The sequence below is a fragment of the Zunongwangia sp. L-65 genome, from assembly GCF_056859415.1.
In genome coordinates, this window is the sequence record NZ_JBSXOK010000080.1 from 1 (window position 1) to 115,343 (window position 115,343).

Genomic DNA, 115,343 nt, shown 5'->3' on the forward strand with positions numbered 1-115,343 from the left:
AAAAAAGACATTTGGCTTCTTACAAATAGAATCGATTTTTTAGTGGTTCACTTTACTCCGGCTAAAGTGGTTCACTTTGATCCGGCCAGGGTGGCTCACTTTAACCCGGCCAGGGTGGTATACTATGACCGTTTTTTGCACGGTAGCAAGTGCCTTTTGTATTGCTAAACCTTGCTCGTAATTATTACCTTTTATTCGAGACGCTTCTATTCTGATTTTATTCCAATATTCGTGATAAATGATTGAGGAAATTGGTTCAACATCGATTGTACAACCATCGAAGGTCTCAACCATTTCATTTTTCCTTAGTTCAGTTAATAGCAACTCAGGAACGTTTCCTTTGTTAGACTGAATGAGCTCAATCGAAGCGTAAGTCCTAATTGTGGAATTTTCGTGTTTTGATAATTCGATTAGTTCTTTGTAGGATATTTTTTTCTTTAGTTTTTGAAACCTTTTGTATTGGGAACTTGGCAAACAAGCATTTCCAATACAGTTAGATTCCACTCTGTTTACGTTAATAATTGAATCAATCAGTTGTTGTTTTGTTTGTGAAAAACAAAGGCTGATGGTCAAACTAAATATTATCGTGAACAGTTTTCTCATATATGGGGGAGTAGTTGCGGTTGTCGTAAGCTGGCGGATGTAGACTCCTCCTGAAAATAGGAAAGTTTAAATTATTTTCTTTCTTCTTTTTTTCTGGTTAGCACAAAATAGATGACATAAAACCAACTAAAAAAACCATGAATGGTAGCAAGTAATACAGATTTATTTCTTTCCCAGGATGTGACTCCGGCAATTACACTTCCAAGCCCGATTCCATTATTAATTACGGTTCTTTTTGTTTCTGAGTCAACATACTCTTGACTGTAGCCTTCATATATTAAAAATGTTACTAAAATAAAAGTGAGATAGATTTTCTTCATATTTTAATTTTTGAGGTATTTATGCTTATGTAGCTATAAAACAATAAATTGTATTATATCCATTTTAGTCAAAGTACTAATCTAACTGATTTTTAGTTTTTTAAAAAGGATTAGTAGCTATATATCTATAAATTTCAGTTCCTTTTTATGGATTGGTTTACTCATAAAAGTTGGCAATTGAATGACGTTTTCCACAAAGAGCTGAGCTTATCCCAGCAAATTTAATATTTAAATAGATCAGTTTTAATAAAATATTAGGGTCGTTAACAGGACTTCATGTTTGCTGTACCACTTATACGAACGCTTCATTATTAGCTGAATTAGCTGAAGTATTTTTGTTTACTGTTGTCGATTTAGTTAAAAGACTGTCTAAATTCCAATGGTGAACGGTTCGTTTTTTTCTTGAAAAGCTTACTAAATGATTGTGAATGTTCAAATCCCAATTCATAGGAAATTTCGCTTACGGTTAAGTTTGTAGTCGATAATTTTTCCTTTGCTTTTTCAATCAGTTTACTGTGGATATATTGTTTTGCACTATGCCCAATTAAAGAACGTAAAAGATCGCTTAAATAACTTGGTGAAATATTGAGTTGTTCGGCAAGAAAGTGTACGGTAGGAATTCCTTGCTTTAATGATTTTTCGTTGTTAAAATAATCGTCCACAATTTCTTCCAAGTTTTGTAACAAGTCGTTATTTATAGCTTTACGTGTAATGAATTGTCGCTTATAAAAGCGGTTGCTATAATTTAATAATAATTCTAATTGAGAGATGATAACATCCTGGCTAAAATCATCAATTCTACTTTGTAATTCTTCGTCGATAATTTTAAAAATTGAAAATATAGTTTCCTTTTCCTTCTCTGAAATATGCAATGCCTCATTGGCCGCATATCCAAAAAATCCAAACTGTTTTATCTTTTTAGCCAATGAATAGCCTAACAAAAAATCGGGGTGAATTAGCAATAAATAACCTGTACTAGGTTGGTGATTCAATTCAAAAACTTGATTAGGCGCGGTGTATACCAATCCACCTTCTCCAAAATCATAATAATGCTGTCCGTATTTAGCCTGTCTGCAAAGATCTGATTTATATGAAATTTTGTAGAAGTTAAGAATATAAGCATTACCAAATTCTTCCGGTAAGATTTTGATGTTCTTAATGTCTGTAAAACTTATCATCGGGTGAAATGGCTTTGGTAAGCCAAGCACCCGGTGCAAGTCCGATAAAGATTGGAATATTTGAAATTTTTCTTCTTCTTTTTTCATATTATAAATTTACAAAACATTTAGTTGCATTTTACCAGGGACATTCGCCTGTTTCTGGATTGTATTCCTCGCTAAAGAATTTTCCTGTAGGCCCATCATCGTCAATGGTGGCATATTTTACAATACGAGTTCCTGCTTCCTGAGCCGTTCCGGTGCCACGGTGCCCATTAAAATCGGTGGCTACAAAGCCCGGACAAACAGCATTCACTTTAAAATTATCATTCTTCAATTCATAAGCTAATGCAATGGTGTACATATTCATCGCTGCTTTGGAAGGCGCATAAACTGCAGATTTATGGTCGTAATATTTCCAGTTTGGGTCGCTATGCAAAGTTAAGGAACAACCGCTTGAGGATACATTTACAATTCTGGGATTTTCAGATTTACGCAATAAATCTATAAATGCCTGGGTAACCCGTACTACTCCATATAAATTGGTGTTCAATACATTTTGCAGCTGCTCTATAGTTGCATTTAATGCATTCTGAGGCATACCGCCGTTAATTCCAGCATTATTGATAAGTATATCTAATACTTCTGTCTTTTTACCCAGTTCAATTCTTGCTGTATCTACTGAAGCAGAGTTGTTTACATCTAATTGAATAAGCTCTACATTGATTAGCCCTTCGTCTTTTAGTTTTTCTACGGCAAGATTTCCTCTTTCGATGCTACGACTACCTAAATACACATAATATCCTTGTTGCAATAATTGTCGAGCTGTCTCAAAGCCGATACTTTTATTGGCACCGGTAATTAATACTTTCTTCATAGTTTCTAAATTTTATTGGTTATAAACTGATGCGAATTCTTTGGTAAATTCTGTCATTTTTACCTTGCCTAATTCTGGTTTGTTTTTATAAAAATCTTCGTATAAAATGCCAGTTCCCTGTGCGGCTTGCATTTCTATAAAACCTTTAGCGACCCACTCATTCATCCCAGACATCTGCATACCATTCAGTAATTGTTCCGCAGAAACTGTCTGCCATTTCAACTTGCGGTTTCCAATGGCTTCTCCTAAAATTGTAGCCACCTCATTGGGTGAAACTTCATCACTGGCTATGTAGCGAAAGCTTCTGCCCTCAAAAGGTTTTTCCAGTTCTTCGACAATCACATTGGATATATCTAAGGGGGATACCCAGGGCTCTTTAGTGTTGCCTCCATAGCTTTGTATAATAGCTTCCTCGGTCCTGATACTTTGCATAAATCTGAAAAGGTTAGGATAAAAGGCAACAGGGCGCATAAATTTGATGGATACATCAGCAGGCAGTTGATTCATCGTATCCTCAATGCCTTTATAGACAGAAAGACTACCAATACCTTGGTTGGTATGTGCCCCGATACTGCTTAAAAGCACTACTTTTTTCACGCCTGATTGTTTCACTGATTGTTTGTACTTTTCTGCAATATTGATAAATTCAGTAGGGAAATTTATGTTTTTGTCGAAGATATTACCGATAGCATCCCAGGCTATCATCAGGTAAACAGCATCGGCACCTTTGAATGTGTTAATCAAAAAATCAACATCCTGCATACTGCCGATTGCTGCTTTTGCGCCAAGCATTTCAATTTCTTCTTGTCTTTCTGGTTTACTGCTAATAACGATTACCGAATGACCGTTGTTTACTAAATTTTGTGTTAGGGGTTTTCCAATACGACCCAATGATCCTGTCAATACAATTTTCATAGTTCTCTTTGTAAAATTTTGAAATACAAAGATCGTCTGGCTGCTTTTTCTGAATGTGTGCTAATTGAGGATTTGTGTAGTCAAAATGAGAATGAGTGAAAAAACCACCTTCTAGTTACGTACATTAAATACCATCTTAACCAATCCCTGCATTATCGATGAGCATATGTATTTCTAAACCCCGTTGTTGTGTTCCTATAAAAACCTGTTCTGCACTCCGGTTTACTCAATATCGGGTTTTTGTTAGGTCGTACCGGTAAAAAACACAAAATCTCGTACAATGGAAACAACTATCCATAAGCCCTTTTTTCAGGTCTTTAGCTTAATAGCATTATTAAAAAAGACACTGATCAATTATAAAAGCCTATTTTTATGAAATCAAGTTTTTATTTCACTAAAAACATTTCTGAAAAATCTGAATCTAAATACTGCTGAGCAATTATGAAAATGAAAATTAGTTTATTAATACTACTACTTTTAAACTCTTTTTTTCTATTAGGTCAAGATCTGAAATTTGATCAATTTTGGGATATTTCTTCTTCAAAAAGCATTGTTTGGAATATACATAAACCTGATTCATACCCGCATGGGGATAATATTGAAATGTCTGGAAAAAAAGTATCCGCAATAATTTATTACGATGTTAATAAAGATAAGGAACTTAGTATAAAGCGTGAGATAATATACCCTCAATTAAGGACTTTTGAAGAGGATTGGAAGAAATACCGGGCCTATCATAAGCAAACTTATGCCCAAGAAATTGAGCCCACAATCAGCATGGATGGTACTAATGTGGTATTTAAAAAAATTGATTCGGTGAAAATTGATGGTAAAATGACTTTTTATCATGCTCCAGTTCAGGGAATTATTCTTAAAAGAACTTTATTTCCATCTATGAATCAAAGAGTATTTGTTGAAAACTGGGAATTAATAAATAATAGTGATCAGGCAAAAGAATTAAAATTCGACAAAACAGATACTCTTCATCAATTGAGGGGATATAAGGGGATTTATACAAGTCATGTATATAGCGATTCTGAAAAAGAAATTAGCCTCCTTCCCCAGTCGGCCTATAATTTTACGCTTTATTTTTCTGCCGCTATAGATGATGAACCGGTAAATGGATTTAACTACAAAGAAATTGAAGCGGAAAGAAATAATTTTCTTGACAAGATTAAAGAAAATCTTGTTTTAGAAACCTCCAATCCGCTCATAGATCAGCTTTTTTATTTTTCGAAAATACGAGCTTCTGAAAGTATTTTTGAATCAGAAATGGGCTTAGTGCATTCTCCTGGAGGAGGAAACTATTACATTGGTATCTGGGCAAATGACCAGGCAGAGTACAGTGGCCCTTTCTTTCCCTTTTTAGGATATGATACTGGTATTGAAGCGGCAAAAAATACCTATCTCATGTTTTTAAAAAATATTCCCCAAGACTCCTCTCCAATATGCTACTCATTTGAAATTGATGGTGAGCTCCCCTCATGCGGTAAAGATAGGGGAGATGCTGCTATGATCGCCTATGGTGCATCTCAATTCTTATTACGAAATACCGATAAAAATTTTGCAAAAAAAATATGGCCGTTGATTGAGTGGAGTCTAAACTACTGCAATAATCACAGGAATGAAGAAGGTGTTGTTTTGTCAGACACAGACGAGATGGAAGGAAGAATATCTACTGGCGAAGCAAACCTTTCTACTAATTCTTTATACTATGGAGGACTAATTAGTGCATCTTACCTTGCAAAAGAACTTGGCTTACATAAGTTATCTAAACAGTATCTAAAACGTAGTGTTGAAATGGCCAATGTTATAGAAAAGTATTTTGGTTATAACATAGCAGGACTAAATACCTATCGTTACTTTAAAGGAAATACACATCTTAGACATTGGATTTGCTTACCACTGGTAATGGGTATAGATAAAAGAGCGGAAGCAACTGCCAATGCACTTCTCGAAAAACTTTGGACATCAAACGGAGTTTTAGTAGAACTAAATCCCGCATCCACAGAGCCGAATATTTTTTGGGATAGAGGAACCTTATATGCCTTAAGGGGAACCTTTAAAGCCGGTTTCTTTGACAAGTCTCTTAACAAATTAATAGATTATTCAGGGAAAAGATTATTGGGCGAGCATGTACCCTATCCGATTGAAGCATTTCCTGAAAATAATATGAAGCATCTTTCAGCAGAAAGCGCTTTATATTGCAGGCTAATTATCGAAGGAATGTTGTCATTTGAGCAAACTGAGTTCAATTCTTTTAGTATTGCACCACAACTTTCTGATGAAATGTCCAAAATCAATCTTAAAAATCTATATATAGGTGATAAAGCGATCTCTATTCACCTGCAATTACTAGACGATATGATTGAAACTAAAATTTATTTAAATGGAGCTGAACTAATTAATAAGCAGATAAAAGCGGGAGAGAAAGTAAATGTGAAAATTTAAAAATCTTTGCATAGCGATTAGTATTCAAAAACAATTAAACATAAAGATATGACTGACTATTATTTAGTCATTAAAATTTTCTTGGGGCTAAAAACAAAGCCTATAGAATAGAATTACTCAAGATACATGCAATAAAAAATGTGTTTCTAGATGAAGTGACTGTGTTTTTTTATTTGTAGCTCGTTATAATTAGCTTACTTAAAGCACCCTGACCAATACTACTATTACGAGTCTGTAATAGTATAAAATACACTGCCTCAAAATATTTAATTATGATCTACACAACAAAATATAATAAATATAAGATTATTTTATTCTTTTTTTGTTGTCATGTATATTATATTTGTAGCAACAATAATATTTATATAAAATGAGACAATTAACTTTCGCATCCTTGCAAGTGAAAAATTTGGAAGCTTCAAAAGACTTTTATACAGAAAAATTAGGATTTGAAATTGACAATTCAAATCCGCAAGCTTTTGTTTTTAAATACAATCAAGGAGAAGCAAGTTTCGCCATTCGCACACCGCTGGAACCGATTGAAGACAAAGAATTGGGAGTTGGTGTGTCACTTTGGTTTGCTGTATCGGAAAATTTGGACGAACTGAATGAGAAATTCATTGCCAATGGAATAACTACTGTGGATCCAATATTTGAAACTCCATTTGGCAGAGCTTTTCACGTAAAAGATCTTGATGGTTATAAACCTACTTTTTTAGATCCAAAATGAAGGAAAGGGGAGTTAAATATTGGATAATCGTAGCTTCAAAAGACCACGTTGAAAATGGAGTTGGACAAGGAATAGCACAGGCTTGTCACGGAAAAGTTACGCCATTAAAAAGAATGAAAAAAGGAGATCTTGTAATTTATTACTCAAGTAAACAAACTTTTGGTAAGCCCGAAAAATGCCAGGAATTTACAGCATTGGGAAAAGTCTCAGATGATGAAATATATCAACAGCAAGTTTCGGAGGATTTTTGTCCTTCAAGAAGAAACATTGAATTTTTGCAATGTAAAGACACTTCTATCCTTCCCTTAATTGACGATTTACAATTTATCCAAAACAAAAAGAGATGGGGATATCCGTTCCGTTTGGGAATTCTTGAAATCAATAAACACGATTTTGATTTAATCTCATCTCAAATGCTTCAATAAGATGTCTAAAGAAATTGATTTTCAGTTTAAAAGTCCAAATGATAGTCCAGGTTATTTGCTTGGTCAAGTAACTATGTTATGGCAACGTAAGCTAAAAAAGGTTTTAGACCCTTTAAACTTAACACAAACACAGTTTGTGTTGTTAGCTGCATTGGGTTGGCTTTCAAAAAAGAATAATGTTGTCACACAAGTTGAGATTGCCAACCAAAGTAATACCGATAGAATGATGGTGTCCAAAGTTTTGAGAACGTTGGAAAAAAAGAAATTTATTAGTAGACAAGAGCATCCTACCGACACCAGAGCCAAAGTAATTAAATTAACGACTGATGGTGCAAAAGTGCTACAAATAGCATTGACCGCAGTAGAAAATGCAGACACGGCATTCTTTTCTGTTTTGAGTACTAATTTGCCCAAATTCAATAAGAATATGGGGAATTTGATTGCGCGAAATAAAGATGAATAAAAATAAGTGTCACTAAAAATAGGGGTTGATGCATTTGCCTTATTATGGATACTGTGTCCCAGAATATTCGGAGTTAAAAGTAGCATTTAGGCTACCACCAATTGTTCGCATATAAAAATTCAAAAAAAATTGGAGAATGATTTTATAATACAAAAGCCGTTTAATGATGGCCTTCAACAATGGATTGATTATTATTTTTTTATTGAAATTCCTGTCGACAAACTCAAATTTAATGAAGAGTTTGTCTTCCCTTTTCCTAGAATTACGTTTGGATATTTTTTTGAACATCCGTTTTTGGTCACCAATCATTCCCTTAATGAAAATTATAGTGCTGAAATGATTATTTCAAGAATTTCCACTAACCAAATTTCAGTAAAACCACTTACCGATAAAGTGAAAATTATCGGGGCACACCTAAAACCCTATGGATTGGGACTGCTAACAAATGATGATATTTCCAAGAAGCCCTGGATCATAAAAACAGAAGATTTATTTAAAACGGAAGCAGAGCGATTTAAGAAAAAAATTGATCGCTGTTCTAACCCGAAAGAAATGTTTGCAGTGATAGAACATATTTTTTTAAGCTCAGTATTAACAAAGGATTTGAGTATTGTTATTAAAGCACTTGATTTGATAGAAGAAGAGGAAGGAAATATTTCTATTTCGAAATTATCTGAAAATACAGGTACCTCAACTAGAACTTTAAGAAACCATTTTTATAAATCTGTGGGATGTTCCCCTAAAGAATACATGATGTTACTGAAGCTAAGGCAGTCCATCTATCAAATGAAACATTCGTCCAACTCGCTGACTTCGGTTTCCTATTCACAAAATTTTGCTGACCAGGCACATTTTAGCAATACGGTTAAGAACATCACCGGAACTCATCCAAGAGCAATTAAAGAAAACTTGCCCAATTTCCGATTCTTACAATTTTAGGCTTTTTGATTAAGCGAGCTTTGTCTTCATAAACTTTAATACAACTAAGACAATGAAACGCAAAACTATTCTAACAGCTCATATCATCGCCACTTCCATTGCCGTATTAACCATTGGTTGTTTTTTCAGCTTTTCTATTATTGCCGAAATTGTGGGAAATGAAGAATTTATCAAGCACGTAAAAAAAGGAATATTGTATTGTTTACCTGTTCTAGTATTCGCAATGCCAATGTTGGCAATAACAGGCAAAAAACTTGCTGGAAAGTCAAAAAGTCCAATTATTACAACAAAATTGAAACGAATGAAATTTGTTACCTTTAACGGTATTATACTCATTTCATTAGCAGTTTACCTATATTTTAGAGCCATTAATAATAACATCGATGGTACATTTTTGTGCGTACAAATCATCGAAATACTTTTTGGAGCTATTAATCTGACCTTGCTAGGATTAAATATAAAAGCCGGTATGAAGCTTTCGGGTAGCATACAAAGAAATACTTTCTAAAATAGTAATTATTTATGAGGCGAATTAGTTTTTAGTGTACATCCTGGCCGGGTTCAGCATTGGTTATTTCGACATTAGTAAGCCTAAAACTTATCAACTTTAAGGTTAAAAATAGTGAGTATTGGGTAGAACCTTATTTAAATATTGAATCACTTTTAGGTTATTTAATTCTTTGTTTATCATTTTTGAAATACGTTCAACTAGTCTGATTAGTAACATATAAAGTTTTTTCATACGGTATCAGGAAGCTAATTATATGCTAGCTTTATTTCAGGTTAAAGATTATGTAGGTTGCCAAACCTGATTCCAAAGAAAAAAGTTCGGGGTTGTGCGGGCCCATAGATATAATCTGAATCTCTCGTTGCACCGGTATCAAAATCATCTTGATAGGCATTAAAAATATTCTGTATCCCAGCATATAGATTCATTTGGAAATTATCTGTAATATCAATATGCTGACTTAATTTTAGATTGATGTCATAAAAGGGATCACTTTCATTTAGTTGTAAAAATCCAGAATCACTAATCACCAAAGGAACGGTCATTGATCCGGTGTATGTTCCGGTGATATCCATACTTGTTTCTTCGAAAATTGATATATTACTGTTTAAGTAACCATAAAGATTGGGGTTTCTAACAAATTCAGAAATAATAATATCAGTTTCCCCGGGAATGCTCCCATCGGCTTCAAATAAAATCTGATCTTCTTTATATTTTGAATTTTGGATAGTTCCTCCCAGTTGAAAACTTAATTTCGAAGATGGCGAAACACCTATTTCGATATTAGCACCGCTAACGTAAACTCCGCTACCATTTCTTACTTCTTCCAGAATAGAACCATTGGATAAACTGGCGCCTGTACTCACTGTAGTAAAAGGGTTTTGTAAATCGGTGTAAAAACCTTCCAGTAAGAAATTTGTTTGCAGTTTATTGAAATTTTTCGAATAGTTTACAGACGCTGTATAGGCATTAGAATATTCTGTTTCCAAATCATTGGATAGAATTACAAATTGGGGTTCACCACCAACTGAGGATACGTGCAAATCTTCATTAAATGCCTGCGGAGCTCTAAATCCACGGGCATATCCTCCTCTAAACTGCCATGCTTCAGCTGGTTGATATCTTAGCGTTAAACGAGGACTGATCACCGTTTGATCAATTGCAACCCTTCGATTAATGTCCTGGACGGTATAGCTACCATCGATGTTTACATGATCTATACGTCCACCAATTAATGCGGTAAACGTTTCAGAAGGTTTCCATTCGTACTGGGCAAAAGCACCAATTGCATTTACTTGTTGATCAATATATCTATTATAACCCGGGATATCATCTTCAGTATTACTTAGATTATATTCGGTTCCCACCGTTAAAATATCATGATTACTTTTAAAATTACGGGTAAATTGTCCACCTACTAATAAAGCGACATCATTTGTATTTCCATAAGCGTTTGCGGCGCTAATAGAATCCTGGCGAGTACGACCTCCTCCAAGACCTCCATAAAAGCTTTTACGATCGGTATGCTGCCCAGAGGAATAAACCGAAAATTGATTGCTTTGGTCTTCATTGCGTATATCGTAGGTGATTCCACCAATTACAGTATTGTGATCCAGTTCTTCTGTAATATCAGTAAGATGTGGAGCTAATTTTAGCCGGTCGCCACCACGACGATATTCCTCTAAAGCTGTTAAATCTAAAGTTATTTTACTTTTTTCATTAGGTTTTAAAAATGCTTTGGCACCCAGGCTGGTATTGGTGAGTTCTGTAAGTTCTGTAAATCCATCACCATTAGCGTCGTAACTGTCACGATCTCTTTTCATCCCAAAAACCGTTATCCCGCTATTTAAATCTTCACTCACTACAGATGCATTTAGATTTAAACTACGGTCTGGTGTTTTTCCATCAATAAAACCAAGATTAGAACCAATCTGCCATGAATTTAGAACGGGATCTTTGGTAATAATATTTATTGTTCCGGCAATGGCATTAGAGCCATATAAAGCAGAACCACCACTTCGAACCACTTCGATACGATCTAAAATTGAAGTAGGGATTTGTTCGAGTCCATAAACACTATTAAGGGCTGAAAAAACGGCCCTGCTATTGATAAGAACCTGAGTATAACTACCGTCCAGACCATTAAGACGAACCTGCGTGAATCCACAATTTTGGCAATTGGTTTCTACACGCACTCCGGGTTGGAAATTTAAACTCTCCGCAACAGATATAGATTGAGTGGCGTTGAAAAGTTTAGGGCTAAGTACATTTACAACAACGGGAGCCTTTTTCAGATTTACACGATTTCGTGTAGCACTAATAACTACCTGGTCTAAACCTAATTGATCCTCTGCAAGGCTAATTTGCAGCGAGCGATCTTCTTGATTACGGGAGTCAATTTGTAAAGTTTTTGTCTTATAACCTATGGCTTGAATTTTTAAGGTATGCGCTCCTGTTGATAATGAAATCTGAAATAAACCATCACGATCTGCAGACGCCCCTGTTTGTTCCCCAATGACAGAAATATTTGCAAAGGGGACGGCATGCCCTTCCTCACTCAAAATCTTACCATTTATTTCGACTTTGGATTGGGAGGAAAGCACAAGGGGGAAGATAAGGAGTAAGAGTTGAAGTAGTTTCATTATATATAATTTTTAGTGTTTGTGAATTTAAATTTTAGACAAATCTAAAAAATAATTTAACTTATATAAAATAAGATGATATTATATTTCAAATGTAGTTAAATATTTTATTAATGCAACTTTGTTGCTTTAATAAAATATGCTAGTTTTGTCAGAAAAAAATCAGAGTGATGAAAAAGTCTATGTTCGATTATTTTGGGGTCTCGGCAGCTACTTTATGTTCCATACATTGTTTAGCGTTGCCAATTCTTACCATAATTCCTATCCAATGGCAGCATAATCACTGGATAGATCTTGCCTTTGCGATTATCGGTTTTGTAATCGTCTTAAAGATTTCCAAAAACCTAGATTCAAAAAGCTTAGAGTTTGTGTTATGGTTATCTATATCGATCATTCTGGTAAGTGCCTTGCTGTCATTTTTTCGAAACTATCATAGCCAGCTTATACATTTGGGTTCTTTAGGTTTGATAATTGGTCATTTAATCAATGCATTTCATCATAAAATGAATGCTTTTAAAATTGTCAAAAGATAGATCATGTTGATAACCAAAAATGTATCGTTCAAATATCCAAAGCAAGAGGAACAGTATTTCCCGGATATCAATCTTAAGTCGGGAGGATCTTTATTAATAACTGGTGCGTCGGGTAAAGGAAAATCTACATTGTTATACTTATTAAGTGGTTTACTGAAACCATCACATGGGGAAATGACTTTTAACAATATCTCTATTCCGTCATTATCGGAAAATGAACGTGATCATTTGCGGGGAACGCAAATGGGGATTGTTTTTCAAAATACGTCATTTATTCAGAGTTTAAGTGTTTTTGAAAATGTTCAATTGTCCGGTTGGTTAGCGAATAAGAAGAAAATACGAAAAGATGAAATTATGTATTTTTTATCCTATTTGGGAATAGACGATATCGCACATAGATCTCCCGAAAAACTTAGTACCGGTCAACGCCAGCGTGTTAGTATCGCAAGGGCTTTAGTGCATCAACCGGCACTTCTACTAGCCGATGAACCCACGGCCAGTTTAGATGATATAAATACAGATAAGGTTGCAAAGCTATTGTTGGATTATACACTAAGCTTTAATACTTCTCTGGTGGTGGTTACCCACGACCAGCGCTTGAAACAATTTTTTAGTAGCCAAATTAAATTATAATATGATCAGTAAACTAGCCTGGAAAAATATTTGGCATAACCCACTAAGCACAGCATTAAGTATGATGTTGCTTTCATTTTCTGTAGCGATGATATCATTACTTATTATCGTTCAGGAAAAATTTGAAAATAGCTATACTGCGAATTTAAATAATATCGATTTAGTGCTTGGTGCTAAAGGAAGTCCTTTACAACTTATTTTATCTGCAGTTTATCAAATTGATGCACCTACCGGGAATATTGCTTATAAAGAAGCTCAGCAATGGATGGAGCATCCTTTTGTACAACATGCTGTTCCCTTAGCTTACGGCGATAACTATCAGGGAAACAGAATTGTAGGTACTACCAAAGACTATATGAAGCATTATGGAAATGATTTAGAAAGCGGACGCTTTTTTAATGCCAATTTTGAAGTCGTAATAGGGAAGAACCTGGCAGAGCAATTGAACCTGAGGATTGGAGATCAATTTTATGGTGCTCACGGACAAAATGCCGAAGGTCATGTTCACGATGAACATCCTTATACCATTGTGGGGATAGCTAATCCTACCGGAAAGGTGTTGGATTACCTGATTTTATGTAATATCGATAGTGTTTGGGAGATGCACCATCACGATGCTGATCGTAAGGGGCACGATCATAAGCAGATTGAAGAGGATACAATAGAAGGACAGCATAGTGAACATAAGGCTCACGAAGAAGAGGAAGATAAACAGATCACAGCGGTACTTCTAAAATTAAAAAATAAAATGGGATTGGTTACCTGGCCAAGATTGGTCGCTAATGCTACTAATATGCAGGTGGCTTCCCCCGCTATAGAAATAAACCGACTATTTTCATTAATGGGTCTTGGAATAGCCATGCTTAGTTATCTGGCGTATGGGATCATGATTCTTGCCGCTTTAAGCATTTTTATCTCATTATATACTCGTTTAAATAACCGTAAAAAAGAGTTTGCGTTGATGCGGGTGAGTGGCGGTAATAAATTTCAGTTGTTTTGGTTGGTGGTGCAGGAAAGTCTGTTTTTATGTCTGTCAGGTTATATAGTAGGAAGCTTGTTAGCACGATTCGTAATCCTGTTTTTTGGTCATTATACCGATAATGAGTTTCATTTAAGTATAGACCCGATGTCAGTTGTTTTAGCTAAAGAGGTTTACTTGTTGAGTGCTTGCCTTATTTTGGGGGTATTAGCAGCTTTAATTCCAGCAGTAAAAGCATATAAACTTAATATTCCTAAAATTTTGTCCTATGAGTAAAACGAAATGGGCACTGTTAGTATTGATCGTAAGTGTTTTATTTATAGTAGAATATATATTTTTTACTCCAAATAAGGGGAATACAGTTGGATATAAAGCCATAGTGGATACTTCAAGAGCAATTGATGATATTTCTGAAACAGAAAAAAGATCACCTAAGATATCCAAAGATACTGTAAAGCTGGGCTGGCAATTATTGGCTAATATCGATTATGTGGAAGAGAAAACAGAAGACTATCCCGGTGGTGTTTTAAACCCTATCATCAATTTTCAATTAAAAAATTTAAAAAATCATTATATAGAAATTTCAGGATATGTCGTTCCCATGGATGAAAATTCATACGCTTTAAGCAGTAATGTGATGTCGGCCTGCTTTTTCTGCGGAATGGCGGGACCGGAATCTGTTATGGGAATTCAGTTTAAAAATGATACCCCTAGTTTAAAAACAGATCAATATATAAGCCTGGTGGGGATATTTTCATATAATGATACGAATCCCGAAGATTGGATCTATCATATTAAAGATGCCAAAATATTGAAAAAATAAATAAGTTCTATGAAACAGGTATGGATTACAAAAAAGAATCAGGAGTCTGTTTTGGCAGTTGTTTTTTTAAGATATTAATTTTGATCAAATTTCTTACATTTCCCAAAAAAGCATGTAGGATTTTATATATTTGCAGCGTGAAATTTTTGTTTCCCATATTCGCCTTTTTGATTGTTTTTCAGCCCGCATTTCCGGTGGTGGAATATGTCCTGAATTACGATTACATCAGCAAAGAACTTTGTGAAAATAAAGATCGCCCTGAATTGGCCTGTAATGGGAAGTGTTATTTGATGCAGGCGTTAGCCGAGGCTTCAGAACAAGAGTCACAACAAAAAAAGGAAACTTTAGCAAAAAAAGTAGAAATTCCTTTATTTTATGCCGAAAAACAGCTGGTACTAAATACCAGTATGGATACCGAAGTGATCGCGCATAACTTCAGTGCGAAACCTCAATTTTATCAGTTCTATTCGCTTCAGGATTTTTTCCATCCTCCAATCATTTAAATGCTACTCGATTTTCGAGATTTTAAGGATCAATTTTAGTCTGCTCAAAAATTAAAAAGAGTGGTGACTAATCATATATTTTAAAACTTAAAAGATTTAGATGAACATTTCAATAAAACTAATCTATAGATTAGCCTTAGTATTCAGTTTAGCTTTAATGGCTATTTCCTGCGCCGAAGATACTTCAGCAAAAAAAGAAAAATATGAGGACTTATTTCATCAAGTGCTGGATATTCATGATAAAGTAATGCCTAAAATGGGTGATATTTCAAAATTATCAAAGGAATTAAAAATAATGGCAGATACTAGTAGCACGGCGGAGAAATACCTAAAAGCCGAGCAAAAACTACAGGAAGCCGATAAGCTAATGATGGATTGGATGCATAGCTTTAGCGACGAATTTGTGAAAAATAAAGCCAGGGTTCAAAAAATGAACAACGAAGAGCTTCAAGAACAAATCGATGCTTTAGAAGAAGAACTTAGCGATGTAAAAGCAATGCAGCAAGCCGTAAATTCCAGTATAGAAAACGCGCGCGCACTTACTAAATAAATCTTATTAGGTATATGCGATATTTAGGCTTTTTCGTAGCCTTTTTTATCCTGCTTAAACCTATAATGCCCATTTTCGACTATGTTTTCAATTATGATTATATAGTGACCGAATTGTGTATTAATAAAGACCGTCCAGATCTTGCCTGTAATGGTAAATGTTATCTAATGCGGTCTCTGGCTAAGCAGGCTGATAAAGAACACGAAGAAAAACGTGGAATATTAGCCAATAGATACGAGCTGCCTTTGTTATATTTCGAACTTGATCAGCTAAACTTTGATGGACAAGCTTTGATTCTCGAAAATAGCGATAAACACGAGTTTTCTTATTTGGCGAATTATACTTTTCTCTTTTATACGAGAATGGTAAAACCTCCTATTGCTTAAAATTTATTTAAAGACAGGCTAAGATCGGCTTTTAGACTGATAGCCATAGCTATGTCCAAATTTTAACGGAGATCAATTCTTCGGGAATAAAAACATAGCAGCGTAGTATTTAAAAAATGTAATAAAAAGCAATCCAAATTTTAAACAAAATGAATTTTAATTATATAAAAATCTTCGTATTAGTTGTTGCCGTTTCTCTAACGGCATGCTCTTCAGATGATGATGCGGTGAGTAACCTGGGTGGGGAAAATGATGTGCGTATTGAGTTTGACGCTGGCGTAAACGGGGATGCCTTACTTCTGGGAGCTACCAGTTATACCAATGCTAACGGAGAGACTTTAAAGATTAACCGCTTTAATTATATCGTAAGTAATTTTGTACTGATCGATGCTGAGGGAAATGAATTTACGTATCCTAAGGATGATAGTTATTTTGTGGTGAGTGAAGAAAATGAACTTACCGAGGTGGTTTTAAAAGATATCCCGGCAGGAGAATATGTGGCCCTTAAGTTTGGCGTAGGGGTAGACCAGGAAAAATATCAGCAGGGCGCTGAAGGACAGGGAGATTTTCTTCAGGTAGCTGAAGAAAATGAAATGATGTGGTCATGGCAGGCCGGGTATAAATTCCTAAATTTTGAAGGAACTTTTACATCTGAAACCGTAACTGAGCCTACCATTTTCCAAATCCATATGGGAAGTCACGGCAGTAGCCTGGATAATTACCGGGAAGTAACTCTGCAAATGCCAAGCGATGCTCTGGTAAGCGAAAATTTGAGTCCGGTTGTGCATATGGCCGTCGATGCCAACAAGGTACTGGATGGGCAGCATAAAATCAAACTTTCTGAAGCAGCAGTAGTAATGATCGATGAGGTAAAAAGTCCGCAAATTTCAGAAAACATAAACGGAATGTTTCGCGTAGATCATGTACATAATGGTGAAAATATTCAGCATTAATTAAGGATTAATATTGGTAGATGGAGCATCTTTTTTTTCAAGGTGCTTCAGTTTACCGTAAAAATTTTCAGAAATGATAAATGATCATAAGAAAATCCTTATGCTGATTCTGTTGATTTTAGGCCTCTATTCCTGTAGTGATGATGAAGCCGAATATATCTCGATCAATAGGGAACTGGATGTCAATATACCTTCAAATTTCCCACAGATTCAGTATGATCTTAGTGCCAATCCACCAACCGAAAAAGGATTTGAGTTGGGTAAAAAACTGTTCTATGATGGCCGTCTATCTTCAAACGGATTTATCTCTTGCGGATTTTGTCACGAGCAGCGCTTTGCGTTTACGCATCACGGGCATCAGTTTAGTCATGGAATCGATGATTTAGAAGGTACACGTAATGCACCGGCAGTTCAAAATATGGCATTCCAAAAAGAGTTTGCCTGGGATGGAGCAACTTCGCACCTGGATTTATTTCCTATTATCCCCATAACCAATGAAGTAGAAATGGGAGAAACCGTATCCAACGTGGTTTCCAAACTGCGCGAAGATGACGAATATCAAAAATTATTTGCAGAAGCTTTTGATGAGGGTGAGGTAAACAACGAATATTTCTTTAAAGCTTTATCACAGTTTATGGTGATGATGGTCTCTTCAAACTCAACCTATGATAAATATGTAAGGGGAGAAGAAGGTGGTGAATTTACTGAAACTGAAGAATATGGTTATGAATTATTTCAGCAAAAATGTGCTTCCTGTCATACCAGTGATTTATTTACCGATGATGCTTTTAGAAATAACGGATTGCCGCCTTATCCCGGTATTAATGATATTGGTCGGGCCGAAGTAACCGGCAGCACAGCCGATAATTATAAGTTTAAAGTACCTAGTTTAAGAAATGTGGCGATTACCGCCCCTTATATGCATGATGGGCGTTTTGGTAGTTTAGCATCGGTACTTAATTTTTACGATACTGGTGTACAGGATTCAGAAACCTTAGATCCTATTTTAAGACAAAATAACAGGTTAGGTATCGATTTAAGCGAGGAAGAAAAGCAGGCTTTAATTGCCTTTTTAAGCACCCTAACCGATGAAACTTTTTTAAATGATGAACGATTTGCAGAATATTAGATATATAATGGTATTGATATTTGGTGTTTTTGGCAGTATTTTTTTACACGCCGAAAGCTTAACAGATTCTACCACTGTTTTTTCGAATTTTAATTTTAAACCCACTACTGGTTCCAATGTAAATGAAAACCATACAGCGAATATCGGACTGTCCGAATTTGAAGAATTTGAGGATTGTGATGTTTGTGGGTGTGGAAGTAGCGGCGGTAGTATGGGCTATGGTACTATTGGTAATGGTGATTTTATAGGACTGCGTTATATCACACAGCAATATCAATCACGTGATGGGATTTATAATAACTCTCCCTGGATTGATGAGAATTTTAATACGATGCAGGCCTGGGCAAGAATTCCGATAAGTCAAAAAATTAAACTGAATGTTATTGTGCCGTACCATTTTCATAATCGGCAATTTATAGATGGTAGTTCCCAACGCATTAACGGTTTAGGCGATATTAGTATTCTTGGATTTTACCAGCTAATTTCACCAAAACTCGATGGATTTTTACCAGAGCAGCAAAGCAATTTTAAACATAACCTGGAAGTGGGAGTAGGTTTGAAGCTTCCTACAGGAGAATACGATCGTGCCAATAATGAGGGCAGTGTAAACCCAAGTTTTCAGGTAGGAACGGGAAGCTGGGATGTGTTATTAGCTTCAAATTATTCGGTAAGTCATCAAAACTGGGGAGTAGGTCTTTTGGCCAATTACACCATTAAAACCGAGAATGAACAAGAATATCATTTTGGAAATCAATTTAATTATGGATTAAATTTATTTAGAACATTTAATACCATGAATGCAAAAACTTTTACCCCAGTTTCTATTAGTCCGGTTTTAGGGCTTTCAGGAGAAATTTTTGGAGAGAACGAAAGTTATGGTTTGGCTGTTAAGGATACGAAAGGAAGTGTTTTGTTTAGCCGAATAGGAGTAGAATCTACTTACGGAAAGATTTCTGGAGGTGTAAACCTGATGCTCCCAGTATCACAAGATTTAAATGGAGGTGCTGTGGAAGCTAAGATGAGGTTAGGTATTCATTTGAATTTTGTGTTGTAATAGAAAATATGGGCTTATCCTCTTTAGGATTATGATTAATGTAAACAGAATTCCAATAAAAAACTGCCCTTTTAAAGGCAGTTTTTTATTGGAATCTTCTTATTGATTATATAAGCTCAGGTTTTGGCGAATTAGTTGATGTGACCTATGTTGAATAAGCCAGTCCCTTTTTCTACCGGAGGATTGAATATTTTATAAAGAATAACTCCGTCTACAGGAGAAAAAACATCACTAATATAATTTCCAAATAAATCGGTGATATAGCCCAGTTTAAGGCCTTTTTTTACATAATCCCCGCTTGTGAAATCACTGTAAAAGAAACCGGTATGTTCACTTTCTACAGTGGTTCTTTGTGCTACTATATAAGGATCATTCAACGTCTGTTGGGGAGTGCCTTTTAGAAAATCTAAATGAAAAAGAACATTCTTTAGCGCTATTTTTATTCGCTGAACAAATTTTTCTTCGACAATACCCATTCTGCCGCATTCAATATCAATAGCCGGTATTCCCTGCATAAAAGCTTCCCGTGAAGTATAGACAGATTTATCTTTTACTGATTGTTCATTACCAAACTGTATAACGAATGGAAAACCCATCGCAATCGCTATTTCTTTGGCTTTTTCTGAAATATCTGGTTGGTCAAAATAATTGTAATATCCGGCGTAAGGGCGCAAATCATTATTGGCATCGCCGGCATGTACATCTATATAATAATCACATTTGGGAATAATTTTACTTGTAAATGTCCACGCAATCCTTTCAGTAATAGTGCCACTTTCACTTCCAGGGAAAACACGGTTTAAGTTTTTATCATCCATGGGGTTTACTCGTAGTGAGCGTTTTAAGAAAGCGGGAACGTTGGCCATATGTACAAGAATAATAGTTCCTTCCAGTTGGTTTGGATCTATTTCTTTAGAAAATTCCTGAGCTGCCAGAATTGGTGCATATTCCAGACCATGAACGCCGGCTACGATACCTAAAACCGAGCCGTTTTTCTTTCCATGGAAAATAGTGATTGGAATAATCGTAGTATCCGTTTTAGTATGAACAGGAATTGATATTTGAGTTTTGGTACCAGGTTTAAATACTTGATCGTTGAATACAAAATCATTTTTTTGAGCGGTGAGTATATGAGATATACAGAATAAGACGGTAATGGCAATGCTGCGCATCGCTAAATAATTGTTCATGTTTTAGGTGCTAAATGTTAAGTAATGCTGAAATAAAAAGATCCTTGATCCTTTTTTATAGATAATACCATTTACAATATGACAAATGGTGTTTGCCAATATCATAGTAGTAAATATGTTAAAGTGAGTCGTTTATGAAAAAACGGGAGGAGCTCTTAAAGAAAATAGGGGGCTGGGGTAAAGGTTAACACTATCTTCAAAGGAAATAATATAGTGTATTGCTATTTGCGGTAAATCAATTTCATAATCAAAATAAGATGGCGTATCTGCGTTTTGAAAATGAAAATTACAGACCTGGCAATCCATATTATCAACCTGAATGTGCGTAGATCCTTTTTTGTTTACTAGCCTGTTATCATGTTCAATACTGGTAGTTACTATGGACGCCAGAGAATGACCAAGCTGGTGTACCGCAGGGAAAATTATTGCAAATACCACAAAAAATGTAAATGCATACGATATGTGAAGTTTATTCGCCATTCGCGGCAAAAATAGAAATAAAAATGAATTTATAATATAAATGTTTCTTTTGTAAGCATTGTTGATTTGAGTTTTTATATGCTATAGCGATAAAATTTTACAGGCATCCCTAATTAGAATAAAATAAGAGATTTTTCATTATTCTTAATAAAATGATGACCTCTAGCTGTTTGATTTAGTATAATTAGTTACAAGCTCCCAAATATTTGCTAGAGGACTCAATACTATACCATTGTATAGCTCTGCCTAAATAAATATTGATTAAAAAAACAATTTCAGAAGTTTGTGTTCATAAATAGAAAGATTAATCAATATCCATACTCCTGCAAAAAAAAACAAAGTTTTTTACAGAATTATTCATTATAAAGACAAAAATAGATTAGCCTTTAAACACCTCATCAAGTTAACGAGGTGTTATACTTCAATGACTTTTAATCTTCCTTTAATTCTTCTAATGAAGGGGCTTCTAATTTATTGTTACTAAATAGATAAGTTGTTTCGCTATTTTGATATTTGGCAAAGGCATTAATCAGTTCGGTTTTTGCTTCTTGCTGTAAGCGCTGTGCATCAAGTAGGTCTGAAAGATTGTTTAAACCACTATTGTAATTATCGCGATGCACTTCTAAATTTTCTTCTGCATAAGCAAGGTTTTCCTTGGCATATTCTATTTGATGGTAAGCATCAAGCAAGTCATACCAACTTTTCATGATACCAATGGTGATTTGATCCTGAGCTTTTTTTAACTGATTTACGGCAATTTCTTCCTTAATTTCCTGTTGTTTTACTTTTTGTTTTTCGGCTCCCCACCATGCTGAAATTGGAATTCGTACAAGTCCAAATGCCATGGGTTGGATATTTGAGTCTAAACCTGTGTCGAATGTGCCATACTTTACTGCATTTATACCTACAGAAAACTGCGGTAATAGTTCGGCTTTTGCCATTTTCGTTTGTAGTTTTGAAGCCTGGATTTTTTCGTCCAACAAGCGATAGTTTGAGTTTTCAGTAACATTGGTCGTATGCTGGTATTTTAATTTCGGCGGGATAACCTCATGCAAGGTGTCAATCGCCACGGCGCTGGTGTCATAATTCAGGCCAGTGTATAATGCCAGATCTAGTAAAGCCAATTTCCGCAAATTAGAAAGTTTACTTTCATTTAATAGCACCTTACTACGGTTTACTCTAACCTGAAGTAATTGATTTTTTGCGATTAATCCGGCATCCAGTAAATCCTGCTGTTGTTTTAAAAGTTCATCTAAATAAAGTTTTGCCGCATTTATTACTTTTTTTTGTTCCTGTAATTGCACCAGTTGCCAGTACTTATTTGCAGTAGTTAAAATAACAGAGTCTATAGATTGCTGGGCTCTAATTTTATGGACTTGTACCTGAATTTCAGCAAGTTTATTGGAATTTCTTACTTTGCCACCGGCAAAAACAACTTCAGATGCCGTGGCCGATGCCAGGTATAAATTATCGATTTCAGGAATTCCTAGCATGGCAATGGGGTCGATAATATTGTCGAAGGCATGAATAGCTCCGCCCAAAGCTTCAATTGTAGGGAAATAATAAGCAATAGCTTCCTGTCGTTGCGCATGGGCCTGTTCAATGCGTAGACTGCCATTTTTAATATCGTGACTATATTTTAAGGCTGCGTCTTTAGCTTCGTTAAGGGATATCTTCATTTCCTGAGCATTGCCAGCGTAGGTAACAGCGAGGATTATAAAAGATAAAAGCTGTTTATAGGTTGAAAAATTAGTTTTCATTTCTCGCAATTTTAGGTTTAAGCATCTTCAGTTTTCTTTTCTTCAGTATTCCTAAAGAACATCCAGTATAAAGCCGGTAATACATAAAGCGTAAGTACCATAGAAATCATGAGTCCGAATGCGATTACGGTCCCTAATGGTCCCCATAAACTCGATCTGCTTATAATCATTGGGATCACACCCACCGCTGCTGCCGATGAGGTTAAAAAAATAGGTCGCATTCTTCGCTGCGCTGCAACGATTGCCGCATCGCGAACGCTATAATTTTCATTAAGTCTAAGTTCATCAGCAAAATCAATTAAAATTATGCCGTTTCTTACTACAATTCCGCATAATGCTAAAATTCCCAGGAAAGAAGTAAATCCAAAAGGATATTGCATTAATAATAAGCCTATGGCAGCACCTAAAATACTTAATGGCATGGTGATAAAGCTTAAGGTAGCATGTTTTACAGATTTAAAATGCCAGATGAGAATTAAGAATATGATCAAGACACTTATTGATAACGAAATTCCCATAGGGACTAAATTCTCTTGTTGCATTTCAAACTCTCCTCCGTATTCTATTCTTATCGAATCAGGAATGTTAAGATCATCTATTTTTGGTCTTAATTTCTCTAGAATTACATTGGCCACGGTACCTGTGGCAATATCTACTCTTACGGTTAAACAACGCATCCCATTACGATGAGTAATTTGTTGTTCTTCCCAACCAGGTTCTACATTAGCCACTTGTCTAAGCGGAACCATAGTCTTGGTTTTTGCGGAAAGTATGGAAAGTTCGTTGAGGTCTGCAACTGTTTGCTTTTTATTGTTTTTAGCTTTAATTTTTACCTGAATGCCATAATCTTCATCATAAATTTTAGTTGCATTTAAGCCTTCCATATACATGGCAACGGTATTTGCAATATCTTCTTTGCTTAATCCCAATTGCGCTGCTTCGTCTTTCTTAATATCAATATTTATGGTTTTTTCCATTTCACCAAAATTGGTTCGGGACCATATTGTTTTTGGGGTTTGCCTCGCCAAATTAATGATGCTGTCACCATAAGTCCTTAGCTGACTGATGTCATTTCCATATAAACGAACTTCAATGGGGGCCGGTTTGTTCACCATATTGAGTTGTTTCATCCTAAAATGAGCATTAGGAAACATTTCAGCATAATTTGTATCATAATCTTTTAAGACTTCTACCGTAGCATCATCAGAAGCTGTGTTAACCAGTATTTGTGCATAGTTTTTAGCTGGTAAGTTGGGAGCATATACCATGTGAAAACGAGGAGAACTTTCACCTATAAAGCTGGTGTAATTAAGAACACGTTCATCCTCTTTCAGAACTTTCTCTTCAAATTCGCTTACTAATTTTGAGGTTTCATCCAGATTACTACCCTCGGCGAGATAGACCTCGATTGCGAATTGATTTCTATCTATAATGGGGAATAGTTCCTGCGTTAAAGTTGAAAATAAAATGATCCCTAAAATTATCGAAGCGAGACCTACTGCAATATTGAGCCGGTAATGCTTCATAGCTTTTTTTAGCGATGCATTGAAGAAAGACTGTAATCGATCTAACATCGATTTTTTATTTTCTTCTTCTTTTTTGTCGTTATGAAGTCCTTTTTTTATAAAAATAGTATTGAAAAAAGGAACGATTAAAACTGAAATCGCAAGGGATAAAAATAAGGCGATCATAATCGTAAAAGGAAAGGTACTTAAAAAGTCTTTAGCCGTTCCACTCAAAAAGAATACTAGTGGTAAAAATGTAGCTGAAATCGCCAAAGTAGCCGTAAATACCGAAGGGAAAAGTTCTAAAGCACTATGGTAGGCTGCTTTCCAGATCGATTCGCCTTCATCTAATTTTTCTACGTGATTGTCTATAATTACGATAGGATCGTCTACTACGATCCCCAGCACAATAATAAGCGCCGCCAGGGTAACCGTATTTAATTCCATTCCTAACATATACATAACGGCAAGGGTAGAGGCAATAGTTATTGGAATCGTTGCCGCTGCTACCGAGGCAACTCTAAAAGGTAAAAGGAATAAAGCCACGAGAATCACTCCAATTAAGGCATAGCCAAATTCTTTCATAAAATGACCAATAGCACTGTGTACGACGTCAGGCTGATCGGCTATTTTTACGATTTTTATATCTTCAGGCAGATTATTTTTTATCGTATTAAGACGTTCCTCGATCTCTTTCCCAAAATGAACAATATTATTGCCCTTAGCCATTTCCAAAGTAATAATCATCGCTTTGGTGCCATTAGTAGTGGTAAAAGCATCTGGATCTTCGTATTCCCGTTTTACTTCCGCAATATCTTTTATTCGAATAATACTTCCGTCATTAGTAGTTCTAACAATCTGGTTGGCTACATCGGTCTCATCTTTTAGAAATGTATCGATATGTATGGGCCGGTCAAATTCATTTTCCTCTAAGGTCCCCCCGGGATTAATATTGCCCTGTTGTTGTAAACTTTGCATTAGCATTCCCGGACTAATACCATAAGTGGCTAGCTTATTTTGATCTGTATACACCGCTATTTGCTCGGTCAAACCACCATCATGACTAATTTTTGCAACATTTTCTAATTGGCGAAGGTTATCTTCAATATCTTCTACATGATTTTGTAAATCCTTGTAGGGACGGGAAGAAGATTGTACCGCCAGAATCATGGCTGCGGTATTTCCAAATTCACTATTAACGATTACACCGCGTACGCCGGGAGGCAGTTGTTGTTGCTGGAAAACTAATAATCCGTTTTTTAGTTTGTTCCAAAACTGCTGGGTGGCATCTTCATCTATACGATTGGCAACTTCAACATAGATATACATTTTTCCATCTTGTGAATAAGAATAGGTTTTGGTTTTATCAACCTCATTAAAACTGAAAAGGTATTCTTCTACTTTGGTGGTTAGTTCCTGTTCTACTTCTTCTGAGTTCGCTCCCGGGTAATACCCAATAATCAATCCCTGCCGAATCGTAAAATCAGGAAACTCGTTTCTTGGCATATTGAATAAACCGAAAAGTCCGATACTTACCATTAGTAAGGCTAAAGCAAGCGGAAATGATTTATTCTGCATTGCCCATTCTATAATAGAATTGTTTTGCTTTTTCATAATCTAAACTTATGTTTTGATTTATTGGGCAATTTTGATAGGTGTATTATCGGTTAGTTTATGATAACCTGAAGTAATGACTTGGTCTGAAGCACTCAAACCAGAAGTTATAGCAATACCATTGCTGTAGAGTTTTCCGGTGGTAACCAGTTTCCGTTTTGCTTTTCCATTTTCAGCAACAAAAACAAAATATTGATTTTTTTCAGTCACAGAAACTACGTTAACAGGGAGGATAATATCGGAGGTTTCAGAAGTATCACTTTCCTTAAAATCAATAAAAGCCGAACATGACATTCCGGGTTTGATCGACCTTTCTGGATTCTCCAAAAGAATTTGGGCGATATAAACGGGATTTTGCTGATTGGACTGAATAGAAATTTCAGCAACTTTTCCGAAGAAAAAATGATCTCCCAAAGCATCGATTTTTACCTTCGCACTATCTCCTTTTTTTAACTGGTTAATCTCGCCATCCGGGATTGGGATGGCCGCTTTTACATTATTTATATCCAGTAATTGAAAAACCGGTCTGCCGGGGCTGGCTAAATCTCCGGGTTCCATTATTTTCGCGCCAATATATCCGCTAAACGGCGCATATAATTTACTGTGTTTTACATTTTGGAATGTTGCATTTGCCGCTGCATTTGCCTGATTGTAATTAGATCGTGCTTCGATCATTTTAATCTCGGCAATACTTCCCTTTTGATATACTTCCTTGATACGCTCGTAATTTTCTTTGGCAAGATCGGCCTGGGCTTTTCGAGCTTCGTATTCTTCTTTATAAGCGGTAGCATCAACCTGTGCTAACAAGGCTCCTTTTTGGACAAAATCCCCCATTTCAGCGTTTAAAACTTCTATAGTTCCGCCGATCTGAAAACTAAGGTTTACCGTTTTATTGGCTATAATTTTGCCGGTAAAACCAACATTTTGGTTATTTTGATATTCCATTTGGTTACCAATTTCAATGGTTTTTACGACGATTGGCTTGATGGGTACAGATTTCTTTTCTTCGCCACAGCTAATGGCCAAAACAGAAAGAATTACTAACAATGCGGGACGAATGTTAAGCATAATGAAATATTAATAAATTAATGTTGAAGTGCTTTTATCATAAGTTGGTTAATCCATTCTAATTGATCAAACATATCTTTAGGGAAGCGCTGGTAAAGAAAAATTTCTTTTTCAAGACTATCGGTAACAGTCACCAGGGAGAAAGCCAAAAAATTAATGTCCTTTTTGGAAATCGACTTAATTTCCTGTTTTTCTACGGCCCATTGAATACACTTCTCGATGATACTAACCTCTTCAGCTCTAATGCCGTCTAAAAGTTGATATAAAAAAATAGCGTTCTCTTTTAGATCGGTTAATATGTAGGTATAGGTATTGGAAAGTGTTATTAAATGATCCAATTTTATATTTCTATAATTAGAAAGGTTTTTTTCGATACTAAATTCTTTTGATATATTATTAAAGGTTTTCTCAATTCTTCTATTGTATTCAGCTTTAACAAAAGCTTCAAAAACCTCATTTTTATTTTGAAAGTAATAATATAAAGTACTGCGTCCTTTATCTGATGCTTTAGCAATATGATTCATAGTCGCTTTCTTAAAACCGTATTTTTTAAATACGGTTTTAGAAGCTTCTATAATCTGCATTCGTACAAAATCTTCTTTTGATTCCATTTTTTTTCGACAAAAATAACGTTAGTGTCTAATTTTGGATAAAAATACTACTTTTGTCTAAACTGAATCTTTCTAAGTTGTTAATTTTTAGATATTAATTAAATACTTACTTTTACTCAATAATCGAGAATAGATTTACTGATCTGGTTTCTATAGCGATCAGGACGCCTCGAAATAAAAAGCAATTTTTAATAGATGCTCTGGGCCTGTTTTAAAATTGTTTAATATGTTGATTTTAAAATTATGATGATGAAAAAAATCCTTTTGGTGCTTGCGTTAATTTTTGGAACTACTCTAATAGCCCAAAACAATAAAACGATATATCAATTTAAAGTTGAAGATATTAATGGAGAAACATTCGATTTCAGTTCTCTAAAAGGTAAAAAGATAATGATCGTTAACACGGCAAGTAAATGTGGTTTTACACCGCAGTATGCCGAATTACAGCATATTTACGAACAATATAAGTATAAGGATTTTGTAATCGTAGGTTTCCCTTCCAACGATTTTGGAAATCAAGAGCCAGGCTCCAATGAGGATATCTCTGAATTCTGCCAGCAGAATTATGGAGTGGAATTTCCTATGATGGCAAAGATTAAAGTTAAGGGAGATGAAAAGCATCCATTGTATCAGTTTTTAACCGAGAAAGCTAAAAACGGATTTAAAGATTCTGAAGTGAAATGGAATTTCCAGAAATATTTAATCGATCAAAATGGTAGAGTAGTAGCCGTAAAGAATTCTAATGTACTTCCAAACGACTCTGAAATTGTAAATTGGATTCAGGAATAGTTTTTAACCAATACTATTTTACAAAATTAGGATATCCTAAGCTGACTATTTTATATGGATAAGCCAATATTGCAACATTCGGTTTATGCATTCGTATTTAAGGTATAAGTTTCACCTCGATCAAAATAGTTTGATATCATGAAAAAAATACTACTCGCCTTATTCTTTTTATGTTCTATTGCCGTCGAGGCAGAAACCAAAGAAATAATAGCTGAGGTTGTTTTTGAGAATGCAACTGATGTGACATTCTCTTCCGGAACATTTTTTATTACTGAATTGGATGAGGAAATTGAAATTACCTCTTTGGAAAACTTTAAAATTACACTTCCTAAAAAAGGCAAATATCAGTTTGGTTTTTATGCTGAAGAGTTTGTTAGCTATATTCTTTATCCTTCAAAAATAACTTCAAGAAAAAATATCATAAGGATACGATTAGAAAGTAAAATAAAATCTAATGCTGTATCCGGTGTTACTATCTATACAAATAATCCTGATATAGGAATGAATTTTGTTTATAACGGGATAAACAATAAGCCTATAGATTTTACGCGATTTACCGAGGAATACGGTGTAGGAATGATAAGTAAAAATTGTGTAGTAGATCCTTTAATGATGAAATATGTTACTGCGCATAATCAGATCTTAGTGCGAAGTTTGGAGTGACATGGAAAGATGATTTACCTGCAACCCCGTTTGGACTCCAAAAACAATGATACTAAGCAAGCAAAACTAAGATAAGACCTGTGATAATAGAACTTCAGATTTATCCGATAATAAGAATCCTGGGGTAATTAAATACAATCCTATAAGAACTACCTCATAAGCATGCGAGGAGGTAACTTAGCCTAATTCTCTACTTGCATTTATTTTGTAGTTATTTAGTTGAGGCTTCAATCCAGAAATAGACTTTATACGAATATGAAATTAGTTTATAGGTTCAAATTTTAATCTACAACCTTGATGGCAGGCGGGATAAGCAGGAATGAAAATAACATTAATGCCTTCATAATCAACCTCTTCTATAATAGTAGATGAGGTGCTGGCTATTCCTATCGTTCTATTGTTATTGTTGCAATCAAAATCCAAGTAAATCTCATCATTTTGGATCGAGTAGTTGCCTGTGTTGCACTGAGAAAAGCGCGTAGAGCTAAAAGTACCATCTTCATTAAAGGTATAACTGTAGGCATTTTCAGCGGGGCTCCATTGGCCGCGACCATCTCCATTGTCATTATAAACTTCAACTAATTTCCAGGATCCCACAATTCTATCAACTTCATACATTCCGTACTCTTCGTTATCACAACCGGATAAAACGAATAACCAACAAGAGCAAAATAATAACAAAAGATTTAGCTTAATCTTATTCATTAGTTCTATCAATTAGTTTTTTAATAATTTATAGGGGCTCATAATTTCTCAGATAAATTAGGTCCAAACCTTTTATCCGAAATATTAAGTAGGTAAGATATAAATCGTAAATTAAAAATTTATGATTTATATAACATAAGTAGGGCAAAACAAATATAATTAATTATCTCTATTATAGTAAGTTAAGTTTTTTATTTTTTAAAAAATTAACATTTATGTAATTTTAATTTTTGGCGTATAAAAAATAGAATATTTATAACATTATTCAATAATATCTGAAAAAAGTCATAGAAAATGAGTCAGCAAAACCTTTAAGTGAATTAGAATTCATACCGGCGAATATTTAATCATTCTATTTTGTGATTCGTTTTTGATGAAGAGTGTTCTAAATTTAAGATATGTATTCCTTTTTGCAGAGTTGTATAATTATCTTATCGTAATAAAAGAAAGAGGATTGATAGCCCTTTATTTTGCTTGTATGTTAGAAAAATCAAACTGATTTTACCGAACCTTGGCAAACATCACCTTCCTGAATTCCATTTAGCCACACTTTTAGTTTTTTGGTACGCTCCTCTGTAAGTTCTTTTAGATAAAGGGCTTTACACATAGGATAAGAAGAGCCATAATAAGATTTATCTTTTTTAGGAAATTTCATTTCTAATTCGGCATTCCTAAACTCAATCCAAATTCGTTGAGTACTTTTTAATTTGGATATAAACTGGGAATCTGACTTATATGTTCTTAGGATATTTTGATAAACATTGTTTAATTCTTTATCTGCTTCCGCAAATTCTGCGTAGGCCTCTTGATTTAATTCAGTTTGTGTTTGGGCAACAGCATTTAAGCTAAAACAGAATAATGCGATAAATACTAGTTTCATTTTATAAATGATTTAAAAATTAGTGTCATAATAATCAGGATTTATAGGCTTTTTTTAATGATTTTTAGCGGAATGCGTTGTAAAAAATGATCGATACGTCTTTTGTTTTCCTGCTGTAATAAAGAGGGATATAAGTTCATTAAAACATTCATAAACACAATCCATGCAGAGAAGATAAATTCTGCACGAAGCACTTTTAGTGTAGCAAAGAACATGACAAAGAAAAAACCAATAAAATGACTTATTTCAGCAAAGGTCATTTCTTGTCTTAAATCAATTAATTCTTTAGCTGTTGCTTTATTTTTTAGCTGTAGCTTAGGATTAAAAAATTTAAAGAACGTATTTTTTACAATCCATTTAAAAATACTTAAACCAATAAACTTGTTCACCTTTGTACTCCTTATACAGTTAATATTTGATAATTTTCCGTAAAATTCTGTTTTACTTAGAGCAAAATTTATAATCATGCCAACGATCCAGGAAATAAAACAAATTGAAATACTGAAAGTAAGATATTTTAAAGTCATTTAATTTTCTTCGCTAAATTTGGTCATGTATGCTGCTTAATTTTAATTATAGTTTATTCTACAGCCTTATTAAGAAAGTGATTAAAAGGCAGCAAACATTTATAGATTTCTATCAATTGTCTTTCTAGATCTTTTTGCTCCCAAAATTCGTTCTTAACGGGATGAATCATTGCGTAACTTTTATGTTTTAGCAATTCTATTTCCTCAAAATCTTTAGGGAAATCTTTTGGGGCACGCTTCAGTTTTTCGCCATAAATTTCAGGGAAATAAGACTGGAATTTGTCATTTTTAATGATGTCTTTAAAATCCTTGGTATGATCAAAAATATACTGTCGAATGGCTTTTAAATTTGGGGCATCTGGTTTGTAAATTCCTCCACCAACAAAGCAACGATCTGGTTCTATATGCATATAATATCCGGCATTCCCACTTTTACGACCATCTTTAGCAATATAGGCGCCAAAATTAGTTTTATAAGGGGCTTTGTTTTTAGAAAACCGCACATCCCTATAAATCCTAAACATGCACTTGTTGGGATCTTCTACGTTAATTTGAGGATCAATAGCCTTTAATTTAGACAAAAAATCATCCAGGAACATGACAAACTCATCCTTAGCTTCTTCATACCTCAATTTATTGTCATTAAACCAGTTTCTGTTATTGTTAATTTGCAGGTCGATTAAAAAATGAAAAATTTTTCCAAAATCCATTTTAGGTAAGGTTTTTTATGAGCTAAAGTTAGCACAATTTTTAGGTAAATCTTACATCAGCTATATTTCTTCCTCTTGCTATGTGGAAACATTTAAAGTGAAATTTAAAAACTTTTATGGTAGGAGTAATTTTATTTTAGAGATTGATAATTAACCTCTTAGATATTTTTTACTACTTGTTTTTCATTTACTCTTAGTTAGTCAAAAAGTAAACAGTTATTAATGGTGATTATACAAGTTGACTTTAATCAAGATGGATAGTTTAGCAGATTCGGATGTTAGTCACTTTTGATAATATATAATGTCATTATTATTTAAAATCTTCAATTTCTGATAAAAATGATTTAGCTTCATTAATTTGGCTACCATTAGCCTTTAATAACCAGTTCATGTAGTTTTTGTCTTTATTTTTAGCACTAAGTTTAGCTGAAAAAAACAAAGATATTAGTTGTAGTATCGCAGTAATCCCGGCAAATATCAAGACCTGCCGTAAAGAGATTATTTCTGTAACATCGAAATTTAAGATTGCCTTGATAGTAAATATTCCTATAAATGGACTAAAGGGTAATACAGCAGCAGCGATTTTTAAATTATAGATAACCGAAAGTTTTAATTTTGAAAGTTCTCGTTGCAATATGGTGATTGGTTGCTGGTAATCTAGACTCAGAATAATACGCAATTGATGAACTGAAGAAAATACAAAGGCAATGGCAAAAAACAGAATCACTATGCCTGAAAATACGAAATACCATGTTCCAAAATTTGAGATTATAAAAATTGTGGCATAGCAAATAATAAAACAACAAAATAATAAGGTGCTAACTGGTAGATAAAGAAGCTGTTTTATTTTCGATTTAGTGTGCTCCAATTTTAGTTCTTTTAAAATCTTTACATTTAAAGCTCTGGTAGCCTCTAATTTTTCTTCTTGTTGTTGCCACGCATTTCGTAATTGATCGATATCCATAACTTATTTTTTAAATTTCGTTTTTAGCTCTTTTTTAATTCGGTTTATTTTAGTTCCCACATTACTTTCTGAAATTCCTAGAACCATAGCAATTTCTTTATGGTTTTTTTGGTCTAAATACATAATCATTAAAGCTTTATGTAATGGCTTTAATTGTGCAATAAAATGATTTAGTTTTTTTAAATTTTCATCGTCCTCAACCTTATTTTCATCCTGAATATGAACAAATTTCTCTTTTAAAGGAACAAAGTATTTCTCTCTGGTCTTTATTTTTCGGTTGTAAGAAATCACCACGTTAAATGCTATCTTATATATCCAGGTGGTTATTTGTACACCGTAGTCAAACCTTTTATAGCTTTTTAAAAGATGAATAATAATTTCCTGGATCAGATCTTCTTGTTCTTCTGGATAATAACAATAAGCATTCACCACCTTAAAAATCAGGTTTTTGTTTTTCTCAATTATTACTGTAATGTCTTCTCTCGATGGTTTCATTACCTATGTTATCAGGTCTTTATATCATTAATCGTTTGTACTATTTAAAAATCACTCTTTTTTCAGAAAAAAATCAAATAAAATAAAATAAGCTTTGTGCTTTGTTAGCATTATAAAATACTTTCTTTACAAAGGATTTCAGATAAAAGCATATTTTACCTAAATTAGTTTAAGGTTTTAGCAAAATTCATCATCATGAAAAAAATAATCTTTGAACTGGCCTAGTTACTGGTTTATCAAGCCGCCAAAATAAATAGGAACTATCATCACAATTTTATTCCGCTCAGGATACTACTTATTTCTCAATATCCGGAATGGAAGATAAAAGAGATTCGTCACGGGTAATGATTAGTCCGATTAAATGGTTCCTTTTTAGGAGTAAATATGAGTCAATAAAAAAATAATCAGTAAGTAAAATTTTTCAAAAAAATGAAATTAAGATTAAGTGTTTTCTTTTTATTGTTGTCTTTACAACTACTAGCACAGCAATATCAGGAGGTTAAGGATATTCAATATTACGAGAGTCCAACTTCAGAATATATGAAACAACAATCCAAACTGGATATTCATTTCCCAAAAGATGAAGGAAAAAAATATCCTGTAATCGTTTGGTTTCATGGAGGGGGATTGACTGGAGGCGGAAAAGAAATTCAGCAGGAGTTAAAAAATAAAGAAATTGTAGTGGTAGGTGTAGGCTATCGCCTGGCGCCAAAAATTAAGGCTGAAGAAACTATAGATGATGCAAGCGCTGCCATTGCCTGGGTATTTAATAACATCGAAAAGTATCATGGAGATACTTCAAATATTTATATTTCAGGACATTCTGCTGGTGGATATCTGGCTTTAATGGCGGTAATGAATAAAGATAATTTGGCAAAATACGATATAGATGCCAATGATGTTGCCGGATTAATACCTTTTAGCGGTCATACCATTACTCATTTTACCATTAGAGATCAAAAAGGTATTCCCGGTACGCAGCCTATAGTAGACAAATGGGCACCCTTATTTTACGTAAGAAAGGATGCGCCACCAACTTTACTAATCACAGGAGATCGCGAATTAGAAATGTTGGGTCGCTATGAAGAGAACGCCTATTTTTACAGAATGATGAAAGTTGCCGGCCAAAAAGAAATAGAACTTTACGAAATGGATGGTTACGGGCATAACATGGTTTATCCTGCTTTACCATTATTGTTGAAATTTGTAAAAGAAAAATCCGACCAATAGCAAAAATCCAAATCCCCCTATTGAATTATGAAATTTAGAAGCCGAAAAGATGTTTTTTTTCTAGCAGTTATTTTTGGTTTTACAGCAATTGTATGTAGTGTTTTTGTATATCAGTTTTTATCTGAAAATACACGCAACCAGAATTTTATTGTTGGAGACATTTTACTTATACTAATAGCCGGACTTTTATTGTGGTTCAACTTTGGAACTGAATACGAACTTACCCCACATTATTTTAAATATAGAGGAGGGCCTTTAAAGGGAGAAATTCCATTAGAGAAAATTACCGAAATTGTAGAAGGTAAAACTGTATGGATAGGATTACGACCAGCTACGGCGAGAAAAGGATTAATCCTCAAATATGATATTTATAATGAAATTTATATAAGTCCGCTTACCAACGAGAGCTTTATCAAGAAAATTTTAGAATTCGATAGCCAGATTAAAGTAACTTCTATTAAAAAAGGAATGCCTTAAATTTTTAAATAACTACAAATCTAAGCTGGTACTCTAATTTCTTATTTAAGGACTAGTTTTTAGAAATCCATAGTTGATGGGGTTTCTGGCAATTGCAAAAGATTTTTAATTTCTCTCTCTTGGTACCATGATCTTTGATGGTATTGAAAGAACGGGAGGGGGAAGGACAGTTTAGCTTTCCGTATGCAATCATTCAATAAGGTCTTGCTAAAGAACAGGATCAAAACCTGTTATATTTTGACAACATCATTTTAATATAGAACTGCCAATAGCCTCTACGATAAAAGTTCTTGGAATCTTCATAAATGTGATTCGAATAAATTTAAGGAATTACACTTCCCTCATTTCCATATATTGATAAAATATAGAGTTCATAATTTATAAAATTTTAAAATTATAGGTTTTTTTAAGAAAGTTTCACTTTGAAACATTAGTAAATATCTGTAATATTGCTTCATATTGAATCAATGATGTGTCAGCTCGAAATCGTTATCATGAGGATTACAAGATTATGACGCAGTATTATTCCGCTTTATTGCCTGATAACGAAAGGGAGTCAATAGATGTATAACATAAAACCTTAATAATAATGTGAATAATGAAATCTCACATGGGGTTGCCCTTAGGTAGTTGCTCTAATTAATGATTATTTGTAAACATAAGATTGAACAGCAGATGGCTATGGAATCAAAACTGAATCACTTCATAGTCTAAGAGACCTAATCTTTGTTTTTAACATGTTAGACGGTTATTAGTTTAATATTATTGGTACTTACGGAGGAATATGGAAGGTATTCAAAAATAATATTTAGGGAATAGCCATGATTGAGATCAGTAAAAGACAAAATTCAATGATGCAGCATAAGTAAGACTTTTTGCTAACGTATTAAAGCAAGCTATATAACTTTAAAAAACAGGTTTCAAAAATTTATTCTCAATTCAAAAAGATGAAAAAAGCAGCACAGTATTTCCAAGAAGCAATTCTAAAAGAAGAAGCATCAACTTTAAATGCATAAAAACTGAAAAAACTAAAAGTAATTTTTTTCCATCTAAGGTTCATTTGCGATGGAAAAAAATTTAATTAATTCATAAAAGTTTCAAAATGAAGCAATATATCGACAAAAATTTTAAAAGAAGAAGGCTAAGCCTATTATTCGCAGGACTTTCTTTATGTGCCTCATCATCACTTTTTGCACAGGAAGAGGAAAATCAAAATTTAAAAGTACAGGATTCAGTTGCCTTACAACAGGAGTTGAAAGGAGACAACGAAGTTGATGGCAAGAAAAACGGCAGTGATAGGAATGTAATGCTAAACGCATCCAGTAACTCTGGTCCCAGAGATGTAAACATAGGTTTGCCGGGAAGTGTGGGAGGTATTACCATTCTCGAAAACGATTTACCTGTAGTTTATCTTTTTTGGCCAGAATTACCTAACAAAACCTGGAGGCAAAGTGTAAGTCTTCAAAGAACCGGACTTTTAAAAATGGATGAATTAGCCAGTACGATGGGCGATTTAGGTTTTGCCGTAAATTCGTATACACAAACCGGTACTGAAAAATTTCAAGTAAAAGGAAAACTTACAGGCAGCCATTTTGGATGGTTTCAGGGAGACTTGAATGTTTCAGGACCTATTTCTGATAATGGCTGGTCGTATACAGCTGGAGCGTTTGTAAACTTCGATCCCAGTACCTATGATTTAGGTTATAACAATTATGCCGACCAAACCAAAATTTTTAGAGCGGGTATCACCAAACGTTTTAAAGATGGTAAGGGAGAATTTAATATTTCTTATAAATATGCAGATTCTTACACCACTACCAATTATGCAGTTATAGAATACGGGCCTGATGGCGAAGCCAACGAAATAGATGATTTTAGAATTGGTCGCGATTCCTATATTGTAAGAGATGGTAAAGTACGTTTTAAAGATATTGATGGGGGTGATTATTATTGGGCATCAATGGATGGTAATGACAATACCAACACATCTCATAATGTAGACATCTTTGGTAATTACCTTATGGACAATGGCTGGAATTTTAAATATTCTACACGTTTACATTTAGCGAAAGCTTCCTTATTGAATATTATTCCACTAAGTATTCTTAATGCCAATGCGGAGGATGGATATACTATTGCCAGTACCGGAGAAGCCTATACAGGAGCTGTAGGTACTCAATTAGGAATGAATAGCCCGGAAATATCTACAACTGCCATTATGGGAAGATTCTCCATCAATAAAAAAATAGAAGATCACCATGTAACACTTGGTATTTTGGAGCAATATTATGATATAGATAATTATTTGTCTAATCGTTCCCTTTTCTTTCAAACAGTAGAAAATCAGCCACAACGATTAATCGGTCCCAATACAGATGAATATGGGTTTTACGGATATAATGGAGGTGCAGAATTTCACACTGGTATAGAAAACAAATTAGCGGTTTATGCTAGCGACGATTGGCAGGTAAACGACCGATTTAAATTAAATTACGGAATATTCTTTAGACATCATCATATTGACGGAGAATACTCCTTACAACAGAGAGGTATCGATTTTACTATTCAGGATGCAGAAAAAACACCTATTAATAAAAACTGGTTCAATATAGCCGGAAAGGTCAATGCTTCCTATAACTTAACCAATAAATTTGGTGTATTGGCCAACTTTCAATATACCGAGGAAAATGGTAGGTTAGAAAGATATTCTGCTGCTTTGAGTCCAAATACTACTACCAGCAAAAGTCCCTTAGGTGCTGCCGGTATATTTTATAATGGCGATTGGGTTAGCTTGGTATCGCAGGTTACCTACTTAACTAAAAACAATTATCTAAAGCGTTTCAATCTAGTAAACCCTCAGGATGATACCCAGCAACAACAAACCACCACGTATTACGATATTGAAACCTTAGGCTGGACTACAGATGTGGTGTTAACTCCGTTTAAAGGTTTCAGTTTTCACGGATTAGTAACCTTACAGGATCCAAAATATAAAGACTTTACATTTAATGCATTTGGTAACACATATGATTTTAGCGATAAAACCGTATTAGAAATTTCTAAAGTTTTAATCGAATTAGATCCAAGTTATACCTATAAAGACTGGAAAGTTTGGGCAAGCTTTAGATACTTCAGCGAGCAATATGCTAATATAAATAACGCCCTGACGTTCGCACCTAGATGGGAGAATTTTGGAGGTGTAAATTACAAATTCAACGATCATTTAAATTTTGGCCTTACGTTAGTAAACTTCTTAAACCAGGTAGGTGCCAAAGGAACCATTAACGGGGCCGAATTAATTGAAGATCCAGAACCGTATTACGGAAGATTATTAACCTCATCTTATATTCGTCCGTTTACCGCGCAACTTTCTGTAGGCTTTAATTTTTAAAAATCAATACCACCCAAAGCATCCACACCTGGATGCTTTGGGTCATTATAAATCACAGCATTATGAAAACAAAAACTTGTTTATTCCTAAGTTTAGCTTTAGGGATCCAAATAGGATTTTCACAAGAAGCTAAGGATATAAAAACCCTCACCAGTAAATCAGGAACCGTTTTAGGCTACAGTAAAAATTCTGGAGTTAAAATCATTAAAGACAACGGAGAATCTTTTAAAGATTTAAATAAGAATGGAAAATTAGATTCTTATGAAGATTGGCGGCTTCCTGTAGAAAAGCGGGCTAAAGATCTCGCTTCAAAAATGTCTGTTGAACAAATTGCCGGGTTAATGCTATACAGTAAACATCAATCCATTCCTGCCCGCGAAGGTGGTTTTGGTGCAGGAACCTATAACGGAAAGCCTTTTTCTAAAAGCGGAGCGAAAGCTTCAGCAATTTCAGATCAGCAAAAGCAATTTTTAAAAGATGATAATTTACGACACGTTTTACTTACTGCTGTTAAATCTCCGGAAGTTGCCGCTGAATGGAATAATAATGTACAGGCCTATGTAGAAAGTTTAGGTTTGGGAATTCCCGCCAATAATAGTTCAGATCCACGAAATACAGCTACAGTTACTTCAGAATTTAATGCCGGGGCAGGAGGAACGATCTCCCTATGGCCTGATGGCTTAGCTATGGGAGCGACCTTTGATCCAGAGTTGGTAAGACAATTTGGAGAGATAGCCGCTAAAGAATATCGTGCTTTAGGGATTACTACCGCACTTTCACCGCAAATAGATTTAGGAACCGAGCCACGCTGGTACCGTATCGCTTATGTATTTAGCGAATCGCCAGAACTAGTAAAAGCGATGGGGAAAGCCTATGTTGAAGGATTTCAGACTTCAGGTAAAAATACTGAAATCAACAGTGGTTGGGGATATGAAAGTGTAAATGCAATGGTTAAACACTGGCCGGGTGGTGGTCCGGAAGAAGGAGGCCGTGATGCTCACTGGGCGATGGGAAAATTTGCAGTTTATCCGGGAGATAATTTTAAAGACCATTTAAAACCTTTTACAGAAGGTGCTTTTAAATTGGATGGAGGTACTCAAAAAGCAGCTGCCGTTATGCCTTATTATACGATTAGTTTTGATCGGGATGATATTTATAACGAGAATGTAGGGAATGGTTTTAGTAAATATATGATTACTGAACTGCTTCGCGACAAATACGGTTACGACGGTGTGGTATGTACCGATTGGCTAATCACTGCCGATGAAGGAAAAACTCCGGGAACTTTTGCCGGAAAACCTTGGGGAACGGAAGCACTTAGTGTGGCTGAACGTCATTATAAAGTACTAAAATCAGGAGTAGACCAATTTGGTGGAAATAACGAAAAAGGTCCGGTTTTAGAAGCTTACCAAATGGGCGTTAAAGAACTTGGTGAAGACTATATGCGTAAGCGCTTTGAACGTTCTGCGGTACGTTTGCTGAAGAATATCTTTAGAACCGGATTATTTGAAAATCCATATTTAAATATTCAAGAAACCAAAGAAATCGTTGGTAATGCTGAATTTATGCAGGCTGGCTACGAAGCGCAGGTGAAATCTGTCGTAATGCTAAAAAATAAAGATCAGGTATTGCCGATTAAAGAAAAGAAAACCGTTTACATCCCTAAAATTTATACGCCGATTTCAACCGATTGGTGGGGTATTCCTACTCCGGCAACATTTGATTATCCGGTAGATTTAGAATTGATCAAAAAGTATTACAAGGTCACAAATAATCCAAAAGAGGCAGATTTTGCACTGGTTTTTGTGAGAAATCCACAAACTAAAGAAGCCGGTTATAGTGAAGTAGATCGTAAAGAAGGCGGTAATGGTTATGTGCCTATTTCTCTTCAATATGAAACCTATACCGCAACAACCGCCAGAGAAAAAAGTATTGCTGCCGGAGATCCTGTGATAGATCCAGAAATCACCAATCGTTCCTACAAAGGAAAATCGTCAACCTCTTCAAACATAATGGACTTAAGAACCATTGAAGATACCAAAATGTTGATGGGTGATAAACCGGTTATTGTTTCGGTAACAGCAAATAAACCGATGATTTTTAGTGAATTTGAATCTCAGGTAGAAGGAATTGTTCTCAACTTTGGGATTTCAACCCAGGCAGTAATGGATATTGTTTCGGGAAAACAAGAACCTTCAGGATTATTGCCTTTACAAATGCCAGCCAATATGGAAACGGTAGAAGCGCAACAAGAAGATGTGCCTTTCGATATGATTCCGTATCAAGATTCAGAAGGCAATACATATGATTTCGGTTTCGGTCTAGACTGGAATGGCGTCATTAAAGATAAAAGAACTTTAAAATTTAAAAAACAATAAAAATGAAAACTAAAATTATAGCTTTCTTGGGATTATTTATGGCTGTTTTTCAGTTATCTGCCCAAGATGAGGTGATCAAACTTTACGACGGAAAAGCGCTCGGTTCTGAAGATTGGAATTGGGAAGAAGCACAAAAATTTTCCGATTTATTTAAAACTGAAGTGGTGTATAATGTGACCGATCCTTCGTTATTGGTTTTTAAACCGGAAACTCCAAACGGAACAGCAATTATAATCGCTCCTGGCGGAGGTTTTCAAACCTTATCAATCAATCGGGAAGGTATCGATTTAGCTAAAGAATTAGCTTCTAAAGGGGTAACTGCGTTTGTGTTAAAATATCGTTTAGTACATTCTAAAACAGATTCTCCTGCAAAAGAATTAATGGAAAGTTTAAAAGATCGCGCTGATTTTGATGCGAAAAGAGCTAAAATCAAAAAATTGGCTGGGCAAGATATGCAAACTGCTTTAAAATATGTAAGAGATAATGCAGCTCAATTTAATATCGCTAAAAACAAGGTGGGAGTGATTGGATTTTCTGCCGGAGCTACTGTAGCTTTAGAAAGTGTGCTTAGAAGTACAAGTAAAGCAACACTTCCTAATTTCGCAGCTTCACTTTATGGAGGACCTAGCGACGATTTAATGGCTCAGGATATTCCCAAAGAAATTCCATTATTTATTGTCGCCGCCAGCGACGATCAGTTAAAACTAGCTCCAAAAAGTATTGCTCTTTATAATAAATGGCTAGCAGCCGGATATCCGGTAGAATTGCATATGTATGCCAAAGGCGGTCACGGGTTTGGAATGGGAACTCAAAATTTACCGGTAGATACTTGGTATAAGCGATATGAAGACTGGTTAACTCAATATAAATACCTCAATAAATAATAGTATATGAAAATGAACAAACTAAAGCTTTTAGCTTTTGTAGTATTAGGCTCTTTACAGCTGGCAAATGCTCAAAAAGCGCCTCAGTTAGGAAAAGCTTCTGTAGACGAAGTAATCCAGGCAATGACGCCGGAAGAAAAGGTAGAATTATTAGTGGGGCCCGGGATGCCTGGTTATGCAGGTTTGGTCCCTTTAGAGGGAGAGCCTGACGTACGTGTTTTAGGGCAAGCCGGAGGAAATGAAGAAGTGAAGCGTTTAGGGATTCCTAAGACCGTTTTTGCAGATGGTCCTGCCGGACTAAGAATTCAGCCAAAAAGACAAAACAATCCTAATACCTATTATGCCACTGCATTTCCTGTAGGAACTGCATTAGCCTCTTCTTGGAATACCGATTTAATTGAAGAAGTGGGAAAAGCGATGGGAGAAGAAGTAAAAGAGTATGGTGTAGATGTATTATTGGCTCCTGCGTTAAACATTCATAGAAATCCATTAAACGGAAGAAACTTTGAATATTATTCTGAAGATCCTCTAGTTTCCGGTAAAATAGCTTCTGCTTATATCAAAGGAATCCAGTCACACGATGTAGGTACTTCCGTAAAACATTTTGCAGCAAATAATCAAGAAACTAATCGTTTATCGGTTAACGCCCATATTAGCGAGCGTGCGATGCGGGAAATTTACTTACGTGGTTTCGAAATTGCCATAAAAGAAGCCAATCCGTGGACAGTGATGACTGCTTATAATAAAATTGATGGGACGTATGCTTCCGCTAATGAAGATTTGTTAATCAAGGTGTTAAGAGATGAGTGGGGCTATAAAGGAATGGTGATGACCGATTGGTTTGGCGGGTATTCGGGTTTCGCTGCTATTAATGAGAAAGGTAATGTAAGCGATGTTATAGCGCAAATGGAAGCCGGTAACGATTTATTGATGCCAGGAACAAAAGCCCAAAAAGAGGCTTTACTAAAAGCTATTAAAGAAGGTAAGGTAGATGAGGCGGCTATAGATAGAAACCTGCGTCATATTTTAAATTATATTTTAAAAACGCCAACGGTAGAAAACTATAAGTATAGCGATAATCCAGACTTAAAAGCACACGCTGAAGTAACGCGTAATGCCGCTACTGAAGGAATGGTGTTGTTGAAAAATGAAGAAAAAACTTTGCCTTATACCAATAAATCAGGTGCCGTTGCTCTTTTTGGAAATACTTCTTATGATTTTATTGCCGGAGGAACAGGAAGTGGTGATGTAAATGAAGCTTATACCGTTTCGTTACTGGAAGGATTAAAAAATGCCGGGTATAGCATCGATCAGGATTTAGAAAAAACCTACGTTCCTTTTGTAAAAGCAGCTACCGAAAAGGAAATGAAACGTCGTGCAGCAGAAGGGTTATTGGCCGCTGTACAACGTATTCCAGAGATGCCGCTGGCAAAAGAAATGGTAACAGAAAAAGCAGCATCTTCTGAAGTTGCCGTAATTACCATAGGTAGAAATGCCGGTGAGCAACACGATAGAAAAATAAATAATGATTTCTATTTAGGTCAGGATGAAATAAAAATGATCAATACCGTTAGTGATGCCTTTCATGCTGAAGGTAAAAAAGTGATTGTGATTTTAAATATTGGTGGCGTTATTGAAACCGCCAGCTGGAAAGATAAAGTTGATGCCGTTTTATTAGCTTGGCAACCTGGGCAAGAAGGAGGAAATTCTGTTGCCGATGTAATTTCTGGGGTTAAAAATCCTTCCGGAAAATTAACAATGACTTTTCCAATGGATTATAACAACGAGCCTTCTGCAGCTAACTTCCCAGGAGTTCCTGCTAACGATCCTAAAGAGGTATTTTACAAAGAAGGCATTTATGTTGGTTATCGTTATTTTAATACTTTTAATGTAAAACCCTCTTATGAATTTGGTTTTGGTGAGTCGTATACCACGTTTGAGTATTCAGATATAGCATTCAGCAATAACAATTTTAAAGATGAGATCAAAGTTTCAGTAAAAGTTACCAATACGGGAAATGTTGCCGGGAAAGAAGTAGTTCAGGTATATGTTTCTGCGCCTTCAAAAATGCTTGATAAACCTTCAGAAGAATTGCGAGCTTTTGGAAAAACTAAATTGCTCCAACCCGGAAAATCTCAGAAGTTAACATTCACTTTAAAGGCAAAAGATTTAGCTTCTTTTGTAGATGCTAAAAGTGCCTGGATTGCTGAAAAAGGAACCTATACCGTAAAAATTGGTGGCTCTTCTTTAGACATTAAAACTGCTAAAAATTTCAATTTAGCTAACGACATTACCGTAGAGAAAGTAAATAACACTTTTGATCTTGATGTAGATATGGAAACTCTGAAGAATTAAGATAAGTTATTCATTTAAATAAAATTATTTATGAAACTCATAAAAATTGTTTTTTATGTAATTGCAATTTTTCTAGCGGTTGCTTCTTGTAAAGAGAACAAAGAAGAAAGTCAGCAGGAAATTCAACAAAAAGAAACAAAAAAAAGACCAAATATTGTCTTCATTATTAGTGATGATCACGCTTATCAGGCCATTAGTGCATATGGCGGAAGATTGGCAGAAGTAGCACCCACACCTAATATCGATAGAATAGCTGATGATGGGATGTTGTTTAATCACGCCTTGGTCACAAATTCCATTTGCGGACCTTCAAGAGCCACTATAATGACTGGAAAATACGGTCACGAAAATGGGTTTGTGGATAATACGATAGGTAGTAAATTTGACTTTACTCAACAAACTTTTGGAGAGTTGTTGCAGGAGGCTGGCTATAAAACTGGGGTTTTAGGTAAACTACATTTAGGGCAAACCCCAACCAAAGGTTTTGATTATATCGATATTTTACCCGGGCAAGGTTCTTACTATAATCCCTTTTTTGTAAATAAAGAAGGGCAATACCAATTAGAAGGCTATGCTACAGATATTATCACCGAAAAAGCTATTAGCTGGATAGATTCCGTAAAATCGGATGACCAACCTTTTATGCTGTTCTTGGGTCATAAATCTCCGCACAGACCTTGGCAACCTGGTCCAGAAGAATTAGGGATGTACGAAGGTGTAGAAATTCCTGAGCCGGAGACCTTGTTTGATGATTACTCAGGCAATAGAAAAGTAGCATCTTTAAACTATATGTCTATCGCTGATGCGATGAAAATGGATCAGGATATTAAAATAACCGATAAGCCACAAGCTGGTTTTAACGAAGCTCAGCAAAAAATGTGGGATTCAATATATGGTCCTATTAATGAAGAGTTTAAGAAAGCAAACCTTAAAGGAGATGAGCTCACCCGATATAAATATCAGCGTTATATGCGAGATTACTTAGCATCTGTAGCCGGCGTAGATAAAAGTGTTGGTCATGTTTTAGATTACTTAAAAGAAGCTGGTTTAGATGAAAATACGATTGTGATTTACACTTCAGATCAAGGATTCTATCTAGGAGAACATGGCTGGTTTGATAAACGATGGATGTATAAAGAATCATTAAGAACTCCATTATTGGTTAAATGGCCTGGAGTAATAAAAGCAGGAACAGAAAATAACGAGCTGGTTTCGAATCTTGATTTTGCCGAAACTTTTCTGGATTTAGCGGAAACAAATATTCCTGATGATATGCAAGGAAGAAGTTTAGTACCTGTTTTAGAAGGGAATACTCCTGAAGACTGGAGAGATGCACATTATTATCACTATTACGAGCATCCTTCTGAACACGATGTAAGACGTCATTATGGAATTACTACAGATAAGTACAAATTAATTCATTTTTATTATGATATGGATGTTTGGGAACTGTATGATCTGGAGAAAGATCCTAGTGAGATGAATAATGTTTATGGTGATTCTGAATATGCAGAAGTTCAAAAAGAACTTCATAAAAAGCTCGAAGAATTACGCGTAAAGTATGAAGACAACGATATCTTAAACCAAAAGTTTATCGAAGAATATAAAGAAAAGGTGAAAAAAAATCCTCTAATTGAATATTGGAAATTATCCCCTGAAGAAAGACAGAGATTATTTCAGCGATATTCAAAAAATAAGAAATAATATTCCGTAAATTATAAAAAGTAAAACTACAGGTTTTTGCTTATATCTTTTTAATAAAGTTAGACTAAGCTATATGCAGTAATACATTAATTCCTCTGGGGATACCTTCAGGGGAATTATAGTTTATATCACGGATATTGAGATCTGAAATTTTATAAAAAATTTCAGCATACTAAAGATGAAATATTCAAAATGTGTTTGTCAATACTATTGGGCAGATAATTTCACTATGGGATAGGAGAGAAGACAGGAAGCAAAAGGCGTGATTATTTTTTAGTTTTCGAAAAACAAAAACTTATTCTGATGTATTTCTGGATTTAAAAAATTTCCTCCAGATCTTTTTAATTATTTGTGTAAATCCATTCAGGTCTACAACTATCGTTCCTATGATAAATAGAATAAATAATAGAAACGTGAGGATATAAAAGTCAGCAGCTTGCAACTCATGCATGATTAATAACTATTTTTTGTCCATACTAAAGTATAAGTTCTAAATTATAAATTATCGCTTTAAGCTTATTAAAAAGTATTTAAATTATTAAGATATTAGAGTTTATTTTTTTGAAAGGTATTAAAAACTAGAGTAGTCATACAGGTACTGGAATAACCTGTCACAAGTTATGCCATATTGCAGACTATAGTGCTTATTATAATAGTTTAATCTTAAATATGGAGAAAATTATTCTCCATATTTAAGATTAATTTAAAGAGGTGAAAAAGCAATTACTCTTCAATATCTAATTTGCTTATCGCAGTAATGGTTCCTCCTTTAACCTCTATGCCCCTGGTCGCCATAGCAGTGGTAGCATCTATCTGATAAATATAACTTCCTGCTTCCGTAGTAACCCCAATATGAACGATATCATCTTCCACATAGTTATTTTGGCTGGTAATATTTGTAATATCAGATTCAGCTGGCATTCCTTCCACCCAGATAAGATTTTTATCATAGACGTTAACAATGGCCAATCGTTTTCCTGTTGTATATGCTCCTTTAGTGGCAACAGGGCTCATATTCAATACAAACACTCCATTTCCTACATAGGTCTGTTCAGTCATATAATATCCATTAGAAGCTTCTTCCAGATTAAAGAAATAAGATTGGTCAAATACTTCTTCTCCAGCCTTAATTCTTGTAATAGCAGATGGCTTTGTTGAACTTGCTTCTCCGTTAGTGGTGGCTACCGCAGATGAAAAAGCATAGATGTCACCGTTTTCAACAACTCCTAAGCCACTTGTAAAATAACGGCCAATAAAGCTGGTTCTATCATCTTCAATAATGGTTTCTAATTGCATTTCGGGGTAAGAGTATACCGCTATCCAAGCTTGGTCTGGATATTCAGTGCCGAAACTATCATTACAACAGGCTTTTACACTCATAAATGGAGCATATACCTGGTCACCAACCTGGGTCATCCAGGTAAAAAAGGCCAATTCATCATTATCAAGAATTTCTTTTGTATTTATTTGGCCTTCATCGACTATTTGTGTAGACTCCGTATCAAGACGATACCAGTAAGCAAAGGGAGCTGCAGAATTTCTGGAAATTTTAGTCATTAGAATTTCTTCGTCTACATTTGTAAATGATTGCACCGTTTCTGCCTGGAAATCGGAAATCATATCAAGTTTCCCCATAGCGTTTAACTGGTAGGTGGTTACCGCCCCAGGATTTCCTTGCCCGTATAATAAGCTAAAAAACTTATTATTATTTCTAATATAATATCGATAGGTTCCGTCTTGTTCAACTCCATTACCTACTAAGCTGATTTCTCCTGAGTTCAGACTTTCTAAGGCCAACAGATAGTCGGCTACTCCCTCCAGGGCATTTGGAGTTGCAGCTACCACATATCTGGATTCTATCTGTGAAGGATCTTCTGGATTTTCACCAGCACCCTGATCAGGGTTTTCTTCAGAATCCTTATCTGTATTTATAGGGGTATCATCGTCGCTACAACTAAAAATTGCAGTTGAAAATAAGAAGATTAAAAAATAACTTTTTACTTGTCTCATGGTCATATATTGATTTAAAATTGATTAAAAGGTATAGCTGATTTTCCCAGTAAAGCTTCTACCAGGTTTTTGTAAACTAAAATTATCATAGAGGTTTTTGTCTAGAATATTTCGAATTTCCAGTGTGAAACTAAAATGATCCATCATATAAGTTGCGGTAAGGTCATGCGACCATTGCTCAGGGATGCCATACTTCGTGTTGGCTGTTCCATAAGAGGGCCAATAGCGATAGAAAGCATGTACATACAACAAATTATAGCCCAGGCTCAATTGGTTCCCGGTATTCATTATATTGCTGAAATTGTAAGTAAGATTTCCGTTTCCGTAGAAATAGGGCATGTTGGGAATGCGGTCACGATACAATAAGCTTTCTGTACCATTTACATATTTTGTATTATTTCTTAAATTCTCGTAGGTAAGGTTCATTCCTGCAAGAAAGTTTTTATAGGTGTAATTGATTTGTAATTCACCTCCTAAATTGGTGACATCCTGAAGATTTTCCATGGTTTGTAATACCTGATTGGTATTCAACCTTGGACGTATAAAATCTTTAGCATCTCTATAGAATAAGGTGCCATCAAAATGTAAGCGATGATCATTGCTAAGTATAAACGAATAGGCAATCCCGAAGTTATAATTGTGACTGCTTTCCGGTTTTAAATCTGTATTTCCTTCCAGGGTGATGTTCCCATCTCCAAAAAGTTCATTACCTGTAGGCAATCGGTAACTCTTCTCGTAGGATGCCTTTAATTGAAGTCGATCATCAATAAAATAGGTCCCAGCAATCCCCCAGCCAAAATTATTAAGTTGGTTATATCGCTCAATTTCTATAGGATCATTGCTTCCGGATTCTCGATAGGATTGGATGAAGTTATTAACCTGATTATAATTTTTTGCGAATAGGGTGGTACTCCAGTCTTTTTGTTCTATTTGATAGCCAATACCAAGAACATTTTTAAATGATTTTCTTGGCGGGTTATAATTATTCTCTTCAGGGTTAAGCAGGTTTTCCTGTTTCCTGTCGAAACTGGTAAAAACATTACTAAGAGATAACTTTTGATGCTCATCTATTTTATAATTAAATGAAGCATTTACCAGTCCGTTATTATTTTGAAATCTCGAATGCGTATAGGATTGCTCCCCGCCGGGATTTCCATTACCCAGTTCTTTGTGGTGACCATACCAGTCATATCTGCGATTAACTGTATCAATTACCTGTTCTTTTCCCAGATTGTAATTAGCATTGATAGAGGCATCGAAACCGTCAACAAAAAGATCCTTTTTTTGATACTTTAAAGTAGGCATGATAATGTTGCTTCTTGAATGGCGTTGACCAAAAACCCGTACCAGCCGTTGTGCGGTTTGAATTTCGTTGTATACCTGCCCCAGAGTGATGCCAAAAAGAAGGCGATCTGCGTAGGATTTATTGATCACTCCAAAGCTTCCTATAAAAGTCTCATTATGATACTGGTCATGGAATCGTCGTACTTCCTGGTTACGGCTATAAGCTCCGGTATTCACATCTGCCACATCAACATTGACTTTATAATCATTATCGGAATAGTTTTGAAATGCATTGATGTTTACGATAATATCATTTTTAAAGACTTTAGTCATGTCGACATTGGTGCGATGTGTATTAAATGATCCGTAGGAATAAGAAAGATCTAATCGGTCTTTCTCATAAGTATTGGTGATGATATTAATCGCACCTCCCAAAGCATCGGCTCCTAAACCAACAGGCACTACACCTTTATAAATTTCTATACGCTCAGCAAGGTTTATAGGAATATTATTGAGTTGAAAAGCACTTCCGAAATTATCCATAGGAATACCATCAATAAAAATTTTAACCTGATTACCCCGAAAACCATTCATGGATAGGCTCATTCTTGATCCAACACCTCCACTCTCGCGCATTCGAATTCCCGAAGCTCTGTCCAGGGCATGAGCAACATCCAGCGTGCTGTTTTTCAATTTAGTAGCATCAATGACATCTACATTGTAAGCCAATGCTTCTATCTCCTGAATTTTATTTTTGCCAATAATCATCACTTCGCTGAGATTATAGCCCGTTTCCAGGGCTATGTCAAGTTGATAACTACTGGTAGCTTCCAAAATTATGGTTTCGGTATAAGTTTTAAATCCAATAAAACTGACTTTTATTTCTTGCGATCCGGTAAGGTTTGTTTTTAAATGATAGGCTCCAGTAAGATCACTTATTACTCCAGTTTTAGTACCGGCTAGGGAAATAGTGGCTCCGGCAACCGGATTACCATCTTGATCAGTAATGGTTCCATAAACCCCATTCTGATATTGTTGAGCAAGTACAGGAATAAACCATATTGATATAAGGTTAAAAAAGATAATAAGAAAATATTTTTTATTCATTTAATTTTTATTAAGACTAATTATAAATAATTAATTAAAAAAAACTGTGGTTATCAAATAAGGTATTGAATAAATTAGGTTAAAATCGTTGTGGGAGCAATAGAGCGTTTTTTCATTTTTAGAAGAACCGCAAAACTTGTTAAAGCAGTGAGTAACCAAAAAATATCAACAACCATAATTTGATGATAACCTTTGCCTGCCGCGATCCATAACCAGTTTCCGGTAATAATCCCGTTACTCACAGGTACAAGTAGGCTTAGTAATCCTCCTATTAAAAGACAGGCTTTATTCGTAAAGTAATTATTTCTGCGAACTAGAAAGAAGATCACCAGGGCAAGCCAACTATAAAAGAACACAGGATAAAGTACTTCCCGTCCACCCATTTGATGGGTTAATTTCATAACAACAAAACTGAGTGCCGTAACCGGGAATAAGGACAGACAGGAGGCAGTATAGACCTGTACCAGCCAAAAATTAAATTTCCGTTTGTAAGGTGAGATATTCTTTTTGTTCCGTGCAACAAGCCAGATATGCACACCTGATAAAATGACGAAGCAGGTAATAAAGCCCAGAACAAGATAAATAAGTTTGAGTCCGTATCCCCCAAAATCACCATAATGCAGTCTTCTTAATATATTAAATGCACCGGCAGCATAACCGCTGGGTTGGTCGATTGATTTTTCGGCTATAACCGATCCGTCTGCCAAATAGGTTCTATAGGCTTTATTTCCCAGGGAGTGGTGAAAACCGGGGGAGCCCGTAACGCTTACATACATCCCTTTATCCCCATAATTACTAATGTTTAACTCATCTATTATTAGGTCAGGCCATTTTTCAAGCGTATTATTAACCATCTGGTTGATTGATGCCTGGTTTTGAAGACGTTCTCCCTGAAAATCTATATTAACCGGTTCTTTCAAACTCAGTATTTCCTCGATATGTTCGGGTCGATTTTCAAATATATATTCTTGAACCGGAGGGAGCATAACCGTATAGCCTATAATAAGATAGCAGCCGGTGACAGCAAACATAAATTGATAGGGAAGACCGATCATTCCAAGAGCGACATGGGCATCTGTCCATATCGTTTTCCATTTGGCTTTTGGGCGAAAGACATAAAAGCTTGAAACAATTTTTTTCCAGTGGACGATAACTCCTGTGATGACGGCGAAAAGGAAAAAGAAAGCTACTAGTCCAGCCAGTAAATATCCTGATCTTCCAAAGAAATTTAATTGGGCAAAGAAGTGCAGACGGTAAAAGAACTCGCCCAGCGAGTAATTTTCCATGTAATCCTTTTTATCAAAGGAATCCATATCCATATAAAAATAATTCCCGCCTCTTCCCAGCACTTCATCAACAATGCTGGTATCTTTGGATGCTGTGAATGTTGTGGTCACCCGGCGTTCAAAATAGCGGTGAGAAAAGGTGATATCTCTTCCGTATAATTCCTGATCTTCGGCCATGTTGTTCAGAGCCTGGTCAAAATCGATAGTATTAAAATAATTTTCCTCAATAGGTTGATTTCGTTGCCAGGCATTGATCTCATCCCTTAAAAAGGCAATAGAACCGGTAAAGAAAATTACATACAATAGCGCACTGATGATGATTCCACTGATGGTATGAGTGTGGAAGAATATATTATATAAACGTTGTGACATACAAAAACTTTATGGGATGAGAATAAAAACGCTGAGTAGAACAATACTGCTTAACAAATAGATTCCTAAACATTTTAATCCGCTTTTAGGAATAAATGCCAGGATCATCAGGCATGCCCAAAGGATAAAACCGGCAAACTGGAGACTAACTAGAGCAGCCGGTTCATTAATACATTTAACCAGGATCATAAAAAATAACTCGGTTATAACATAACCTCCTGCAAAACCGGTTACGATCTTTAAAATACGATGGAATGGGGATTTTGTAAGATGTTTTTTATTAGCTGGCATGATTAAAAAATAAAAAATTCCACGATGAAAGAGATAAAAAGTAAAGTGACCAATACTGGCCATTTAAAAAACTGAAGTGGAGCTGTTAATACGACCAGGCTTAGTATACTCATTAAGATGACCAGGCCACCAAAAATTCCACTTCCAGTGCCCATATTTATTATGGCAATAATTATGGAAAGTAAAATGAATGATCCTCCGATAATGCGGGCTAGTTTGCGGTTTAAGGAAATCCATTCGACCAAATTATTATTTTCCATAATCATCGCTTTTTGGGAGGAATAGTAACAAACTAATACACCTGCAAGCATCAATAATATGATTAGGGTGTTCATTTTACTTAGGTTTTCGGTTTATTAAGAGCAAATGTATTAATTTAGATTTAATAAAAATAAAAATAAAAATTATTTAATTTTTATTTTTATTATTTAAGATCTTTAAGAATAGGTAGTTGATGGTTTCTATTGTTTTTAATTGCTTCGTTCAATATTAATTTTCACTACTATTTTTTAAAACGTTTTTGTATCGTTGTGCTTTATGAAAAGCTGGCTGAATAATCTAAAAATCAAAATCCTGGAGAAAGGTATTACGAAAATTTCCATCAGTTTCGTAAGACTTCCTGACTTTAGTATAAATAATTAGCTGTGATACGTGTTCGCTGACCAGTGAATATTTTTAAATATTAAAAATGGGAATTCCTTGTTATCCAAGGGTATTAAAAGTTCTAGTCCAGATCTATCCGGATTGATTGGAATCTTTTGTAATAAAAGGCTTCTCTATATGATAAGCTTTTTGGCTTATTCTCTTGTCATTTACGGCAAACCGTAAGGCTGTACTCGTTGTTTGTTGTAACTTTTTATAATAAATAAAATCATTTTATTATGGCGGTAAAACATACACCAACCGGAATTGTACACATTGGTCAAAAAGGAGGGATCACTGGATGTGGGACGGATACCAAAGAACATTCAAATCACTGGTCTAATACCTCAGAGAAGATCACATGTACTAAAAATGGATGTCATTAGCATCACAATCATTTATGAAATCATCTGGCAGTTAATTTATTATCTGCCAGATTTTAAAACTTTGCAATGAAAAATATTTTACAACTTTCAGTGTTATGCGTCCTACTTATAGCAATTACCTCCTTTAGTGCACTGTCATCCTGTGCTGAAGAGACAGAAACTACGGCTTATCTCTGTAAAGGAAAATATAGTAAAAAGTATCACTATAATAAGAATTGCAGGGGACTTAGCAACTGTTCTACGGCCATTTATAAAACTACTTTGGATAGTGCGAAAAAATCAGGCCGAAAAATATGCGGTTTTGAAGATTAGTATTTGAATTTCAAGGTTTTAATGTTCAAAGTTTAAAATTTTCAAATTACAGTAGACATTATACAATATACCGGTATTTATCAGCATACAGCTTTCAGCCAATTCAAAATTAAAAATTAAACAATTCCTGCTTCCTGACATTACAACCAGCACATTAATTCATTTTCAAATTGCCAAATGAACACATTGTCAAATCAGCTAGTTTCTAACAGCAAAGCGGTCTAATTTCTAACTTCTAAATTAAAAAAGATCTCTCCGCAGGGTCGAGATGACGGTAGCGTTCAAAGTTCAAAGTTGAAAGGTTGAAGGTTCAAAAGTTGTTGTATTGAGAAGTATGTTTTCAGTATGCAATATAGAATCTACAGCTCTTCAAAATTTAAAATTTTACCTTGATAGAACTACTAATTCTCCTTACTTATTCATCACGTGGGTTTGGATGATATATGGGGTAATTTGTTTTACTGTTTGTTCTGTTTCCGGATTGATGCCTGGTGCTGTATAATAGGTCAGCACGTTATTTTCTTTATCGTACCATATTTTTGGCTTTCCGTTTGGAGCAAAGAATTCTGTATCAGGATTTACTTCTACTTCTCTAAAGTTTTCAAAACGATATTCATTCCATTCTTCCTCTGAAGGTTCTCCACTACATGTAGAGACCTCAAAGTGGTCTTCCATCCAAACCATACATTTTTCCCGACCGGTTGAAAAGCCCAAATAACCAATCCCAAAAAGAACAGGGAAGATGACTAATAGAGTGGTGAGGACTTTCTTTTTGTTTTTCACTTTTAAGGATATGGGGCTTTCCACTTCCTCAGTCTGATCTTCTTTGTGTTGGGTGATTAAATAATCCTGGTAGGATGTATAACCAAGATAAGTAGCCAGTTGGTTTTTCTTCTCTCCGTTGGGAGTTGTTTCTCCATTATAATAGCGTTCCAAAGTTTTACCTGAGATTTGAAACCTTTTTTCTTCCATCAAATAATCCGAAATATGTTCGGCCCACTTTCTTAAACTTTCTTCTCCAGATTCCTCTTTAGCTTTTTTAAAAATTTCTTGTAAAAATTGTTCCATAAGATACTTTTTTAGTGGTTATTCAAAATTATAATTTTCCTCGTAAAAACCTAAAAATCAGACTCAAATCATTGCTTTTTAACTGAGACATTTTTGTCCCATCGACCTGTCTTTTTACTGTCCCAATTTTGTCCTGTTTTGTCTGGTTTTGTCCTGGATCTGTCTCAATTTTTTGCTGCTTCTCATCACATCTTTGTGCTGTAATCGAAAGAGAACCGGGCTTTGCAATCCTGGTACCGCGCAGCTTTCGATTATAGAAAGTTCAATACGGCTTGTGAAAGTCACTGGGAAGTAACTTCTCGCGGTCGTACTGCTTTCCACTTCCCAAATATAGGCCTCAAAAGCCTATTCCAATTACGGATTGTCGTAAAGCGGGGCTTTAGCCTCCAGGACATTCTATGTCAAATTTTTAACAACAAAGTGATGAAAAAAGCAATTTTATTTTTATGCATATTAGGTGCAAACATGGCATTTATTGCCTGTACCGATGATAGTTTAGCTGATATCAATGAATTTAATGAGACCTATGCCGATGGCACGGATGATGACCCGGGAGATGGAGGAGGATCGACCGGGGAAGATGGGCAAATAATTCCACCCGCAGATCCGCCAGGAAGTAATTAAATTTCCAAAAAAGCGCTGCATTTTATGCGGCGTTTTTTATTTTTAGAAATGAAAAATTTCGATTTTATAATTTTTTCTTTCTTATTTATTGCTTCTACTAGTTGTGATAAAAAGATGAGCCTTAGCAAAAGTCCTAGAACCGACTCTGCTTATTTCTATTTCTCGAAAGGGAAATTAGCTGATAAAGTTTCCGATAAAATTGCCTATTTCAATGAAGCTCTTCAACACCTTCAGGATAAAAACGATACGCTTCAACCGATTTTATGGGATTATAAAATCTATTATCATGATTTGTTAAAGGAGTATGACTCTTCTCTTTTCTATGCAAATAAACTAATCCAAAATGGAAAAAAGGAAGTGGATACACTCGAAGTTGCTAAAGGCCATTATAGAAAAGGAAAAACAAATATTTATCTGAAAAATTATATAGAAGTACTTAGAAATATGTATACTTCACAGTATTTATATTTATTGTACGGTGACAGTCTTAATGCAGGAAAAAGACTAGTTGAATTAGGTATAGCACAATATAACTTGGGAGATTTTAATGGGAGTCAAGTTAGTCAGGTTAAAGCATTAATATTATTGGAAAGTTATAAAGATTCAATTTATCTATCCAGCATATATAGCAATTTAGCGAGCTCGTATAGACAACTTTCAGATATGGATGAAGCAATAAATGAGTATAAGCAAGCTTTGAAGTATACTGCTTCCCGGTTGGATAGTTTAATCATTTTAAATAATATAGGAAATATTTATTCCGATAACGGAGACCTAAAGAAAGCACTTTCAATTTTCGATTCAATACTGCCTAAAAGTTTTGAAAGTCAATTAGACTACAGGATTGCTGATAATTATTACTTTACTTTATGGTTAGAAGATAAAAGTGATGTATCTGATAATTTAGAAGAAATTCTAGATAAACGTAGGATAAAAAGGGACATAGAAGGTCAGATGTCCAGTTATGATCATCTTATTCGCTACTATTGGGATATAAAACCTGAAAAGGCTTTGGGATACTCTTTCAAATATGTTGATTTGGCAAAAAAAATTAAAAATACTTCTGATGAGAAAAGAGCTTTGAAATATTTGATAGAACTCGCTCAACCTGTTCAGGCACGTGAATATTCAATGCGTTATATAAAACTTACTGATAGTATTGCAGATGTAAAAGATCACGCTAAAAATGTATTCGCGAAAATCAAATATGATGAGGAACAAAAGCTAGAGCAGATCGAAAGCCTGGAAAAACAATCTGCGCAGCAACAAATCGCCTTATTAAAATCTTCTAATCAGCGAAATATCGCTATTTTTATAGGATTACTTATTATTGGAGCCAGTGCATTTGTTATCTACTATATACGCCAAAAAGCTAAAAAGAAGCGAATTCGTGAGATTCATAAAACCGAAGCCAGGATTTCTAAGCGTCTACATGATGAATTGGCGAATGATCTCTATAGGTTAATGACCGCCCTTGAAAATCTTAATGCGCCGGAAAAAATAGAGTTATTGGATAAATTAGAGGATATTTATTTTCGCACCCGTGATATTTCTCGTGAAAATTTACCGGTAAAGACCGATCAGGACTATCCTAATGAAATACAGGAAATGCTTTCTCAAATGACCCCAAAATCGGCACGCATCTACTTAATAGGCATTCAGGAGGTGAACTGGGATAAAATAAGTGAAGAAGCTAAAATCACTATTTTTAGGATGCTACAGGAACTGATGGTGAATATGAAAAAGCATAGTAAGGCAAGTATTATCAGTTTTAATTTTAAGATTGAAAATTCTAAGTTACAAATCAATTATAACGATAATGGTGTTGGCTTACAACCTAATGCTTTAAAAAAAGGTAAAGGATTGGACAATGTGGAAAACCGTATGGAAAGTATTGGCGGTTCTTTTAAATTTCAAACGGGAAACCACGGTGGTTTTTCTGTAGAACTTATAATACCCTTTTAAATGTTTCAAAAAATCCTGATAGTAGAAGATTTTGATAGTACATATAAATCTTTAAGCACTTTTTTACAAACCATAGGGCAGCCTAAAATAGATGTTGCTACTTACTGCGACGAAGCATATCTTAAATGTAAAAGGGCGGCATTAGATCGAGAACCTTATGATTTAATAATCTGTGATTTATCTTTTAAAGCCGATCATCGAGATGAAAAAATCACTTCTGGAGAAGAACTTTCCATACTTCTTAACAAAGAACTACCAGATTTAAAAATTATTATTCATTCTATGGAAGATCATCCTTCGCGAATACGAAAGCTTAAGCCCTACATTAATGGCTATGTATGTAAAGGGCGTAAGGGTATGGAATATCTTAAAATTGCTATTGATGAGGTTAACAAAGGAAAATTCTATCTTTCGCCCAATCTCGAAGCAGCGCTTAACCAGTCTAATATCAAAGAACTTACCAACTATGAAACTCAATTATTAAGATGTCTGGCAGAGGGTTATACCCAGGATCAAATTTGCGCCGAATTTATGCAAAAAGGCTTAAGCCCCGGCAGTAAAAGCGCTATTGAAAAACGCATAAAGGAGTTAAAAGACGAATTTGGCGCCAAAACCAATGCGCAATTAATAGGTATTGTACTTTCATTACAATTAATCTGAAGACCAGTTGATTATAAAAAAAGTAGCTTCTTACGGTAATCCGTAAGGTTCTGATAATCAATAGTTATAATTTTATCCTATTAAAACCTTAAATATGATGAAATTATTATTAGCCTTCAGCTTTTTATCGATTTGCTGCCACAGGATGGCAGCAGCATCCCTTAAAGAATCGGTAACCCGTCTTCGAAAGAATACGGGTGGTGCAATCTATATGAGTTCAACTTAAGAAAATTTAGGAGGACGAGAGAAATCTTCAAAGATTTTGTACCGAAGCTTCCATGGGTCTATCATTTCTATACGATTACTGGAAAATTCACTTTATGATACAAAATACCCACAAAAAGCTTATCCGTTTCATACCTCGTGGGTTTGCTTAGGGATTCCTGATTGACCGCAATATTTTGCTATAGCTTGTTTCTCAGGGAGTAATTGTGCCTGTAACAGTTATGTATGAAAGTAGGCTACAATCAACTATCAAATACCACCTAACTAACAGACTTGTGCTATTAAGGTTTTCTGAAGCTTTATCTATTGTGGTAAGGGACTGGTTTCGAATCAATAATTGTTTTTTTATTATCAATACGTATGAGATTATGGGACTAAGAATACATAAACGAATTAATCTTGGAAAGGGTGTAGGTATCAATATTAGCAAATCCGGTATTTCACCCAGTATACGCACCAAACGTGGAACATTAAGTACAAAAAGCTTTTCGGTACGTACAGGAATTCCGGGACTAACCTATAGGAAAACATTTTCAACCGCTAAAGGTAAAGGCTGCTTACTTCAGGTGCTTATTTTCTTTGGCATACTCACTTTTCTAACTTATAAACTATCAAGCCTATGAACACTACTATTTCTACTGAACTTAAAAGTCATTTTTTAAGACTTTACCAAATGGCCCTAACTGATGACAAGTTTGACGTGATGGAATTAAAAACCCTCTATCAATTTGCGGAAGAACGAAACGTTCCTAAAGAAGAACTGGATCGTTTGCTTTTAAATCCCGTAGATCATACGTCTAGTATTCCAAAGGAGGTAACAACACGTATTGAATATCTATATGATCTGGCTTTTATGATCCTTGCTGACGGTGTAATCACAGAAGATGAACGCAATACCCTGAAGAAGTACTGTAAAAAGTTTGAATTCCTGGACGAAAATATTGATGAACTCTGTGAATACTTATTGGATTGTGTACAGCAGCATATTACCAAAGAAGAAATTATAACCAACCTTAATCTTTAATTATGGCCATCAAAAATTTATTTGCAGTTCGTAATACTGCAGAGCAAAAGGAAGAAGCATTACCAAAGGAGGATAAAGAACAAATCCGTATTACCTATTATCAGAGTGGGTTTGCAGCCTCTACCAAAACGTCTGGAAAACCAATTGTTTTACAGGCCTGTCTACAAAATCTGTTTGCGAGTTTTGAAGATCAATGCAGGAGACAGGAATTAGAACAGGAGAAATTAAAACAACCCTATAAAGAAGAGCAGGAACGTTTGCGTACGGAGCTTAGAAAACTGGAAACAGGTTTATCAATTTTTGAAGAAAAAGATCTTCAAAATAATCAGCATATCGAGAAGCTACATAAAGATATGATTGATGTAAAACATGATCCCGAAAAATATGGAGTAGAAGCAGATAAACGGCCGAAAGCTCAATTTTATATAGGATTACTGGTGTTGCTTCCTATCACGTTATACTTATTAGTGTTTTATGTATCGGCATCTTACTCTGCTTTTTTTAAAGAGTTTACTATTGATGCTTTAGTCGCGGCCATTTTTGATAAAGATGCTTTTACCAATGCTTTTAATGATAGCTGGCTGGAAGGAATTTTAGTAACTACCATTCCGTTTGTTTTTATGGGGTTAGGTTATTTGATCCACATGATGCAAAAGGGGAGAGGTATTTTAAATTATCTGAAATTAACAGCTCTATTGCTGGTGACCTTTGCCTTTGATGCATTGTTGGCCTATGCTATAGAGCAGAAAATCTATGATTTCAATAAAACCCTTACCGATCCTCCATATGATCTAAGCATTGCGCTTTTTGAAGCACAGTTTTGGATGATCATTTTTGCAGGTTTTGTGGTCTATATTATCTGGGGGCTTGTATTTGATTTTATCATGAAGGAATATGAAAATCTGGATAAAATCAAAGTATTTATTCAGAATAAGAAAGAAGAAATTAAGAACCTACAACGGGTTAAGGAAGAAATGGGGGAGAAGCTTTCTGAATTTAGAAATCAGATCATAGAGGTGAAAGGAAAAATTGCAGAGATTCAATCCAAGATCAATGGATTCATTTTTCCAATTAAAGAATACCTGCTTTACCATACCCAATATAAAGAAGGATGGTTTCAGGCGATAATGACCGAAATCGCACTTCCTTCAAACAAAAAAGAGGAATTGTTGCAGTCCTGTGAGGACATGGCAGATCTTCACTTAAAAGAAATGAAACTAACCGATAACGATTTTCAACATCTCGTTTATTCAAAAAATTAAATGATGAAATCACTACGATATTTAAGTATAATTTTTGTGGTTCTGGCTTGTAAGTCGGAACCAGAATCAGAAACCTCGTCAGTTCAACCTAAAAAAGAGGAGAATCAAGCTATAACTTCAAATTCCGCAAAAAATTTAAATGTGAGTTTGTTACTGGATCTGTCTGATCGTATTAACCCAGAAAAATATCCCAATCCCAGTATGGAATATTATCAACGGGATGCTGCCTATATCCAAACAATAGCCAATGCCTTTAAAGCGAACGTGCAGCAAAAGAAAATCATTTTAATCAATGATCAAATTCAATTGTACTTTGCCCCCGAGCCATCGAATCCTGAAATTAATACCATTTCTAAAGATTTAAAATACAGCTTTAATAAAGCGAATATTAGTAATGAGAACTTAAGGCTTTTTGAGCAACATTATAAAGAGCTACCCACAAAAATTTATGAACTTGCGATTTTGGATGATCATTATGTAGGATCGGATACCTGGAAGTTTATGAACCAGAAAGTTAAAGATTACTGCATTGCAGAGAACTACCGGAATTTATTGGTGATTCTCACCGACGGATACATTTATCATAAGGATAATCTTAGGAAGGAAGGAAATCAAACAACTTATTTAACACCAGAGTATATTCGCAATAATCGTTTAATAGAGAATAACTGGGAACAGAAATATGAAGAGAACAACTATGGGTTTATTCCGGCAACTAACAATCTTGATAATTTAGAAGTGTTGGTACTGGGAATCAATCCCGATCCTAAAAATGATTTTGAGGATGATATCATCAAGCGTTATTGGTCTGACTGGTTGGAATCCATGGGTGTAGCTCATTATAAAATATATAATGCCGATTTACCTTCTAATATGCAACAGGTAATTACAAAATTCATTCAATCTTAAGAGTTAAAACTATGGAACTACATACACAGTTAAAATCATTAGCAACGAAAGTCGATAAATTAAAAGATCAGATTACCAATGAGGAATCTACCAAACATGCTTTCGTACTTCCATTTATTAATATACTGGGCTATGATGCCTTTAATCCCATGGAAGTTGTACCGGAGTTTACTGCGGATATTGGTATGAAAAAAGGAGAAAAAGTAGATTACGCGATCTATCAAAATGGGGAACCTATTCTTATTGTTGAATGTAAACACTGGACATCATCTTTAGATGTACATAATTCAGCTCAGCTTTTTCGCTATTTTCATGTCACTAAAACGCGATTCGCATTGCTTACCAATGGAATAACGTATAAGTTTTATACCGATCTGGAGGATGCCAATAAGATGGATGAGAAGCCATTTTTTCAGTTTGATATTACAGATTTAAAAGAGTCTACGATTAAAGAAATTGAGAAATTTCATAAATCAAACTTTGATATCAGTAAGATCATTGATAATGCAAGTACCCTTAAATATACCCGGGAACTTAAAGGGGTTATTGAAAATGAAATGACCACACCATCCATAGACTTAGTTAAGCTTTTAGCCTGTAAAGTCTATAGTGGAAGAATGACTGCCAGTGTCGTCGAAGAGTTTACAGAAATTCTAAAGCGTGCATATTCGCAATTGATTAGTGAAAAAGTAAGCAATAGACTATCGACAGCATTAAGTAAAGAAGAAGCGGTACAGAATGAAGAAGTGCACGAGGAGGTAGAGAAACCTTCAAAAATAGAAACAACCGAAGAAGAGATTGAAGGGTATAATATAGTCCTGGCCTTATTGCGTAAAGAAGTAGCTAAAGATCGAATTGTATATCGCGATACCCAAAGCTATTTTGGGATCTTACTGGATAATAATAATCGAAAACCTATTTGTAGATTACACCTTAACGGTGGTATAAAGTATATTAGTACCTTTCATGATGATCGCAAAGAAGAAAAAGTGAAAATGGAAAGTATTGATGACATTTTTAATTTTGAAGAACAATTATTAATGACAGTAAAGAATTATGATTTAAATGAGTAATTGCTTTCTCAGCTAAGACTATAAAACTTTTATTTAAAAGTCAATTTTAGAATCATAAATAGCCATTGGCTTTATACACACAATTTCCCGTTGTCTTTATTTTCATTTTAAAAAATGAGACAATATCCTATCGCAATGATTATTGATAACGTAAATTCTAAAAAGATTTTCGCATTCATACCTCGTGGTCTTCCACGAGGTTTTTGATTTATAATAATTTGGAGGCCAGCAGGCTTATGAACATTTTAGCATCCATGCTTTTTATATGAGGGTCATATGCGTGAGGCGATCCAAAATTTTGTTATATCTGAGAGGATACAAAGAATTATACTTTAATTCATTTTAAGTTAAGATTATCTGATTTGTCATTTATCGTTAATGGCTTAAAAATAATGATCAGCTTTATAGGTTTACCCAGGTATATAATGTTACCGGTTTTTTGCCGTCGCTATAATTAAAAAGCAGTCATTCGTATTTTTTCCAGTTATGTACTACTTAATTTTTGTAATGTTAGATCCTGGGATATCGTCGTAAAATAATCTCTCACAAATTTTATAAATATCTGAGGGTGAAAGTTCTTTCTCTTTTACCCTCAGTCTATAAAAGCACTCTTCTATTTTTTTCCATTAAATTATAGTAAATCACATGCTTATTACTTGCTGTAGAACTTTATTGAGTATGGAGTGAATATTCCAGTTGCATATTGTTTTACAGGATAAGCTATTTAAAGATCCCGGACTGTCCCCCTAATAATTAGTTTATAAACTTTTTATTTAAGGATCTAAAGGTTCTGTAGGGTTTTGTTGTAATGAATTTTTAAGCGGTTGAAATTCAATAGTAGTGTCATTAATTCTACTCATAATTAGAGCTGGTAAATACCCTAGCTCTTCTATACATCGATTCTTGAAGTTGTTGCTACTTACGTATTGACTATGACTGTTATTTGTAACGACCAGATGCGCTTTATCCAAAGGGACATCATATTTTGAGTATAATCTACTGGCATTCCTTAGGTTTGTTGTAGTATGCCTGGCATGGGGTTCTATAATAATTCTGTTTTCAGGAATCTGATATTCTTTCATTAGTTCTTTCTTCATTTCTATAGCTTCACAATATTTTGCCCTAAAAGGATGGGCATGTCCTCCAGAGACTACAATCAGTGGTACCTTGGCCTCAAGATACGCTTTTACACCAAGCTTTATATTCAATTTTCCTAGAGCAGACAAACGATCTGTATAATTTTCAGGACCATTACCTAAAATTAAAATGGAAGCATATTTGAAATGAGCAAAATCAATATTCTTTATATGTTCCACTGTTTTTCTGTTTTCCAATTCTTCAAGAGGTTCATATCTGGCAGCTTCATCGCGATGATTCAGATAAAGTAAGGATAATGCAAAATTTAGGGAAGGATTAAACCAAAGATCTTTTTCTTTTACTTCCAGAGCCATATGATCACTCCACATCGCTATTGCCCCTTTATAAGAATCAGATTTTACATTATAGGAAACCGAATCTATAGCGGCATATTGTGGATGTTCGCCCATTCCGTAGACTTTTAGAATATGGTTAATCCCTTCAGCATTAAGGCTCCATATATTTTCAATCAATTCTTTTGCTTTTAGTTTATCATATAAAATATAGGCGCCTGAATTTCGAATATCATTTTCTATAAAATTTTTAAATTTGGGAGATTCCTTATAGATACGATTTAAATGATCGCTTATTTTTTTAGAATCTTCCTCGCTTATTAAATAAGGATAGATAAGACTGTGCAGATCATTTTCTTTCTTTTCTAGAGTTTGGGCTATCTGCTTTTTTTGTTCCGATAACAATTTTAAAAGCGATCTATCCTTATTCAATACTTCTTTTACCTCTCTATTATTTTCAATAGCGTGTAAAAAGTAAAAGTTTTTTTTAGATAAAGTATGGTAAACCTCAGGATTTTCCTGAGCAAAACTACCCGTATAATTAAGTAATAAAGCTATAATTAAAATGTATTTCGTCATACCAATAAATTTAGGTAAAACATTTACTTTTCGTTAAGCATTTGTCCTACCGTTTCTAATTCTACAATAAGATTCGATGAATATAAAATAAAAACAGGGGCCTGTTAAAAACCCCTGTTCAAATCAAAAATAAATCAAACTAATACCCTTTATTCTGGGTAACTAAACCCTCTTCAATACCATCGATATACGCTTGTGGTATTGGCATATATTCATTTTTATCTGATGTAAAACTGGCATTGGATAAATGTGTTCTTCGGGTTTTTTCTACCTCAAGGTAATCGCTAATTACTTTATCGGCAATGCCCCAGCGAACAAGATTAAAAAATCGATGACCTTCTAAAGCTAGTTCTAATCTGGACTCTGTTCGTACCGCATCTCTGGCTACACTTTTATCGGTCCATGGTGTCTTATAAAGTTCAATTTCGTAATTCGCAGCATCATTAGAACCGTCTAAGGTTTTTACGTAAGCTGAGTTTTTAGCTCTTTCCCGTATTTGATTTATCAATTGGCGTGCTTCTTCGAGCTTTCCTAATTCTACTGCGGCTTCAGCTCGCCAAAGAATAACTTCTCCAAACCTAATGATGTAATAGTTTAGCGCACTAACATAAGGCCAAACTTCTAAGTGATAAGGAGAGTTGGCAGAAACAATTCTTTTTTTAGGCCCAAATGCTCCATAGGTGGCCAGATCTCTGGCCCAATCTGCCTGGTAAAGAATATCAAGATCCTTATAAGGTATATCCGGTCTACCAATTGTAATATCTATCCTCGGATCCACAGGATCGGTATCGGTTAAATTTTCGTTACTGTTTGCGGGTAAACCTTCAGCAGTAACTTTAAAAGCATTAACCAGGTTTTGTGACGGTCTGTGAAATCCGTACTGCGCATAAAACGGTCCTCCCGGAGCTAATAGACGATCACCTATACTTCCGTTATAATTGCTTGGCTGCCCATCATTAATACTCTGTTGAACTGCAAAAATTACTTCTTTATTGTTATCATTTTCAGGTAAGAATAATTCCTGAAAATCGTCCATCAGTCCATAATTACTATTCATAACAGCGGTGGTAGCATCGTAAGCTAATTGCCATTCGCCTTGAAACAAATAGGTTTTTGCTAAATAAGCCTGAGCAGCAATATTGGTAGGCCTTCCTACTTCAGTTTGAGTTTCAGGTAAAACTTTACCTGCAGCTTCAAAGTCGGCTTCAATTTTATTCCATAATTCTTCAGAAGTAAATTCGGTATTTGATTTTGCATAATCTTTTACTTCTGCTGCCGTCTCATCAATATAGGGAATATGATTGTAGATTTTTTTTAGTTCAAAATAATAATGTCCTCGCAAGAATCGTAATTCAGCTTCACGTTGAATTCTTAGGTTTTCATCAAAATCTTCTGAAGCCGCTAAAAGCCGCATGGCCTCGTTCACTCTTTTTACACCTTCATATAATGCCATCCATTTACGTTCGATATCCAGTGTGGTAGGATTGGTATTGAAAATTTCCATCTGATGAATATTGTTTTGGTCACCAGTACCTCCACCACCTTTATAAGCATCGTCCGAAATAACATCACCAAAGCTCCAATTTGAAGCCGGGGAGTTATAAGCATTTGAAGCACCATCAAATTGTCCGTTTAGGACGCTGTAGGCTGAAATTATAGCTCGCTCCACATTGTCGGGATTGGTCATTTCATCAGGGGCAACTTCCCCATAAGTTACTTCATCCAAATAATCGTCAGAGCAGGATAGGGTGCTTATACCAATAAAGACAAGCACGAGTTTTAAAATTCTAGAATTAATTTTCATTTTTTGTGCTTTTTAAAAGTTTAGGTTAAATCCGAATACGAATGTTCTTGAGGGTGGATAGATTCCGCGGTCTACCCCAATATCCAGGTTACGGCTGCTACTCGAGTAATTTTGAAGTCCGATTTCCGGGGTCATTCCACTATAGTCGGTGATTGTAAAAACATTACTTGCCTGTACGTACAATCTTAAATTCGCAGCGCTTAACACATATTCAGGTAAGGTAAAGCCTAATTGTAGATTGTTTAGTTTTAAATAAGAACCATTTTCTACATAATAGGAAGATGGCCGTATATTGTTGTTAGCATCATCTAAGCTTAATCTTGCAATGTCTGAATTTGGATTTTCTGGTGTCCAGGCTCCTAGCAAAGAAGAATCTTTGTTGTAGGCTGACTGGTTAAAGAATTGTGTTTTATACTTGGTAAGATTATAGATATCATTACCAAAGCTACCATTAAAGAACATCCCCAGATCGAAGTTTTTGTAATTTAGTTTTACATTTAAACCTAAAACAAGATCGGGATGAGGTGATCCTATATAGGTACGATCTTCATCGTTAATCACACCATCGTTGTTGATGTCCCTAAATCGAATATCACCCGGTTGAGCATTTGGTTGGAGACCATAAGCCTCTACTTCCTGCTGACTTCTAAATAAACCATCGGCTTTGTAGCCAAAGAAAGAAGCTATAGGTTCACCAACGGTACTTCTGGAGACTTCCTGATCAAAATTTACATTGTGTAGAGATGAGCTTGGAATTCCTAAATAAGCAACACTATGTAATTCGGTTAATTCGTTTTTATATCCAGAAAGGTTTAAACCAAAATTATAGCTAAAATCTCCCTTTCGATCACTATATTCAATATTAAGTTCGTAACCTTTGTTTTCCATTTTGCCATCATTGATCCACTGGCCATCATTGGTCCCTCCATAGGTAAGCGGTACCGCGTTGTAAACAAGAATATCTTCGGTCACTTTGTTATAAACTTCAGCAGTGACATTCAGTTTATTATTAAAGAAGCCAAGATCAACACCCACTGAAGTTTGTGTAGTGGTTTCCCATTGTAAGTTAGGGTTAGGTACCCGTGTTTGTGTTAAACCGGTAGAAACTGAATTTTGTCCGCCTCCAATCGCGTAGTCACTATAATTAGTGTTATTGCTATAACTATCTACTGTAGAGTAGGATGGTACTTGCTGGTTCCCTGTTTGTCCCCAGCTGGCCCTAAGCATCATACTTGTTAAGCCATTACCAAGATCAAAAAAGTCTTCTTTATCTAAGCGCCATCCGGCAGAAAATGCCGGAAACGTTCCCCAATTATTATTGGCTAGCCTTGAAGTCCCATCACGTCTTACTGTAGCGGTTAGTAAATATTTTTCATCGAAATTATACTTAACACGGCCAAAATAAGAGTTTAATTTCCATTCTCTCGCGTCACCATTATTTAGCTGGTTTTCTGTGCCAAAACTTAAGTATCTAAAATTAGGATCTTCATAAAGGAAGTTTTGGCGTGATCCTGCAAAAGCTTCCTGGTAGTATTCGATAGCTTCCTGGCCTACTAAAATATCCAGGTTATGATCATCAAAAGATCTAGCATAATTTACGGTGTTCGTAAAAGTGAACTGGTAATTATAACTATTCTGTGTACTTAAGTTATTAATGGTATTTTGGGCAATGATTTCATTATAAACCGGACTAAAATTCCTGTAGTTGAAATTATTATAATCAAGACCAAAAGAAGATTTAAATTCAAAATCCCCAAAATTAAGACTGGCAAAAGCATTACCAAAAGCCCGAACATTTTTTTGATCATTATCTTTACTTCTGTACAGGCTTCCTAGTGGATTGCTAATATCGTTTATAGGATTTCCGGCAAATTTTCCATTAATATCTTTTACGGGGACGATGGAAGGAAACTGAAAAGCATTATAAACTATACTGCCCAAAGCGCTATTAGTACCCACAGCAACTTCTTTAGTATAGGAACCAGAGAAATTTTCTCCAATAGTTAGCCAGTCGGTAATATTATAACTGGAATTAAATCTGGCTGAATATCTTGCAAAATCGGTATATTCGATAACTCCTTCCTGATCGTAATAGCCAAGGGAAAAGGAGTGTTGCCCTTTTTCAGAGCCTTTTTGGATCGAAATATTATAGTTTTGAATTAATGCCGGACGCATAATCTCGTTTACCCAATCTACATCACTGCTGGGTATGGTTTGTTCGTTGTTTAGCCAGGTTGGTATTTCAGGCTGGTTAGGATTGTTACCATAAATATCATGTGCCGGGGTTTGGCCGTCATTTCGATAAGCCTGCCATAATAAATCACCGTATTGTTGCGCATTTAGCATTCTCGGTAAGTTAAATGCCGACTGGATACCGGCATAACCATCCATACTTACCGAAAAAGAATCTTTATTAAGCCCTTTTTTTGTAGTAATCACAACCACACCGTTTGCTGCACGTGATCCATAAATCGACGAAGAGGCTGCGTCTTTCAAAACCTGTAAGCTTTCGATGTCTTGGGGGTTGATACTACTTAAGCCATTTGCAGTAGGTACGCCATCAATAATTACCAAAGGATCATTGTTGTTTATAGTACTAAAACCCCTAACCCTAAGAGAAGTGCCCCCTCCGGGACGATTATCACTCATCACCTGTACCCCCGGCATTCTGCCCTGTAACATTTCGGTGACATTTGCTTTTGGTAAAGATTGGATGTCTTCAGGAGCTACTGATGAGATCGAAGCGGTAATGTTTTCTCTTTTCTCTGTACCATAACCAACTACCACGATTTCATCTAGCGTATTGGTATCTTCCTGTAGCGTAATATTGAATTCAGACTGATCTGTAATAGGGACATCTGCTCTTTGATAGCCCACAAAAGTAATACTTAAGGTTTGCGCATTTGCAGGAATAGTTAAGCTGAAGTTCCCATCAAAATCGGTTGCGGTTCCAATATTGGTACCTTTTACAAAAACACTGGCACCGGGTATGGGCATGTTATTGTAATCTTTAATAATGCCTTTGATTTCGCGCTCTTGCTGATTATTTGCAGCTGTTTCTTTTACCAGGATGCTATCGTCAGAGATTCTGAATTGCAACGCAGTAAGTCGCTCTAATTCTGCTAAAGTTTCCTCAAGATTCGCGTTATTAATATTTATGCTGATGTTTCTTTTTAAATAGGCTTGATCAGATCGATAAATAAATTTTTTCTGGGCCTGAGATTCGATAATTTTAAAGACTTTTTCTACACTAACCTTTTTAAGGTTAAGGTTTATGCTAGTTAAAACCTTGGAGCTGCTAGCCTTATTTTGTTCATTTTCACCAGCCTTTACAGGAGTAACCAGCGGAAATGTAGCAAGAGCGAGGAGTAAAATTTTGCGTTTCATTTTTTTGATTAAAGCGTTATTTATCTTGATTAGTGATTGGTTCAATGAAATTGTTTTAGCCCTTTGCTAATGTATTTCATTGCAAGAGCAATATGATTTTCTACGGTACGGGGAGATATATCCATTATTTCTGAAATCTCATGATACTTAAAACCGTCAATTCTACTTAATTCAAAAATTTGTCTTGATTTTTTAGGAATTGAGTTTAGAATAGACTGAATAATCTGAGCATTGATTTCTTTTTGTTCCTTATCTATAATCTCGTCTTCAGTACTTGGGGAGAAAAGTATATTGCGTTGTTGTTGAGTATCTATTGAAAAGATTAAATGCGATTTTGCAGGTTTTTTAAGGCTGTTTTTTGCGATTACATAGATGTAAGATTTTGGTTTTTCTATTTGATTTAATTCTTTTCGTTTGTTCCATAAAAGGATAAAAACATCAGAAACTTTTTCTTCGATAATATTGATATCTTTTTGATAGCTTAGACCAAAGCGGCAAAGAGCATTATAATATTTATTAAATAATAACTCTAAAGCAGCATATTGGCCCTGGGATATCTGTTGAAACAAATCCAAATCTTCCTTAAGCGCATTAGGGTTGCTATTGGGAAGGGGTAGTGACTTTTTAATTTTCATTTGAAGCTATTATTAGGTAATGATGAGGTTTCTTTGTGATCACCTTTACATTGGTGATAAACTCCATAGAACTTATAAACTCTTCAATGTTTTGATCTTTAAAAGCTCCTGTTATTCTTTGATTTTCGAGGGTTTTATCTATAATTGAAAATTGCACTCCAAAAAAGTCATTGATCTTTGGTAGGGCATTTTTTAGCGAAAGATTATCCAATAGAAGAATGTTTTCTTTCCAGGCCATTGCCTTTTCAGGATTAAAATTCAGCTTCGTTATTTCGTGTGTTGTGGCACTGTAGGTTAACTGCTCGTTAGGAAGCAGATTTACTTCATCATTAGAAGCTTTTAAAACTACATTTACCTTTCCGGTAGCTAAAGACACGGTTTGCTTTTTGGAAAATGTATTAATACCAAAACTGGTTCCCAGCACTTTTATCTTCATATCGCTGGTGTGAACAATAAAAGGACGTTCAGCATCTTTGGTTACCTCAAAAAAGCCTTCTCCTTCCAACCAAACTTCTCTGGGGTTATCAAAAATTTGAGTGTATTTTAATTTTGAACCCGAGTTTAAAACAACTTTACTGCTGTCTGGTAGTTTAAACCGTAGTCGCTGTCCAGCTTCGGCAATTTTAATATTGGTATAGTTGGATTCGCCTGAAAAAAAGAAAATACTGAATCCAGAAAGAAGTACTATGAGAAGAACAGCTGCATAAGTGTAAAGATTTTTTGAAGATGGTTTTTGTTTTATTTTACCTTCAATTTTTTGCTGTATCATTTCGTGATGCAGTTCCAGATCATTGGCAGGATATGCCTTCCAAATATTTAAATATTCAAGATATAATGCTTTTAGTTCGTTATCAATGCTAAGCTCAATTTCAAACACCGATCGGTCTTCTTTAGACATCTCGTTGGTTAGATATCTAATACATTTTAATTCTCTAGGAGTAATGTCCTGCATTTTCAATTTCCTTGTTTACTCGATAATCGAGATTTAATCTTCAAGGCTTGCCTTGAAGTAAAAAATAATATCCAAATAAATACCTCGTGGTTTTGTCTGAGGTTGTTTATTATTAGGAGTATGAAAATTGAAAAATCCCCTAGTCATGAATGTCAACAAAAGGTAAAATGAAAAATAAATTTCTTAATAGTTCTTTAACTTCTATATTCAACAAACCCAATGAGGATTTAGTTCTTTGATCCTGGTAATTACTGGGCTAAATAGGTAAAGCTTGAAATTAAAAGAACTTTCTGATTCTGGCGAGAAGTTTGCCCCATATCGAGAGATGTCAATTATTTTAAATTCCTTCGAAAGAGAATAAGGTTTTATAATAAAATAAAGCTGTATTTAGCTTTCCTATGAACCTGTAAAATCTAGGTAGAAAATAGCGGATTTTTACGGCTTTTATACCAATAGCGAAACAAGGAAAAAAAGGAAGTAAAAAACTTTGTATTGAATATTTATAAGTTACTAAACTATCGGAAGATACATAGTCACAATTTTTTGTATTTCAGCGTTAAATAATTTATAAATGAAAGAAAAATGGATCTTCCTGATTTCAGTTTTAATTATCTTCAAAATAAAATAAAAACAACCAAAGAAATGGCGATAAGAGGATCATTAATTAAGAGTTTGATTGATTTAAGAGGCACGATAGTTTCTGAACCTGATGCAGTAAAAGCACAACGCGAAGTGCTTAAAAACCTATTGGAGAAAGCTAAGGATACTGCCTTTGGTAAATTTTATAAATTTAATGAAATACTTAAAGCTGAAAATATAGAATCTGCTTTTGCTAAAGATGTTCCTTATTTTGATTATAACAAATTAAATGAACGTTGGTGGAGTCAAATTCAGGAAGGAGCTGAGGATATTACCTGGCCGGGAAAACCACATTATTTTGCATTAAGTTCTGGTACTACCGGTAAATCGAGCAAAAAAATACCTGTTACCAAAGAAATGATAGAAAGTATCCGGAATGCTGGTATAAAACAGGTGGGCGCTTTATCGAATTTTGATTTGGAACCCGAATTTTTTGAAAAAGAAATTATGATGTTGGGAAGTTCTACGGATCTGCATCACGAAGGAGACCATGAAGAAGGTGAAATAAGCGGAATTAGTGCCAGTAATATTCCGTATTGGTTTCGCAGTTATTATAAACCTGGAGAAGAAATTGCTCAGATAGAAGATTGGGATGAGCGAGTAACACGAATAGCTGAAAACGCTAAAAATTGGGATATAGGAGCGTTAAGCGGTATTCCTTCATGGATGGAGCTTATGCTTAAAAAAGTTATCGAATATCATAACGTAAAGCATATTCATGAGGTATGGCCAAATTTACAAGTTTATGCGAGTGGAGGAGTAGCGTTTGAACCTTACGAGAAAAGCTTTAATGCATTACTGGGAAAGCCCGTTACGGTAATAGATACTTACCTGGCTTCAGAAGGATTTTTGGCCATACAGGATCGTCCTGATACCCATAGCATGAAATTGATACTGGATAACGGTATTTATTTTGAATTTGTGCCTTTTGAACCAGAGTATATAAATCAGGATGGTTCCTTAACAGAAGATGCTCCGGTAGTCCCTTTAAGTGATGTTGAGGAAGAAAAAGACTATGTACTCCTTATTAGTACAGTGTCTGGTACCTGGCGTTATATTATTGGGGATACCATAAAATTTACCAATAAAGAAAAGCACGAAATTAGAATCACCGGCAGAACAAAGTTTTTCCTGAATGTTGTAGGATCCCAACTTTCTGTAAATAAAATGAATGATGCCGTACAGGAACTTGAAGAAAAATTTGACATTAAAATCCCTGAATTTACGATTGCTGCCAAGCGTTTTGAAGATGGAGAGTTTTATCATTCCTGGTACTTAGGAACAGACACTGAAACCAGTGAGGATGAATTAGCGGAAGCTTTGGACGAAAGTCTTAAGAATGCAAATAAGAATTACGACGTAGCAAGAAGTAAAGCTTTAAAAGGGGTAAAGGTAACCAAAGTGCCAGCAGCAATTTTTCCTGAATGGAGTGGTGCCAATAAAAAGAAAGGCGGACAGGTAAAAATGGAAAAAGTAATGAACGAAGAAAAATTCGCTGAATTTGAAGCCTTTGTTAAAAAAGAGCTTAAAACAAACAAATATTAGTACGAATCTTTTTCCTTAGATTCTTCTCGTAATTCTTCCAGATCATCTACAAGCTCTACGATTTCTTCCTGAGATAAGTAGAGCTTTTTTATTCTGTTTTTGTAATTCTCAGAAAGATTAGACTGGTTTAATATAAAATCTTTAGTAGCGATGATATAATCTCCAAGACCATGATTTACGGCATAGGTATCAGCCGCCCGTTCAGCCTCTCTAATATAATTATGTGAAGTAAGGTATCTCACCCCAAACCAAAAAAGGTTGATCCCACTTCGATTTCTATAATCCATCACGTGACCTAGCTCATGGCCAATCCAACCAATAATTACTTCAGATGGAGCAGAGGTTACGGTAAAAACTTCATCTTCTATTTTTATTTCTTCGTTTATGAAAATAAAATAAGCCCTCTTTTTGCGATTTTTGAAAATACCCGAAAAACTGGGTTGCGCCTGCATAAAGGACTTCTTGATATTTTTTTTGAATTTAAATGTTATTGGGGTATCCTTCAATTCGGGGTAATGAGATAAAGCGATGTAAGCTTCTCTCCATATCTCATCGGGAACCTGCTTATTGGTTAATTTTAGACTGTCTTTTTGCTTCATGTCCTGGGCTTCACAAATACTATAAAAGATACAGCATAAAAAGAATAGCGAATATGTGACCTTCGTAATTTGTGACTTCACAATTTAATTTTATGTGAATTTACATAAAGCAGCCTTTGGTTGAAAACAGACGCTGTTAAATTGCGTTTAAAATTCAATTTAAACTTTAAAATAGCCCATAAAAAAAGCAGCAAATCCAAATTGCTGCTTTAAATTATATAATTTTAAAGGAAATTATCCCTGACCCTGTTGCATCATTTTTTGCAAACGAGTTTGTAATTCCTGGTCAGATTGTAAGGCCGCCACTAATTTTTGATAACGCTCTACTGTTAATCCCTGATCCTTAATTGTAGTTTCCATTTTTTTCTGAAAATCACCTTGCATACCTTCAATCTCAGCAAGAATAGCTTTATGCTTTTTAAGCTCTTCTTCAGTAGCTTCTACTTCTTTATTAGGATCCTGGCTAGCCTGATGTATTTCATTAAATCGTTGAACTTCTAATCCACCATCTTGTACGGTCTTCATCATCTTTTGATTTACCTGCTGGTTCATCATTCTTAATCCCTGATATGCTTTGGCAAATTTAGAAAGTTCAGCATCACTTACATCTATATCTACTGTTTGCTGCTGTGGCATAGTGGGGTTTTGAGCCATTGCAGCGGACCCCATAATAAGGGTGAAAACAAATAATAGACCTGCAATTTTCTTTGACTTAAACATAAATCTTTTCGTTTTTTCTATAATTAATATCCTGTAAACCTATCATTTAATCATTGGCCTGCAAAACATATTTTGTTAAGACTTGCTAATTTTACATGATCTTAACAGCTAACTGCTATTTGATGTTAAACCGGCCTTTGTAAACAATAAATTTATCTTTTTTAATTTGCGAATTGCAAATTGCAATTCATTATAGCTATTTCAATTTTAATGCCAGGGATTAATTTGGTGCTATAAATTTCTTATTGTCAAGCTTTACTAATTATGGGTATCAACGAATGTGGTTAATAGTGCTATACTGATAGTTGATGAATACCTGGAAAGTTTAAAAAATATTAGATTTTATAGCTCATTGGCGTATCCCGAGGTTTTTGAAGCTGAAGCTTCAGCGTTGCTAATATTTTCTTTTAATCCGCGTTGCAGTTTAAAAACACTAATAACTTCGATTACAAAAAACAGTACAATTATGATTTTTGCATATTCCCAAATCATAGTACTATACGTCATATTTTTAAATGCGGTGATTATGATCGCAGAAATAAATACAATACTGCCCAGAATAGCCAATGGAGTTTCAGGATAAAACCTGAGATTAGCTCTTTTAACCAGCTTTTCAAAATCTTCGTTATATGCTGAGCTGATTTTAAGCTTTTTCAATAGAAATTTTTCATGTTTAATCAACTGGATCTGGCTTAAGATCTTTGAGTAAAATGTAAGCGCTACTATTGCCATCATTACCAATACGCCCGCTTCCTTCCATACAAAAAGAGTAGAATTAGAAACTAAATTCATTACAATGGTGAAAAGGATGAGCGACCAGGCAAGCACGCAATAAAAAATGATAAAGTAGGACCATATTTTTAGTCTTTTTATTTTTTTATCATAATCATCAATTTGTTTTTTATTGAATCTAAAAATGTTGATGATGTCCAGTCGTTCCTGCATGTTTTTTAGGTTAAGGCGCTTATTCCAAAGATAATATTAATAAGACGATCTAAATGGAACGTTGCTTTAAAATTTCGTAATGCGGTATGCAATCTCTTAAAAGTGGTTTTAATTGATTTGGAATTTCTTTTTCTTTAGGTTGATATTTATTAAAACCGTTTGAGTTATGCACATTACTATACCAGTGTTCTGCCCAAACACCATCTTCAGGAATTGGGCCAGCTTGCCAATTCAGCATATTTTTTTCAAAAGGTATTCCTATAAAATCACATAACTTTTTAAGTTTAGCTTCAGGATTTTTTAAAGTTTCGGTAGCATCCAAAACAATGGTTTTAGCTTTTAATTGATCTAATTTTTTTAGAATCTGGGTATGCGCCAGATACCCGACATCCTGCATTGTCGGATTTTTAATTACCTGATGAAAAGACGGAATCATATCTCTGGGATCGCGGGTAAGTAAAACATTAGTTACTTCTTTTAAAAATGAAGTATCCAGATGGAGTAAATGATGGGTCATATTTTTAAAAAACAGTACGGGTTTATCGCTAGTATTTAGCATCATTTCAATAACTTTTTCTCCGTCACATTCCATACTATCCATAATTTCTTTAGCTCCTGGATGATAGGTGGCGGCACTGGTTTCTTTTAGATAATAGCCGTAAAGGGGTTCATCGAAAACCTTGGTGTCGCTACGTTGTGCAAAAGAATACATGGTAGCCGTAGATATATTTCTAGGGCAGGACCAAAGGCATATTCTTTTGATATTCTGCTTAGTCATAATCATTTATTATGTACACTCTTCTTCGATTAATTGCTCGTAAAGGCCACTCAGTTTTTTGGTAAAATCACCATATTTACCTTGACCAATAATTCGGCCATCGATTTTGGTAACCGGTGTTAATCCGCCAAAAGTTCCGGTCACAAAAGCTTCATCGGCGCTATAAACATCAAATAAAGAGAAGTTTTTTTGTTTGCAAACAATTCCATGTTTTTTACATACCTGTATTACATTTTGTCGCGTAATACCATTCATACAGTATTCTCCGGTAGAAGTCCATATTTCATTATCGCGAATTATAAAGAAGTTAGTAGCATTGCAGGTACTAACAAAACCGTTAATATCCAGCATTAAAGCTTCATCTGCTCCGGCTTCTATAGCTTGTATCAAGGCTTGCACTTCATGTAATTTCGAATGGCAATTTAACCGCGGATCTAAATAATCTGGGCTCCCGCGTCTTATCGTACTGGTAAATAATGTAATTCCTTTTTCTTTGCTATGCTGGCTTGCTTTTTTATGTTCAGCAATAATCACAACATTTGGTCCGCTAATGGTTAATCGCGGATCTTGCGAAGGAGTTTTTTTTATCCCACGGGTGATCATTACCCTAACATGAACGTGATCCTCCATGTGGTTAGCTTCTATCACCCTCCAAACTTTCTCCAGTAATTCTTTTTTGCTAAAGGGAAACTTCATTCCAACGCTGGCAGCGGCACTCCATAGGCGGTTTAGATGCATATCTGCAAATGCCAGGCTTCCTTTATGCAATCTAAAAGCTTCCCAAATTCCGTCGCCAACTAAATAGCCACTATCAAAAACAGAGATTTTGGCATCCTTGCGGTCATACAATGTATCATTAATCATAATTTGTATGTTCGCATTTTTGGGGTCTTCTATGGCGTTATGGGTTCCGTGGATCATATTATTCAATCTTTATATTGAAACTTTGTAAGAGTCCGTTTAAATTATCCGAAGCAAAAATAGCTTTTGAGATTTGATTTTCTGTGGGATGAATATTGAAGTTAGTAGCCGACTTAAAATCGCATTTCTGTAATACGGTATTTTGGAAAATTGCTCCCTGTAAATCGCAATTACTAAAGACTGATGCTGTAAAATCACTGTCACTAAAATCCACTTCTTTTAAAGAACAACTTTCAAAAAAAGTATTTTTTAATTTAAGCTTGTAAAAGGAAGAAAAATCTAAAGTAGATTGGAAGAACTGAAATGAAAGCAAAAAATCATTACAAGCATCAAACTGCAAGCCTATAAGTTTACAACTTTCAAATTTTACCTGATTAAATTGAGTATTGGTAAGGATTGCATTGCTAAAGTCACAGTTTAAGAATTCGCATTCTAAAAAGCTAACAGCCGATAAGTTTACAGTATTAAAATTGCAGTTTTTAAAGGTGCAGTATTCATATTCGACTTTATTGAAAACTGTCTCTTGAAAATCAATATTAATAAATTCTTCTTCCTCATGGTAATACCCCGTAATCATGGTATCTTTTATTTGGTTAGTAAGATATCCGCTAACAATCCCATCAGTATGAGTTTTACAACCTAGATGTTTTATCTAGGCTAAGGTTTACTACCTACAGATGTATAGTTAATCTGATGTGAAATTTAATAAATCTAAATTTGTAAAAGGAAAAATTATAAAACCTTTTTAAAAAGTGGGATGAAAAATAAACTAATTCCCAAACCAAGTAGAGCTCCAGACAATAATACAAGATCTCCGCTTTTATCCAATTCGAAGATTATAAAAGAGAATATAAGCGCTACAGTTCCTAATATTCGTTGTTTTTTCATACGTGGCATAGCTTGCCTGTTTGATGGTTAAGTTGTGAGGTAGGACTCACCACTACAAATTATTAGAGAGGGCTATATTCGGAATGCTTGCAATATATATTTATTTTAGGGAAAATATTTATCAAAAATGTTAATATAGGGATGTTATAAATTAGGGGGGGGGATAAAAATTATTCCATTATTCTTTCAATTTTCATATGCTGTAAAAGTATAATAGTTTTGGCATCGATTATTTGTCCGTTAAAGATCATATTGTAGGCTTCATTAAAATCGAATTCTAAAACTTCTATTTCTTCACCTTCCTCTTTTAATCCACCCCCTTTGGTTATCTTCATAGACTCATTGTATGGAGCTATAAAGAAATAAATAATCTCGGTCACCGCACCAGCTACCATATAAGAGTGAAACAATCTTTTAGGCGTTTCAATTTTGTAACCTGTTTCCTCTTCGGTTTCTTTCACTACGCACTCCTCAGGGGTAAGTCCGTCTAAAAGGCCGGCACAGGCTTCGATCATATAACCATCATTATTGCCATTAACATAGGTAGGAATTCTAAATTGTCTTGTTAAAATAATCTTATTGGTTTGTTTGTTGTAAAGGATGATGGCAGCTCCATCCCCTTTATCGTAAACTTCACGATTTTGAATTTGGGTGGTCCCGTCATTGCGTTTAAAACTATAGGTATATTCGTTTAAAACAGCCCATTCTTTAGAAAGGACTTTCTTTTTTAATATTTCTATTTTTTTCAAAATTTAAACTTTTAGGGTAAAGTTAGTTTTTTTTGATTTCAGTAAAAAACTGTTTTAAGAGGATTATAATAAAGTGAATCATTGAAGACTATTTTAAAGTTGAATTCAAATTATAAAAAATCAAAATCTGTTATCTTGCATTACAGAATGGAATAGCACTATCAAGAACTTGAAATTATGGAAACTCAAAATAAATTTGGTTTAAAAAAAGATCACGATGCCTTATTAGTGGCCAATCTGGAAGTTTCGCTGCAGTTTTATCGTGACATATTAGGATTTAAAGAAATTTATAATGCCGGATTGGGAGAAAAATTTAAATGGATAAAAGCGGCTAACGATGTACAGATTCATTTAATTGAAAGTGAAGAGAAACCCGAAAAAAATAAAGGTGTTCATTTGGCCTTTAACACCCCTAAATTAGATGATTTTATAGCGTTTCTGCGTAATAATAATGTGGCCTTTGAAAACAGTAATGGAACTACGGATACTACAAATACAAGACCTGATGGCGTATTGCAGATTTACTTTCAGGATCCGGATGGTTACTGGATTGAAGTAAATAACAGTAAGTTGGAAGATTTTTAAAATAAGTATTGAAATTAATATGCTAAACCTGAAATTATAAAAAACTAACTTCTATTTTTGAAGGTAACCAAATTAAAAGACGAATGAGAATTGAGCAGGATTTAAAACTTGGGTTTAAAGATGTAATGATACGACCTAAAAGGTCTACGCTAAAAAGTAGATCACAGGTTAGCTTGGAACGAGAATATACGTTTTTGCATAGTAATATGAAGTGGACAGGGGTGCCAATAATGGCTGCAAATATGGATACTGTAGGAACTTTTGAAATGGCCAAAAAACTTGCGGAAAAGACATTGTTTACCGCGGTGCACAAGCATTATTCTGTTGCAGAATGGACTACTTTTTTAAATGAAACTTCAGCAGAACTTAAAAACAGTATAGCGGTAAGTACTGGAACCGGAAAGGAAGATTCTAAAAAACTGAAAGAAATTTTTGACCTGTCTGAAGACCTTAAATTTATTTGTATTGATGTTGCCAATGGTTATTCTGAACATTTTGTGAAGTTTGTGAAAAAGACCAGAGAACAATATCCCGATAAAGTAATTATTGCGGGTAATGTGGTAACGGGAGAAATGGTTGAAGAACTGTTAATTGCAGGGGCAGACATCATTAAGGTAGGAATAGGCCCTGGATCGGTTTGTACCACGCGTGTAAAAACAGGTGTGGGATACCCGCAATTATCTGCAATTATCGAATGTGCAGATGCCGCACATGGTTTAGGTGGGCAAATAATCAGTGACGGAGGCTGTTCCATTCCCGGCGATGTTGCAAAAGCATTTGGTGCCGGTGCGGATTTTGTAATGTTAGGAGGAATGCTTGCCGGTCATGATGAGAGTGGAGGTGATGTTATTGAAGTAAAAGGCGAAAAATTTAAACGTTTCTACGGGATGAGCTCTTCTACAGCAATGGACAAGCATGCCGGGGGGGTAGCTGAATATCGAGCCAGCGAAGGAAAAACAGTACAGGTACCCTATCGGGGGCCGGTTGAAAATACCTTACAGGATATTCTGGGAGGTATACGAAGTACCTGTACCTATGTAGGTGCGGGCAGACTAAAAGAGCTTACCAAAAGAACCACTTTTATTAGAGTGGCAGAACAGGAAAATACAGTTTACAGTAAATAAAAAACTCTCGCTGCGAAGCGAGAGTTTTTTATTGGTACCGCCAAAAAGGCTATAATAACACGATCCCGTCAACTATTGGGATGTTTTAAAATTGTAAGAATGTTTTTGAATCAAGGACCAGAACTCCCGCAAGGACTCTTGATTCGAAAACGATATCGTTTGTTTTAAATATTAGATTGAATTTCTGTATTTAAAGCTTGTTCTTTTCCGATTGATAGATAAAGAAATGATCCTACTATAGGAAGAAGGATAACAACTAAAGTCCACATCAACCGCATTTTCTTCTTAAATGAATTAGAATTCCTTATTATACTCATGATACAAAATGCCGGAAAAATTACTGCTAATAATCCTAAAGATTGAAGAATAAAGAACTGTAATTCTTGATCTATAAAATTCATAATACGAAGTTAAAGTGTTTGGTCTTACGAATATAATAAAATTATAGGACAAAATTAAGTTTATGTTAATTTAATTCTACGTAATTATTAAATATGCATATGTAGTGAAACCTTATTAGCTTCGAATGGAAGCAATAATGCGGGATCCAAGAAATTCATAAGAAAATAACGGTGTTAAATAATTTTTAATTTAACATGAAGAACATCTGTAAGCGTTAATAAGGAACAAAAAGTTACCAAATAAAATACCTGAATTTCAATGCTTTTGTTCCTTATTCTTCTTTACTACAATAGTAATGATCTTTATATCCTATGATCAAATCTATTTTTGCTTTTTCTCTGTAAAATCTAATGCGATTTGATGTCTCAACAGATCATCAAATGTTTCTCGTTCTCTAATAAGGTGCGCTTCTCCTTTGTACCATAAAACCTCGGCAGGGCGAAATCTAGAGTTAAAGTTGCTGGACATCGAGTAGCAGTAAGCCCCTGCATTGCTAAATGCAAGAATATCACCTTCTGTAATTTCTGTAATCCTGCGGTTTGAAGCGAAAGTGTCGGTTTCACAAATATAGCCAACAACAGAGTAGAAGCGTTGCTTGCCATTAGAGTTGGAGATGTTATTGATTTCGTGATGAGAACCATAAAACATTGGTCTTATCAGGTGATTGAATCCAGTGTCAATACCAGCAAAAACAGTAGAAGTAGTTTGTTTTATAACGTTTACTTTAGCCAAAAACTTTCCAGATTCACTAACGAGGTACTTCCCGGGTTCGAAAGCCAGGGTAAGTTCTTTGCCATATTCAGTACAAAATGCTTTAAATTTTTCAGATAATTTTGCGCCTAATTCTTCAATATCCGTCTCTATATCCCCTTCTTTGTAAGGCACTTTAAATCCGCTTCCAAAATCAATAAATTCAAGATTTTTGAAATTTTTCGCGGCATCAAACAAAATTTCTGAAGCCTGAATAAATACCTGTATATCCAGAATATCACTCCCGGTATGCATATGAATCCCATTAATAGTCATTCCGGTATTCTCTACGATACGCTTTAATAAAGGCATTTGATGAATGGATATTCCAAACTTAGAATCGATATGCCCTACTGAAATCTTTGAATTTCCTCCGGCCATTACATGCGGATTAATCCTAATACAAACCGGAGTTTTAGGGTGTCGGCTTCCAAATTGCTCTAAAATCGAAAGATTATCAATATTAATCTGAACGCCAAGTTTTGCAACTTTTTCAATTTCTTCAAGAGAGACTCCGTTTGGCGTAAAGATAATTTTAGAAGGATCAACACCTGCTTTAATGCCTAGTTGCACTTCCTGTATACTTACCGTATCCAGACCACTTCCTAGTTTGTCTACAAATTTAAGAATAGAAATGTTAGACAATGCTTTTACAGCATAATGTATTCTTAGTTTTTTAATACTGCTAAAAGCACTGGTAAGACGCTTATATTGCGCTTCAATTTTTTCAGCATCATAAACATAAACCGGGCTGCCATATTCAGCAGCAATAGCAAGAAGATCTTGATTTGTCATTTCTATTCAATAATTTTTTCTAGAGCCAAAAATACAGGCCTATTTGTTTTCTTAACAAAAGAATACTAAAAAAATAACGAATTCAAACAAATTGTTATTTCTGTAAGTTTAGTAGAGAAATGGTATCAATTACTTTGATGCCCTTAGAGCTTTTAAACTAAGACCCCTACAATTAAAAATCATTTCTAATATTTGCTTTTAGGTGTTTTAGGTGTGCGCTGTTGTAATAGCCTTTTTATTTTTCTTCCTGATATAAATTACAATAAAAGTAATGACAATACCGGCACTTGCCATACCCGCACCAACAAGATCTGCTGAAGTATAAGCATAACCTGCAGCAATCGGTAAGCCGGCTAAATAGGCTCCAGAGGCATTTCCCATATTAAATGCGCTTTGGTTTAGCGAAGAACCTAACATTTCAGATCCTTTTGCCGAATTGATTACTGCCATTTGTACTGGTGTAGAAAGACAAAAAGCAATGGTACCTATTAAAAAGGTCATCACTAAAACGCCAACTTTATCGTGAGCTAAATAGGTATTTGAAACTAAGGCGATAACCATTAAAATTAAAGCGATTAAAACCGCATGGATAGGAGAGAAGTTCTCAGCTAATTTTGCACCTATAAAATTACCGGTTACCATTCCCAATCCAGCTAAAATCATGGCATAACTTACTACGGTTTCAGGATGTCCGGCAACATCTGTAATTAGCGGAGCGATATAGCTATACCAGGCAAAGAAGCCTCCCGTGCCAATGGTGGTAAGTAAAATAACCATCCAAAGCTCTAATTTTTTGAGTACTTTAAAATCTTTAACGATTCCATCTGGTGAGCTTTTGGGCAGTTCGGGCATCCAGAATTTAATCCCTAATATGGCACAAATACCAACAATACCTACCAGCATAAAAGCAACATTCCAACTAAAATTATGTCCAAAATAAGTTCCAAGAGGTACCCCTATCACATTGGCCAGGGTAAGTCCCGTGAACATGGTGGCAATTGCTCTTGCTTCTTTTCCCGGTTTTGCCAGCTTACTGGCTACAACCGCACCAATTCCAAAAAACGCACCGTGAGGCAATCCAGACAAAAATCTGGAAATTAATAATAAGTGGTAACTATTAGCAAAGGCTGATAAGGAATTAAAAACCGTAAACCATAACATTAAAAAAAGTAAGGTTTTATGTGCCGGCCATTTTCCGCCAATACCAGTTAAAAGTGGGGCGCCAATAACGACCCCAAGTGCGTATGCTGAAATAAAATGACCTGCCTGCGGAATGCTAATGTCTAATGCGGTAGCTACATCTGGTAAAATACCCATAATTACAAATTCGGTCATGCCTATACCAAAGCCACCTATAGCCAATGCGACCAACCCCTTATTCATAAGCAATTATATTTTTTAGTTTCTTTCAAGGAAGTTGTTAGTGTTTTTATAAACTCGATTTTACCAAATTATTGCTTTAAAAATAAGCATTCAATTTGGTTTGAAATAAAAAGGCAAAAATAGTGGAGAAACCTCAGAAATTAGAAAATACCAGGTATTATTTACGATAACCTTATAGCCTGATTCAAAACATAGTGTGATTTCTTAATTGATCTATGGATTTACCAGGCTTCATTTGAATGTTTAAGGAAAATTTGTTGGTCTAATACTTTTACATTTGTTACTTTTGTGTACCATAATTAAAACAGAAGAAATACCTGATTATGAACATACACGAATATCAAGGAAAAGAGATTCTAGGTAGCTTTGGAGTACGTACTCAAAGAGGGATCGTAGCCCAAACTGCAGAAGAAGCTGTAAAAGCCGCAAAAGAACTAACAGAGCAAACCGGGACCGGATGGCACGTAATCAAAGCACAGGTTCATGCAGGTGGTCGTGGTAAAGGAGGCGGCGTTAAGCTTGCAAAAAACCTTAAAGAAGTAGAGCAGATTGCCGGAGAAATCATAGGGATGAATTTGGTAACTCCTCAAACCTCTGCGGAAGGTAAAAAAGTGCACCAGGTATACGTAGCAGAAGATGTTTATTACCCAGGAGATAGCGAACCAGAAGAATATTATATGTCGGTTTTATTAAACCGTGCAACAGGTCGCAATATGATCATGTATTCTACGGAAGGTGGAATGGATATTGAAACCGTTGCGGAAGAAACACCGCATTTAATTTTTACCGAAGAGATTGATCCTGCCACAGGACTTTTACCTTTCCAGGCCAGGAAAATTGCCTTTAATCTAGGTCTTAGTGGAACAGCTTTTAAAGAAATGACAAAATTTGTCACCTCTCTTTATACTGCATTCGATAAATCTGATTCCTCTTTATTCGAGATTAACCCGGTACTTAAAACAAGTGACGACAAGATTTTAGCAGTAGATGCTAAAGTTACTTTAGATGACAATGCACTTTTCCGTCACAAAGACTACGCAGAGATGCGTGATAAGCGTGAAGAAAACCCTACTGAAGTAGAAGCAAAGGAAGTAGGTCTTAACTATGTGGATCTAGACGGTAACGTAGGTTGTATGGTTAATGGTGCTGGTCTTGCTATGGCAACCATGGATCTTATTAAACAAGCTGGTGGTGAGCCTGCAAACTTCCTTGATGTAGGAGGTACTGCAGATGCTAAACGTGTAGAAGAAGCTTTTAGATTAATTTTAAAAGATGAAAAAGTAGAAGCCATTCTTGTGAATATTTTTGGAGGTATCGTACGTTGTGACCGTGTGGCACAAGGTATTGTAGATGCTTATAAAAATATGGGAGATGCAATTAAGGTTCCTATTATTGTAAGATTACAAGGTACCAATGCCGATGTTGCGAAGAAACTGATCGACGAAAGTGGTCTGGCAGTTTCCAGTGCCGTACAATTTAAAGAAGCAGCAGATAAAGTACAGGCTGTACTTTCTTAAGCTGTTAATCATATTTTTACTAGTAACTTTCTTCTGGGCAATCCCAGGCATTTAAGTTCAAAAAGTATATTTTATAAACGAGATAAGATATTTGAATCTCGATTACAGACTAAAGCCCGCCAATTCGCGGGCTTTTTTGTTTATTATAATCATGACCTTTAATGTATAAACGTTAAAAACATCTTAAAAATCAGTGTGTTGTGTAACAATCGCTGTTTTACTACCGTCTTTTTAGTGTATTAACTTTTTAAACATTTTTTATCATGAAAAGATTCAAATCTTTATTGCTAGCTTTAGCAATCGCGTTTTGCAGTACAGTAGCTGTAAATGCAAACAATCCAGAGAAGGCTATCAAGCCAGATCCAAGAATGATGAGTATAGAAATTTCTTCTTTACTAAAGCACCACAAACTAAATCTTAAAAAAGATATCAGGGCAAATGTTCTTTTAGCGATAAATAAGGATCACGAAATCGTTGTGTTATCTGTAGAGGCAGAAAGCGAAACTGTAAAACGCTTTATTAAGGAAAAACTTAATTACAAGAAAATTCACTGTACAGTTAACCCAGATGTAGAAGAATTTAAATTACCTGTTACCCTTAAGGCAAACGCCTAACCAGCCCTTTTCTAAAGATCAATCAATAAACGTAGAAAACTACAAAGGCTGTGAGCACATCAACTCACAGCCTTATTTTTTGCTTAAAAATTAAAGTAAAACGATAAAATTACATTTCTGGATACCAGTCCAGTAAAATAACTTCAATACTATCGTTCTTTTCCTGAACTAAGGATTTAAATTTTTCAACATCTGCTAGTCCATCTTTGCCGCGATAGTGATAAGGATACACTTTTTTGGGAGCAAAGGCTAAAACACCTTCAGCAGCTTGATCTACCGGCATGGTATATGGAAGGTTCATGCAAACTAATGCCGCATCAATATTTTTAAGATTACGCATTTCAGGAATATCTTCGGTATCTCCAGAAATATATAAACGTTTACCGTTTTTCTCTAACACGTAACCATTACCACGACCTTTTACGTGCATGGCGTCATCCACTTCAGGAAGATTATACATTGGTAAGGCTTCAATAGTAAAGCCTTCTAATTGCATACGGTCTCCATTCTCCATGACCATTAGATTGGCCTGTAAAGTTTCTGGTAATTGTTCTTTAACCGCTTGTGGAACGATAATTTTTGTGTCACCAAGTTCAAGACCTTCCAGGGTTTCGGCATTCATATGATCCCCATGAATATCTGTAATTAAAATAAAATTTGGCTTATCCATTTCTGTAAACAATTCGGCACCGCCAACAGGATCGGTGTAAAACACCGCATCATCCCAATTAATTACAGCCGTCGCATGAGACACGGGTTCAATATTAATATTTGCTTCCTCCTGTTCGTTCATGTCGTCATTTAATGCGGTACTTTCTTCTGCAGGGATCATTTCTCCCGGTTCGGCATCAGACTTATTATTTTTACAGGCTGTTAAAGCCGCTATCGTAGCAAGGCTAAAAATCAGTTTTTTCATTGTTCCAAGATTTTGATTGGAGTATAAAATTACAGAAGACAAATAAAACAAAAGCTTGTTTTACAAAGATTTAAGACAAACGGAGTTTCATTTTAATATCTCCACGTGCATAAGGATTATTTTCTTCTATCGGGATTTCCTGAAAACCGAATTTTTGATAGATATGAATAGCATTTTCTAGCTTCCTGTTACTATAGATAATGAGTGATTCCCAAGGTTGGCTTTTCGCAAAATTGATGGTATGCTCCATAAGCTTTTGACCAATTTGTTTGCCACGGTGATTTGGTGAAATAGCCATTTTGGTTAATTCGAATATATTTTCTTCTATTTTCATCAGTGCTACACAACCAATAATTTCTGTGTTGTCTTTTACCAGGAAAATATGTCCACCGGGTTTAATGATATATTTTTCAGGTTTTCCCAAAACTTCTTCATCATGAGGTTCTACCCAAAAGAAGGCTTCTAACCATTGAATATTCAGATTTTTAAAGTCGCCACGATATTGGGGTTCAAATGCTATAATTTCCATACTTCTCTTTTTTAGCAAATGTACTATTTTACTCGATTTTCCCATAAATATCCCCTCATGTGGGTATGTTACTGCACTATTGTTTTAACTACAATTGTAAGGATCAAACCATAATCTTAAAATGAAGCTTTTTAAATCTTTAGGTATTTTAGGTATTATTCTTTTTCTGGCCTGCAGTGGAATATCAGGAGAAGAAAATATTAAGACACTTCCACAAAATCAATTTAAGAAGCAACAATTAGATTCTGTGCAGTTTTATAACCATCGCTCACACCGAATAAAAAGAGGACAGAAAGCAATAATACGTTATTAACTTTCCTAAAGTTATTGATCTTATCTATATTTATATTCCTTCTAATTGAATCGAAAAACTATGATAAGATTGTATCAAAACTTACTTTATGTTCTTATAGTGGCTTTAACTTTTATAGCTTGTAAAGAAGAGCCAAAACAAGAAATAACCAGGGAAGAGAAAAGAATTGTCATTTTACCTCCTGAAGAATTGTATGCTGATCTTTTTTACGAAATTCAACAAAATGAGAACTTGTTTAGTGATAGCAAAACCTTTGTGGATGCTATTCCCGAAAATTCGTTGGATAGTATAAAACGGGAATATGAAAAAATTAAAAATAAAGGAGATTCAGCGATATTTAAGTTTCTAAGGGATAATTTCCAGTTACCCGGAGAAGAAACCTCGCAGGGCTATCAAACAGATTCTTCTGATATTGCTACACATATAAAAAAGTTATGGTCGGTTTTAAAACGACCTGCTGATGATAAGTTAAGTGGAACTTTAATTCCTTTACCGTATTCATATATAGTTCCTGGTGGACGCTTTCGTGAAATTTATTACTGGGACAGTTATTTTACCATGCTGGGCTTACAGGTTGATGGCGAAGTAGAAACCATACAGCACATGATCGATAATTTTTCCTATTTGATTAATAAATTTGGATTTATCCCCAATGGAAACCGTACTTATTATTTAAGTAGGTCGCAACCGCCGTTTTATTCACTAATGATTGATGTCTTAGCCGAAGAAAAAGGCAACACGTTATATGCCAAATACTTACCAGAATTAGAAAAAGAATATCAATTTTGGATGGAAGGTGTAAAGAATCTTTCTGAAAGAGATTCGGTTTTAAATAGAGTGGTGCGAATGCCAGATGGTAGTATCCTTAACCGGTATTATGATAACAAAAATACACCGCGACCAGAAAGTTATCGGGAAGACATCAAGACTGCTGAAGAAGCAGTGAATCACAATCAAGAACGTAGTGAAGAGGAAGTCTATCGGGATTTAAGAGCAGCAGCCGAATCGGGCTGGGACTTTTCCAGTAGATGGATAAAACCAGATAAAAGCGGAAGCTTTAATTTATCTGCCATTCATACTACAGATATATTACCTGTAGACCTAAATAGTTTGCTCTATCACTTAGAAAAAACCATTGCAAAAGCCTATCTCATCAATGAAAATCCAGATAAAGCAAAAGCATATAAAGAACTTGCTGTAAATCGCAGTGCAGCCATAGAAAAATATTTTTGGGATACTGCTACTGGTTTTTACATGGATTATGATTTTAAAATGGCGCAACACACTCCGGTAATTTCTGTAGCCGGAGTTTATCCTTTATTCTTTGAGATCGCTACAGATGATCAAGCACAAAAAGTAGCCGAAGTTATCGAATCTCGATTATTAAAAGAAGGCGGAGTAGTGAGTACTTCCAATCATACCAGGCAGCAATGGGATGCACCAAATGGCTGGGCACCCTTACAATGGATTACTTATAAAGGACTTAAAAACTATCAAATCTCAGGATTGGCGAATACTATTAAAGAGCGTTGGACAAATCTAAACGAAAAAGTTTACGAGAATACTTATAAAATGACAGAAAAATATAATGTAGAAGATCTTTCTAAAGAAAGTGGAGGAGGTGAATATCCCACCCAGGACGGATTTGGGTGGAGTAATGGTGTTTATAAGAAATTAACGTCTGAATAACATATTTTAGATTACAATTCGGCTAACTTTAAAAGAAAAAAGGAAGTTATGCAGAAACCTAACCAACGATTAAAAGGTCAAACTTGTATAGTAACAGGATCTAGCTCTGGTATTGGCAAAGCTGTGGCTATTGCCATAGGTAAAGAAGGCGCCAACGTAATTATTAATTATCATTCCAGTAAAGAGGAAGCTGAAGAGGTAGCACACGAAATTAGCGAATGTAAACTTAGCGGTGATTCTATAGTGGTAAAAGCAGATGTAAGTAAGGAAGACGAAGTAAAGAAGATCTTTAAAGCTGGTATAAATAAATTCGGAACCATAGATATTTGTGTGCCTAACGCTGGAATGCAGCAGGATGCTGCACTTCACGAAATGACATTAGACCAATGGAATGCAGTTATCAATATTAATCTTACGGGCCAGTTTTTAGCATGTAGAGAAGCTATTAAAGAATTTATGCGCCGTGGGATGCGTCCGGAAGTTTCTAAGTCTTTAGGTAAAATTATTCATATGAGCTCGGTTCATGAAATAATACCATGGGCTGGTCACGCTAATTATGCAGCTTCGAAAGGTGGAATAGAAATGCTTATGAAAACTATTTGCCAGGAGTACGCTCCAAAAAAAGTACGCTGCAATAGTATCGCACCCGGAGCCATAAAAACAGATATTAATAAGGATGTTTGGGAAACTAAGGAAGGTAGAGAACAAATGAAAAAAGTGATCCCTTATAATAAAATAGGGGAACCAGAAGACATTGGTAGCGTTGCAGCATGGTTAGCTTCAGATGAATCTGAATATATTAATGGAGCAACCATTTTTGTTGATGGAGGAATGACCTGTTATCCGGGTTTTACCAATAATGGATAAATTCTAGTGTAAAATTGTATCTTTCTACTGCATTTTCAGTCTACATAGAAAACCTATTGATATGAATGATTGCGAATGTACCCAGTGTGAATGTAACAATTGCGATTGTGAGAATTGCGCAACTACAAGTTGCCCTTGCGAGAATTGTAAATGTGATTGCACTTGTTGCGCTTAGAAAGGATAATTTTATGGATACCAAAGAGATTTGGAACAAGTATCAGGAAGAGTTTTATTTCTTTATTCTGAAACGAACAAAGAATGGAGATTGCGCAAATGACATTTTACAAAGTTCATTTTTAAAAATCCATAAGAATTTGGATAAACTGAAAGATCCGGGAAAATTAAAATCCTGGGCCTTTCAGATTATTCGAAATGAGATCAATGATTATTTTAATCGTTCGATTTTTGACATAACTGATGCTAAATTGCAGTGTTTAGATGAGGATTTGAATCCATTTACTGAAGTTTGCTGTTTTGATAAATTTTTATCGGACTTGCCAAAGGAATACTGCGATGTTATGAAGCTTGTGTATATTGATGGGAAACCACAAAAAGAAGCCGCAGCATGTATGGGCATATCACTCGCAAATACAAAAGCCCGTATTCGGCGTTCAAAAATAATGATGATAGATCGATTTAAAGAATGTTGTAAATACGAAACGAATATCGATGGGAAACTAGTAGGCCATGCTAAATGCACGAACTGTGAATTACCAAATCTTTAGATGCTTTCCAGAACATAACGATCGCCAATTTCACTAGTCAAGATGAGTTGATCATTTTTTAAAATGAATGTCTATCAGCATTAAGAATTAAAGACCAGTTAAATTCAATGATCCAAATATGTTGGTTAGAAAAATGTAACTGTATGAAACCCTTATTTAGGAATTAAATCTCTTTAATTTTTTCTTCAGAAATAAAATCACAAACCAGGTAGCTTAAGGCTTTGCCTACCTGTCCAAGGTTTTCTTTGGAAGGCGCCGCTTCGCATAAGTGCAGATACTGACAATTGCTGAAATTATAGGTTTTAAGAAAGTTTCTTATTTCTTCCAGCTTAATTCCCGAAGGTGTTTGTGCACTGCTCGGGAAATCTTTAATACTGTCACAATCAATCTCTAGTCCGCTTTGAGATTGGAAAACAAAATCTGCAGCTGATTTTAGTGATTTTTGAACGAATTTTGAATCTTTTCCCATTAAATATTCAAACAACTGAAATTGGATGTTTTTATCAGATTTTATTTCTTCAAAAATATATTGAGGCGTGTAATTTTGGTGCAAACCGAAAATAAAATAGCGGTTTAGAAAACCTTCAGATTTAGCAAAACTGAATCCATTACCGCTATGCCGGTGTTCCAGTTTTCGTAAATCGGTATGCGCGTCGATATTCAATACATTTATAGCAGATTTTAGAGCTTTAGAAGCTCCTTTTATATTTCCGTAGGCATTATTATGACCGCCGCCTATGATGATCGGGATTTTTCCGGAGGCAACAATGATTTCGATCACTTCTGAAATCCTATGATCTATTTCTTCAACCAGTTTACCCAAATTTGTGAAATAATCAGGACTATTTTTATCCAAATTTGATGCTTTTTCCATCAAATCTTTTACGGTTAATTCACCTAAAATCGCAATGTTTGAAGGATAGGTATACTCGTTTACCTGAATATTTAAAAATGAATTTAGAAAAGCTTCCCAGGTTTTAGAAGTCCCGGGTTTACCATGGTTGGCGCGAACGCCAATATCTTCAGGAATTCCTAGTAGAATATACGTTTGTTTTAGATTCGATAATTCAAATACATTTTTTACAAAACCTATTTTTTCTCCGAATTTGGTTTCTCCAGGTCTACCCGAAATTTTATGCTGAATGTCATCAAAATTATAAAACTTAACCTGTAGCATTAGTCAATTGCTTTTCCGTTGATGTAAACCGTATCGATATTATTACTTCCAAAGGCATAAGGAAGAAACGTGTAGGACGGAATTTTTTTTGTCATAATCAAATTCGCTTTTTTTCCTTTGGTGATGCTTCCAACAACGTCGCTAAGTTCCATAGCGTAGGCACCGTTTATAGTTGCTGCGTTGATGGCCTCTTCTGGAGTCATTTTCATTTTTATACAAGCCAGGGAAAGTACCAGGTTCATATTTCCGCTAGGGGTGCTGCCGGGATTAAAATCTGTTGCCAAAGCGATGGGTAATTGGGCATCCAAAATTTTTCGTGCAGGGGTGAAAGGAATACTTAGAAAAAGTGAGCAGGAGGGAAGCGCCACCGGCATGGTTTCAGTATTTTTTAGGCTCTCTATATCTTCATTCGTCATCACTTCTAAATGATCTACGCTTAAGGCTTGATGTTCAACTCCCGCTTTAATTCCTCCAATAGCATGAAACTGGTTGACATGTATTTTGGGTTTCATGCCATACTTCTTGGCAGCACTTAAAAGTTTATGGGTGTCCTCGACAGAGAAATAACCTTTTTCACAAAAAATATCGATATACTCTGCTAAATTTTGATTGGCAACTTTGGGCAAAATTTCATTAATCACCAAGTCCATATATTTTTCGGGATCACTTTGGTATTCAGTAGGAATCGCATGTGCACCAAGAAATGTCGATTTTATCGGGATATCATAATGTTGCTGAAGTTTTTTAATGACGCGTAGCATTTTTAATTCGCCCTCTTCGGTTAAGCCATAACCCGATTTGATTTCTACCGCACCCGTACCTAGTTTCATGACTTCTTCTAATCGGGCAGCCGATTGTAGATACACTTCATCTTCTGGAGTTTCCTGTAATGTTTTAGCGCTATTCAATATTCCGCCACCACGATTCGCAATTTCCTCATAAGATAATCCATTTATACGATCTGCAAACTCTAATTCACGGTTACCGGCATATACAATGTGGGTATGAGAGTCGCACCAAGCGGGTAGAATAAGTTTTCCCGAGGCATCAATAATTTTAGCCGTATTGTTTTCAGGAAAACTTTCCATACTCCCAAAATCAACAATTTTATCATCTTCAATAAGTAGCCAGGCATCTTTAATAGATGGTAGTTCTTTCATTTCCAGGCCATCAACTTTTTTAATTTCAGGATCACGAATTTGTATTAATTCCTTGATATTTTTGAAAAGGGTTTTCATTGATGTATCGTTTAAAGCGAAAATAAAAAGATTATGAAGAAATCAAATTATAGTACGAAAGAGGCTAATATCTTCTGAACTTCATAAATATCGACGCTTTTATTAAAACGTTTGCTTATCGATGGTTGCTGCTCTCCAGAAATCCAGATCTTAAGCTCGGCATCAAGATCAAAACTACCCGCGGTTTCCACACTAAATCTAGAAATACTCTTGTAAGTAGCAGAAAAGTATTCTATTTTTCTGCCGGTTAATCCCTGTATATCTACAAGAATTAATCGTTTATTGGTGAAAATAAAAGTATCTCGAATTAGCTGAAAACCTGCTTCAATATTTTCAGATGGAATTAATAATTTATGATATTTCTCCTGTAATTGTTCTTTACTTATTGCTCCTGCATTTCCTAATAATGATGAAAATAGACTCATGATTTTTTGAATTTAATGAATAAAAAAGCTGCCGTTAAGTTACAAATCCGTAGAGTATAACTTAAAAGCAGCCTTAATAAATATTTGTTATAATTTATCGAATATTGATTCGATGTAGAGAAGCTTTCATTAATTTTTAAGCGATTGCATATCGATTACAAAACGGTATTTCACATCGTTACTGGTCACGCGATCGTAAGCTTCATTAATATTTTGCATGTTGATCATCTCTATATCTGAAACAATATTATGTTCGCCACAAAAATCTAACATCTCCTGCGTTTCTCTGATACCACCAATAAGCGATCCGGCCAGGCTTTTTCTTCCCATTATTAATCCACCTCCGTGAAATTCCAGTGGTTCTATTGCTCCAACCATCACCATGGTAGCATCTCTTTTTAATAAACCAATGTATGGGTTTAAGTCGTGTTTTACGGGAACGGTATTTAGAAGAAAGTCAAAACTTCCTGCATTTTCTGCCATTTGTTTTTCATCTTTGGAAATTAAGACCTCATCTGCTCCTAATTTCTTCGCGTCTTCGCTCTTACCGGGAGACGTCGTAATCATGACCACTTTAGCACCTAAAGCATGCGCAAACTTAATTCCCATATGTCCAAGACCACCAAGACCAATGACCCCAACTTTATCACCCTTTTTCACATTCCAATTTCTTAAAGGTGACCATGTAGTAATCCCCGCGCATAAAAGTGGTGCAACTGCTTTGGTATCTAAATTTTCAGGAACATTAAGAACAAATTTTTGATCGACTACAATTTTCTCTGAATATCCACCAAAAGTATGCCCACCAAGATGTTTATCTTTTCCGTTATAAGTACCTACCATACCGTTCTCGCAGTACTGCTCTAAGCCTTCTTTACAAGATTCGCATTGCTGGCAGGAATCTACCATACAACCAACGCCTACAAGCTGCCCTTCTTTAAATTTCGATACGTTTTCACCAACACTTACCACTTTACCTATAATTTCATGTCCAGGGATAACGGGGTATTTAGAACCACCCCAGTCATTTCTTACGGTATGGATATCACTATGGCATACGCCACAATATAAAATATCGATTTCAACATCTTCTGCAAGTGTTTCGCGACGATTGATTTGAAGTTGCTCTAAATCTGATTTTTCAGTTTTAGCGCCAAACGCTTTTACTTCTGTACTTTTCATATATTCACTTTTTTGACAAAATAGCTGAATTGAAACGCAATTAAATCGCGCACGTTATGTTTAACTCGTTTTTAACTGCGTTTCTTAACCTGGATCAATTTTTTAGATCTAAAATATTTCTTTGAGATATTTCATGTCTGATTTTGCGGTATCGATCACTTCAGCTGTTCTTCCGTTCAGCATCATTTTACCCATTGTTTTTGCAAAACCTTTAATTTGTTCAAAGTTAATTTCGGGTGGCATAGCAAGAGCATCGGGATCGGTAAAAATATTTACAACTGCGGGCCCGTCATGGTCAAATGCTTCCTGTAATGCCTGTTTTATGTTTTTAGGATCTTCAACTACCCAACTATGAATATTCATGGCTTTAGCAATCAAGGCAAAATCGGGATTCACCATATCTGTTTGCCATTCTGGATAACCTTCCACCTGCATTTCTAATTTTACCATTCCCAGGGAACTGTTATTGAAAATGATGATTTTTGCCGGAATTTTATATTGGCTAATTGTCATTAGATCGCCTAAAAGCATGGAGATTCCTCCGTCACCACAAAGAGCAATTACCTGTCTCTCTGGATGCCCTAAGCCTGCTCCAATAGCCATGGGCATGGCATTAGCCATAGAACCGTGATTAAATGAACCGGTTAAATATCTATTTTTCTTTCCTTTTAAATATCTGGCGGCCCAAACAGCACTCATTCCGGTGTCTACCGTAAATATAGCATCGTCACTTGCTATCTCATCAATTACCGAAGCAACATATTCTGGATGAATTTTCTTAGCATCACCTTTGTCTTTTACATAACTACAGTACTTTTCTTCTACCTCTTGATGAAGCGCTCTCATCTCATCAAGAAAATCAGTTTCTGTTTTGGTTTCTAAAAGAGGTAGAAGTGCTTCTAAAGTATCTTTTATTTTGCCATGGTAACCAAAATTTACTTTCGCACGACGACCAATACGTTCTGGCTTTTCGTCTATTTGTATAATTGTATTTTTTTCGGGGAGAAAATTAGTGTAAGGAAAATCTGTTCCTAAAAGGACCAGGGCATCAGCTTCATGCATGGCTTTAAAGCCCGACTTGGTTCCTAGTAAACCGTTTAGTCCAACCGCATAGGGATTATTTTCTTTATCGAAATATATTTTTCCGCGAAAACTAAAGCCCATAGGAGCATTTAGTTTCTTAGCTAACTGCATAACTTCATCTTGAGCATCTTTGCAGCCGTGACCACAATAAAGCATCACTTTTTTGTTTTCATTGATCACCCGGGCCAGTGTTTTCATTTCCTGATCACCTGGTTGTAATTTAGAGCTGGTAAAGTAGTTTTGTTCTGAAGTAGAAATATGGGTGGCATCTGCAGAAGCTACATCGCCCGGCAATCCAACAACACCTACACCTTTTTGATGTATGGCATGCTGAATTGCACTTTGGAAACCATGTGCGGCCTGGGCCGGGGTATTAGCCATAAAGCAGTATTTGCTGCAGTCATCAAATAATTTAGTTACATTAGTTTCCTGGAAATTTTCTGTACCTAGTTTATCCGTTTCTACGGTAGAAGCTATTGCAATCACAGGATTTCCTGCACGATTGGCATCATAAAGTCCGTTTACCAGATGAACGTGTCCCGGGCCACTACTACCCATACAACATCCAATTCCGTCTAATTCAGCATCCATTGATGCTGCGTAAGCACCAGCTTCTTCGTGCCGTACATGAATCCACTGTAACCTGCCATCACGTCTTACGGCGTCGTTAACAGGATTTAGACTGTCACCGGTAACTGCATAAACACGTTTTACACCAGCTTCAACAAGCATTGTAACCAAAAGATCTGCAACTTTTCTTCCCATAATTTTATGTTTTTTTTAAGTAGTTTAAAGATAATGCTAAAGCATTGATTTTGCTGTTAAATCAGTAATAAAGCGCTAATTAAATTTCCAAATGATTTTATAAAATTTTAAGGGTTTTAAGTGCTAATTCGATTTCGAATAAAGTTTTCTTTAAGACTTCGCAGCAGAAAGGGTTTTAATCTATAGTATTTAAAAGCTGAAGTTCTTAAATTAGTCGCACTAAATAAAAAGCTTGATGGATAAAAAATATAAAGGCATTAATACCATTTGTACACATGCCGGAGAACTGGAAGATACAAAATTTAAAGGAGCAGTTTCACCGTTATATATGGCTACTTCTTATGCATTCGAAGAGGTAGAAGTTAAACGCTATCCAAGATATTTTAATACCCCAAATCAGGTAGCTTTAGCAAAAAAGATGGCGGCATTGGAACATGGCGAGGCCGCACTTATTTTTGGGAGTGGAATGGCAGCGGTAAGTACTGCGCTGCTTTCTCATGTTCAGTCTGGTGATCATGTAGTCTTTCAAAATACATTATATGGAGGAACAAGTAATTTGATTACAGAGGAATTCGATAAATTTAAAATAGAATATAGCTTTACAAAAGATGCAAGTCCAGCGGCGTTTGAGGCTGAAATTAGAGAAAATACCAAGGTAGTTTATATCGAAACACCGTCAAACCCGTTACTTACCATTACCGATGTGAGCGCTGTTGCCCAATTGGCAAAAAAGAAAGGCCTGGTAAGCATGATCGATAATACCTTTGCCTCCCCGGTAAATCAAAATCCAATAGATTTAGGCATCGACATCGTAATTCATTCGGCCACCAAATATATGGGAGGACATAGTGATATTCTTGCCGGAGTGGTAATTTCTTCTGAAGATAAAATTAATACAGTATTCCAGATGGCCAAAAATCTGGGCGGAAATTTAAGTGATTATACGGTTTGGCTTTTAGAGCGCAGTTTAAAGACGATGGGGCTAAGGGTAAAAGCGCAAAACGAAAATGCACAGGTCCTTGCCGAATATCTATATGCAAATAATAAGGTAGCCAAAGTATATTATCCGGGTTTAACATCGCATCCTGAACATGAACTGGCAAAAGCTCAGATGAAAGGTTTTGGGGGAATGCTGTCTTTTGAACTTATAGAAGGTTTAAACGCCGACGAATTTCAGAAAAAATTACAATTGATAAAATCTTCGATGAGTTTAGCGGGAGTAGAAAGTACTATTCTTTCTCCATCAAAAACTTCTCATGGTTTGTTAACTCCTGAAGAGAGAGCAAAGCAAGGCATCAAAGACGGATTGTTAAGATTTTCTGTGGGAATAGAAGAACCAGAAGATTTGATAGCAGATATAGAGCAGGCTTTAAAAGCTATGAGTGAAAATTAAAAATAATTGGGGGAATACCCCAATTGCAATATTTGAAATAGAAAAATGATGAAGTTAGATATTTTGGCCGTGGGAGCACATCCAGATGATGTAGAATTAAGTTGTTCTGCCACTTTGGCCAAAGAGATAGATCGTGGTAAGAAAGTAGGGATTTTAGATTTAACACGTGGAGAATTAGGCACACGGGGCACTGCAGAAATAAGGGATAAGGAAGCTATCGATGCTGCTAAAATTTTAGGAGTGCATGTTCGCGAAAACCTAAGTTTTGCCGATGGATTTTTTACAAATGATAAAGAACACCAATTAGAAATTATAAAGATTCTACGAAAATATAAACCAGAGATCGTTTTTTGTAACGCGATAGACGATCGGCATATAGATCATGGTCGAGGTTCTAAACTGGTAAGTGATGCCTGTTTTTTAAGTGGATTACGCCGAATTGAAACTTCTAAAGACGGTTTAAAGCAGGAGGCATGGAGACCAAAACAGGTTTTTCACTATATCCAGTGGAAAAATATAGAACCAGATGTGGTGGTAGATGTGACCGGATATATGGATAAAAAGATGGAATCTGTAAAAGCTTATCAAAGTCAGTTTTACGATCCTGATAGCGAAGAGCCCAAAACACCCATCTCCAGCAATAACTTTTTTGACAGTATAATTTATAGAGCACGAGATTTGGGCCGAATTATCAATACCGAATACGCTGAAGGTTATACTGTAGAACGCTATGTAGCAGTGAATTCGATATTTGATTTAATTTAATTGGAATTTTTTCTTTGTGGAATTGTTTAAATAGTTTACATTTGCAACCGCAATTTGAAATGGTGGATGTAGCTCAGTTGGTTAGAGCGCTGGATTGTGGTTCCAGAGGTCGCCGGTTCGAACCCGGTCTTCCACCCTTATTTGTGAAACCCTGCTTTTTTAAGCAGGGTTTTTTGTTGTAGCCAATTTCCTAAAATTTTATTTCCCGGTTTTTAATCAAACTATTATTTTTTTAAATTTAGCTTCTCTAAGCAACCATAGATGATAACTAAAAATAAGATTAGGCGTATAGAAAATTTTCTTGCTGCTCATGAAAAAGTAAAGGCAAAACTTGAGTTTTCTTTTCCGTTGCCAAAATATGAAAGTCTTGTTATTATTTTAAATAGTTATGCCGAGTTAGAATTATTTTCTGGTTATTTTGAAGATTTTGACTTACCTACGGAAGAAGAATATGAAGAGATGTGTAATTCTAATAATTATTCGGTTTCTGCTTACCCTAAATTTAATCTTTATGCAATTTAGATAGGTGAATATGGGGAAAATCACCCTATTTTGTAAAAAATACGGTTTCAGATATAATAATATTTATATTTAGCGGTTATCAATATAACTTTTAATGGTATGCGGAGCTACCGCACTTCATTTAAAAAGTTGTTTATAGCCACAAGAAGGATGATGCGAAGGCATCATCCTTCTTATTTTAATCGATATCTAGATTAAATGCTACAGTTCTATCTCAATAATTATGGGAATCATGATGTCTTGAAATTAAAAATAACTATTTAGAACCCTTATGGTCTTGCCTTAAGGTAGTTTACGATTGTTTTCTATTCTTCATTGAGTTCATAAATTGCTTACGCAACCTTTTTTGGTTTTTAGGATCTAATTAAAAACCTTTATACATGACAAAATATATCCTAGTATTTGCAGTATGCCTGCTTAGCCTTTATGCCTGTGACAATAATGAAGATGAGATAGAAAGTTTGCCTTTAGTAGCGATAAACAGCGATGCATTAGTTGGAGAGTGGAAACTTGTAGAATCTAAAGTGAGCTCGGGCGGACAAGTATCATGGTCGCCGGTATTACAAAGTTATACCATAAAATTTTTAGCTGATGCTACTTTTATAAAAAATGACGGTAATTGTGAAAGAGGGACTTATCGTGTTGTAGCACATCCAGAATATGAGGCTAAGCTAATGATAGAACTTACTTATTCTTGTGATCTGGATCAGGCCATTTATCCCGATAATAAATCCTATTGGGGCGTAGAGGCTTTAAATGATAGTTATTTGGTTTATCATCCTACTTATAAAGGACCAATATGTACAGAAGGCTGTTCTTATAAATTTAAGAAACAATAAATTAAGGAAATCTCTCTAGTCTTCCTAAAGCTAATATCGTATTTTGGTCTTTTAAAAAGATCATATGAATTCCAGAGAAGAGCAGCTAAAAGCTTTTGATAGATTACTAACTATAATGGATGAACTTAGGGAAGAATGTCCCTGGGATCGTAAACAAACCATGGAAAGTTTGCGACCTCTTACCATAGAAGAAACCTATGAACTTGGTGACGCTATTTTAGATAAAGATATAGAAGAGGTTAGAAAAGAGTTAGGGGATTTGTTGTTGCATCTTGTTTTTTATGCGAAAATAGGAAGCGAAAGTAATGATTTTGATATTGCTGATGTTGCGAATGGAATTTGTGAAAAGCTGATTTCAAGACATCCCCATATTTATGGGGACGTAAAAATTGAAAACGAAGAAGACGTAAAAAAGAATTGGGAAAACCTGAAACTAAATGAAGGGAAGAAAAGTGTTTTAGAAGGGGTTCCAGGATCTTTACCGGCCCTGGTAAAGGCCAGTAGAATACAGGATAAAGTGGCAGGTGTGGGATTTGATTGGGAAGAACCGCAACAGGTGTTTGAAAAGTTAGAGGAAGAGTTACGTGAACTTCAGGAGGAAGTAAATATGGCTGATAAGGATAAAATGGAGGCTGAATTTGGAGATGTTATGTTCTCTATGATCAATTATGCCCGTTTTCTTAAAATTAATCCCGAAAATGCCTTAGAACGAACTAATAAAAAATTTATAGCCCGTTTTAAATATCTTGAACAAAAGGCTGCTGAAAAAAATATAGCTTTAAAAGATATGACGCTTGCTGAAATGGATGTCTATTGGAATGAAGCTAAGAAATTATAGGGATAGTTGATAACAATTGTAAATAATCATGAATGATAATGTTTTTTATTGGGATATAGATCCGGTTTTGTTTTGGATTACAGATACTTTTCCATTAAAATATTATGGTCTCTTGTTTGTAACCGGCCTTATGCTAGGTTATCTAATAGTAAGAAGTATTTACAAAAAAGAGCATATTCCTATAGAAGACCTCGATAGTTTATTATCCTATATTATATTGGGAACGGTAATAGGAGCAAGATTAGGCCATTGTTTATTTTATCAGCCAGAATATTTCTTTTCACATCCTTTAGAGATCTTCTTACCTATTCAAAGGATTGAAGGAAGTTATCAATTTGTGGGATACCAGGGATTGGCAAGTCATGGTGGTGCTTTAGGTGTTTTTATAGCCATTATGTTGTACTGTAGAAAATATAAAGTAAAGCTATTATGGGTACTGGACAAAGTAGCTTTAGGAACACCAGTAACAGGTGCTTTTATCCGTTTTGGTAATTTTATGAATTCTGAAATTTATGGAAAACCTACTAATGGCGATTGGGGAGTAGTATTTGTTAGAGATGATATGATTCCCAGGCATCCAACACAGCTTTATGAAGCTATTGCCTATTTATTGATCTTTGGGATTTTATTCTATCTATACCCCAAAATGAAAGGTAAAAATGGTCAAATTTTTGGGCTATTCTTAGTTTTATTATTCTTAAGCCGATTTTTTATTGAATTTTTTAAAGAAAATCAGGTAGCATTTGAGAGTGAAATGACTTTAAATATGGGGCAGTGGTTAAGCATTCCATTTATTGTTGTTGGCTTTTTCATTATCTTTTTTTTAAATAAAAGGAAAGCTAACCTACAAATGTTTTAATCTTTTATTGGAAGTTTAAGTAATCTATAAAGAATCTCATTGGTCCAGGATTATAAAAAGTTTTTTCTAGTAATAACGCCAGGCTTGCTTTAAGCTTCTAAGTTTTTGTACTTAAATAAACTAATCTATCCTATAGGTATTGCATTATTAGAAGATTATTTTTATTTCGATACCTCTCGATTGTAATCTGGACAGTATTGGCACAATTCATTTTGCTTGTCGATTACAATAAAAAAACCGCCAGAAGGAATAGCTGACGGTTTTTTATTGCATTTTAACCAGAACTAGTAAAGTGATTTTACTTTCTTCAGTTTTTCTCGCCAAACTTTTAGTTGGGCTTTGTGATCTTCAATATTTTTGTGTACTTCCTGTACCAGTGGATTATCATCGTTTACATTAGAGAAGAACTGTAAGTTGTTTTCTAACTGCCTAATTTCAGCCTGTGTTTCTTCGATCTTCTTAGAAAGAAAAAAGTGTTCATTCCTAATCTTATGATCATCATCGGCATCATTAAGTGCCTGGATTTTATTTTCATATTTCAGCATTTCTGCTTTTGTACGATTAACATCAAGTTTTTTGAATAGTTGATCCAGAGTCTTATTAAATTTTCCCTCAATAAATCGTTTATTAAAGGGTACCCTACCCAGGGTCTTCCATTCGGCAATAAAAGATTTAATGGTTTTAAGATCTTCTTCTTTATCACCGGAATGTTCGAAAGAGCGGATTTTATCAAGAAGCTCTTTTTTGTTACCAAAAGCTTCCATCTCTTCTTTATTCTCTTCACTTCGATTTTCGTGCAAGCGTTCAAAATAATAGTTACAGGCAGCTTTAAATTGTTTCCACACCTTATCACTATCCTTTCTTGGTACGTGCCCGATATTTTTCCAATCAGACTGGATTTTTTTCATCAAAGGTGTGATGGTTTTAAAATCATCACTATCCTTATTATCTTCAGCAATCTGGATCAGTTCTTTTTTCTTTTCCAGATTATCGTATTGCTGTTTTTTAAGATTCTTGTAAAATGAATTTTTCTTACGGTTAAAACGTCTTACCGTTTCTTTAAAATCAGCCCAGGTTTCTTCGTTTTTACTTTTTGGTACTTTACCGGCTTTAAAGAATTCTTCACGTAGAGCTTCAATTTCTTTAATCTTTTGCTGCCATTTATTATGACTGCTAAAATCCTGATCAGCTATTTCCCGAATCTTTTCGATAATTTGCTGCTTCTTTTCCCAGTTTTTTTCAAATTCTTTATCCAGGTTTTCGAAATATTCCTGGCGGCGATCATGGATAACTTTCGTAGCATTGCTAAAACGTTCCCAAATTTCTTCACGATAATCCTTGGCTACAGGTCCCAACTCTTCTTTCCACATCTTATGTAGCATCTGTAGCTCTCTAAAGGCACGATTAGTGTCCTCTTCCTGTGCTAGTTCTTCAGCACGATCAATAACCTTAAGCTTTTGATCTAAATTATGCTTAAAGTCCATATCCCTAAATTCACGATTTAAGTGAAGAAAATCATAGAAATTCTCTACGTGATGGTGATAAGTATTCCATACATTGTTGTACTTATCGCGAGGGATTGGTCCTGCCGTGCGCCATTTATCCTGAATGTCTTTAAAGTGATTATAAGTGGTATTGATGTTTTCCTCCACATCAAGTAACCCCTTTAATTCTTCAATAATTTCAAGACGTTTATTAAGATTTGCGTTAAGATCCTGCTTTAATTGCTGATAATATTTATTTCGTTTTTCGCGATAATCGAAATACAGCGAATTAAAACGGTTTTTAAGAGGAGTAGAGTAATGGAAGTCGATGATATTACCGCCGTCGGCAAGAAAATCTTCTTTCTTTTCCTCTAACTCCTCATCGAATTTAGCGTTGAATTCTGTTCGAATTTCGATGACATGTTCTTTAATTGCCTGTATTTTCTCATTTTTGAGCAATCGCTCTAACTCATCGGTTAGTTGCTCTTTGCTCATCGAATGATAGTCTTTTTTAGGGATAGTGTGGCGCTCTGTGGCGCTTTCATCTTCGCTATCCTCGGCAAGCGAATCATCTACACCTTTCTTATGCTCGTCGATAATGGCCTCTTCATGATCATCATCATCATCATCTTCGATATTGATGTCCTCAGCCTTGGCTTTTTTATGATCTTCGGTATCCTGAACAAAAGTAGATTCGGCTACCATAGCCTCTTCAAGCTCGTTAGTTGTAGCTTTTGGATGCTCAACCTCTTCCGAAAAAGATTCTTCTACCTTCTTTTCTTCTGTTGTACTTTCTGAAGTGGTCTCCTGTTGCTGACTGTTTTGAGTAGTCTCAGGAGTCTCTGTTTTGGAAAGTTCTTCTTTCTTGTTTTCGTTATCTGATTGAGACATATCTTTCAATGTTAAAGTTCTGAGTGTTATTAAAGCTGAAAGATAACAACTACACGAAAATTGGGCAAGCAAACCAAATCTTTTATGAAAAAATAAGAATGAAAATCCTCAAATTTTTAAGAATTCCATATTGCCCAGGCTGCTTCGGCTTGTAATTCGAGCATTTTATGCCCGTTTACCGCGACAGCCCCATGGTTCTTACTGTTACTCATAAATTTTGTTTCCGCCGGATTATAAATCAAATCGAAAACAAGATGATTCTTAGTCATAAACCTATACGGAATTTCAGGACAGTGATCAACGTTTGGAAATGTTCCCAGGGGGGTGGTATTAATGATCAAAGAATATTTTAGGATAATCTCTTCATTTAACTCTGAATAGGCATATTGCTCCTTACGAGGTGATCTGGAAACGAACTTGTATGAAATCCCCATGGTTTTTAAAGCATAGGCTACGGCTTTAGAAGCACCGCCGGTTCCCAAAATCAGTGCATGGGTGTGTTGCGGTCTAAGATGAGGTTTTAGAGAATCCCGAAAACCTATAAAATCGGTATTATGACCAATTAGTTTTCCGCCGTTTTCAAACTTGATTACATTTACAGCATCAATTTCCTCAGCATCTTCAGAAAGATCGTCTAAAAATTTCATTACTTCCAGTTTATAAGGGATGGTAACATTCATTCCGGCAAGCGCAGGATTTTTAGTGATTATCATTGGGAAATCTGTGATTTCTGGAATATCAAAATTGACATATTCGGCGTTAATTTTTTCATTTTCAAATTTATCGTTGAAATATTTTCTTGAAAATGAGTATGCTATGTTTTTTCCTAAAAGTCCGAATTTCTTCATTTTTTGGTCTCTTTTTGAATATTTATTCCATGAATTTCCCTCAAAAAACTTTTTTAAGTTCTTATTTTGGATCTCTGGCGATCTTCTTTGCGTGTGCTCTTTTCTCGTAAAGGGCAAGCCCCAAAACAATAAAAATGCCCACCAAAATAAAAAATATGGCTAAATAGGTTTCACCACTTGTAAAGTCTGGAAAAAATCTATTATAATTATCTATAACCTTTTCACCGTGACTATCCATTAAAAAATTACCAGCTTCATCAGTCTTATAGGTTTTGATTTTCCAGGGCCAAACTACGCCCAACGAACCTGTAATAAAACCAATGATAGTTGCAAAAGTATCTTTTTTATAATGCTTTAATACAAATCCGAGTAAGTGGGAAAGGGAAACCAGACCTGCCAGTGATCCCAACGCGAAAATGATCATAACCTGTAGCAAATGCATCCTGGATTCGTTGGTAGTAAAACTAAAGTCCAAACTAAGAATATCGGCTAAGGTATCATATAATGCATTCACAGAATCTACCAATAACAACACATAATTTCCCAGTAAAATAAGGATAAAAGAACCACTTAATCCTGGTAATGTCATCCCGGATACACCAATCATACCGCAAAAAAAGACAAACCATAAATTGTCGTTTTCCCGTGCAGGTTCTAACATACTAATAGCAACGCCAAAAGCAATTCCTAAAGTTACAAAGAGAATACTGCGTCGGCTCCATTCATCAAAATCTTTACTGATGTAATAGATCGATCCAATAATCATCCCAAAAAAAGCAGACCAAACATAAAGTTCGTAATGAACTATTAGATAATCCAGAATTTTGGAAACACTGAAGTAACTAATAAGCATCCCCAAAATAAGTAAGCCTAAAAACTTCCCGTTTACATAATGGTACAGACTGCGAAAACGACCGGCAATTAAAAGTTTACCTGCCTTAATATTTATCTTTTGTAAGGAATAAATAAACTCTTCGTAAAAACCGGCAACAAAAGCTACGACACCACCAGAAACCCCGGGAACTTTATTGGCAGCTCCCATGGCTAGTCCTTTTAATATAAGGAATATTTTATCTGTGAATGTTCTAGTTTGTTGCATTAGACTCTTCGGGTTGGTTGCCTGCTAAGCTTTCCAGAAGAAAAATGAGTCCGAATCCCGCTAACATCAGAACCACTGAGAATAATAATTGAGAATCGCCCTCAAAATTCCATGGCAAGACGGAAGTCTCATTAATCACAATTTCTTTATCATCAAATCTAGCCACTTCTAATACCTTTTTCCATGGCCATATTTTATTTAGAGAACCGGCGATAAAACCGGTTAAGACCGCCAAAGTAATACTGGTATAATGTGTAAAAAGCCATTTTAAAATTTTGGAGAAGCTAAGCAATCCAAAAACAGCACCGGCACCAACTATAGCCAAGGTTTTAATATCAAAATTGTGGGCGGCTTCGGTTACCGGGCGGTAAGCACCAAGTAACACTAATATAAACGCCCCGGATATTCCCGGTAAAATCATCGCACAAACAGCAATGGCACCGGCAATAAACATGAAAAATGTACTTTTAGAACTTCCCATGGGCGGTAATGATGTTACATATAATGCTACGGCAGCTCCAAGAATTAGCGCGATAATGATTTTAAAATTCCATTTGGGGATTTGTTTGGCCACATACCAGATACTTGCCAGCACCAGTCCAAAAAAGAATGACCAGATCAAAACGGGATGATTTTGTAGCAAATAATTTGCCAATCGCATTAGCGTGAACACACTAATAAGAATTCCTAGAAAAAGGGAAACGATGAAACCGCCGTTTAATTGAAGCCACATGGCTTTAAAACCTTCATTTTTCCAGGTTTTTAAAAGAGAAAGATCTACACCGCTAATGGTAGAGATCAATTCTTCATAAATTCCTGAAATAAACGCGATCGTACCTCCCGATACTCCGGGCACAACATCGGCTGCTCCCATAGCCATACCCTTTAACGTAACGCTAAGGTATTCTCGTAAGCTTCTTTGCATATCCTAAAAATTAGATTTGCCCAAAGTTAGGAAATTACTATGAAGCCTTTTGATAAGAATCTATTAATTGTTTAACACTTTTTCTTTTAAAGATGTCAGGGAAAAGTTCTTCAATGATAATATAATATTCCGCATCAGCTTTTAAGCCTTTTTCAAGATGCCTGTAAGCAAGATCTGCATTATTTAGCATAAAATATAAGCCGCTTAATCGATATTCAATCTCAGCAATACCGGGATAAAATTCATTAGCCTGCAGTAGATTTTGTACCGCGGTTTCCCATTCCGCAAGATTGATTAAAATATCACATCGTCTAATCCAGGTTTCCAATTCGTAATTTCCCAGATCTAAAGTTTTACGATAGCCCCGTTCAGCTTCTCTGTTTAAATCTAATCGGTTATTGATTTTTGCATAACGTTTCCAGTAGAGCACGTTTTCTTCATCAATATTAATCGCTTTATTAATATAATATAGTGCTTTTTTAAAATTTTTCTTCTTGATATAAAAATCGGTAATAGCGATCCAGCCTTTGTCCAAAAGTGGATCCTCATGTACCGTTTTTTCAAAATTTGAAAGTGCAAGCTTATCGTTACCCAGTTTTTCAAAACATTTGCCAATTCGTAAATAGGCGAAAGAAGTAGGATCGTCTAACTCTAAAGTGACGTTGTAATTTTCTATAGCCTCGATATAACGTTCCAGTTTTTCGAGTACTTTTCCTTTTTCCAGGTAAGCCCCTATAAAATATTCGTCACTTATGATGGCAAAATCGAAAGCGGCTAAAGCTTTTTTATAGTCCTTTAAATCAAAATACTGCTTCCCAACCTGATGCCACGCTACCTCGCAGTACGGATTTTTATCCAAATACATATTCAGGTATTCTATAACTTCTTCTTTTTGACCAAGAAAATCGAAACAATACATTACATTATATAAGGCAGAATAATCTTCTTCATCGGCTTCAAGGCAATTCATAAAATTGATCTTGGCATTCTCAAAATCTTCAAGAAAAAGATATTCCATACCAATCATTGAGTAGATTTCAGCAGCTTCATCTGTAACATCTAAAGCTAGTTCTAAAACTTTGATTGCCTGTTGATGTTCATCACGTTTCGAAAAGATTTGCGCCTTCTGAATATATACCTCTTCGTTGTTAGCTTCCAAATCCTGCACTTCGGCCAATAAACCATCGGCAAGATCTAATTTATCTTCAAAAACAAGAATTTCAACTTTAAGAAGTTTAAGGTTGATAGACGATGGATGCTGAGAAAGCCCTAATTTAACGGCCTTTTTAGCAAGATTTATCTTTCCGATTTCTAAATAATGATGAATAATATTTTCGAATTCGTTAGAATCAAAGAATAAAACATCATTGGTCTTAAGCATTGATTCGAAACGTGAAAGCGAGAAATTGTTATCTTCGTTATGACTTAACTGCATAAGCAAGTTGTTACTGGATTGCTGCTTTACTAAAGTTAAAAAAGGATTTAACCGAGTATCGCAGATGCTTTAATTGTTGTTAACAAAGTAATCAACAACCTAAGCTTTGTTTTTTATTTTATTTAAAACGTCAATTATAATGCCACAACCTTCTTCAATCTCTTCAATAGAAATAGTTAGCGGCGGGGTAATTCTTATAGCTGTTTTTTCGAATAGCAGCCAGAATAATATTAGTCCTTTTTCTTTACAATTTATGATGACCTGATTAGCTATATCCTCTGATTCGACAATAGCTGCGAGCATTAATCCTTTTCCTCTTACTGCTGTAATTAAAGGATGAATGAGCAATTCTCTAAAGCGTTTTTCTTTTTCTAAGGTTTCTGCCATTAATTCAGTTTCCAGAATGGTTTTCAAGGTGGCATGACAGGCCGCTGCCACCAATGGATTACCGCCAAAAGTGGTGATATGTCCCATTTTTGGATGATCAGCAAGTAGATCCATCAATTTTTCTGATGCTACAAAAGCACCTACCGGTAAGCCACCGCCCATTCCTTTTCCTATAGCCATTATATCTGGAACAACATCATAGTTTTCGAAACCAAATAATTTTCCGGTTCGTCCAAAACCAGGCTGAATTTCATCTAAGATCAGCAAGGCGCCTATTGCTTCGCAATGGTTTTTTACTTTTTTTAGATAATCATTCTGGGGTTCAATAAAACCAGCACCACCCTGAATGGTTTCTAAAATAACCGCAGCTGTCTTTTTTGTGATGCGGTTTAAATTATCGTCATTGTTAAATTCAATAAAATCAACATCACCAATTAGCGGTCTAAATGGTTTTTGGCGTTCCTCAAAATTCATTAAACTTAAAGAACCCATGGTATTCCCATGATAGGCATTTTTAGCCGCCAGTATTTCTGTTCTGCCCGTAGCACGTCTGGCTAATTTTAAAGCACCCTCAATTGCTTCTGTGCCAGAGTTTACCAGGTATACTTTATTTAAAGGATCAGGAAGGCTTTTTGCTAAAAGTTTCGAAAAATCTACAGCAGGAGCCTGGGCATATTCCCCATAAACCATCACATGCAAATATTTATCGGCCTGTTTTTTTATCGCAGTGATTACTGCAGGATGGCAATGTCCTAAACTTGTAGCCGAAACACCGGCTACAAAATCCAGATGTTTTTGCCCATCTGAGGTATAAATATAAGACCCCTTGGCATCAATAACCTCTAAGCCTAGAGGGTGTGGCGTTGTTTGTGCCTGATATTTTAAAAAATCTTTATTCAATTTTAGGGGAGGCATTTGGAGATTCAAGGCTATCTTTTTTAGTTTCCGCTTTTATTTGAGATGCTTTGATTCCTTCAAATGGGCTCTCGGAAACAGGATTTACCTGAACTCCCTGCGGAATTTTCGATTGTACAGAGGGAATGCTGTCCTGTGTCTTATCTTTTAGGTCTTGTGGTTGTAACCTGGAGTTTTCATTTAACAGCATATCACCATCTTCACGTTCATCAAAGAAATCATCAATAGGTTCAGGTAATGGGATTCCCTGAATTTTGACCAATTCAGGAGGCACCTTACCTTTAAACAAATCTTGTTTTTTTTCCAGTCTTTCGTCGCCACGCCAGTTAAAACCTTGCAAGGTTCGATTACTTTTTAATACTTGCTCTTCAGGCTTTAAATTTCCATCAACCGCCTGGTAATAATATACATCTTCGATCTGCCGTTCTTTAAAATAAACTTCAATTCTGCTCGATAGCGTTTTATTGATCCCTATAAGATCTTTATTTTCGGTGCGGCTGTAATACAAAGTTTCTGTATTTTTATCAATATTCACCTTATAAAGTTCATTTTCCTCAAATAGTCCGATTAGTAATTGGCCTTTAATTTGATTATAACCTTCAATACTATCCTTATTGATGAGGAAAGCGTTATTAAAAACTCTTAAGCTGTCTAATTGCTCTGTTTCCTTATTGCTTATAAGCTGAATGGTATCTCCAGTCATTTGATTTAGGCCAGACCATAACACCGGATTCCTTTTTACTGAAGTTGCCGAATTTTCTCCCGGATTAATATTAATGAGTCTGGTAATACCCGCTTGTTGATCTACAAAAATGGAATCACTTTTACCGCTCATATCATTTTTGTACATTCTAACATCATAAAAACCGCGAAGGATACGATTTTCAGGTTTACCGGTAACTAGTAGTGTATCACTGTGGATAAAAACCGAATCCTGATCCTGAAGACTGGCTGCTACAGGCCATTTAGTTATAATTACCGAATCTTTTTCTCGAAAAACTTCAGCATAATGTCCCGTGACTTTGCTATTATTTGCCGTATCGATTACCTGAATATTATTGGTAGCCGAAGCAAAACTTGTATTGCGATTAAAATAAAGGCTGTCTCCCAATACCGTGCGGTTATCGTAATCTATTTTTGAGTTTTTTACAAAGTAACCGGTATCACCCCGAGTGTCATAAAAACCGTGTTCGCAGTAAACCGTACTTTCTTCTCCCACTATGGTTGATGGGCCATAAAGGTAGGCATGGCCGCTTTCAGAATAAAAATCAATATGATCTGAATTTACGATATAATCGGGATTTGTAATTTTTACATTTGATAAAAAGGTGTATTTATCTTCTTCAAAATAATACCTTCCAATAGTGCTGGTTAGTACACTGGCAGTATCGGTAACTTTTCCCCCGCTTCTATAATAAGCTTCTTGTTTTATACGGTCAAAAAATAAAGAGTCTGTTTCTAAGGTTGTTTGTGGACGTTTCATTTTTACCGTGCCACTTGCGAAAGCAAATTGGGTATTACCGTTATATTCAGCATAATCACTATTCATACTAACGGTATCGCCCTGTTTCATTCTAACTTCGCCATAAGCTTTAAAAAAATTATCACTTTCGTAAAACACAGCATTATTACACCATACTTCTATTCCCTGATGTATAAAATGAACCTGGTTATTTACTTTACTCATTACTAAAGCACCCGGATATTTTTCTTCGTCTCTATACTGCCGATCGTTCTCATAATCGATTTTTCGGCCGCTATTATTTTCTTGCGCATTTACGTACGGGAGGCTAAGTAATAAGAATACTATATATAAGAAGCTTTTCAATAGTCAAAAATTTATGCAAAAATAGCGAAAATGATTGGATCGCTTGATGCAAGTTTTGTCGGTATTATAACCTTTGAAATTTACATAATCTCAAAATTGAGCGGTAAACATTGCTAAATTACTTCTTAACGGATAAGAATTATTTCTAAAAATTAGGAATAATTAAGATTTCGAAAATCGTTTTAGTAAAATATTAACGAATTAAAAAAATCCAAAGTGCAATTCGCTGCGTATGTTTAACGTAAACTAATAAGATTTAATTATGAAAAAACCAGTTGTTAAGGTGGAATTCGGAGACAAAAAAGGTCAGGGAAATTCCAGAAGAAGATTTATTAAAATGAGCGGTTTGGCATTTGCTGGATCAACTCTACTATATGCATGTAGTGAGGATGATGATTTTAATCCAGGAATGGAACCGGAACCAGAACCTACACCAGACCCAGATCCAGAAGCTTTTGATTTAGGAAGTGGAGATGTTGGTATTCTTAATTATGCTTTAGCTTTAGAACAACTAGAGGCAGCATTTTATCAAATGGTGTTAGATGGTGATTATTTTGCAGGCGCTTCTGATGAAGAAAAAACAATCATGACCGATCTTCGAAACCATGAGGTAATTCATAGAGAAGTTTTAAGAACGGCCTTGAATTCAGTGGTCGATGAGGATATGGTTATTCCTGAGTTGGAATTTGACTTCAGTGAAGCAAATGTTGATTTTAGCGACAGAACCTCAGTATTAAATACTGCATTATTACTAGAAGATACTGGAGTTTCAGCATATAATGGAGCGGGGAAATTAATTTCGAATGCTGATTATTTACTTGTAGCTGGGCAAATCGTATCTGTTGAAGCGAGACATGCTTCTGCTATTGCAGATCTGATTAATCCAGGGTCTACGGATTTTGCCAGAAATGACGTATTGGTTGATTTGGGAGGATCTGGAGTAGCTTATGATAAAGCACAAGCACCTTCTGAAATTATAGAAGCCGTAGTTGGATTGGGTGTAGTTCAAACACCTTTCACTGCAAACAATTTACCAACTGAATAATCAACTTAAAAGAAAAAAATTATGAGTTTTATAAAATTATTAGATAAGTTATCTAACGAGGAGGTTTTAAATGCAAAGACCTCAAGAAAAGATTCGTTTAAAAAAATGAAGAACTTTGGAAAAGGAGCTGCTTTAGCTTCTATTCCATTTGGTTTAGCAGCGACAAGCAATAAAACAAAAGCAGCTACAATGAATATGGCTGCAGCTGCTTTTCAGGCGTCTCCAACAGATGTACTTAATTTTGCTTTAACTTTAGAATATTTAGAAAGAAATTTCTATCAAATGGGGCTGGATACCGATGGATTAATTCCGGAAGAAGATAGAGATGTTTTTGGTTTAATTGCAGAGCATGAAAGTGACCATGTTGATTTTCTTGTTGCAGCTCTTGGAGATGATGCCATCGCAGAGCCAGAATTTGATTTTACAGGAAAAGGACTTAACTTAGATACGTTTAGCAATTATGCAACATTTATGGCTTTAGCTCAAGGATTTGAAGATACTGGAGTAAGAGCTTATAAAGGACAGGCCGGGGCATTAATCGATAATAATGATTTATTGACGTATGCACTTCAAATTCATTCTATAGAAGCTCGTCATGCTTCTCAGGTAAGAAGGATGAGAGGTGAAAAAGGATGGATAACCCAAAACAATAATACTTTACCTGATGCTTTTAATGCAATTTACGCAGGTGAAGAAAATCTAACTATTGGAGGATTTGATCTTTCTAGTGTAGATTTTAGTGCATTAGGAGGCAACGATGCAGTTACTGAAGCTTTTGATGAGCCTTTAACTATGGATGAAGTAAATGCTATTGCCACTAATTTCATCGTAACCAATGATAATTAATTAAATTGGTTTTACTTATAAGTGTACGAAAAAAGGCTGTTGAAAAACAGCCTTTTTTTTATATCAAAATCGATAAAATATTGATCTATTTTCTTGTAATTGTCTGGGTTCTATCAGGACCTACGGAGACTACAGAAATTGGTACATTCAGTTCTTTTTCCAAAAAGGCTACATAATCATTAAACTCTTTTGGAAGTTGCGAAGCTTCTGTCATTCCGGTAAGATCTGCCGACCATCCTTTTAGTTCGGTATAAACCGGAGATACATTTTGCTCTTCAATATTGTAAGGAAGATGTTTTATTTCTTCTCCGCGATATTTATAAGAGGTACAAACCTTTAAAGTATCAAAACCACTTAAAACATCACCTTTCATCATGATAAGCTGGGTAATCCCATTAACCTGTACGGCATATTTAAGTGCTACTAGATCAAGCCAGCCACATCTTCTGGGTCTCCCTGTAGTTGCTCCAAATTCGTTACCAACTCGTCCCATTGTTTCTCCAACTTCGTCAAAAAGTTCGGTAGGGAACGGGCCACTACCAACACGGGTTGTATAAGCTTTAAAAATACCAAAAGCTTCACCAATTTGTCTTGGAGAAACGCCAAGTCCAGTACAGGCTCCGGCAGCTGTAGTATTTGAAGAAGTAACAAACGGATAAGTGCCAAAATCAATGTCTAAAAGAGATCCCTGTGCACCTTCAGCTAGAATAGTTTTACCGCTAGCCTGGGCTTGTTGTAAGTATTCTTCACTATCGATAAACTGAAGTGATTTTAAGGTTTTAACCGCTTCAAAAAATTCTTTCTCTAATTCGCTAAGATCATATTGTACATCTGCATCGTAAAAATCGATCATTTTTACATGCTTATCTGCAAGGTTTTGGTAGCGTTCTTTCCAGTCGTCTAATTCTAAATCACCTACTCTAATTCCGTTTCTTCCGGTTTTGTCCATATAAGTAGGACCAATTCCTTTAAGGGTAGAACCTATTTTGGCTTTACCTTTAGAAGCTTCAGAAGCTGCATCTAATAATCGATGTGTAGGTAATATTAAATGTGCTTTTCTTGAAATTAATAATCGGCTTTTATAATCTACATTATGTTTTGCCAGATTATCTAGTTCTCTTTTAAAAATTACAGGATCGATCACTACTCCGTTACCCACAAGGTTTACGGTGTTTTCGTGAAAAATTCCCGAAGGGATGGTGTGTAATACGTGTTTTTGCCCGTCGAATTCTAAAGTATGTCCTGCATTGGGACCGCCCTGAAAACGAGCAATAATATCATATTTAGTGGTGAATACGTCAACAATTTTTCCTTTGCCTTC

Annotated in this window: 106 protein-coding genes and 1 tRNA gene (1 of these 107 running past the window's edge); 53 read left to right on the forward strand and 54 right to left on the reverse strand. The window is 35.3% G+C overall.

Annotation, left to right across the window (positions count from 1 at the left end; all coding sequences use genetic code 11):
- Positions 1-674: 674 nt before the first annotated feature.
- The 4 genes from AC13DP_RS19460 to AC13DP_RS19475 form a co-directional block, all read right to left on the reverse strand.
- Entirely contained in the window at positions 675-923 is a 249-nt protein-coding gene (locus AC13DP_RS19460) for a hypothetical protein (RefSeq protein WP_013071037.1), read from the reverse strand.
- Between the two features lie 353 nt (positions 924-1,276).
- Positions 1,277-2,188 (reverse strand): helix-turn-helix domain-containing protein, encoded by a 912-nt coding sequence (locus AC13DP_RS19465; protein ID WP_228250046.1) that lies wholly within the window; start codon positions 2,186-2,188, stop codon positions 1,277-1,279.
- 31 nt (positions 2,189-2,219) lie between these two features.
- Positions 2,220-2,957 (reverse strand): SDR family oxidoreductase, encoded by a 738-nt coding sequence (locus AC13DP_RS19470; protein WP_347406771.1) that lies wholly within the window; start codon positions 2,955-2,957, stop codon positions 2,220-2,222.
- 12 nt (positions 2,958-2,969) lie between these two features.
- On the reverse strand, positions 2,970-3,872 hold the full coding sequence (locus AC13DP_RS19475; RefSeq protein ID WP_347406772.1) for an NAD(P)H-binding protein: 903 nt from the start codon (positions 3,870-3,872) through the stop codon (positions 2,970-2,972).
- A 441-nt stretch (positions 3,873-4,313) separates the two neighbouring features.
- Between AC13DP_RS19475 and AC13DP_RS19480 the strand changes: the two genes are divergently transcribed.
- From AC13DP_RS19480 to AC13DP_RS19505, 6 genes are all read left to right on the forward strand, one after another.
- Positions 4,314-6,323 carry a six-hairpin glycosidase-like protein gene (locus tag AC13DP_RS19480; protein WP_347406773.1) on the forward strand — a complete coding sequence of 670 codons (2,010 nt, stop codon included), beginning with the start codon at positions 4,314-4,316 and terminating at the stop codon, positions 6,321-6,323.
- 370 nt (positions 6,324-6,693) lie between these two features.
- Positions 6,694-7,053 (forward strand): VOC family protein, encoded by a 360-nt coding sequence (locus AC13DP_RS19485; protein ID WP_347406774.1) that lies wholly within the window; start codon positions 6,694-6,696, stop codon positions 7,051-7,053.
- The gene (locus AC13DP_RS19490) at positions 7,050-7,478 is read left to right on the forward strand and encodes an EVE domain-containing protein (RefSeq protein WP_347406775.1); all 429 of its coding nucleotides are present in this window, start codon (positions 7,050-7,052) and stop codon (positions 7,476-7,478) included. Before AC13DP_RS19485 ends, AC13DP_RS19490 begins: the two co-directional genes overlap by 4 nt.
- Before the next feature lies 1 nt (position 7,479).
- Complete coding sequence (locus AC13DP_RS19495; RefSeq protein WP_347406776.1) at positions 7,480-7,941, forward strand: MarR family winged helix-turn-helix transcriptional regulator; 462 nt, start codon at positions 7,480-7,482, stop codon at positions 7,939-7,941.
- A 129-nt stretch (positions 7,942-8,070) separates the two neighbouring features.
- The gene (locus AC13DP_RS19500; RefSeq protein WP_347406777.1) at positions 8,071-8,880 is read left to right on the forward strand and encodes a helix-turn-helix domain-containing protein; all 810 of its coding nucleotides are present in this window, start codon (positions 8,071-8,073) and stop codon (positions 8,878-8,880) included.
- A gap of 52 nt (positions 8,881-8,932) precedes the next feature.
- Positions 8,933-9,388 (forward strand): hypothetical protein, encoded by a 456-nt coding sequence (locus tag AC13DP_RS19505; protein WP_347406778.1) that lies wholly within the window; start codon positions 8,933-8,935, stop codon positions 9,386-9,388.
- 275 nt (positions 9,389-9,663) lie between these two features.
- On the opposite strand, the gene AC13DP_RS19510 is transcribed toward AC13DP_RS19505, so the two are convergent.
- Complete coding sequence (locus AC13DP_RS19510) at positions 9,664-12,030, reverse strand: TonB-dependent receptor (protein WP_347406779.1); 2,367 nt, start codon at positions 12,028-12,030, stop codon at positions 9,664-9,666.
- Between the two features lie 170 nt (positions 12,031-12,200).
- On the opposite strand from AC13DP_RS19510, the gene AC13DP_RS19515 reads away from it, so the two are divergent.
- From AC13DP_RS19515 to AC13DP_RS19560, 10 genes are all read left to right on the forward strand, one after another.
- Positions 12,201-12,563 carry a MerC domain-containing protein gene (locus AC13DP_RS19515; RefSeq protein ID WP_347406780.1) on the forward strand — a complete coding sequence of 121 codons (363 nt, stop codon included), beginning with the start codon at positions 12,201-12,203 and terminating at the stop codon, positions 12,561-12,563.
- Positions 12,564-12,566: 3 nt separating this feature from the next.
- A complete protein-coding gene (locus tag AC13DP_RS19520; RefSeq protein WP_347406781.1) occupies positions 12,567-13,196 on the forward strand; it encodes an ATP-binding cassette domain-containing protein in 630 nt (209 codons plus the stop codon).
- A 1-nt stretch (position 13,197) separates the two neighbouring features.
- Positions 13,198-14,451 (forward strand): ABC transporter permease, encoded by a 1,254-nt coding sequence (locus AC13DP_RS19525; RefSeq protein ID WP_347406782.1) that lies wholly within the window; start codon positions 13,198-13,200, stop codon positions 14,449-14,451.
- The gene (locus AC13DP_RS19530; protein WP_347406783.1) at positions 14,444-14,998 is read left to right on the forward strand and encodes a hypothetical protein; all 555 of its coding nucleotides are present in this window, start codon (positions 14,444-14,446) and stop codon (positions 14,996-14,998) included. The genes AC13DP_RS19525 and AC13DP_RS19530 overlap by 8 nt, the downstream gene beginning before the upstream one ends.
- Positions 14,999-15,135: 137 nt before the next feature.
- The gene (locus AC13DP_RS19535; RefSeq protein WP_228250059.1) at positions 15,136-15,501 is read left to right on the forward strand and encodes a hypothetical protein; all 366 of its coding nucleotides are present in this window, start codon (positions 15,136-15,138) and stop codon (positions 15,499-15,501) included.
- Between the two features lie 100 nt (positions 15,502-15,601).
- Positions 15,602-16,051, forward strand: a complete 450-nt coding sequence (locus AC13DP_RS19540) for a hypothetical protein (RefSeq protein WP_483068322.1) — start codon at positions 15,602-15,604, stop codon at positions 16,049-16,051.
- A gap of 14 nt (positions 16,052-16,065) precedes the next feature.
- Positions 16,066-16,437, forward strand: coding sequence for a hypothetical protein (locus tag AC13DP_RS19545; RefSeq protein WP_013071056.1), 372 nt, complete (start codon positions 16,066-16,068; stop codon positions 16,435-16,437).
- Between the two features lie 149 nt (positions 16,438-16,586).
- Entirely contained in the window at positions 16,587-17,390 is an 804-nt protein-coding gene (locus AC13DP_RS19550) for an MbnP family protein (protein WP_347406785.1), read from the forward strand.
- A gap of 73 nt (positions 17,391-17,463) precedes the next feature.
- Positions 17,464-18,519 (forward strand): cytochrome-c peroxidase, encoded by a 1,056-nt coding sequence (locus AC13DP_RS19555; RefSeq protein WP_483068323.1) that lies wholly within the window; start codon positions 17,464-17,466, stop codon positions 18,517-18,519.
- Positions 18,494-19,573: a transporter family protein gene (locus AC13DP_RS19560; RefSeq protein ID WP_483068324.1), complete on the forward strand. Its 1,080-nt coding sequence runs from the start codon at positions 18,494-18,496 to the stop codon at positions 19,571-19,573. The genes AC13DP_RS19555 and AC13DP_RS19560 overlap by 26 nt, the downstream gene beginning before the upstream one ends.
- Before the next feature lie 131 nt (positions 19,574-19,704).
- On the opposite strand, the gene AC13DP_RS19565 is transcribed toward AC13DP_RS19560, so the two are convergent.
- The 6 genes from AC13DP_RS19565 to AC13DP_RS19590 all read right to left on the reverse strand — a co-directional run bounded on the left by AC13DP_RS19565 (position 19,705) and on the right by AC13DP_RS19590 (position 27,801).
- Complete coding sequence (locus AC13DP_RS19565) at positions 19,705-20,763, reverse strand: succinylglutamate desuccinylase/aspartoacylase family protein (RefSeq protein WP_339813582.1); 1,059 nt, start codon at positions 20,761-20,763, stop codon at positions 19,705-19,707.
- A 132-nt stretch (positions 20,764-20,895) separates the two neighbouring features.
- Positions 20,896-21,243, reverse strand: a complete 348-nt coding sequence (locus AC13DP_RS19570) for a hypothetical protein (protein WP_339813584.1) — start codon at positions 21,241-21,243, stop codon at positions 20,896-20,898.
- A 431-nt stretch (positions 21,244-21,674) separates the two neighbouring features.
- Complete coding sequence (locus AC13DP_RS19575; protein ID WP_228250066.1) at positions 21,675-23,003, reverse strand: TolC family protein; 1,329 nt, start codon at positions 23,001-23,003, stop codon at positions 21,675-21,677.
- Between the two features lie 17 nt (positions 23,004-23,020).
- Positions 23,021-26,122 (reverse strand): efflux RND transporter permease subunit, encoded by a 3,102-nt coding sequence (locus AC13DP_RS19580; RefSeq protein ID WP_483068325.1) that lies wholly within the window; start codon positions 26,120-26,122, stop codon positions 23,021-23,023.
- A 21-nt stretch (positions 26,123-26,143) separates the two neighbouring features.
- The gene (locus tag AC13DP_RS19585) at positions 26,144-27,190 is read right to left on the reverse strand and encodes an efflux RND transporter periplasmic adaptor subunit (RefSeq protein ID WP_347406790.1); all 1,047 of its coding nucleotides are present in this window, start codon (positions 27,188-27,190) and stop codon (positions 26,144-26,146) included.
- 17 nt (positions 27,191-27,207) lie between these two features.
- Complete coding sequence (locus tag AC13DP_RS19590; RefSeq protein ID WP_013071067.1) at positions 27,208-27,801, reverse strand: TetR/AcrR family transcriptional regulator; 594 nt, start codon at positions 27,799-27,801, stop codon at positions 27,208-27,210.
- Positions 27,802-28,050: 249 nt separating this feature from the next.
- Between AC13DP_RS19590 and AC13DP_RS19595 the strand changes: the two genes are divergently transcribed.
- Together AC13DP_RS19595 and AC13DP_RS19600 are read left to right on the forward strand one after the other, a co-directional pair.
- A complete protein-coding gene (locus AC13DP_RS19595) occupies positions 28,051-28,590 on the forward strand; it encodes a glutathione peroxidase (protein WP_228250136.1) in 540 nt (179 codons plus the stop codon).
- 138 nt (positions 28,591-28,728) lie between these two features.
- Positions 28,729-29,253, forward strand: a complete 525-nt coding sequence (locus AC13DP_RS19600) for an FEKKY domain-containing protein (RefSeq protein WP_347406791.1) — start codon at positions 28,729-28,731, stop codon at positions 29,251-29,253.
- A gap of 261 nt (positions 29,254-29,514) precedes the next feature.
- On the opposite strand, the gene AC13DP_RS19605 is transcribed toward AC13DP_RS19600, so the two are convergent.
- The 6 genes from AC13DP_RS19605 to AC13DP_RS19630 all read right to left on the reverse strand — a co-directional run bounded on the left by AC13DP_RS19605 (position 29,515) and on the right by AC13DP_RS19630 (position 33,534).
- Complete coding sequence (locus AC13DP_RS19605; protein WP_347406792.1) at positions 29,515-29,958, reverse strand: lipocalin-like domain-containing protein; 444 nt, start codon at positions 29,956-29,958, stop codon at positions 29,515-29,517.
- A 490-nt stretch (positions 29,959-30,448) separates the two neighbouring features.
- Entirely contained in the window at positions 30,449-30,838 is a 390-nt protein-coding gene (locus tag AC13DP_RS19610; RefSeq protein ID WP_483068326.1) for a lysozyme inhibitor LprI family protein, read from the reverse strand.
- Between the two features lie 41 nt (positions 30,839-30,879).
- A complete protein-coding gene (locus tag AC13DP_RS19615; RefSeq protein WP_483068327.1) occupies positions 30,880-31,365 on the reverse strand; it encodes a glycosyl-4,4'-diaponeurosporenoate acyltransferase CrtO family protein in 486 nt (161 codons plus the stop codon).
- Positions 31,366-31,418: 53 nt separating this feature from the next.
- Entirely contained in the window at positions 31,419-32,075 is a 657-nt protein-coding gene (locus AC13DP_RS19620; protein ID WP_483068328.1) for a DUF2461 domain-containing protein, read from the reverse strand.
- Positions 32,076-32,385: 310 nt separating this feature from the next.
- Positions 32,386-33,039 (reverse strand): hypothetical protein, encoded by a 654-nt coding sequence (locus AC13DP_RS19625; protein WP_483068329.1) that lies wholly within the window; start codon positions 33,037-33,039, stop codon positions 32,386-32,388.
- A gap of 3 nt (positions 33,040-33,042) precedes the next feature.
- Positions 33,043-33,534: an RNA polymerase sigma factor gene (locus tag AC13DP_RS19630; protein ID WP_347406794.1), complete on the reverse strand. Its 492-nt coding sequence runs from the start codon at positions 33,532-33,534 to the stop codon at positions 33,043-33,045.
- 429 nt (positions 33,535-33,963) lie between these two features.
- Between AC13DP_RS19630 and AC13DP_RS19635 the strand changes: the two genes are divergently transcribed.
- From AC13DP_RS19635 to AC13DP_RS19665, 7 genes are all read left to right on the forward strand, one after another.
- A complete protein-coding gene (locus AC13DP_RS19635) occupies positions 33,964-34,764 on the forward strand; it encodes an alpha/beta hydrolase (RefSeq protein WP_347406795.1) in 801 nt (266 codons plus the stop codon).
- A 27-nt stretch (positions 34,765-34,791) separates the two neighbouring features.
- On the forward strand, positions 34,792-35,241 hold the full coding sequence (locus AC13DP_RS19640; protein WP_013071077.1) for a PH domain-containing protein: 450 nt from the start codon (positions 34,792-34,794) through the stop codon (positions 35,239-35,241).
- 1,102 nt (positions 35,242-36,343) lie between these two features.
- Positions 36,344-38,632, forward strand: coding sequence for a TonB-dependent receptor (locus AC13DP_RS19645; protein WP_347406796.1), 2,289 nt, complete (start codon positions 36,344-36,346; stop codon positions 38,630-38,632).
- Positions 38,633-38,694: 62 nt separating this feature from the next.
- Positions 38,695-41,010, forward strand: coding sequence for a glycoside hydrolase family 3 protein (locus AC13DP_RS19650; protein WP_347406797.1), 2,316 nt, complete (start codon positions 38,695-38,697; stop codon positions 41,008-41,010).
- Positions 41,011-41,012: 2 nt separating this feature from the next.
- Positions 41,013-41,894, forward strand: a complete 882-nt coding sequence (locus AC13DP_RS19655) for an alpha/beta hydrolase (protein ID WP_483068330.1) — start codon at positions 41,013-41,015, stop codon at positions 41,892-41,894.
- A gap of 6 nt (positions 41,895-41,900) precedes the next feature.
- Complete coding sequence (locus tag AC13DP_RS19660) at positions 41,901-44,249, forward strand: beta-glucosidase family protein (RefSeq protein ID WP_347406799.1); 2,349 nt, start codon at positions 41,901-41,903, stop codon at positions 44,247-44,249.
- Positions 44,250-44,279: 30 nt separating this feature from the next.
- The gene (locus AC13DP_RS19665; RefSeq protein WP_347406800.1) at positions 44,280-45,953 is read left to right on the forward strand and encodes a sulfatase family protein; all 1,674 of its coding nucleotides are present in this window, start codon (positions 44,280-44,282) and stop codon (positions 45,951-45,953) included.
- A gap of 723 nt (positions 45,954-46,676) precedes the next feature.
- Here the strand turns inward: AC13DP_RS19665 and AC13DP_RS19670 are convergent.
- From AC13DP_RS19670 to AC13DP_RS19690, 5 genes are all read right to left on the reverse strand, one after another.
- Positions 46,677-47,963, reverse strand: coding sequence for a DUF4374 domain-containing protein (locus AC13DP_RS19670; RefSeq protein ID WP_347406801.1), 1,287 nt, complete (start codon positions 47,961-47,963; stop codon positions 46,677-46,679).
- Positions 47,964-47,987: 24 nt separating this feature from the next.
- Positions 47,988-50,354 (reverse strand): TonB-dependent receptor, encoded by a 2,367-nt coding sequence (locus AC13DP_RS19675; protein WP_483068331.1) that lies wholly within the window; start codon positions 50,352-50,354, stop codon positions 47,988-47,990.
- Between the two features lie 74 nt (positions 50,355-50,428).
- Positions 50,429-52,012 carry a PepSY-associated TM helix domain-containing protein gene (locus tag AC13DP_RS19680; RefSeq protein ID WP_339810308.1) on the reverse strand — a complete coding sequence of 528 codons (1,584 nt, stop codon included), beginning with the start codon at positions 52,010-52,012 and terminating at the stop codon, positions 50,429-50,431.
- Between the two features lie 9 nt (positions 52,013-52,021).
- The gene (locus AC13DP_RS19685; RefSeq protein WP_013071087.1) at positions 52,022-52,303 is read right to left on the reverse strand and encodes a hypothetical protein; all 282 of its coding nucleotides are present in this window, start codon (positions 52,301-52,303) and stop codon (positions 52,022-52,024) included.
- A 2-nt stretch (positions 52,304-52,305) separates the two neighbouring features.
- Positions 52,306-52,638, reverse strand: a complete 333-nt coding sequence (locus AC13DP_RS19690) for a hypothetical protein (RefSeq protein WP_347406804.1) — start codon at positions 52,636-52,638, stop codon at positions 52,306-52,308.
- A gap of 546 nt (positions 52,639-53,184) precedes the next feature.
- On the opposite strand from AC13DP_RS19690, the gene AC13DP_RS19695 reads away from it, so the two are divergent.
- Positions 53,185-53,331, forward strand: a complete 147-nt coding sequence (locus AC13DP_RS19695) for a hypothetical protein (RefSeq protein ID WP_013071090.1) — start codon at positions 53,185-53,187, stop codon at positions 53,329-53,331.
- A gap of 723 nt (positions 53,332-54,054) precedes the next feature.
- On the opposite strand, the gene AC13DP_RS19700 is transcribed toward AC13DP_RS19695, so the two are convergent.
- On the reverse strand, positions 54,055-54,711 hold the full coding sequence (locus tag AC13DP_RS19700) for a hypothetical protein (RefSeq protein ID WP_339813244.1): 657 nt from the start codon (positions 54,709-54,711) through the stop codon (positions 54,055-54,057).
- A gap of 423 nt (positions 54,712-55,134) precedes the next feature.
- Between AC13DP_RS19700 and AC13DP_RS19705 the strand changes: the two genes are divergently transcribed.
- The 9 genes from AC13DP_RS19705 to AC13DP_RS19745 all read left to right on the forward strand — a co-directional run bounded on the left by AC13DP_RS19705 (position 55,135) and on the right by AC13DP_RS19745 (position 62,453).
- Positions 55,135-55,335, forward strand: a complete 201-nt coding sequence (locus tag AC13DP_RS19705; protein WP_339813245.1) for a hypothetical protein — start codon at positions 55,135-55,137, stop codon at positions 55,333-55,335.
- A 24-nt stretch (positions 55,336-55,359) separates the two neighbouring features.
- Positions 55,360-57,300, forward strand: a complete 1,941-nt coding sequence (locus AC13DP_RS19710; protein ID WP_483068332.1) for an ATP-binding protein — start codon at positions 55,360-55,362, stop codon at positions 57,298-57,300.
- Positions 57,301-57,960: a DNA-binding response regulator gene (locus tag AC13DP_RS19715; RefSeq protein WP_483068333.1), complete on the forward strand. Its 660-nt coding sequence runs from the start codon at positions 57,301-57,303 to the stop codon at positions 57,958-57,960.
- A gap of 94 nt (positions 57,961-58,054) precedes the next feature.
- Positions 58,055-58,186 (forward strand): hypothetical protein, encoded by a 132-nt coding sequence (locus AC13DP_RS19720; protein ID WP_339814257.1) that lies wholly within the window; start codon positions 58,055-58,057, stop codon positions 58,184-58,186.
- Positions 58,187-58,553: 367 nt separating this feature from the next.
- A complete protein-coding gene (locus AC13DP_RS19725) occupies positions 58,554-58,808 on the forward strand; it encodes a DUF4236 domain-containing protein (protein ID WP_339814259.1) in 255 nt (84 codons plus the stop codon).
- Positions 58,805-59,209 (forward strand): hypothetical protein, encoded by a 405-nt coding sequence (locus AC13DP_RS19730; RefSeq protein ID WP_013071096.1) that lies wholly within the window; start codon positions 58,805-58,807, stop codon positions 59,207-59,209. The genes AC13DP_RS19725 and AC13DP_RS19730 overlap by 4 nt, the downstream gene beginning before the upstream one ends.
- Before the next feature lie 2 nt (positions 59,210-59,211).
- Positions 59,212-60,471, forward strand: a complete 1,260-nt coding sequence (locus AC13DP_RS19735; RefSeq protein ID WP_339814262.1) for an ABC transporter permease — start codon at positions 59,212-59,214, stop codon at positions 60,469-60,471.
- Entirely contained in the window at positions 60,472-61,380 is a 909-nt protein-coding gene (locus tag AC13DP_RS19740; protein WP_347406806.1) for a hypothetical protein, read from the forward strand. It begins immediately after the preceding gene.
- 11 nt (positions 61,381-61,391) lie between these two features.
- Positions 61,392-62,453, forward strand: a complete 1,062-nt coding sequence (locus AC13DP_RS19745) for a type I restriction endonuclease (RefSeq protein ID WP_272957178.1) — start codon at positions 61,392-61,394, stop codon at positions 62,451-62,453.
- Positions 62,454-63,226: 773 nt separating this feature from the next.
- On the opposite strand, the gene AC13DP_RS19750 is transcribed toward AC13DP_RS19745, so the two are convergent.
- The 5 genes from AC13DP_RS19750 to AC13DP_RS19770 all read right to left on the reverse strand — a co-directional run bounded on the left by AC13DP_RS19750 (position 63,227) and on the right by AC13DP_RS19770 (position 71,240).
- Positions 63,227-64,462, reverse strand: a complete 1,236-nt coding sequence (locus tag AC13DP_RS19750; protein ID WP_483068334.1) for a YdcF family protein — start codon at positions 64,460-64,462, stop codon at positions 63,227-63,229.
- A gap of 139 nt (positions 64,463-64,601) precedes the next feature.
- The gene (locus tag AC13DP_RS19755; protein WP_483068335.1) at positions 64,602-66,266 is read right to left on the reverse strand and encodes a RagB/SusD family nutrient uptake outer membrane protein; all 1,665 of its coding nucleotides are present in this window, start codon (positions 66,264-66,266) and stop codon (positions 64,602-64,604) included.
- A 12-nt stretch (positions 66,267-66,278) separates the two neighbouring features.
- Entirely contained in the window at positions 66,279-69,653 is a 3,375-nt protein-coding gene (locus tag AC13DP_RS19760; protein ID WP_483068336.1) for a SusC/RagA family TonB-linked outer membrane protein, read from the reverse strand.
- A 41-nt stretch (positions 69,654-69,694) separates the two neighbouring features.
- Positions 69,695-70,288: an RNA polymerase sigma factor gene (locus AC13DP_RS19765; protein WP_013071108.1), complete on the reverse strand. Its 594-nt coding sequence runs from the start codon at positions 70,286-70,288 to the stop codon at positions 69,695-69,697.
- Positions 70,278-71,240: a FecR family protein gene (locus AC13DP_RS19770; protein ID WP_483068337.1), complete on the reverse strand. Its 963-nt coding sequence runs from the start codon at positions 71,238-71,240 to the stop codon at positions 70,278-70,280. The genes AC13DP_RS19765 and AC13DP_RS19770 overlap by 11 nt, the downstream gene beginning before the upstream one ends.
- 642 nt (positions 71,241-71,882) lie before the next feature.
- On the opposite strand from AC13DP_RS19770, the gene AC13DP_RS19775 reads away from it, so the two are divergent.
- Entirely contained in the window at positions 71,883-73,424 is a 1,542-nt protein-coding gene (locus AC13DP_RS19775) for a GH3 family acyl-acid amido synthetase (RefSeq protein WP_483068378.1), read from the forward strand.
- On the opposite strand, the gene AC13DP_RS19780 is transcribed toward AC13DP_RS19775, so the two are convergent.
- The 8 genes from AC13DP_RS19780 to AC13DP_RS19815 all read right to left on the reverse strand — a co-directional run bounded on the left by AC13DP_RS19780 (position 73,421) and on the right by AC13DP_RS19815 (position 79,024).
- A complete protein-coding gene (locus tag AC13DP_RS19780) occupies positions 73,421-74,023 on the reverse strand; it encodes a hypothetical protein (RefSeq protein ID WP_013071111.1) in 603 nt (200 codons plus the stop codon). The genes AC13DP_RS19775 and AC13DP_RS19780 overlap by 4 nt on opposite strands.
- 234 nt (positions 74,024-74,257) lie before the next feature.
- Complete coding sequence (locus AC13DP_RS19785) at positions 74,258-74,743, reverse strand: DUF4168 domain-containing protein (protein WP_013071112.1); 486 nt, start codon at positions 74,741-74,743, stop codon at positions 74,258-74,260.
- Between the two features lie 342 nt (positions 74,744-75,085).
- Positions 75,086-75,688, reverse strand: coding sequence for a hypothetical protein (locus AC13DP_RS19790; protein WP_347406811.1), 603 nt, complete (start codon positions 75,686-75,688; stop codon positions 75,086-75,088).
- A 49-nt stretch (positions 75,689-75,737) separates the two neighbouring features.
- Entirely contained in the window at positions 75,738-76,466 is a 729-nt protein-coding gene (locus tag AC13DP_RS19795) for a sulfotransferase-like domain-containing protein (protein WP_272958100.1), read from the reverse strand.
- A gap of 9 nt (positions 76,467-76,475) precedes the next feature.
- Entirely contained in the window at positions 76,476-77,387 is a 912-nt protein-coding gene (locus tag AC13DP_RS19800) for an aminotransferase class IV (protein ID WP_483068338.1), read from the reverse strand.
- 1 nt (position 77,388) lies between these two features.
- Positions 77,389-77,964 carry a pentapeptide repeat-containing protein gene (locus AC13DP_RS19805; RefSeq protein ID WP_013071116.1) on the reverse strand — a complete coding sequence of 192 codons (576 nt, stop codon included), beginning with the start codon at positions 77,962-77,964 and terminating at the stop codon, positions 77,389-77,391.
- Positions 77,965-78,119: 155 nt separating this feature from the next.
- The gene (locus tag AC13DP_RS19810; protein ID WP_187288267.1) at positions 78,120-78,284 is read right to left on the reverse strand and encodes a hypothetical protein; all 165 of its coding nucleotides are present in this window, start codon (positions 78,282-78,284) and stop codon (positions 78,120-78,122) included.
- 161 nt (positions 78,285-78,445) lie between these two features.
- Positions 78,446-79,024, reverse strand: a complete 579-nt coding sequence (locus AC13DP_RS19815) for an NUDIX domain-containing protein (protein ID WP_483068339.1) — start codon at positions 79,022-79,024, stop codon at positions 78,446-78,448.
- Positions 79,025-79,201: 177 nt separating this feature from the next.
- Here AC13DP_RS19815 and AC13DP_RS19820 point away from each other — a divergent pair, with 177 nt between their 5' ends.
- Both AC13DP_RS19820 and AC13DP_RS19825 read left to right on the forward strand, forming a co-directional pair.
- Positions 79,202-79,609, forward strand: coding sequence for a VOC family protein (locus AC13DP_RS19820; RefSeq protein WP_013071119.1), 408 nt, complete (start codon positions 79,202-79,204; stop codon positions 79,607-79,609).
- Positions 79,610-79,692: 83 nt separating this feature from the next.
- Positions 79,693-80,733 (forward strand): GMP reductase, encoded by a 1,041-nt coding sequence (locus AC13DP_RS19825; RefSeq protein WP_483068340.1) that lies wholly within the window; start codon positions 79,693-79,695, stop codon positions 80,731-80,733.
- Between the two features lie 164 nt (positions 80,734-80,897).
- Here the strand turns inward: AC13DP_RS19825 and AC13DP_RS19830 are convergent, their stop codons facing one another.
- From AC13DP_RS19830 to AC13DP_RS19840, 3 genes are all read right to left on the reverse strand, one after another.
- The gene (locus AC13DP_RS19830) at positions 80,898-81,134 is read right to left on the reverse strand and encodes a PLD nuclease N-terminal domain-containing protein (RefSeq protein ID WP_483068341.1); all 237 of its coding nucleotides are present in this window, start codon (positions 81,132-81,134) and stop codon (positions 80,898-80,900) included.
- Positions 81,135-81,456: 322 nt separating this feature from the next.
- Positions 81,457-82,680, reverse strand: a complete 1,224-nt coding sequence (lysA, locus tag AC13DP_RS19835) for a diaminopimelate decarboxylase (protein WP_483068342.1) — start codon at positions 82,678-82,680, stop codon at positions 81,457-81,459.
- 207 nt (positions 82,681-82,887) lie between these two features.
- Positions 82,888-84,063, reverse strand: a complete 1,176-nt coding sequence (locus AC13DP_RS19840) for an MFS transporter (RefSeq protein WP_483068343.1) — start codon at positions 84,061-84,063, stop codon at positions 82,888-82,890.
- Positions 84,064-84,386: 323 nt separating this feature from the next.
- Here AC13DP_RS19840 and sucC point away from each other — a divergent pair, with 323 nt between their 5' ends.
- Positions 84,387-85,580: an ADP-forming succinate--CoA ligase subunit beta gene (gene sucC / locus AC13DP_RS19845; RefSeq protein WP_013071123.1), complete on the forward strand. Its 1,194-nt coding sequence runs from the start codon at positions 84,387-84,389 to the stop codon at positions 85,578-85,580.
- A gap of 263 nt (positions 85,581-85,843) precedes the next feature.
- Positions 85,844-86,194 (forward strand): hypothetical protein, encoded by a 351-nt coding sequence (locus AC13DP_RS19850; protein WP_483068344.1) that lies wholly within the window; start codon positions 85,844-85,846, stop codon positions 86,192-86,194.
- Between the two features lie 109 nt (positions 86,195-86,303).
- On the opposite strand, the gene AC13DP_RS19855 is transcribed toward AC13DP_RS19850, so the two are convergent.
- Positions 86,304-87,110 (reverse strand): MBL fold metallo-hydrolase, encoded by an 807-nt coding sequence (locus AC13DP_RS19855; protein ID WP_483068345.1) that lies wholly within the window; start codon positions 87,108-87,110, stop codon positions 86,304-86,306.
- A 70-nt stretch (positions 87,111-87,180) separates the two neighbouring features.
- A complete protein-coding gene (locus AC13DP_RS19860) occupies positions 87,181-87,639 on the reverse strand; it encodes a GNAT family N-acetyltransferase (RefSeq protein ID WP_483068346.1) in 459 nt (152 codons plus the stop codon).
- Positions 87,640-87,760: 121 nt separating this feature from the next.
- Between AC13DP_RS19860 and AC13DP_RS19865 the strand changes: the two genes are divergently transcribed.
- The 4 genes from AC13DP_RS19865 to AC13DP_RS19880 all read left to right on the forward strand — a co-directional run bounded on the left by AC13DP_RS19865 (position 87,761) and on the right by AC13DP_RS19880 (position 91,233).
- Positions 87,761-87,952, forward strand: coding sequence for a hypothetical protein (locus tag AC13DP_RS19865; protein ID WP_013071127.1), 192 nt, complete (start codon positions 87,761-87,763; stop codon positions 87,950-87,952).
- Positions 87,953-88,012: 60 nt separating this feature from the next.
- Positions 88,013-89,641, forward strand: coding sequence for an alpha,alpha-trehalase TreF (gene treF / locus AC13DP_RS19870; RefSeq protein WP_483068347.1), 1,629 nt, complete (start codon positions 88,013-88,015; stop codon positions 89,639-89,641).
- 48 nt (positions 89,642-89,689) lie between these two features.
- Complete coding sequence (locus tag AC13DP_RS19875; RefSeq protein ID WP_013071129.1) at positions 89,690-90,508, forward strand: SDR family oxidoreductase; 819 nt, start codon at positions 89,690-89,692, stop codon at positions 90,506-90,508.
- Positions 90,509-90,573: 65 nt separating this feature from the next.
- Positions 90,574-91,233: a sigma-70 family RNA polymerase sigma factor gene (locus AC13DP_RS19880; RefSeq protein ID WP_483068348.1), complete on the forward strand. Its 660-nt coding sequence runs from the start codon at positions 90,574-90,576 to the stop codon at positions 91,231-91,233.
- A gap of 163 nt (positions 91,234-91,396) precedes the next feature.
- On the opposite strand, the gene AC13DP_RS19885 is transcribed toward AC13DP_RS19880, so the two are convergent.
- The 5 genes from AC13DP_RS19885 to AC13DP_RS19905 form a co-directional block, all read right to left on the reverse strand.
- Entirely contained in the window at positions 91,397-92,410 is a 1,014-nt protein-coding gene (locus tag AC13DP_RS19885; protein ID WP_483068349.1) for a formimidoylglutamase, read from the reverse strand.
- The gene (hutI, locus tag AC13DP_RS19890; protein ID WP_483068350.1) at positions 92,410-93,648 is read right to left on the reverse strand and encodes an imidazolonepropionase; all 1,239 of its coding nucleotides are present in this window, start codon (positions 93,646-93,648) and stop codon (positions 92,410-92,412) included. The genes AC13DP_RS19885 and hutI overlap by 1 nt, the downstream gene beginning before the upstream one ends.
- A 47-nt stretch (positions 93,649-93,695) precedes the next feature.
- Complete coding sequence (locus tag AC13DP_RS19895; protein ID WP_013071133.1) at positions 93,696-94,073, reverse strand: PH domain-containing protein; 378 nt, start codon at positions 94,071-94,073, stop codon at positions 93,696-93,698.
- Positions 94,074-94,202: 129 nt separating this feature from the next.
- Entirely contained in the window at positions 94,203-95,255 is a 1,053-nt protein-coding gene (locus tag AC13DP_RS19900; protein WP_013071134.1) for an NAD(P)-dependent alcohol dehydrogenase, read from the reverse strand.
- A 108-nt stretch (positions 95,256-95,363) separates the two neighbouring features.
- The gene (locus AC13DP_RS19905) at positions 95,364-97,103 is read right to left on the reverse strand and encodes a thiamine pyrophosphate-dependent enzyme (protein WP_483068351.1); all 1,740 of its coding nucleotides are present in this window, start codon (positions 97,101-97,103) and stop codon (positions 95,364-95,366) included.
- 235 nt (positions 97,104-97,338) lie between these two features.
- Between AC13DP_RS19905 and AC13DP_RS19910 the strand changes: the two genes are divergently transcribed.
- From AC13DP_RS19910 to lgt, 7 genes are all read left to right on the forward strand, one after another.
- Positions 97,339-98,496, forward strand: a complete 1,158-nt coding sequence (locus AC13DP_RS19910) for a trans-sulfuration enzyme family protein (protein ID WP_483068352.1) — start codon at positions 97,339-97,341, stop codon at positions 98,494-98,496.
- Positions 98,497-98,544: 48 nt separating this feature from the next.
- The gene (gene bshB1, locus AC13DP_RS19915; protein ID WP_041578784.1) at positions 98,545-99,261 is read left to right on the forward strand and encodes a bacillithiol biosynthesis deacetylase BshB1; all 717 of its coding nucleotides are present in this window, start codon (positions 98,545-98,547) and stop codon (positions 99,259-99,261) included.
- A 61-nt stretch (positions 99,262-99,322) separates the two neighbouring features.
- Positions 99,323-99,398: transfer RNA gene (locus AC13DP_RS19920), tRNA-His, on the forward strand.
- A 124-nt stretch (positions 99,399-99,522) separates the two neighbouring features.
- Positions 99,523-99,783: a hypothetical protein gene (locus AC13DP_RS19925; protein WP_013071138.1), complete on the forward strand. Its 261-nt coding sequence runs from the start codon at positions 99,523-99,525 to the stop codon at positions 99,781-99,783.
- Between the two features lie 380 nt (positions 99,784-100,163).
- On the forward strand, positions 100,164-100,622 hold the full coding sequence (locus tag AC13DP_RS19930) for a hypothetical protein (RefSeq protein ID WP_483068353.1): 459 nt from the start codon (positions 100,164-100,166) through the stop codon (positions 100,620-100,622).
- A 64-nt stretch (positions 100,623-100,686) separates the two neighbouring features.
- Positions 100,687-101,460 (forward strand): nucleoside triphosphate pyrophosphohydrolase, encoded by a 774-nt coding sequence (gene mazG, locus AC13DP_RS19935; protein WP_272958204.1) that lies wholly within the window; start codon positions 100,687-100,689, stop codon positions 101,458-101,460.
- A gap of 28 nt (positions 101,461-101,488) precedes the next feature.
- Positions 101,489-102,319 carry a prolipoprotein diacylglyceryl transferase gene (gene lgt / locus AC13DP_RS19940; RefSeq protein WP_347406822.1) on the forward strand — a complete coding sequence of 277 codons (831 nt, stop codon included), beginning with the start codon at positions 101,489-101,491 and terminating at the stop codon, positions 102,317-102,319.
- Between the two features lie 284 nt (positions 102,320-102,603).
- Here lgt and AC13DP_RS19945 read toward each other — a convergent pair whose 3' ends face one another.
- The 7 genes from AC13DP_RS19945 to AC13DP_RS19975 form a co-directional block, all read right to left on the reverse strand.
- A complete protein-coding gene (locus AC13DP_RS19945; RefSeq protein WP_483068354.1) occupies positions 102,604-104,694 on the reverse strand; it encodes a DUF349 domain-containing protein in 2,091 nt (696 codons plus the stop codon).
- Between the two features lie 116 nt (positions 104,695-104,810).
- On the reverse strand, positions 104,811-105,542 hold the full coding sequence (locus AC13DP_RS19950) for a shikimate dehydrogenase family protein (RefSeq protein WP_272958368.1): 732 nt from the start codon (positions 105,540-105,542) through the stop codon (positions 104,811-104,813).
- Positions 105,543-105,603: 61 nt separating this feature from the next.
- Complete coding sequence (locus AC13DP_RS19955) at positions 105,604-106,641, reverse strand: DUF368 domain-containing protein (RefSeq protein ID WP_483068355.1); 1,038 nt, start codon at positions 106,639-106,641, stop codon at positions 105,604-105,606.
- A complete protein-coding gene (locus tag AC13DP_RS19960) occupies positions 106,628-107,566 on the reverse strand; it encodes a DUF368 domain-containing protein (RefSeq protein WP_041578787.1) in 939 nt (312 codons plus the stop codon). The genes AC13DP_RS19955 and AC13DP_RS19960 overlap by 14 nt, the downstream gene beginning before the upstream one ends.
- A 37-nt stretch (positions 107,567-107,603) precedes the next feature.
- Positions 107,604-109,001 (reverse strand): tetratricopeptide repeat protein, encoded by a 1,398-nt coding sequence (locus tag AC13DP_RS19965; RefSeq protein ID WP_483068356.1) that lies wholly within the window; start codon positions 108,999-109,001, stop codon positions 107,604-107,606.
- A gap of 99 nt (positions 109,002-109,100) precedes the next feature.
- Positions 109,101-110,288 (reverse strand): aspartate aminotransferase family protein, encoded by a 1,188-nt coding sequence (locus AC13DP_RS19970; RefSeq protein WP_347406824.1) that lies wholly within the window; start codon positions 110,286-110,288, stop codon positions 109,101-109,103.
- The gene (locus AC13DP_RS19975; protein WP_347406825.1) at positions 110,281-112,131 is read right to left on the reverse strand and encodes an OstA-like protein; all 1,851 of its coding nucleotides are present in this window, start codon (positions 112,129-112,131) and stop codon (positions 110,281-110,283) included. Before AC13DP_RS19975 ends, AC13DP_RS19970 begins: the two co-directional genes overlap by 8 nt.
- 262 nt (positions 112,132-112,393) lie before the next feature.
- Here AC13DP_RS19975 and AC13DP_RS19980 point away from each other — a divergent pair, with 262 nt between their 5' ends.
- Both AC13DP_RS19980 and AC13DP_RS19985 read left to right on the forward strand, forming a co-directional pair.
- Positions 112,394-113,176, forward strand: a complete 783-nt coding sequence (locus AC13DP_RS19980; RefSeq protein ID WP_347406826.1) for a ferritin-like domain-containing protein — start codon at positions 112,394-112,396, stop codon at positions 113,174-113,176.
- A gap of 21 nt (positions 113,177-113,197) precedes the next feature.
- Entirely contained in the window at positions 113,198-114,022 is an 825-nt protein-coding gene (locus AC13DP_RS19985) for a ferritin-like domain-containing protein (protein WP_483068357.1), read from the forward strand.
- Between the two features lie 85 nt (positions 114,023-114,107).
- On the opposite strand, the gene AC13DP_RS19990 is transcribed toward AC13DP_RS19985, so the two are convergent.
- Positions 114,108-115,343: the 3' portion of an adenylosuccinate synthase gene (locus AC13DP_RS19990; RefSeq protein ID WP_347406828.1), read on the reverse strand. It continues 39 nt past the right edge of the window; only the last 1,236 of its 1,275 coding nucleotides appear in the window; its start codon lies off the right edge, out of view; its stop codon occupies positions 114,108-114,110.

Bases quoted from the DNA above. Each gene is read 5' to 3' on its own strand.
- AC13DP_RS19875 (WP_013071129.1), top strand. From the start codon at position 89,690: ATGCAGAAACCTAACCAACGATTAAAAGGTCAAACTTGTATAGTAACA.
- AC13DP_RS19620 (WP_483068328.1), bottom strand. From the start codon at position 32,075: ATGGATTTTGGAAAAATTTTTCATTTTTTAATCGACCTGCAAATTAAC.
- AC13DP_RS19725 (WP_339814259.1), top strand. From the start codon at position 58,554: ATGGGACTAAGAATACATAAACGAATTAATCTTGGAAAGGGTGTAGGT.
- AC13DP_RS19775 (WP_483068378.1), top strand. From the start codon at position 71,883: ATGGCGATAAGAGGATCATTAATTAAGAGTTTGATTGATTTAAGAGGC.
- AC13DP_RS19585 (WP_347406790.1), bottom strand. From the start codon at position 27,190: ATGCTTAACATTCGTCCCGCATTGTTAGTAATTCTTTCTGTTTTGGCC.
- AC13DP_RS19795 (WP_272958100.1), bottom strand. From the start codon at position 76,466: ATGACTAAGCAGAATATCAAAAGAATATGCCTTTGGTCCTGCCCTAGA.
- AC13DP_RS19625 (WP_483068329.1), bottom strand. From the start codon at position 33,039: ATGGATATCGATCAATTACGAAATGCGTGGCAACAACAAGAAGAAAAA.
- AC13DP_RS19700 (WP_339813244.1), bottom strand. From the start codon at position 54,711: ATGGAACAATTTTTACAAGAAATTTTTAAAAAAGCTAAAGAGGAATCT.
- AC13DP_RS19930 (WP_483068353.1), top strand. From the start codon at position 100,164: ATGACAAAATATATCCTAGTATTTGCAGTATGCCTGCTTAGCCTTTAT.
- AC13DP_RS19685 (WP_013071087.1), bottom strand. From the start codon at position 52,303: ATGCCAGCTAATAAAAAACATCTTACAAAATCCCCATTCCATCGTATT.
- AC13DP_RS19985 (WP_483068357.1), top strand. From the start codon at position 113,198: ATGAGTTTTATAAAATTATTAGATAAGTTATCTAACGAGGAGGTTTTA.
- AC13DP_RS19705 (WP_339813245.1), top strand. From the start codon at position 55,135: ATGAAAAAAGCAATTTTATTTTTATGCATATTAGGTGCAAACATGGCA.
- AC13DP_RS19735 (WP_339814262.1), top strand. From the start codon at position 59,212: ATGGCCATCAAAAATTTATTTGCAGTTCGTAATACTGCAGAGCAAAAG.
- AC13DP_RS19465 (WP_228250046.1), bottom strand. From the start codon at position 2,188: ATGAAAAAAGAAGAAGAAAAATTTCAAATATTCCAATCTTTATCGGAC.
- AC13DP_RS19695 (WP_013071090.1), top strand. From the start codon at position 53,185: ATGGCGGTAAAACATACACCAACCGGAATTGTACACATTGGTCAAAAA.
- AC13DP_RS19715 (WP_483068333.1), top strand. From the start codon at position 57,301: ATGTTTCAAAAAATCCTGATAGTAGAAGATTTTGATAGTACATATAAA.
- AC13DP_RS19655 (WP_483068330.1), top strand. From the start codon at position 41,013: ATGAAAACTAAAATTATAGCTTTCTTGGGATTATTTATGGCTGTTTTT.
- treF (WP_483068347.1), top strand. From the start codon at position 88,013: ATGATAAGATTGTATCAAAACTTACTTTATGTTCTTATAGTGGCTTTA.
- sucC (WP_013071123.1), top strand. From the start codon at position 84,387: ATGAACATACACGAATATCAAGGAAAAGAGATTCTAGGTAGCTTTGGA.
- AC13DP_RS19800 (WP_483068338.1), bottom strand. From the start codon at position 77,387: ATGATCCACGGAACCCATAACGCCATAGAAGACCCCAAAAATGCGAAC.
- AC13DP_RS19510 (WP_347406779.1), bottom strand. From the start codon at position 12,030: ATGAAACTACTTCAACTCTTACTCCTTATCTTCCCCCTTGTGCTTTCC.
- AC13DP_RS19600 (WP_347406791.1), top strand. From the start codon at position 28,729: ATGAAAAAAATACTACTCGCCTTATTCTTTTTATGTTCTATTGCCGTC.
- AC13DP_RS19470 (WP_347406771.1), bottom strand. From the start codon at position 2,957: ATGAAGAAAGTATTAATTACCGGTGCCAATAAAAGTATCGGCTTTGAG.
- AC13DP_RS19475 (WP_347406772.1), bottom strand. From the start codon at position 3,872: ATGAAAATTGTATTGACAGGATCATTGGGTCGTATTGGAAAACCCCTA.
- AC13DP_RS19640 (WP_013071077.1), top strand. From the start codon at position 34,792: ATGAAATTTAGAAGCCGAAAAGATGTTTTTTTTCTAGCAGTTATTTTT.
- AC13DP_RS19675 (WP_483068331.1), bottom strand. From the start codon at position 50,354: ATGAATAAAAAATATTTTCTTATTATCTTTTTTAACCTTATATCAATA.
- AC13DP_RS19840 (WP_483068343.1), bottom strand. From the start codon at position 84,063: ATGAATAAGGGGTTGGTCGCATTGGCTATAGGTGGCTTTGGTATAGGC.
- AC13DP_RS19865 (WP_013071127.1), top strand. From the start codon at position 87,761: ATGAAGCTTTTTAAATCTTTAGGTATTTTAGGTATTATTCTTTTTCTG.
- AC13DP_RS19460 (WP_013071037.1), bottom strand. From the start codon at position 923: ATGAAGAAAATCTATCTCACTTTTATTTTAGTAACATTTTTAATATAT.
- AC13DP_RS19785 (WP_013071112.1), bottom strand. From the start codon at position 74,743: ATGTTTAAGTCAAAGAAAATTGCAGGTCTATTATTTGTTTTCACCCTT.
- AC13DP_RS19590 (WP_013071067.1), bottom strand. From the start codon at position 27,801: ATGGAATCAAAAGAAGATTTTGTACGAATGCAGATTATAGAAGCTTCT.
- AC13DP_RS19980 (WP_347406826.1), top strand. From the start codon at position 112,394: ATGAAAAAACCAGTTGTTAAGGTGGAATTCGGAGACAAAAAAGGTCAG.
- AC13DP_RS19960 (WP_041578787.1), bottom strand. From the start codon at position 107,566: ATGCAAAGAAGCTTACGAGAATACCTTAGCGTTACGTTAAAGGGTATG.
- AC13DP_RS19530 (WP_347406783.1), top strand. From the start codon at position 14,444: ATGAGTAAAACGAAATGGGCACTGTTAGTATTGATCGTAAGTGTTTTA.
- AC13DP_RS19750 (WP_483068334.1), bottom strand. From the start codon at position 64,462: ATGACGAAATACATTTTAATTATAGCTTTATTACTTAATTATACGGGT.
- AC13DP_RS19770 (WP_483068337.1), bottom strand. From the start codon at position 71,240: ATGCAGGACATTACTCCTAGAGAATTAAAATGTATTAGATATCTAACC.
- AC13DP_RS19760 (WP_483068336.1), bottom strand. From the start codon at position 69,653: ATGAAACGCAAAATTTTACTCCTCGCTCTTGCTACATTTCCGCTGGTT.
- AC13DP_RS19480 (WP_347406773.1), top strand. From the start codon at position 4,314: ATGAAAATGAAAATTAGTTTATTAATACTACTACTTTTAAACTCTTTT.
- AC13DP_RS19900 (WP_013071134.1), bottom strand. From the start codon at position 95,255: ATGAAAAGTACAGAAGTAAAAGCGTTTGGCGCTAAAACTGAAAAATCA.
- AC13DP_RS19605 (WP_347406792.1), bottom strand. From the start codon at position 29,958: ATGAATAAGATTAAGCTAAATCTTTTGTTATTATTTTGCTCTTGTTGG.
- AC13DP_RS19810 (WP_187288267.1), bottom strand. From the start codon at position 78,284: ATGCCACGTATGAAAAAACAACGAATATTAGGAACTGTAGCGCTTATA.
- AC13DP_RS19730 (WP_013071096.1), top strand. From the start codon at position 58,805: ATGAACACTACTATTTCTACTGAACTTAAAAGTCATTTTTTAAGACTT.
- AC13DP_RS19910 (WP_483068352.1), top strand. From the start codon at position 97,339: ATGGATAAAAAATATAAAGGCATTAATACCATTTGTACACATGCCGGA.
- mazG (WP_272958204.1), top strand. From the start codon at position 100,687: ATGAATTCCAGAGAAGAGCAGCTAAAAGCTTTTGATAGATTACTAACT.
- AC13DP_RS19710 (WP_483068332.1), top strand. From the start codon at position 55,360: ATGCGGCGTTTTTTATTTTTAGAAATGAAAAATTTCGATTTTATAATT.
- AC13DP_RS19650 (WP_347406797.1), top strand. From the start codon at position 38,695: ATGAAAACAAAAACTTGTTTATTCCTAAGTTTAGCTTTAGGGATCCAA.
- AC13DP_RS19755 (WP_483068335.1), bottom strand. From the start codon at position 66,266: ATGAAAATTAATTCTAGAATTTTAAAACTCGTGCTTGTCTTTATTGGT.
- AC13DP_RS19505 (WP_347406778.1), top strand. From the start codon at position 8,933: ATGAAACGCAAAACTATTCTAACAGCTCATATCATCGCCACTTCCATT.
- AC13DP_RS19830 (WP_483068341.1), bottom strand. From the start codon at position 81,134: ATGAATTTTATAGATCAAGAATTACAGTTCTTTATTCTTCAATCTTTA.
- AC13DP_RS19515 (WP_347406780.1), top strand. From the start codon at position 12,201: ATGAAAAAGTCTATGTTCGATTATTTTGGGGTCTCGGCAGCTACTTTA.
- AC13DP_RS19950 (WP_272958368.1), bottom strand. From the start codon at position 105,542: ATGAAGAAATTCGGACTTTTAGGAAAAAACATAGCATACTCATTTTCA.
- AC13DP_RS19905 (WP_483068351.1), bottom strand. From the start codon at position 97,103: ATGGGAAGAAAAGTTGCAGATCTTTTGGTTACAATGCTTGTTGAAGCT.
- AC13DP_RS19720 (WP_339814257.1), top strand. From the start codon at position 58,055: ATGATGAAATTATTATTAGCCTTCAGCTTTTTATCGATTTGCTGCCAC.
- AC13DP_RS19485 (WP_347406774.1), top strand. From the start codon at position 6,694: ATGAGACAATTAACTTTCGCATCCTTGCAAGTGAAAAATTTGGAAGCT.
- AC13DP_RS19740 (WP_347406806.1), top strand. From the start codon at position 60,472: ATGATGAAATCACTACGATATTTAAGTATAATTTTTGTGGTTCTGGCT.
- AC13DP_RS19595 (WP_228250136.1), top strand. From the start codon at position 28,051: ATGAAAAAAATCCTTTTGGTGCTTGCGTTAATTTTTGGAACTACTCTA.
- AC13DP_RS19945 (WP_483068354.1), bottom strand. From the start codon at position 104,694: ATGTCTCAATCAGATAACGAAAACAAGAAAGAAGAACTTTCCAAAACA.
- AC13DP_RS19665 (WP_347406800.1), top strand. From the start codon at position 44,280: ATGAAACTCATAAAAATTGTTTTTTATGTAATTGCAATTTTTCTAGCG.
- AC13DP_RS19780 (WP_013071111.1), bottom strand. From the start codon at position 74,023: ATGAAGCAAAAAGACAGTCTAAAATTAACCAATAAGCAGGTTCCCGAT.
- AC13DP_RS19690 (WP_347406804.1), bottom strand. From the start codon at position 52,638: ATGAACACCCTAATCATATTATTGATGCTTGCAGGTGTATTAGTTTGT.
- AC13DP_RS19895 (WP_013071133.1), bottom strand. From the start codon at position 94,073: ATGAGTCTATTTTCATCATTATTAGGAAATGCAGGAGCAATAAGTAAA.
- AC13DP_RS19630 (WP_347406794.1), bottom strand. From the start codon at position 33,534: ATGAAACCATCGAGAGAAGACATTACAGTAATAATTGAGAAAAACAAA.
- AC13DP_RS19565 (WP_339813582.1), bottom strand. From the start codon at position 20,763: ATGAACAATTATTTAGCGATGCGCAGCATTGCCATTACCGTCTTATTC.
- AC13DP_RS19570 (WP_339813584.1), bottom strand. From the start codon at position 21,243: ATGGCGAATAAACTTCACATATCGTATGCATTTACATTTTTTGTGGTA.
- AC13DP_RS19825 (WP_483068340.1), top strand. From the start codon at position 79,693: ATGAGAATTGAGCAGGATTTAAAACTTGGGTTTAAAGATGTAATGATA.
- AC13DP_RS19525 (WP_347406782.1), top strand. From the start codon at position 13,198: ATGATCAGTAAACTAGCCTGGAAAAATATTTGGCATAACCCACTAAGC.
- lysA (WP_483068342.1), bottom strand. From the start codon at position 82,680: ATGACAAATCAAGATCTTCTTGCTATTGCTGCTGAATATGGCAGCCCG.
- AC13DP_RS19860 (WP_483068346.1), bottom strand. From the start codon at position 87,639: ATGGAAATTATAGCATTTGAACCCCAATATCGTGGCGACTTTAAAAAT.
- AC13DP_RS19680 (WP_339810308.1), bottom strand. From the start codon at position 52,012: ATGTCACAACGTTTATATAATATATTCTTCCACACTCATACCATCAGT.
- AC13DP_RS19560 (WP_483068324.1), top strand. From the start codon at position 18,494: ATGATGAACGATTTGCAGAATATTAGATATATAATGGTATTGATATTT.
- AC13DP_RS19925 (WP_013071138.1), top strand. From the start codon at position 99,523: ATGATAACTAAAAATAAGATTAGGCGTATAGAAAATTTTCTTGCTGCT.
- AC13DP_RS19580 (WP_483068325.1), bottom strand. From the start codon at position 26,122: ATGAAAAAGCAAAACAATTCTATTATAGAATGGGCAATGCAGAATAAA.
- AC13DP_RS19645 (WP_347406796.1), top strand. From the start codon at position 36,344: ATGAAGCAATATATCGACAAAAATTTTAAAAGAAGAAGGCTAAGCCTA.
- AC13DP_RS19545 (WP_013071056.1), top strand. From the start codon at position 16,066: ATGCGATATTTAGGCTTTTTCGTAGCCTTTTTTATCCTGCTTAAACCT.
- AC13DP_RS19855 (WP_483068345.1), bottom strand. From the start codon at position 87,110: ATGAAAAAACTGATTTTTAGCCTTGCTACGATAGCGGCTTTAACAGCC.
- AC13DP_RS19550 (WP_347406785.1), top strand. From the start codon at position 16,587: ATGAATTTTAATTATATAAAAATCTTCGTATTAGTTGTTGCCGTTTCT.
- AC13DP_RS19575 (WP_228250066.1), bottom strand. From the start codon at position 23,003: ATGAAAACTAATTTTTCAACCTATAAACAGCTTTTATCTTTTATAATC.
- AC13DP_RS19820 (WP_013071119.1), top strand. From the start codon at position 79,202: ATGGAAACTCAAAATAAATTTGGTTTAAAAAAAGATCACGATGCCTTA.
- AC13DP_RS19660 (WP_347406799.1), top strand. From the start codon at position 41,901: ATGAAAATGAACAAACTAAAGCTTTTAGCTTTTGTAGTATTAGGCTCT.
- AC13DP_RS19670 (WP_347406801.1), bottom strand. From the start codon at position 47,963: ATGAGACAAGTAAAAAGTTATTTTTTAATCTTCTTATTTTCAACTGCA.
- AC13DP_RS19880 (WP_483068348.1), top strand. From the start codon at position 90,574: ATGATTGCGAATGTACCCAGTGTGAATGTAACAATTGCGATTGTGAGA.
- lgt (WP_347406822.1), top strand. From the start codon at position 101,489: ATGAATGATAATGTTTTTTATTGGGATATAGATCCGGTTTTGTTTTGG.
- AC13DP_RS19885 (WP_483068349.1), bottom strand. From the start codon at position 92,410: ATGCTACAGGTTAAGTTTTATAATTTTGATGACATTCAGCATAAAATT.
- AC13DP_RS19615 (WP_483068327.1), bottom strand. From the start codon at position 31,365: ATGACTTTAAAATATCTTACTTTCAGTATTTCAATTTGTTTTATTTCC.
- AC13DP_RS19765 (WP_013071108.1), bottom strand. From the start codon at position 70,288: ATGAAAATTAAAAAGTCACTACCCCTTCCCAATAGCAACCCTAATGCG.
- AC13DP_RS19965 (WP_483068356.1), bottom strand. From the start codon at position 109,001: ATGCAGTTAAGTCATAACGAAGATAACAATTTCTCGCTTTCACGTTTC.
- AC13DP_RS19520 (WP_347406781.1), top strand. From the start codon at position 12,567: ATGTTGATAACCAAAAATGTATCGTTCAAATATCCAAAGCAAGAGGAA.
- AC13DP_RS19790 (WP_347406811.1), bottom strand. From the start codon at position 75,688: ATGCAGGAACGACTGGACATCATCAACATTTTTAGATTCAATAAAAAA.
- AC13DP_RS19635 (WP_347406795.1), top strand. From the start codon at position 33,964: ATGAAATTAAGATTAAGTGTTTTCTTTTTATTGTTGTCTTTACAACTA.
- bshB1 (WP_041578784.1), top strand. From the start codon at position 98,545: ATGAAGTTAGATATTTTGGCCGTGGGAGCACATCCAGATGATGTAGAA.
- AC13DP_RS19495 (WP_347406776.1), top strand. From the start codon at position 7,480: ATGTCTAAAGAAATTGATTTTCAGTTTAAAAGTCCAAATGATAGTCCA.
- hutI (WP_483068350.1), bottom strand. From the start codon at position 93,648: ATGAAAACCCTTTTCAAAAATATCAAGGAATTAATACAAATTCGTGAT.
- AC13DP_RS19805 (WP_013071116.1), bottom strand. From the start codon at position 77,964: ATGATTACGGGGTATTACCATGAGGAAGAAGAATTTATTAATATTGAT.
- AC13DP_RS19540 (WP_483068322.1), top strand. From the start codon at position 15,602: ATGAACATTTCAATAAAACTAATCTATAGATTAGCCTTAGTATTCAGT.
- AC13DP_RS19850 (WP_483068344.1), top strand. From the start codon at position 85,844: ATGAAAAGATTCAAATCTTTATTGCTAGCTTTAGCAATCGCGTTTTGC.
- AC13DP_RS19490 (WP_347406775.1), top strand. From the start codon at position 7,050: ATGAAGGAAAGGGGAGTTAAATATTGGATAATCGTAGCTTCAAAAGAC.
- AC13DP_RS19745 (WP_272957178.1), top strand. From the start codon at position 61,392: ATGGAACTACATACACAGTTAAAATCATTAGCAACGAAAGTCGATAAA.
- AC13DP_RS19610 (WP_483068326.1), bottom strand. From the start codon at position 30,838: ATGAAACTAGTATTTATCGCATTATTCTGTTTTAGCTTAAATGCTGTT.
- AC13DP_RS19555 (WP_483068323.1), top strand. From the start codon at position 17,464: ATGATAAATGATCATAAGAAAATCCTTATGCTGATTCTGTTGATTTTA.
- AC13DP_RS19955 (WP_483068355.1), bottom strand. From the start codon at position 106,641: ATGCAACAAACTAGAACATTCACAGATAAAATATTCCTTATATTAAAA.